Source organism: Actinosynnema sp. NPDC037264 (assembly GCF_055603705.1).
On record NZ_JBVJVK010000024.1, the window covers coordinates 1 to 114515 of the forward strand.

Genomic DNA, 114515 nt, shown 5'->3' on the forward strand with positions numbered 1-114515 from the left:
CCCCCCCCCCCCCCCCCCCCCCCCCCCCCCCCCCCCCCCCCCCCCCCCCCCCCCCCCCCCCCCCCCCCCCCCCCCCCCCCCCCCCCCCCACCCCCGGTCCGCGACATCGCGGGCCCGCCCACCCCGAACCGCCTCCACACCCTCCGGCAACCCCGCCCGGGCCACACCCTGCCGCCCCTTCCCGGACGATTCCGCGCCGTCACGCCTGGTCGTGCCGCTCCAGCAGGGCCCGCAGCACCGCCATCTCCGCGGCGAGCGCCTCGCGGCCCGCGGCGGTGACGCTCACCCACGTCTTCGGGCGCTTGCCGTCGTAGCCCTTCTCGACCGCCAGCAGACCGGCCTCTTCGAGCACCGTGACGTGCCGGGACAGGTTGCCCGCGGTGAGGTCCAGGACGGACCTGAGGTAGCCGAACTCGACCCTCTTGACCTCGGCCGCGATCGTCAGGACGCCCAACCGGTGCCGTTGGTGGACGGTGTCGTCCAGGCCCGACGTGGGGTGTTCGGTCATGCCGCGATCCTGCCCCGCGCCCGACGGGCGACGAGGCCGCCGACCCCGCCGAGCACGAGGACCAGGGCCGACGACAGCAGGTCACCGAAGTCCAGCACCGCGACCGGCCACAGCAGCGTGCCGTAGACCCACGTCACCCACCCGTTCACGAACAGCGCCCAGACCCCGAACAGCACGGCGAACGACGTGCACAGCGCACTGCGCTCCACCCACGCCAGCCCGAGCACCCCCACCGCCACCACGAGCAACGGGCCGTACGGGAAGACCATCACCAGGTGGGCGACCAGGACCAGCGACAGGATCACGATCGCGGTCCGCAGCTTCCGCTTCGCGAGCAGCGTCGCCACCACGACCCCGACGACCAGGACCGTGAGCGCGACCGGCCAACCCCATGAGGAGAAGATCAGCCGGGTGACGAGCGGCACGCCCAGCAGCGGGAGGACCAGCACGAACAAGGTCACCTGGGCGTAGAGGCGCGTCGAGGTCTCCACCCCGACCTTCCCGGCCCGCCACCGGTACCACCAGACCGTCGCCAGGAACCCGGCGGTCAGCGCGCCCATCCAGTAGAAGTCCTTGCCCAGCGACGGGTGGTTGCCGAACGCGAGCCCGGTCGCCTGCCCGGTCGGGTGCAGCCAGTGCCACAACGCCGGCAGCTCGTTCATCGACCAGGAACAGGCGGACACGCACCGCTCGGGCAGGTACAGCGGGATCGCCGCCGCGACGATCGCCCCGAACAGCAGGAACGGGAACCAGTACCCGTGCCGGTCACGGCGGGCGCGCCGCCGCAACGCCGTCAACTCGTCGAGCAGGTCCTTCGGGTCACCGGCCACCGCACGTCCCCCAACTCCTCGCTGATGCAATCGAGTTTGCATTACAAACCTAATGCGGTCAACCGCTGCGGGAGGGCCCCGTGCCGCGCCGGGCTCCGGGCGCGTACACCCGATCGGAAAAGCGGTTGGCGCGTCCGCCCGGATTCCGGTGGACTTCCCGGCATGAGCGACCAGCCCGTAGTGCGACCGGCGCCCGTCAGCGGCTTCCCGGAGTGGCTGCCGCACGTGCGCCTGGTCGAGCTGCGCTGGCTGGACGGGATCCGCGCCGCCTTCGAGCGCTACGGCTTCTGCTCCGTCGAGACGCCCGCCGCGGAACGCCTCGAAGTGCTCATGGCCAAGGGCGAGACGTCCAAAGAGGTCTACACGCTCGGCCGGGTCCAGGGCTCGGACGACGGGCAACTCGGCCTGCGCTTCGACCTCACCGTGCCGTTCGCCCGGTACACGGCGCAGCACTTCAACGAGCTCGTCTTCCCCTTCAAGCGCTACCAGATCCAGCGCGCCTGGCGCGGCGAACGGCCGCAGGACGGGCGGTTCCGCGAGTTCACCCAGTGCGACGTCGACGTGATCAACGTCGACGAGGTGCCGATCCACTTCGACGCCGAGCTGCCGCGCATCGTGCACGAGGTGCTGACCTCGCTCGGCCTGCCGCCGTGGACCATCAACGTCAACAACCGCAAGGTGTTGCAGGGCTTCTACGAAGGCCTGGGCATCGAGGAGCCGCTCGGCGTGATCAGGGCCGTGGACAAGATCGACAAGATCGGTCCCGACGGCGTGGCGTCCCTGCTGGCCGACCGGCTCGACCCGGCCCAGACCAAGTCCGTCCTCGACCTCGCGGGACTCCGCGGCGGTGGTGTCGACGACGTGCGCGCGTTGGGCGTGCGGTCGGCGCTGCTGGACGAAGGGCTCGAAGAGCTGGACTTCGTCCTGCGCGAGCTGTCCGACCTGCCCGAGGTGGTGGCCGACTTCTCCATCGCCCGCGGCCTGGACTACTACACCGGCACCGTCTACGAGGGGAAGTTCGTGGACTGGCCGGAGTACGGCTCGATCTGCTCCGGCGGTCGGTACGAGAACCTGGCCGGGTCGTTCATCCGGCGCAGGCTGCCCGGCGTCGGCATGTCGATCGGGTTCTCCCGCATCTTCGCCAAGGTGCTGTCCGCCGGCCTGCTCGAGACGGGCCCGAGCACGCCAGCCGACGTCCTCGTCGTCCTGCCGCCGAACCGCCGCCGGACCGCCACCGAGACGGCGAAGGCGTTGCGCGCCAACGGCTTCAACGTGGAGCTGTACCACCAGGAGGACAAGGTGGCCAAGCAGGTCCGCTACGCCTCCCGCAAGGGCATCCCGTTCGTGTGGTTCCCGCCGTTCGAGGACGGCCGGCCGCACGAGGTGAAGGACCTGGCCACCGGCGCGCAGACCGCGGCCGACCCGGCGACGTGGTCGCGCGGACAGGGCTGAGCCCGCGCGACCAGCGCCTGTCAGCCGGCGGCTGACCAGCGATCGTCAGCAGCCGGCAGCGGCCGGCGTGCCGTCAGCGCTTGGCCAGCCGGTTCGGGATGGGGGCCAAGGGGTAGGTCCGCCAGAAGAACCGGTCGGCCGCGTGCTGGTCGGCGGCGAAGTTGACCGCCTCCACGATCTTCCGCCCGCGGATCCGGAACGCGAGTGCCCACGTGATGTCCAGGCCCTCCGGCGTGGTGCTCCAGCCGCGGTGCAGGTCGACGACCCACTCGCCGTCCGCGGCGAGGAAGATCGGCTCCGCGCGGAAGCCCGCCTTGGCGAGCTCGCCGAAGAACGCCAGCACCTCCTCGGCGCCGACCTTGGTGCCCGACAACGGGTGGTGGCCCGGGATCGTCCACCGGATGTCGTCGGCGAAGAACCGGCGCAGGGAGTTCACGTCACCGGAGCCGTAGGCCGCGTAGTAGTCCTTGATCAGCCGCACGTTCGGGTGCTCGGCGGAGGTCTCGGAGGTCGAGGCCGTCGCGGCGCCCGTGCCGAGCAGTGAGCCCGCCGCCACGCCCACCGCGGTCGCGCCCAGGCCGCGCAGCACGTCGGCCCGGGACAGGTGTTCCGTCATCTCACCCTCCTGGTGGTTGATCAGCTGTTCCAACGGGTGCTCGCGCCCGCCGTCACGTCGAGCACGGTGCCGGAGACGTACCGGGCGCGCGGCGAGGCGATGTCGAGCGCCACCACGTCCGCGCCCGCCCGCGCCGGCGCCACGCACGTCGCCCGGCCGATGCCGCAGGCCGCACCGGTGACCAGGGCGACCTGCCCGCGCAGCTCTCCACCGGACTGCCCCGCCGGACTCTCGCCCGGCTGCCCCTGCGCCGCACCTGCCATACCCGCACCTGCGCCGGCGGCCATCAGACCCGCGACACCGGCGCCCGCCAACAGCGTGCGCCGGTGCACCTTCTCCCCGTCGTCCATGGTCCCGATCGTGCGCAGCGGGCCGGTGCGCTGTCCAAGACCTGTGCCGATGCCGTTCGGTAATAGGGAGGCCCCGGGCACGGGTGGTGCGCCACCATGCCCTGGTGGACGAACTGGAACGGCTCCTGGACTCCTACGACGTGCGGTGGACCGAGCCGGACCCCGTGCTCAGGCTGCTCGCCGAGATCGACGCGACGGGTGACGAGGCGGCGGGCCTCGCGGCGTTGGCGACGCTGGCCCGTCGGCCGCGCGCGGTGATCGCGCTGGACTCCTACGCCCGACAGGTGCGCTGGCACGTGGCCGAGGACTACGTGCCGCCGCAGCTGACGAAGGCCGGCCGTGCCCAGCGGGTCGCGTCGCCGTTGGGCATCGCGTTGGCCAGCACGCACGGCGACGGGCGGCTGCGGGAGCGCGCGGTCGAGCAGATCGTCGCGCGGGGGTTGCCGGAGCTGGTGCCGTTCCTGGCGCTGCGGACCGGCGACTGGGTGCCGGAGGTCCGCGACCGGGCGCGCGGAGGGCTGGCCGTGCTGCTGCACCGCGACCCCGCACGGGTGCTGCCCGCCGCCGTGGGTGTCGGGTTGTGGATCGGGTCGTGGCTGCGGGGGACGTTCGTGCACCACCAGCTCCGGGCCGTCGCGGCGGATCCCCGTGCGCCGCTGGAGTCCTTGTTGCGGTCGCCGGACCGGGAGGTGCGCGCGTTCGCGTTCGAGGCCGGGACGTGGCGGCTGGACCGGAAGGTGTCGGTCGCGTTGACGGCTCCGGACGTGCGGCTGCGGTCCTCGGCGGCCCAGGCGGCGGCGCGGGACTGCGTCTGGTCCGCGCGGGTGGAGGTGTTGCGGCGGTTGGCCGCGTCACCGCACGCGGAGGTGCGGGTGGAGGCGTTGACCGGCTTGGTGCGGTTGGGCCGTGACGCGGAGGTGGTGGCGTACCTGGACGACAAGTCGTCGCTGGTGCGCGCGCTGGCACGGGCGGCGGCGTCACGGGTGGGCGTGGACGTGCCCGCCCACTACCGGTCGCGGGTGACCGCGGGCGCGATCGACGGGTTCGCCGAGGTGGGCGGCGACGGTCGGCACCTGGTGGAGTTGCTGGCCCACCCGACGGGCCGGATCAGGGCCCGTGCCGTGCGGGCGTTGCGGGTGCTGGAGCAGGCGACCGACGACCTGGTGCTGCCGTTGCTGCGCGACCCGTCGTCGCTCGTGGTGCGGGAGGCGACGGTGGCGTTGCGCTCGGTGCCGGCGGCGTTGCCGTGGGAGTTGCTGGGCGACGAGCGGCCCGCGGTGCGGACCGCCGGCTACCGGCTGGCGCGGCGGCTCGGCCGGGTCGCCGAGTTGCGCGCGGCGTTGACGGCGGTGGGCGACTCGCACGTCCGGTTGGCGCGGCGCGGTCGTGCGGACGTCGTGCGGATCGCGCACTCCCTGGTGTCGGTGCCGTGGCGTCGGCGGACCGTCGCGCCGTTGGAGGTGGGCGCGGCGGAGGCGCCCGGCCTGCGGGCGTTGCTGGCACGGGCGGCCGTCGACCTGGACGAGCAGACCACTCACCTGCTGCGGACACTGCTGGGCTGACCTGGTCGGCGCGGACCGCGCCGACCAGGGGTCAGGTGCGCATCTCGCGCGTCCGCCACATCACCAGCACGAAGTACGGCGTGCCGATCAACGCGATCACCAGCCCGGCCGGCACCTGCGCGGGCGCGATGACGGTCCGACCCACGGTGTCCGCCGCGCTCACGAGCACCGCGCCCACCCCCGCCGCGACCGGCAGCACGCGCGCGTGCCGACCGCCCACCAACGACCGGGCCAGGTGCGGCGCGACCAACCCCACGAACGCCACCACACCGATCGCCGACACGGCCGTCGCCGCCAGCACGCCCGCCGCCAGCAGGATCACCAGCCGCGACCGCTCCACCCGCATGCCCAGCACGCGCGGCGTGTCCTCGTCCAGGCTGTGCAGGTCGAGCTCGCGGTGCCGCGCCCACAGCAACGGGGTCAGCAGCACCAGCGCCAGCGCCGTGGGCACCACCTGCTCCAACGTCCGCCCGTACGTCGAGCCGGACATCCACGTCAGCGCCTTCGCGGTGTTCCACGGGTCCGACGTCACGATCAGCAGCGTGATCAACGCCATCCCGGCCGACCACATCGCGATGCCGATGACGACCAGCCGGTCCGAGTCCAGCCCCGACCGCCACGCCAGCCCGTAGACCAGCGCGAACGCCACCATCGCGCCCACGCCCGCCGCACCCGCGATGTGCCACGCGCCGGCCAGCGGCACCGCCGTGATCAACGCGATCGCGGCCAGCCCGGCGCCCGCCGTGATGCCGAGCAGACCGGGTTCCGCCAACGGGTTGCGGCTCACCGACTGGATGCCGCACCCGGCCACCGCCAGCGCCGCGCCCGCCACCAGCGCCGCCAGCACGCGCGGCAGCCGCTGGTCGACCACGAACGTCAGCGCCGTGCCCGTCCGCCCGGCGAACCAGTTCGCCAGGTCGCCCAGCAGCACCAACCGGTCCCCGAGCATCAGGCCCGCCGTCGGCGCCGCGACCAGCAGCACGCCCAGCACCACCGACGTCACCACGAGCCGCCGCGACGACCCCGCCACGCCGACCCGGCCGGCCGGCGCCTGGCGAGGCGTCCCGCTCGACCGCCCCCGCCGCGCCAACCAGATCAGCACCACCGCGCCCAGGACCGTGGTCATCACGCCGGTCGGCACCCGGACGGCCGCCGCCGAGCCCATGACCGCCCGCAGCAGCACGTCCGCGCCGAGCACGATCACCACGCCGACGAGCCCGGAGAACGGCAGCAGCATCCGGTGCTTGCCCAACCCGGGCACGAACGGCGTCAGCAGCCGGGTGATCACCGGCGCGCTCAGCCCGACGAACCCGATCGGCCCGGCGACCGTCACCGCCGCCGCCGTCAGCGCCACGGTCAGCAGCACCGCGCCCACGCGCGTCCGCCGCACCTTCAACCCCAGCACGGTCGCGTTGTCGTCACCCAGGGCCAGGATGTCGAGCGACCGGCCCATCACCAGCAACGCCGCCACCGCGACCACCACGACCGGCGTCATCTGCGCGGTCGCGTCCAGGTCGCTCACGGTCAGCGAACCGGAGCCCCAGGCGAACAGCCCGGTCGTCTCCTGCTCGTACATCAGCAGGAGCAGGACCGTCGCCGACTGGAGCGTCAACATGACCGCCGAGCCGACGAGCACCAGCCGCGGGCTGGTCGAACCGCCGCCGGACAGCGCGAGCACGACGACCGCCGCCGCGAGCCCGCCGACGAACGCCGCCGCGCCCGCGGGCAGCGTGGGCAGGCTCAGCCCGAACGCCGCGATCGCGACCACGGCCAGGTGCGAGCCCGCGTTCACGGCGAGCGTGTCCGGCGAGGCCAACGGGTTGCGCGCCACCGACTGCATGCCCGCGCCGGCCACGCCGAGCGCGACGCCGAGCAGCAACGCGGCCAGCAGGCGCGGCACGCGCGAACCCTCCAGCACGGCGAGGGTCTGCGCGTCCCCGTTGCCCACCAGGGCGTTGAGCACGTCGAGCACACCGGTCGACGCGGTGCCCTGGGTGAGGTGGACGGCGGAGAGCACGGCGATGAGCGCCACGATCCCCGCCGTCACGACGGCGGTGCGCATCATCAGGCGGTGGCAGCCTTCACGAACTGCTCGGCGACGTGGATGACCGACTTCGGCCCGCCGAACGTCCACGTGCCCGGCTCCAGCTTGACGACCTTCTTGCTCACCACGAACGGCAGCCGCTGCCACACCGGGTTCGCGGCGAGGCCGGTGGTGAACACGTCGTCCTCGGAAGCGCTGTAGAACAGCATGGTCTTCGGGTCGGTGAGCGCGGTCAGGCCCTCGACGTCGGTGGCGCCGAGGCCCCACTGCGGGTCGACCTCGCCGGTCCACGCGTTCTTCAGGCCGACCGCCTCGGCGGCGTCGGAGACCAGCGAGCCCTTGCCGAACGGGCGGATGTTGACCGTGCTGCCCTCGAGCCAGCCGTCGGCCATGAGGAACGGCGTGCCGGTCGCGCCCTTGGCCTCGACGGCCTTCTTGCCGTCGGCCAGCGCGGTGTCCAGTTCGGACAGCAGCTTGTCGCCCTCGGCGGACTTGCCGACCGCCTGCGCGATCAGCTTGGTGTCCTCGCGCAGCCGGTCCAGGTTGCGGGCGGCGTCGCTGGCCTGGGTGACGACCACGGGGACGTACTTCTCCAGCTGGTTGGCCAGCGTCTCGTCCCGGCCCTTGGCCATGATCACCAGGTCGGGGTCGAGCGCGACGATCGAGTCGACGCTGGGCTCGTTGCGCTTGCCGACGTCCTTAACGTCGGCGGCGAGCGGCACCGTCGCGTCCCACGTCTTGTAACCGGCCGCGTCCGCGACACCCACCGGCATGACACCCAGTGAGGCGATGGTTTCGGTCTCGGCCCACTCCAGCGTGACGACCTTCTTGGCCGGGGCGTCGAGCTTGACCTCCTTGCCGCGGGCGTCGGTCACGGTGACCGGCCCGCCGGCGGACTCGGTCGGCGTGGACGTGGGCGTCTCGGTCGTGCCGCAGGCGGACAGCAGCACAGCTGCCGTCACGAGGGCAGGGGCGAGCAAGCGCATGGCTGGGACCTCTCAGGGTGAAGGGAAGGGGGTCAGACCGGTCGCGGGGTGTGCCTGCCGAGGGGGCGGCAGTGGATCGCGCCGGTCACCGGGTCGTCGGCGACGTGCACCGTGACGCCGTAGGCGTGGGTCAGGTGCGCGCCCGTGAGGACGTCGCGGACCCCGCCGGCCGCGACGACCTTGCCCTCGCTCAGCAGCACGACCTCGTCGGCGATGATCGCCGCGTGGTCGAGGTCGTGCAGCACCACGCCGACCGCCACGTCGTGGTCGTTCGCCAGGTCGCGCACGACGTCGAGCACCTCGACCTGGTAGCGCAGGTCGAGGTGGTTGGTCGGCTCGTCGAGCAGGAGCACGGAGGTCTGCTGCGCCAGGCACGACGCCAGCCACACGCGCTGCAGCTCGCCGCCGGACAGCTCGTCCACGCCGCGGTCGGCCATCGCGGTCACGCCGGTCAGGTCCATGGCGCGCTCGATGGCGGCGCTGCCCTCCAGGTCCACCCCTCGCCACCCGGTCCGGTACGGGTATCGGCCGTAGGAGACGACGTCGCGCACCGACACGCCCGAGGGCGTCGGCCGCTGCTGGGTGAGCAGGGTGACGTTGCGGGCGAACTCCTTGCCGGACAGGGGGGCGTGGCCCCACACCGACCGCTCGCCCATCCGGACGTTCCCCTCGCGCGGCCGGTGCAGCCGCGCCAGCGAGCGCAGGACGGTCGACTTGCCGGACCCGTTCGGCCCGACGAGCGCCGTCACGGCGCCGGCGCGGAGTCCGAGCGAGACACCGTGCACCACCGCGCGGTCGTGGTGCGCCAGGACCAGTTCCTCACCGGCGAGCAGCGCGTCTCCCTTAGACATGAGGGGAGCCTAACCTAATGTGCAGGATCACCCATCTGGCCGTGATCTACTGCACTTCCCGGCCTATTCGGTAACGCAGCGCGATCAAGATCAGGCGTTGAAGTGGCGCCGCGTGTCCGCCACCAGCGAGTCGAACACCAGCGCGTTCAGCCGGCCGCCCACCTTGAGCCCCGGCTCGTAGGCGAACGTCCAGGTGAGCCTCGCCCCCTCGGCCGACCGCTCCACCAGGTAGTCCTCGCCGAACCGCCGGAACACCGGCAGGTTGGCCCGGTCGACCAGGAACGACTGCCGGCGGCCCTCCTCCCAGCGGATGAACACCTCGCGCAGCCGCAGCACGCCGAGCACGGCCGTCGTGCGCGTCGTGCCGACCCCGAACGGGCGAGGGGAGGTGTACTCCACCGAGGACAGCAGCCGGCACCACCACAGCGGGTTCGAGGCGGCCAGGCCGCGCCACACACGTTCGGGTGACACCGCCAGGTCCAGCACGTAGCTGCGGCGCTGCGGTGCCGAGTCGAAGAAGTCCACGTCGAACGGCTCCAAGCGGGGCACGTCGTCCAGTGTGCGGCCTGCGTGCCGGTTTCACCGCTCGTCGACGTGATCCCACTGCGGGGATCCGGCCACCCGATCGGCGGTGACCGGGCGCGACCACTCGGAGCGGCGCCGGGTTGAGCCGGTCGGGCGGACCCCGTGCCCGAACGTGTGGATCACCACCGCGGGGTCTTGGCGGTCACGGGAGGGCACTGGTTGCCTACACCCGGTAGGCCCCGACGAGAGGTGCGAGCCGATGGCGCAGCCGTTCCAGCTGCCGGATTTCTACCTGCCCTACCCGGCACGGCTCAATCCGAACCTGGAGCGCGCGCGGGCGCACACGAAGTCGTGGGCGCACGAGATGGACATGATCGACGTGCCGCAGCACGGCACGGTCGTCTGGACCGACGAGGACCTCGACTCCCACGACTACGCCCTGCTCTGCGCCTACACCCACCCGGACGCCTCGCCGGAGGACCTCGACCTCGTCACCGACTGGTACGTGTGGGTCTTCTACTTCGACGACCACTTCGTCGAGCTCTACAAGCGCAACCCGGACGTGGCGGGCGCGAAGGCCTACCTCGACCGGCTGCCGCTGTTCATGCCGGTCGAGGGCGCGATCACCGAGGCGCCGACGAACCCGGTCGAGAAGGGCCTCGCCGACCTGTGGGCGCGCACCGTCGGCAGCCACTCGCCGGACTGGCGCCGCCGGTTCGCGGCCAACACCGAGCACCTGCTCGACGAGTCCATGTGGGAGCTGCTGAACATCTCCGAGGGCAGGCTCGCCAACCCGATCGAGTACGTCGAGATGCGCCGCAAGGTGGGCGGCGCGCCGTGGTCGGCGAACCTGGTCGAGCACGTCACCGGCCTGGAGGTGCCCGCCCGGATCGCCCTGACCCGCCCGATCGGCGTCCTGCGCGACACGTTCGCCGACGCCGTGCACCTGCGCAACGACCTGTTCTCCTACGAGCGGGAGGTGCTGGACGAGGGCGAGCTGAGCAACGGTGTCCTGGTGCTGGAGAAGTTCCTGGACATCCCGACCCAGGAGGCCGCCGAGGCGGTCAACGACCTGCTCACCTCCCGCCTGCACCAGTTCGAGCACACCGCCGTCACCGAGGTGCCGCGCCTGCTCGACGAGCACGCCGTCGACCCGGCCGGCCGCCTCGCCGTGCTGGCGTACGTGAAGGGCCTGCAGGACTGGCAGGCGGGCGGGCACGAGTGGCACGCCCGCTCCAGCCGCTACATGAACGAGGGCGCGGTCACCGCGAACCCGGTCCTCGGCGGCCCGACCGGGTTGGGCACGAGCGCCCTCCGCTCGCTCGTCGCCACCGCGCCGCAACGCCTGCGCGCCTTCAGCCACGTGCCGTTCGAAGAGGTGCCGCCGATGCCCGAGCCGGCGCTGGACATGCCGTTCGCGGTGGCGGTGAGCCCGCACTGGCACGACGCGCGGGAGAAGAGCGTCGCGTGGGCGGGGGAGATGGGCTTCTTCGACGACGTGCCGCGCGTGTGGACCGAGGGCAGGCTGCGCGACATGGACCTCGCGCTGTGCTCGGCGGGCATCGACCCGGACGCCACCCGGGAGGAGCTGGAGATCTCCGCGCTGTGGCTGACCTGGGGCACCTACGGCGACGACTACTACCCGGTCGCGTTCGGCCGCACGCCCGACCTGGCCACCGCGAAGGCCACCACCGACCGGCTCAAGCAGATGATGCCGCTGGAGGGCGCGTCGCCGTCCCCCGTGACCCCGCTGGAACGCGGCCTCGCCGACGTCTGGCAGCGCACCACCGCCCCGATGCCGCACGACAACCGGCGGCGGCTGCGCCACGAGGTGGAGCTGATGCTGGACAGCTGGCTGTGGGAGCTGGAGAACCAGCACGAGCACCGCGTGCCCGACCCGGTCGACTACGTCGAGATGCGCCGGCACACGTTCGGCTCGGAGCTGACCACGAGCATGGCCAGGCTCGGCCACGGCGGGCTGGTGCCCGACGAGGTCTACCGGACCCGCACCCTCCGCAACATCGAGAACTCGGCGATGGACTACGCCGCCATCGTCAACGACCTCTTCTCCTACCGCAAGGAGATCCAGTTCGAGGGCGAGCTGCACAACCTGGTGCTCGTCGTGCGCAATTTCCTCGACGTGGACCCGGACCGGGCGCGGGGAATCGCGACCGATCTGGCGAACGCGCGGTTGGCGCAGTTCCGGCACTCGGTGCGGGTCGAGCTGCCCGCGTTGTTCGAGGAATTGCGCCTCGAACCCGAAGTGCGCGAGGCGGTGAACCGGTACGTGGACGAGCTGAAGGACTGGATGTCCGGCATCCTCCACTGGCACCGGGAGGTCGTCCGCTACCACGACGCCGACCTGGCCAAGCGCTTCGGCGGCCGGGAAGTCGCGTTCCCGCCGCAGGCCCTGCGCGGTCCGACGGGCCTCGGCACGGCGTCCACCCGCATTCTGGTGAACAAAGGGTGACGTAAAGCTGAATACCGGTCGTCGTAATGGGGAACAGAAGTCCGGGGTGATTTACGAGACCTTTCACTCCTGAATTCCCCGGATTCGGTGGCAGTATTGGCGCCGTGGGCGAGGGCGGAGTGCGCTACCGGTTGTTGGGCCCGGTGGCGGCGCACCTCGACGGCGAACCGGTGCGGCTCGGCGGGCCCAAGCAGCGCGCGGTGCTCGCCGCCCTGCTGCTCAACGCCAACCGCGTGGTCTCCGAGGAGCGGCTGATCGGGCTCGTCTGGGACGGCGAACCGCCCACCAGCGCGCGCGGCCAGCTCCAGGTGCGGATCTGGGAGCTGCGCAAGCTCCTCGGCCGGTCCGCGATCGTGCGCCGCTCGCCCGGCTACCTGATCGAGGTGGCGCCGGGGCAGCTGGACGTCCAGGTGTTCTGCGACGCCGTCACGGCGGCCCGCGTCGACCTGGCCGAGGGGCGGGTGGACGCGGGGGTCGCCCGGCTGCGGGACGCGCTGGCGCTGTGGGAGGGCCCCGTGCTCGGCGGGGTGACCGAGGCGTTGCAGGACCGGGAGGGCCGCTCGCTCGACGAACGGCGGCTGGCCGCCGTGGAGGACCTGTTCGACGCCGAGCTGCGCGCCGGTCGGCACGCGGCCGTGATCGGCGAGCTGCGCCGGGCGGGCGACGAGCACCCGTTCCGGGAACGGCTCCAAGCCGCGTTGATGCTCGCCCTGCACCGGTCGGGCCGCACGTCCGAGGCGCTGGCGGCGTACGCGGAGACCCGGCGGCGGTTCACCGCCGAGTTGGGCATCGAACCGGGGCGCGCACTGCAGGAGCTGCACGTCCAGGTGTTGCAGGGCGAGGGGTCGGCGCCCGCGCCGGTGGCGCGTCCCGCCCAGCTGCCGCACGACGTGCGCGGGTTCGCCGGGCGGCACGCGGAGCTGGCGCGGTTGGACGACGCCGGGATCTGGGTGATCACCGGCGCGGCGGGGGTCGGGAAGACGGCGTTGGCGGTGCGCTGGGCGCGGCGGGCCCGGGACCGGTTCCCGGACGGGCAGCTGTACGTGGACCTGCGGGGGTTCGACGCCGACCACGAGCCCGTGCCGCCCGCCGCGGCCCTGGCGCAGCTGCTGCGCGCGTTGGGGCGGCAGCGGCTGCCGTCCGGGGTGGACGAGCTGGCCGCGCTGTACCGGACCGCGCTGGCGGACCGGGACGTGCTGGTGCTGCTGGACAACGCGCGCGACGGGGACCAGGTCGCGCCGCTGCTGCCGCCGTCCGGGATGGTGCTGGTGACCAGTCGGCACCGGCTGGGCGACCTGGTCGCGCGGACCGGCGCGCGGTCGCTGCCGCTGTCCGTGCTGCCCGCCGCGGACTCCCGCGCCCTGCTGACCGGGGTCCTGGGCGTCGAGTCCTCCGACTCGCTCGACGAGCTGGCGCGCCTGTGCGGCCACCTGCCGCTCGCGTTGCGCATCGCCGCGGCGAACCTCGGGCCGCAGGTCCGGGTCGACGACCTGGTGGCCGAGCTGCGGGCCGACCCGTTGACCGGGCTGACCGTGGACGGCGCCGACGAGAGCCTGCTGACCCGGGCGTTCGGCGTGTCGTACGCGGCGTTGACGCCCGGCTCCCAGCGGCTGTTCCGGCTGCTCGGCCTCGTGCCGGGCGCCGACTTCACGCCACGCGAGGCCGCGGCGTTGCTGGACGTGCCGCCGGCCGAGGCCGCTCGGCTGCTGCACGGGTTGGCCGCCGCGCACCTGGTGGAGCGGCACGGGCCGGGCCGGTTCCGGTTCCACGACCTGGTGCGCGACTACGCGCGCACGTTGGGCGGGGAGGAGGGGGCGTGGGACCGGCTGGTGGGGTTCTGCGTGGCGGCGGTGGACGCGGTGGACCGGCACTTCAGCCGCCACCCGCTGCGGCTGCCGCGTGAGGCCGACCCGGAGTTCGAGGTGGACTTCGCGTCGTCCGCCGAGGCCGTGGCGTGGTTGGAGGCGGAGCACGACAACCTGACGGCCGTGCTGCGGCACGCCGCCGTGCGCGGTCCGCACCCGACGGCGTGGTACCTGGCGGACGCGATCCGGTCGGTGTTCCTGCACCGGGGGCTGCGGGCGGAGTGGCTGGACGTCGCGTTCCCGGTGCTGGCGGCGGCCCGCGGCGTGCCGCGCGTGGAGGCGTTGATGCGGCAGGGGATCGGCGCGGCGTGCGTGCACCTCGGGCGGCGCGACGAGGCGATCCGGCACCTGGAGGCGGCGTTGCTGGCGCACCGCGAGGCCGACTGGCCGGAGGGCGAGGCGGCGACCGCGAACAGCCTGGGCATCGCGCTGCTGGCGGCGGGCCGGTTCACCGAGGCGAGTGATCTGTTCACCCGGTCGTTGGACGCCGGGACGCGGACCGACCGGATGATGGCGTTGAACAACCTGGGTTTCGCCGAACGCCAGTCCGGTCGGCTGGACCGGGCGCTGGCGCACCTGGACCGCGCGCTGGCCATCAGCGTCGAGGACGGCTCGCAGTGGGGTGAGGCCGTGGCGCGGGTGAACCTGGGGTACGTGCTGCGGTCGTGCGGCGACCTGTCGGGGGCGCGTGAGCACCTGATGGCGGCGTGCGCGCTGCACCGTCACCTGGGCAATCGCTACGGCGAGGCGTCGGCGTTGACCGGGCTGAGCCTGATCGCCACCGACTTCGGCGACCTCGACCACGCCCTGTCCCACGCCACCGAGGCGCTGGCCGTCGCCCGCCGTGAGGACAACCGCGAGACCGAGGTCGGTGCCCTCATCGCCCTGGGCAACGCCGAATCGGCCGCCGGCCGCCACCGTGACGCGGAGGTCCACCACCGCCAGGCCGTGATGCTGGCCCGTCGCTGGTGCTCGCCGTGGCAGCTGGCCGAGGCCCTGACCGCCTTGAGCGCCACGGTGTCCGCCCACGACCGGGCGGCTGCGCTGCCGCGGTGCCGGGAGGGCTGACCCCGCCGGCAGCGTCACCTCACAGGACAGAGCAGAGCTAGTGCTCGCCGTGCAGGCCGCGGGCGATGCGGATCAGCTCGGACCGGCGGTGGCGGCCGAGCTTGCCGCGGATGTTCTCCAGGTGGCGGTTGACGGTGCGCAGGGCGACGGCGAGCTCTTCGGCGATCTCGCGGTTGTCGTAGCCCTTCGCCAGGCACCGCAGCACGTCCTGCTCCCGGTTGGTGAGGTGCGGGGTCCCGCGGTGCAGCTCGCCGACCAGGTGGGCGGCGAGTTCGGCGGGGATCACGGGTGCGCCGAGCACGGCCGCGACCGCGTCACCGAGTTCGGCGGCGGTGGCGGCCTTGGTGATCCAGCCGTGCGCGCCGGCCCGGATCGCGGGCAGCACGTCGTGCGGATCCGCTTGGGACAGCACGAGGATCCGCACGTCGGGCCACTGCCGGCGCAGGTGCCGGATCACGTCGAGGCCGTGCCCGGCGGGGCGCCCGACCCGGCTGTCGAGCCGCAGGTCCACCAGGGCCACGTCCGGCCGCAGCCGGTCGGCCAGCAGGCACGCCGTCGCCGCGTCGGCGGCCTCGCCCACGACCTCGGCCCGGCCGTCGCGATCGAGGCCGGCGCGGACGCCGTCCCGGGTGACGGGGTGGTCGTCCACGACGAGGACCCGCACCGGCGCCACGGTCACACCTCCCTGGTCAGGGCCGGACGGGTCGGCACGCGCAGCTCCACTTCGGTGCCGTGACCGGGGCTGCTGCGGATCCGGACCTGCCCGGCCAGCCGCTCGACCCTGGCCCCGACGGACACCCGCAGGCCCAGCCCGCCGGTGTCGAGGTCGGGCGCGAAGCCCACCCCGTTGTCGCGGACGGTCACCGTGACGTGCCGGCGCTCGTGCAGCACGGTCAGCCAGACGCGGTGCGCCCTGGCGTGCTTGTCGACGTTGGTGAGCAGTTCCCGGACCGCCGCCACGATCTCCTCCACCACGTCCGGCGGCAACCGGACGGGACCGCTGGCGACCAGGCGCACCGGCAGTTCCCCGTGCCGCCCGGCGAGTTCGGCCAACCGGTCGCGCAACGACGCCGTGGCGTTCGGTCCGGGCGGGGCCGGGCCCGGGTCCGAGCGCGCGAGGCCGCGCAGCGCCGCTTCCTGCCGGGCGATCCCCTCCGCCACGGCGGCGAGCGCCGGCCCGGCGCCCAGGTCGCCGATCCGGGCCCGCAGCCGGCCGAGGTCCTGGAGCACATCGTCGTGGATCCGGGCGGCGAGCCGCTCCCGTTCGGTGGTCCGCGCGGCCTGCTCGCCGCTGCGGACCGCCTGCCGGTGCAGCAGGTCGACCTGCCCGGCCACCGCGCCGACCACGCCGCCGAGCAGCACGTAGGACAGGCCCCAGCCGGTCATGGTCAACACCTGGAGGAACGACAGCCCCGCCGGCGTGACGCCATTGGCGGCGTAGGCGACCGGCAGGGTCAGGCCGAGCACCGCGCCCGCGGCGATCCCGCCCCGGAGCCGGTGGACGACCGCGCACGCCGCGACCGCCGCGGCCGGGTAGGCGCCGGTGAACGTCGGGTGGTTGGTCAGCAGCGCGTGCGGCGGGTGCACGTAGCCGGACGCCACGACCAGCGCCATCGCCACCCCCAGGTCGACGGCCAGCACCCGCCCGATCCGCCGGACGGCGGCGACCGTGAGCCAGAGCGTCCAGCAGCCCGCGGCGAGCAGGGCGAGACCGGCCTCGACCGGCCGCTGGATCTGCCCGCTGAGCAACGCCACCACCAACATCCACCCGAACGCCAGCCAGCGCAACGTCAGCACCAGCAGCATCGGCGCGGGGTGCCCGGCGGCGTCGGCGGTCATCTAGCCGGCCCGCACGATCACCCGCGCGGACGGCCAGGTGCACGTGGACCGGCGCAGGAACTGCTTGCGGCAGGCCGCGACCTCGACCACGTACGCGCCGCCCGGCGGCGGTGCGGGCACCGTGTACTCGTACCCGGCGGCTTCGCGCTGGACGGCGGCGCCGGGCGTCGAGCCGTCCGGCCACCAGGCGACGTTGAACGCGTCGGCCGCGCCGTAGCTCCAGCCGACCCGGATCCCGTCCGGCCCGGCGTCGACGGTGGTGATGCAGGGCCGGTCGAGCGGCGGGCACGGGCTGCCCAGGTCGCGGACGGTGGAGTGGCGCTCGCCCGGGCGCACCTGCGGCGTGCCGCCGCTGCGCAGCACGATCGCGCCGCCGTCGAAGTTCTGGTAGGCCAGGGTGTCTTCGGTGCCGCCGTCGCGCGGGTGGCCGAGCCGTCCGGCGGGTCCGCCGTCGGCCGCCCAGACGGCGAAGACGGCGGCCAGGATCACCGCCGGCTTCGCGTCCGGTCGCTCGTACACGACGTAGTCCTGGCCGAACCCGCCCCGCTGGTCCCGCACGACCCACGGCGTGTAGCGCAGGCCGGCGGCGTCGACGAGGGTGTCGCCGGCCGGGCAGCCCACCGGGTCGCGCTCCCACCACTCGAGCACCGACGCGTCCACCGCGAAGCGGGGGCAGGCGAGCCCGATCGAGCGCTCGTAGCCGATGGCGACCGCCATCATCACGGCCGCCGCGCCCACCGCGAGCAACGCCACCAGGGCCCGGCTCACCCGCCACGGCAGGGACGTCCGCTCGGCCCGGCCCCCGGCCGCGGGATCGGGGAGCAGCCGCACGAGCAGCCGGGCGTGCCGTCCCTGCCGGCGCAGCCACCACGTCGCCGTCGGCGCCCACCCGGCCACCGCGGCGCTGGTCGCGACCACGCCGTCGGCCTCCGCCATCACGTGGACGAGGCCGACCGTGCACACCACGGCCAGCGTGGTCGTGCCGAGGTCCCGGGCCAGCCGCCACCAGCGCGGCGCGGCCAGCCACTGCCACGCCCAGCCGACGCCGATGTCCCACACGTCCGGGTCGACCGACCGGCGACCCAGACGGGCGTCCCGCAGCACCGCCCGGCGCAGCGCGAAACCGAGCTGCCACCACGCGAGTTGCGCGCCGAGGATCTCCGCGAGCACCCGGTGCCCACCGCCCGACGCGCCGATCGCCCCCACGCCGCCAAGTCTGGCGGTGCCGGCCACCCGGCCGCACTCGCCCGGTCGGCCGCACGGCGCAGCCGAAGTGGGCAACTCCACCCACCGGGCCGTGGGCGATCACGGGCGCTTACCGGCGGGCCGGGAGAACGCCACCATCTGAACGCGGAACCACATCGGACGAATCGAGGGGAAATGCTCAACGTCAGACGGGTCATGGTCCTGGTCGCGGCCGCGCTGCTCGGCGCGGGCCTGTTCGCCGCGCCGTCGGCGGCAGCCGCGCCGACCAACCCCTACCTGCTCATCAACGGCTACAGCAACCTCTGCCTGGACGTCGCCTACGGCAGCCTCGACGACGGCGCGCGCGTGCAGCAATGGGACTGCTACGGCGGCCCGCCGGAGCGGTGGCACCTGGAGGTCGTCGAATCCCTGCCGGGCATGACCTACTACCGGCTGCGCAACGACAACAGCGGGCGGTGCCTCGACGTGCCGGACAACACCCCCGGCACGGGGGTCCACCAATGGGGTTGCTGGGGCGGCTGGATGCAGCAGTGGCAGGTGACCCACGTCGCGCCGAACTCGCTCCAGCTGCGCAACCGCCAGAGCGGGCTCTGCCTGGACAACCGGGACTGGAGCCTGCCGCCGGGCACGACCATCCAGCAGTGGCACTGCAACGGCGCCGCCGTCCAGCTGTGGCGGCTGGCTTGATCCGCTCGGCGTCGTCCGGCGGCCGCGGTGGCGGGCCTGTTCGTGGCCCGTCCCGCGGCCGCCGCGGACGTGCGCGCCGACGTCCTCGACACCGGCCCGCACCCCCACAGCATCGCGTGAGCTCCGCACCCACCGGCCCACGCTCGCGCGATGGGCTGGAAGCCGAACGGAAGTGAGGTGGAAGTGGAGGTGCTTAGCGTCCGCGACGGCCTGCTCAGTCGACTGGGGGAGCGGTATGTCGTCGCGTGTGCGCAAAGCCGGGCTGCTCGGAGCGCTGTGGGCGTTCGGCCCGGCCAAGGTGGTCGCCGTCGTCCTGGTGCTGGCGGTCACCGCGACCAGCGGCGGGGACGCGGTCGACGGGTGGGGGCGGTCGGAGACCTACGCGGCGGACAAGTCGTCGACGCCGGGACCGGGGCAGCGGTGGGGTGAGGCCCGGTCCGACCCGGACCACCTCGCGGGCGCACCCGGCAACGACACCGTCCCCGACACGCTGAGATCCCGCTACCCGAAGGTCCAGTGGGACGTCCAACCGCACAACACCGCGTCGGTGGAGGCGCCGCCCGCCACCGAGACCAAGGGCTTCGAAGAGGGCAAGAGCCAGGAGAAGCCCGAGGCGCGCACCAAGCACGAGAAGGTCTACACGAACCCGGACGGCACCGAGACCACCGAGTTCTCGGCCGGCGCGCTCAACTACCGCGACGGCGACGAGTGGAAGCCCATCCGGACCGAGCTGGTCGAGACGGACCAGGGCTGGCACAACGCCGCCGACGAGGTGGACGTCCGCCTGGCCCGTCGAGCCGACGCCGAGCGCCTCACCACCCTCACCGTCGATGCCGACCACGAGGTCTCCTACGGCCTGGCCGGGTCCAACAAGGTCGACGGCGCCGCGAACGGCAGCACGGCCACCTACACCGAGGTCCAGCCCGGCGTGGACCTGGAGCTGGAGTCGCAGCCGGGCGGCGTGAAGGAGACCCTGGTCCTCACCCGCCCCGGCGCCACCACCTTCACGTTCCCGCTCACCCTCAAGAACCTCACCGCGCACGTCGAGCACAACCAGGTCCTGCTCAAGGACGAGGGCAACACGACCCGCGCCGTGATCCCGCCCGGTGACATGGTCGACGCCAACGGCGCCCGGTCCACCGCCGTCACCTACACCCTGACCAGCCACGACGGCCGCCAAGCCCTCCAGCTCGCCCTGGACGCGCAGTGGCTGGGCCAGGCGGCCTACCCGGTGGCCGTCGACCCGACCGTCCAGCTCCCCGTCACCGGCGAGGCCGCCGACAGCAGCCTCTACGTCAACGGCACCTCGTCGTCCCCCGGCGGCAACACCCTGCTGGTCGGCCCGAACGCCGCCTCCTACCTCCGCTTCGGCGGCCTGGTCGACAAGCTCCGCCACCACACGATCTTCGGCGCCCAGCTCTGGCTGGTGAACTACGACGCCGACTCGTGCAAGCCCCGCACCGTCACCGTCCACCCGGTCACCCAGAGCTGGGCCTCCAGCGACGACGTCGACTTCCCCGGTCCGAGCACCGGCGGCCGGCTCGCCGAGCGCTCCTTCGCCCACGGCCACATCGCGTTCGGCCAGTCGTCCTCCAACTGCCCCACGGCGGGCGAGCTGATCAACCTCGGCGGCGGCGGACGAGACCTGGTGCAGAAGTGGGTCGACGGCGCGCAGGCCAACCACGGCCTCTCCCTGCGCGCGAGCGGCGACGGCTCCGGCAAGAAGTTCACCGGCCCCGCCACCGCCAACCCGCCACGCCTCTACGTCACCCACAGCCCGTACAACGCGACGTACGCGCTGGCCGACCCGGTGCCGAAGCCGCCCGTCCTGCAGAACCAGGACGGCAAGGTCAAGATCGCGGTCACGAACAAGAGCGCCTCGGCCTGGGCGCCCGGCGACTACTACCTGGCCTACCGCGCGTACAACGCCAAGACCGGCGCGTCGGTCGTCCAGCAGCGCTCGGCCAACCTCACCGCCACGGTCGCCCGCAACCAGCGCGTCACCCTCGACGCCACCGTCAAGGCCCTCCCGCCGGGCAAGTACTTCCTCGACTTCACCATGGTCAAGACCGGCGGCCCGGTGTTCACCGACCACCAGGTCCCGCCCGGCCGGATCGTCCTCGAGGTCTTCGACATCCCGCCGGTGGTGCAGGAGCTGCACCCGCCGAACGGCTACCAGGCGCCCACCCTCACCCCGCAGCTGTGGGCACGGGCGCTGGACGTCGACGCGCCGCCGAGCGTCACCATGCAGTTCAAGTTCGAGGTCTGCGAGCGCGACGCCGCCGGCAAGCCGGTCAATTGCGTGAACTCCGGGTACCAGGCCAAGACCGCCTGGACCGTCCCCACCGGCACGCTCGAGTGGAGCAAGGCCTACGACTGGCGCGCGTACGTCAAGGACGCCACCAACGAGATCATCTCGCCGTACTCCACGATCCTCACCAGCGTCCCGCAGCCGGAGATCACCTCGCGCCTCGCGGGCGGCCCGTACGGCACCAAGGACCAGGAGTTCGACCCGCAGACGGGCAACTACTCCACCGCCGCCGTCGACGCCTCGGTCACCACGGTCGGCCCGGAGCTGCGCGTGGTCCGCACCTACAACAGCCTCGACCCCCGCCGGGACGGCATCTTCGGCGCCGGCTGGTCCACCCGCTACGACATGAAGCTCGTCCCGGACGACGACGGCTCCGGCAACGTCGTGATCACCTACCCCGACGGTCAGCAGGTCCGGTTCGGCCGCAACGCCGACGGCACGTTCGCCGCGCCGTTCGGCCGCCAGGCCAGGCTCACCGTCGACACGACCGCGTGGCGGCTGCTCGACCTCTCCGGCACCACCTACCAGTTCTCCCTCAACGGCAGGCTCACCCGGATCACCGACAGCGCCAACCGCGCGGTCGTGCTGACCTACGACACCACCACGGGCAAGCTGCAGAAGGCCCAGGTGTCCAACAGCCAGACCAACACCGCCGGCCGCCACCTCGCGTTCACCTGGACCGGCAACCGCGTCACCGCCGTCAAGGCCGACCAGACGACGTGGAGCTACACCTACACCGGCGACCTGCTCACCAAGGTGTGCGCGGGCACCGCCTGCACCACCTACGAGCACACCACCGGCTCCCACTACCGCACCGCGGTCCTCGACTCGCGCCCCGAGTCGTACTGGCGGCTCGGTGAACCCGAGGGCACGGCCGCCGCCGGCGAGGTGGCCGTCAACCTCGGCAAGGACGTGGGCACGTACAAGAACGTCACCCTCAACACCCCGGGCATCAACGCCACCGACACCGCCGCCTCCTTCAACGGCACCACTTCCGCCGTCGACCTCCCCAAGGGCACCCTGAAGAAGAGCCGTGACGGCGCGGTCGAGCTGTGGTTCAAGTCCTCGGTCACGGGCTCGGGCGGTCCGCTGCTCGGCTACCAGGACAAGGCGCTCGGCAGCACGTCCACCACCGGCGTCCCGATCCTGTACGTCGGCACGGACGGCAAGCTGCGCGGCCAGTTCGGCGTCGGCGCGATCAGCCCGATCACCAGCGGCGTCCTGGTCAACGACGGCAAGTGGCACCACGTCGTGCTCAGCTCCATGGGCGCCACGCAGACGTTGTTCCTCGACGGGGCGAAGGTCGGCGAGCTCACCGGCAAGCAGATCGACCACGAGAAGCTGACGTTCAACCAGATCGGCGCGGCCCACGCGACCGGCACGTGGCCCGCCTGGGGCACGACGCCGCAGCGCCACTTCGCGGGCGTGATCGACGAGGTGGCGGTGTACTCCGGTCCGGTCGGCCCGCAGACCACCACCGCGCACCGCAACGCCAACAACCAGGCCGACCTGCTGTCGAAGATCACCCTGCCCAGCGGCAAGGTCGCCTCCGCGATCACCTACGACACCACCCGCGACCGGGTGAAGGAGCACACCGACGACAACGGCGGCACGTGGCGCGTCGGCCCGCCCGCGGTCTACGGCGGTGACGACGACCTGCGCCGCACGGTCGAGGTGCTGGACCCGGCGAACCGGCCGAGCCTGTACGAGTACGACGCCCTGGGCGGCTGGCTGCTGCGCCTGGGCCGCCCGCTGGGCCTGGAGGCACGTCCCGAGGACCGACCTGGCGAGCCGACCACCACACCCACGCCGCCCGCGGAGACGTGCAGCAAGCCCGACCCCAACGACCCGTCGTTCTGCACCACGATCCCGGACAGCTCCGGCGGCCCGGTGTTCGTCCGCTACGGCGCGGAGGGCATGAGCATCCGCTCGTACTCCTACGACGACAGCGGCCGGATCACCGTCGTCACCGACGAGAACGGCGACACGGTCACCCTCGGCTACGACGCGCGCGGCAACATCACCTCGACGAAGACCTGCCGCACCGCCACCGAATGCCACACCACCTACGAGACCTACCCGACGACCGTCACCGACGAGTACGACCCGCGCAACTTCCTGCCGCTGGAGTCTCGCGACGGCCGCTCGGCGAGCGCGACCGACACCACCTACCGCACCACGTTCAGCTACCACCCGACCGGCCAGGTCCTCCAGGAGACCGCGCCGGACGGCAGCTTCGTCAAGCACACCTACACCAACGGCGCGGAGGCCGCCGTCAACGGCGGTTCACCGCCCGCGGCGCTGCTCGCGTCCACAACGGACGCACGCGGCAAGACGACCCGGTACGCCTACTACAACAACGGCGACCTGGCCCGCGTGACCGAGCCGAACGGCCTCGTCACCGAGTACACCTACGACGACCTGGGCCGCCGCGCCACGGTCAGGACGATCTCCGACAGCTTCCCCGCCGGTGTCGTCACCACGTTCACCTACGACGCCACGTCGAGGCTCCGGACCACCACCGGCCCGATCACCACGGACGCCGTCACCGGCGAGAAGCACCAGCTCCGGACCACGAACACGTTCGACGCCGACGGCAACACCACCCGGGTCGAGCAGGCCGACACCCAGGGCAACGACCCGGCCCGCGTCACCACCTACGACTACGACCAGCACAACCGCCTCTCCCGCGAGACCGACGCCGAGGGCGGCGAGACGTCCTACGAGCACGACGCGTTCGGCCACCGGACCTCCGAGACCGACCCGAACGGCAACCGGTTCGACTTCGCCTACACCAGCCGCGGCGACCTCGCCGAGGTGCGGCTGCGCGACTGGCGCAGCGACCCGGCGGGCGTGCCCGCGCCGGCCAACGGGTACCTGCTGGTCACGTCGCTGTCCTACGACTTCGCGGGCCGGCTCGCCAGTCGGACCGACGCGATGGGTCGCCGCACGGAGTTCCAGTACTGGGGTGACGGCCTGCTGCGCCGCAAGGTGCTCAAGGACTTCCACAACCCCGACGGCAGCAAGCGCGACTTCGTGCTGGAGGACAACACCTACGACGGCGCGGGCAACCTGACCCGCAAGGTCACCGCCAACGGCAGGTCCGTCACCGAGCACACCCACGACCGGCTCGGCCGGGTGGCGACGGTCGTGGTCGACCCGACCGGCCTGCGCCGCACCACCACCTACTCCTACGACGGCGGCGACAACGTCACCCGCACGGTCACCGGCGGCAAGGCGTCCAACGTGCCGTGGGAGGTGTCCGCGACCCCGGAGACGGTCACCTACCGGCACGACGACGTGGGCAACGTGGTCGAGCAGACCGTCACCGACGGCACCACCGACCGCGTCACGCGGTTCGGCTACGACCAGCGCGGCCACCAGACCTCGGTCACCGACCCGCGCCTGAACACCACCACCTACGGCTTCGACGAGCTGGGCCGCCAGGTCACGGCCACGGGCGCGGCGGTGGCGGTGGAGCGCGACGGCGGCGCGCCGACGACCGCGAACCCGACCGCGAAGACCGGCTACAACACGTTCGACGAGGTGGTGGCCTCGGCGGACGAGCTGGGCGCCGTGTCGACCGTCGAGCACGACCGGCTCGGCCGGGTGGTGACCGCGACCTCGCCCACGCACCAGGGCATCACGCCCGTCGTCAAGGCGTCCTACGACGGCAACGGCAACGTCACCGAGGTCGTCGACGCCCGCGGCCACGCGACGAGGTTCGCCTACGACCAGCTCGACCGCGTCGTCACCCACGACGCGCCGGCGAGCACCGGCCGTGCCGTCTCGCGCTACACCTACACCCGCGCCGGCCAGGTGCTCTCCACCACCGCGCCGGACGGCGCGCGGACCGAGTCCACCTACGACGACCTCGACCGCCCGCTCACCTCGACCCGGTACGAGCGCAAGCCGACCACCGGCACGTTCACCGCGTGGCAGCGCTACGACGACCTCGGCAACGTGACCTCGGCCGTCGCGCCCTCAGGCGCCGCCACCGCGTTCACCTACGACACGCTCGGCCAACTGGTCAAGGAGACCGACCCGGCGGGCGTGCCCACGCACCGCGGCTACGACGCGGCGGGCAACGCCGTGCGCGTCACCGACGGCCTCGGCCGCACCACCCGCCTCGCCTTCGACCTGTTCGGCGACCAGGTGGCCCGGTCGGAGCTCAAGGCCGACGGCACGGTCCTGCGGACCACGAGGTTCGGCCACGACCCGGCGGGCAACACGACCACCGTCACCGACGCCAAGCTCAACACCACCACCTTCGAGTTCGACGCGGGCGACCGGCTGGTCCGGCAGGTCGAGCCGGAAGGCGTCACGCAGGAGTTCGGCTACGACGCCGCGGGCAACCTGACCCGCTACACCGACCCGCGCGGGCACCGCACGATCACCACCTACAACGCGTGGGGCCTGCCGGAGAAGGTGACCGAGCCCGCCACCGCGGCGCACCCGACCGACCGCACGTGGACCTCCGAGTACGACGCGCGGGGCAACGAGGTCAAGCTGACCGCCCCCGGCGGCGTCGTGCGGACCCGGACCTACGATGCGGTCGGCCGGCTCATCGCCGAGACCGGCAGCGGCGCCGAGAAGCCCACCACCGCAAGGGAGATCACGTACGACGTGGTGGGCCGGGCGACCCGCGTGGGCTCCGACACCTACACCTACGACGACCGCGGCAACCTGCTCACCACGTCCGGTCCCGGCGGCACGGCGGAGTTCGGCTACGACGCCGACGGCAACCCGACCACCCGCCGCGACGCGGCCGGCACCGCGACCTACACCTACCTGAAGGGCCGGCTGGACACCGCCTCCGAGGGACTGGCCGGCGTCACCCGGACGTACGGCTACGACGCGGCCGGCGCGGTGAAGACCATCGGCTACGGCGCGGGCCGCACCCGCACCTACGGCTACGACGACCACGGCCGGCAGGAGTCGGACGTGCTCACCGGCTCGACCGGCCAGGTCATCTCGGCCGTCGCCTACCACCGCGACGAGCTCGACCTGGTCTCCCGCAAGACCGAGAACGGCGTCGAGACCACCTACACCTACGACGCGGTCGGCCGGCTGAAGACCGCCACCACGGGCGGCGTCACCACGCCGTACGAGTGGGACGCGGCCGGCAACCGCACCAAGGCGGGCGCCAAGACCTCGACCTACGACGAGCGCAACCGCCTGCTGTCCGACGGCGACTACACCTACGCCTACAGCCCGCGCGGCACGATGACGAGCCGCACCAGCTCCGGGCACACCGAGCCGTTCGCGTTCGACGCCTTCGACCGGATGGTGGGCGCGGCCGGCCAGAGCTTCACCTACGACGCCCTGGACCGGGTCGCCACCCGCAACGGCGCCGCGTTCACCTACGCGGGCCTCGACGACGAGGTGGTGTCCGACGGCACGGCCACGTTCGCCCGCGGCCCGGGTGACGAGCTGCTGGCCACGAAGCAGGGCGACACGCCGCGCGTGCCGGTGGCCAACGGCCACGGCGACGTGATCGGCGCGCTCGCACCGGACGGCCAGGCGCTGTCCGACCGGACCGCCTACGACGCGTTCGGCGAGGTCACCGCCAGGACCGGCGACACCGGGCCGCTGGGCTACCAGGGCGACTGGACCGACCCGGCCACCGGCCAGGTCGACATGGGCGCGCGCTGGTACGACCCGGCCACCGGCGGGTTCGGCTCGCGTGACGACATCCCGTTCCAGGGCGGCGACGGCATCCGCGCCAACCGCTACGCCTACGGCGCGGGCGACCCGGTCGGCCAGGTCGACCCGGACGGCCACTGGTCGTGGCCGTGGGACTGGTTCGACGACGACGATGACGCGCCGTCGCAGTGGGTGGTGCCCTACGAGTGCTACCTCTGCTTCGACCACGAGGACCTCAGTTACGCGATCCGCGAGCAGGCGGACCGGCTCTCGGGCAAGAAGAAGAAAAAGCAGTCCGGCGCGAACGGCACCTACCCGAGCTACGCGCCCGGCCCGGCCTACAAGGGTCGTGGCGGTGGCGGCAGCTGCGGCGCCTGCTACGACGCGAGCGCGGCGGCCCGGGCGGAAGCGGCCCGACGGGCCGAGCACGAGCGCAAGCGGCGCGTCACCGCGCAGGCCAAGGCGGCGGCGCAGTACTCGGCGCGGCACGTGCCCAGGACCGTGTCGGGCGCGGCGCACGCGCCGGTGACGAACATGCCGAAGACCGTGTCCTCCGACCCGAAGCTGCCCGCGGGCAAGGTCGGCGCGAACCGCGACGTGGTGGCCGACGCCAAGCGCGGCACGGACAAGATCTACGACGCGGCCGTGCAGAAGGCCGGCAACCCGGTGAGCAACACGTCCGCGGCGAGCAAGTCCGGCGCCGGTGGCGGTGGCTTCGCGTGGAAGTGGCCGAAGTGGCAGGGCTGGAAGGCCGAGGGCAAGGCGCTGCTGAACGGCCTCGCCGAGATCAGCGGCTACAACGACGGCAAGCGGTGCGTCACCGAGGGCGACGTGGAGAGCTGCGTCTGGGCCGGCGTGTCGGCGCTGTCGCTGTTCGCCGGTCCGTACGGGGTCGGCGCGGTGCGTGCCGCGAAGGGCGTCCGGATGGGCGCCAAGCACGCCGACGAGATCGTGGACGCGGCGTGCTCGCTGGTCGCGGCCAACAGCTTCGCCGGCGACACGGCGGTGCGCATGGGCGACGGCTCGACCAAGGAGATCGAGGACGTCCGGGTCGGCGACCGGGTCGCGGCCACCGACCCGACGACCGGGCGGACCGGCGCCTTCACCGTCACCGACCTGATCACCGGCACCGGCCTGAAGCAGCTGGTCGAGGTGGAGGTGGAGGCCGAGGGGCGCACGTCCACCCTCACCACCACCGACGGCCACCCGTTCTGGGCCGACGGCGGGTGGGTCGAGGCCGGCGACCTCGTGGCCGGGCAACGACTCTCGGAAGGCACCGTCGTCGGCGTCCGGTCGTGGGCGGAACAGCGGACCGTCCACAACCTGACCGTCGACACCGTGCACACCTTCCAGGTCGTGGCCGGCGACGCGGACGTGCTCGTGCACAACGCGGGCAAGTGCGGCAAGGCGTTGGCCAAGGTGCGCGCGGGCGCGGCCGCGGTGAAGAACGGCGTGGTCGGCGGCGCGAAGGCGGTGGGGCGCGGTGCGCAGGCGGTGGGGCGCGGTCTCGCCAACTTCGGCCGCGGCCTGTGGGAGGGCTCCAAGACCGTCGGCCGCTGGGCGGGCACCAAGTTCGTCCGCAACCCCATCGGCTACGTCCGGTCGAGCCCCGGCAAGGCGCTCGCGCAGTGCCTGGGCGTCAACGGGGTCGTCACCGGGCTGACCGTCTACCTCAACGGCGGCCAAGCCCAGTTCAAGCCCGAGAACGCCGTGATCATCGGCGTGGCCGGGTGTCTCGGTACCACGGTCAAGGACGCCTGGTACTTCGACCGGCAGTGATGAGAGGAATCATGTTGTCCAAGAGATCCGGCGTGGGCTTGCTGGCGGTCGCCGCCGCAGTGCTCGCGATGGTGGCGGCGCCACCGGCCCAGGCGGACTCGTCCGGCGGGGGCGGGGACTACGTCTCGCTGAACGGTCACGCGCACGTGCTGGACACCCGTGACGGCACGGGCGGTGTGACCGGCGAGCGCGGTGCGCAGACCACGACGACCTTCCCGGTGCTCGGCGTCGGCGGCGTGCCGACCAGCGGTGTCGGCACCGTCATGGTGCGCGTGGCGATCCTCGCCCCGACCGCCGAGACGTGGCTGGAGCTGTGGCCCGACGGCACGGCCCGGTCCGGGGACGCGACCGCCGTCACCGCCCGGCCGGGCGAGGACCTGTCGGCGTTCTTCGCGGTGAAGGTCGGCGCGAACGGCAAGGTCGCGGTGTACCAGGCCGCGGGCAAGGCCCACGTCGTGGTCGAGGTGCACGGCTACTTCAAGTCCGCGCAAGGCGCCAACGGCGGCGGGTTCGTGCCGGTGGCGCACACCCGCACGATCGACACGCGCAGCGGTCTCGGCGTGTCCACCGGGATGATCCCGGCGGGCGGCACCCGGACCGTGACGCTGACCGGCGGGCTCATCCCGGCCGGCGCGTCCGCCGCGTACGTGAACCTGGCCGTGCCGGGCGCGTCGGCGAAGGGCTGGATGGCCTACGCGCCGTCGGGCCTGGCCACCCGGCCCGTGCTGAACTACGTGGCCGGCACCACGCAGCAGGCCGCGGTCGTGCAGCTGAGCGCCGACGGCAAGGTGACCTTCACCAACAAGGGCACCGCCGCCGCGCACTTCATGCTGAACGTCGAGGGCTACTTCACCGGCTCGGCCACCACGGGCAGCGGCTTCCGGGGCGACGACGGCCGTTTGGTCAACACGCGGTCGGTCGGCGCGGGCCTGCCGGTGGCCGCGAACGGCGTCCTCGACGTGCAGGTCGGCGGGACGTTCGGGCTGCCGACCCGGGGCATCGCGGGCGCGTTGCTGTCGATCACCACCACCTCGGAGGCCGCCGGTTACGTCAAGGCGTGGCCGCTGGGCCAGGCCGAGCCGGGGCTGACGATGATGGACCACGGCATCAGCCGCCGGACCAACTCGATCGTGCTCAAGCCCGGCACGGACGGCAAGATCCGCATCCGCAACGGCAGCTCCGACACCATGCACGTGATCGTGGACCTCCAGGGCTGGTTCGCCGAGCCGCTGCCGACCGTGCCGGTGGTGCCCGACAGCCGCACGACGGTGTTCCAGGCCGCCCCGGTCGCCGGCGCGCGCGTCGGCACGCTGGAGTACGCCTACACCGACAACGCGGGCCGGGTCGTCCACGGCCACCAGTCCGATGTGGACAACTTCGGCTCGATCCAGTGGACCGTGATCTCGGGCAACGAGGCGTTCAGCGGGCAGCCCGCGATCGCGCAGCTGTCCGACGGGCGCATCCAGGTGACGGCGCAGCGCCGTGACGGCGACATCTGGTCGGTGACCCAGACGGCCGCCGGCGCCGTGACGTGGGGCGCCTGGAAGGACTTCGGCGGCTCGATGGCCGCCGCGCCGACCGTGGCGAAGCTGGCCGACGGCTCGTTGGCCCAGTTCGCGGTCGACGCCGACGGCAAGCTGTGGGTGTACCAGCAGAAGGGCTCCGTGCCGTTCTGGCGGAACCTGGGCGACCAGAACCTGGTCGGCGGTCTCACGGTCGTGACCGTGCGCGACGGCGTGCGCGTGTTCGGCCTCGACGGCGCCGGTGTCGTGAAGACCGTCCAGTTCTACCACGACGGTTCGCTGTCCCCGTGGACCGACCTGGGCGGCTCCGGCTCGTCCGGCGCGCCCGCCGTGGTCGTCCGGCCGGGCTACCAGCTGCAGGTCTTCGTGCGCGGCGCGGCGGGCACGATCGTCACCAAGCTCCAGGACGCGGCCGGCACGTGGCCGGGCGACTGGACCGGGATCGGCACCGGCGCGGTGACCCCGGCCGGCGCCCCGGCCGCCGTGCTCGACCCCGCCCTGGGCCGGGTCGCCGTCGTGGTCCGAGGGTCGGACAACGAGATCCACCGGGTCTGGGAAACCGCCACGGGCTCCAACACGTGGGGCGAGTGGTCCTGGCTGATCGACGGCGTCTCGGACCCCTCGGCCACCGACCCGACCGCCGTCCCCTTCGCAGGCGCCAACGGCGAATCCTGGCTGGTGACCTTCCGCAGCCCGAACGGCACCCCGCGGTTCGTCGACCGCCGGATCTGACCGCCGATCCTGATCACCGCAGAACGGGCCGGGGCACTCAAGCCCCGGCCCGTTCTGCCACTGTGCTCGGCGAGAACGCCCTCGATCAACTGGTCCACGAGAGGGCGTCGCCGCCCTCAAAGCACGGACCGCGTGATCAACCCCGGGCGAACGGGCCCGGCGTCACCACCTCGAACGGCAGGTGCGTGATCGTCGTGCCACCGCGCTGGACCCGGAACTCGTCCAACGCGCCCTTGAACCGGTCGGCGCCGTCCGGCCTGGCGCCCAAGTGCAGGCCGTCCACCGCGAACGCGTCGCCGTACGTCAGCGAGCCCTTGATCGCCGCACTGCCGCGAACCGCGCCGTCGACCAGCAGCTCCAACGTCCCGCCGACCCGGCGCAGTACGACGTGATGCCACTGGCCGTCCCCGAACGCACCCGCCGACGCGACCGACGTCGGCCCCGCGTCGGTCTGCACCCTGGCCAGCAACCGGCCCTGGCTGGGCTGCGCGCGCAACCACAGCCCGCGCTCTGTCGCCCCCACGCCGTAGGCCCACACCAACACCTGGTCGGCCGTGCCCGCGGTGTACCGCATCCGGAAGTCGATGGCGAAGTCACCGTCCAACGCCTGGTACGGCACCATCACCGCGTCGTCCACCCCGTCGAACGCCAGCGCCCGGCCGTTCACCCCGGCCGTCGTCCCCGCACCGCCCCGCACCGCGGAGTGGTGGCACAGGGCGGAGGTGTCGGCGGTGGCCGGGCCGAGCGGCGTGCGGACCACGTCGTGCGCCTGCGTGTTCTGGTGCTCGAACCCCCACCACAGGACCCGCTTCCCGGCCACGGTCAGCTGGACGTCGTCCACCTTGCCGTCGAGGACGTCGGAGCCACCCGGCTTCGACCCGACCCGGACCCCGAGGGTGTTCGACACCGACCCGGTCAACCCGGTCGCCACCGCCGGGACACCCCCGTCGACGCCCAGCTCGACCCGGTCGCCGACCCGCCGCAGCACCAACTGGTGCCAGGCGCCGTCACCGAACGCGTCCGCCGACGACGGGTCGCCGAGCGCCACCTCGACGTGTCCCGCGTCGGTCTCCACCCACCCCAGGAGCCGGTCCTGACCGGGCTGGGCCCGCACCCACACCGACGGCGCGCCGCTCGTCGCCCCGTACGCCCACAGCAGCGCCTGGTTCGCCGCGCCTTGGTGCTGGAACCACAGCGAGAAGGTGAAGTCCTGCGCCCCGGCGTCCAACGCGGGCGTGTACGGCGTCTCCACACCGGGGTGCGTGGCGTCGACCGCCAACGCCGTGCGGCCGATCCGGCCCGCGACCGTGCCCCGGTAGCCGCCGAGCAGGTTGCCGTCCGCGCAGTGCCCGGACAGGTCGTCGGTGATGGGCGCCGTGACCCTGGTCGGCGCGACCGCGCCGTCCACGACCTCGAAGGGCAGGTTCAGCACTTCGACGCCCGCCTTGCGGACGGTGAAGTCCTTGAGCACGCCCGAGAACGGGTCCGCGCCGTCCAGCCGCGACCCGAGCCGCCACCCGGTGCGCGCCTTCGCGACCGCTCCACCGACACCCGTCGCGGTGGCCGACGCGCCGTCCACGGTGAGCGTGACCCGGTTGCCGGCGCGGGCCAGGGAGAGCCGGTGCCAGGCGTTGTCGGCGTAGGTGCCCGGCAACGAGACCCCGGCCGTCCCGGTGGTCCCCTCGACCCGGGCGTGCACGCGGCCGGACTGGATCCGCACCCACACCTGGGGTGTGTCCGCCCCTTGACCGAACGCCCAGAACAAGGCCTGGTTGCCGGTCGACCCGCCGTGCCGGAACGACGTCTCGACGGCGAAGTCCTGCGCGCCGACGTCCAGCGACCGCGAGTACGGCACGTCGGCCTGCCCGGTGAGCCCGGCGTTCACCGATCCGCGCACGTAGGCGTCGTTGGCCTGGAGCGTGGTGTCCGGTGACGTGGGCCCGGCGGTCGGCGTCGCCTCCGCGGACGGGTTCGTGCCGCCGGGGATGTGCGCCTGGTACGTGGTGAACCGGTTGAACCGGATCTCGTCGGCCGAGAAGTTCGTGCCGCCTTCGTACAGCAGGCCGATCTCACCCGTGGCGAGCTCGGCGAGGTCCGAGTACCCGGCCCGGCCGGTGTTGACCAGACCGCCCACGCCCCACGTGGCGCCGTCGTCCACCGAGTAGCGGATGCGCATCAGCTCGCGGTCCACCGGGTCGGACGGGCCGGAGAACAGCAACGTGCCGTTGCGCAGCGCCAACACCGCGCCCTGCACGTTCGGCGTGGTGAGGCTGGGCACCGGGGTCGACCGGGACACCGTCGTGCCGCCGTCCGTGCTGATCGCGCGGGTGCGGTGGTGGCCGGTGGCGATGTCGTTGCGCCCGGCCACGTACAGGTCGCCGTTGGCGAGTTCGGCGACGGACATCTCGCCGGGCACGACCTGCCCCTCGACGAACGAGTCGGGCGTGGTGCTCGCCTGCCACGTCTCACCGTGGTCGGTGCTGTAGAGCACACCGGCGTAGTCGGCGTTGTTCACGAACTGGTGCGCGCCCACCACCAGCCGGCCGTCCCGGAGCTGGACGCCGTGCGACGGCCCGGTGGCGAACCACCCCCGGGTGGTCCCGTCGAACGACACCGGGAGCTGCCGCGCGCCCGACCAGGTCAGCCCGTCGTCGTCGCTGTGCTGGACCCACGGCAGCCGCACCCCACCCGGCGTGGCCTCGTTCGACGTGGACAGCAGGAACACGCGCCCGGTCTCCCTGTCCACCACCGGCGCGGGGTTCCCCCTGGTGAACGGCCTCTCCGCGTCCCCGGGAACCCCGCTCAACACCACCCGGACCGGCCCCCACGTCCGCCCGTCGTTGGTGGACCGCCGCACGACGAGGTCGATGTCGCCGCGATCGCCGCACGAGGGCGACTCACGGGCCTCGGCGAACGCCAGCAACGTGTCCGCCGCCGTCCTCACCAGCGCCGGGATCCGATAACACCCGTACCCGCCGGTGCCGCCTTTGAACAGCACGTGCTCGACGCCGATGGACGACGGCGACGCCGCGACGCCGCTGCCCCAGGCCGGTGCCGGTGCCACCACCAACCCCAGGACCAGCACAAACCCCAGAAGTCTGCTCATTGGCGCAGGCTAGGCAGCCGCACTACCAGCGGACTTCCACACCACTTCGAGGACGGGCGGTGGGCACGGGGGCGGCCGCCCCCAGGCCGGCCGTCCCCGTGAGAGCGGTGCGGACACGCCGCGGCGTCCCAACCGGCAGGGGGAGCACCGGTCGGGACGTCGACCCCTCGAAACCGGCGGGGGGTGTGGGGCACTCCGCCGGGTTACTTCACCTGTCCGCGGTCATGGGTACACCCTGCTGGGCCGAACGTGAGCGAACCTAGGATGAACCTTGAACCGGCTGTTCGAGGGGGTTGGCGTGGACTTCGGGGTGCTCGGCGGTGTCCGGGCCCGCGTCGGCGGCGCCGACCTCGACATCGGCCACACCCGTCGGCGCGGCGTGCTGGCGGCATTGCTGCTGGAAGCCGGTCGGCCGGTGCCCGCCGAACGGCTCGTCGACCGCGTCTGGGGTGGTCAGCCGCCGTTGCGGGCGAAGGAAACCCTGTACGGGTACGTGTCCAAGCTGCGGTCGGCCGGGATCGACATCCAGCGCGGGCCGGGCGGCTACCTGCTGGAGACCGACCGGATCGACCTGGTCGAGTTCCGCGCCCTGGCCAAGCGCGCGCGCACCGCGCCGGACCACCAGGCCGCCGAGCTGTACGACCAGGCGTTGCGGCTGTGGCGCGGCGAGGCGTTGGAAGGGCTGGACTCGCCGTGGTTCGCCCAGGTCAGGGAGTCGTTGCAGGCCGAACGGGCAGCCGTCGAGCTCGACCGCAACGACGTGGCGATCCGGCTCGGCGACCACGCCGCCCTGCTGCCCGCCCTGCGTGACGCCACGCAGGCGCACCCGCTGGACGAACGCCTCGCCGGCCAGTTGATGCTCGCCCTGCACCGCAGTGGCCGGTCGTCGGAGGCGTTGCAGCACTACGACGCGTTGCGCCGCACGCTCGCCGACGAGCTGGGCACCGACCCCGGAACGCCGCTGCAAGACCTCTACCTGCGACTCCTAGGTCAGCAGGCACCGCCGGCGACCACCAAGGCCGTGCCGCGGCAGCTCCCCGCGCCGCAACGCTGGTTCACCGGCCGCGAGAAGGAGATCGCCGACCTCACCGAACCGTCGTCCACCGTCGTCATCACCGCGATCGGCGGCGCGGGCGGCATCGGCAAGACCGCCCTCGCGCTGCACTGGGCGCACCAGCACGTGGACGACTTCCCGGACGGCCAGCTCTACGTCAACCTGCGCGGCTTCGACCCGGTCGGCGACCCCGTCACGCCCCAGAACGCGCTGCGCGGCTTCCTCGAAGCCCTCGGCGTCGACGACCCGCCGGCCGACCTCGACGCGCAGGCCGCCCTCTACCGCAGCCTGGTCGCGGACAAGCGGATGCTCGTCGTGCTGGACAACGCCCGCGACACCACCCAGGTCACGCCCCTGCTGCCCGGCGGCGCGCGCTGCACCGCCCTGATCACCAGCCGCGTGCAGCTGCTCGGCCTGCTCACCGCGCACGGCGCGCGTTCGGTCGCGCTGGACGTCCTGGACGAGCACGAGTCCCGCGCGTTCCTGGTCTCCCGCCTCGGCGCGGAACGGGTCGAGGCCGAGCCGGACGTCACCCGCGAGCTGCTGGAGCTGTGCGGCGGCCTGCCGTTGGCGCTGAGCATCATCGCGGCCCGTGCGGTGACCCAGCCGGACCTGCCGCTGTCCGCGCTCACCGAGGAGCTGAAGGAGCAGCGCCTCGACGCGCTGGACGACCTGAGCGCCGACCTGCGCACGGTGTTCGCCTGCTCGTTAAGGGTCCTCACCCCCGAGGCGACGGAGCTGTTCGGGCTGATCGGCCTGACCTCCGCGCCGGACCTGAGCCTCAAGGCGATCACGGCCCTCACCGGCCGCGCCGACACGCGCCGCCTGCTCAGGGAGCTCGAAACGGCCCACCTCGTCCAGCAGCACCGGGTCGGCCGCTACCGCATGCACGACCTCGTGCGCCTCTACGCCGCCGAGGTCGCGCCCGCGCACGCCGACGCCAACCTCCGGGCGTTCATCGGCTACTTCGCCGCGACCGCGCACGACGGCGACCGGCTCATCGAGCCGCACCGCCCGCCGATCCCCGCCCCGCCGGGCGACCCGGTGCCGCCGGCCGACGTCACGGCCGCGCTGGACTGGTTCGACGCCGAGTACGAGTCGCTGCTCGCCGCCCAGCGCCTGGCCGCCGGGCACCGCTGGCACGACCTCGCCTGGCACCTGGCGTGGGCGCTCACGAACTACCACCTGCGCCGCGGCCACGCGGCCGAGGACATCGCGGTGTGGGGCGCCGCGCTGGTCGCCGCCGACGCCCTGCAGGACCGGTTCAAGCAGGTCTCGGCGCACAAGTTCCTCGGCATGGCGTTGACCGACGTCGGCCGCTACGACGAGGGCGACCACCACCTGCGGCAGGCGTTGGAGCTGGTGGAGGACGACTACGGCAAGGCCGCCGCCCACCGCGCCATGGCGTGGGCGTTGGAACGGCGGGGCGACGTCGCCGGGGCGTTGGAGCACGCGCTGGCGCAGTTGGCGCTGTTCCGCGCGCTCGGCCTCCCGATCCGCGTCGCCGAGGCGCTCAACGACGTCGGCTACCGGATGGCGAAGCTCGGCGACCACGTCGGAGCCGAGGCGCACTGCCGGGAAGCGCTGGCGCTCAACGAGGAACTCGGTCACGTCGAAGGCGAAGCGGCCACTTCGGACAGCCTCGGCTACATCGCCCACCACCACGGGCGCGACGCCGACGCCGTGGAGCACTACCGGCACGCGCTGAAGCTCTACCGGCAGCTGGACAACTCCTACGAGGAGGCCAGCGTCCTGCGGCACTTCGGCGACGTGCTCGCCGCCGTGGGCCGGCACGGCGAAGCGCGCGACGCACGGCAACGAGCCCTCACCCTCTTCCGCGCCCAGGGCCGCGTCGAGGACGCCGACGAAGTCCGGGCGTTGCTGACCTGATCGCCACCGCGCCACCCGATCGTGTGCTCCTGGTTCGATCGCCGGCGGCGTCGGCAGGCCGACCATACGATTCTGCGATGTCCAATGGGAGCGGTGCGCCACTGCAGATCCCTCCCGGGTACGACCTCGGCCTCGCCCGGACGTGCTCGTTCGTCGTCAACGTCGCCTGCGACATGTGCGAGCAGTGGAAGGCGGCCGGCTGCCCGCCCAACGGCTTCTTCCAGTGGCAGCCCGCGGACACGTGCCCCGTCACCAACTCGGTGTTCGACGTCGGCGACTTCACCTTCTCCGGCCCGATCTGGAGCAACTTCATCCTGGACGCCGCGGTGGTCAGCGAGCCGTTCGGCGTCCTGGCCCGCAGCACGAGCGATCCGCAGACCCTCCACCTCGCCTTCCGCGGCTCGCAGACGGACGCCGACACGCGGATGGACCTCCAGGTCGAGCTGGTGGACTACCCGCCGCCCACGACGCCGACCGCCGGCGGCGTCAAGGTGGAGCGCGGGTTCTACGGCGTGTTCAGCGGGATCGACCGAGGATTCCTGGACCGGTTGTTCCTGACCGCTTCGGCCGCCGGCACCCGCCTGATCGTGAGCGGGCACAGCCTCGGTTCGGCCCTGGCCACCCTGGCCGTGCCGCTGGCCCGCGCCAACGGGATCACCGGCGCGAACACCCTCCACTACAACCAGGCCGGCCCCCGGGTCGGTGACCGGGGGTTCCAGAGCTACTACGACAGCCTGGACGTGACGACGTTCCGGCTGGTGAACACCTACGACGTCGTGCCGAAGTCACCGCCGCCGCCCTACGTGGCCGTCGGTGTGGAGGCACCCTTCGGCGCCGACTACGGCTCCGAGGCGGAACGCCACAACCCGTGCTGCTCCTACTCCTACGCCCTGTTCAACCCCACCGCGCCGGTCAACCCGGGGATGGGCGCGTGCATGGCCGCGTCGAAACCCGAGCTGCACGTCCCCTGATGCCGCTCAGCGCGGCCTGCCCGCCGCCAGCGCCACGACCCCCGCCACGGCCACCGCCGCCGACACCGCGACACCCGCGCGGAACCCGGCGTCACCGCCGCCCGCCAGTCCCGCCGCCAGCGCCGCCACCGCGGGCCCCACCGTGCTGCCGACCATCCGCGCGGTGGCGCTCAGCCCGCCCGCAGCACCGGCCATCCCCTCCGGCGCACCGGACATGACCAGGGTGTTCATCGCCGTGTTGAACAAGCCCTGCCCCACACCCAGCAGCGCCAGCCGCCAGCACAGGTCCGGCAACGACGTCACCGGCAGCACGAGCAGCCCCAGCGCGAGCGCGCTCAGCACCGTCCCGCCCATCGCCACCAGCCACGGCCCGTACCGGTCGCTCAGCGAACCCGACACCAGCGCGAGCCCGGCCACCCCCGCCACGAACACCAGCAGCGCCACCCCGACGTCCTCCGGCGAGCCGCCCAGCACGTCCGTCACCTGGTAGGGCACCAGGAAGAACATCACCCCGGCCAACGTCGACACCAGCGACAACGTCAGCAGCGGCAGCCCGAACAACCTCCGCCGGACCAACGTGAGCACCGGGCGCGAGCCTGGCAGCCGCGCCCACCACACCGCGAGCACCACGGCCACCCCGAGCAGCCACGCCAGGTCCTCGAACGCCAGCAGCACCGACGTGATCGCGCCACCCAGCAGCACCGCTTCCAGCACCAACCGCCCGTCCGGCCGGGGCAGCCCCCGCCCGTCCGGCCGCAGCGACCGCCACCCCAGCCACAACGCGACCACCAACACCGGCAGCTTCATCAGGAACACCGAGCGCCACCCGAACGCGCCCGCCACCAACCCGCCCAGCGGCGCGCCGGCCAGCCCGCCGATCGTCATGATCGTGATCACGTACCCGATCGCCCGCCCGCGCTGCTCCGGCGCCACCGCCGCGACCACGATCGGCATGTACCCGGCCAGCACCAGCGACCCGGCCACACCCTGCAGCACCCGTCCCACCACCAACACCCAGAACGACGGCGCGACCGCCGTGAGCACGCTCGCCACCGCCACACCGGCCAGCGCCAGCAGGAACGCCGACCGCACGTCCGCCCGGTCCACCCACCGCCCGGCCGGGATCGCGATCGCCGCCATCGGCAGCGTGTAGGCCAGCAGCACCCACGCCGTGGCCGCCGGTCCGATGTCCAGCTCGCCGCCCAGGCTGGGCAGCACCACCGCCGCCACCGTCATCTCGGTGGTGACCACCAGCATCGCCATCGCCAACGCCACCACCGGCGCCCACCGCGTCCCGACCCGCACGTCCTGTGTCATGGCGCCGAAGCTACGGCCGCGTGCCGCCCCGCCGAATCAGTCAGGTGACCGGTCGACCGGTCACCTGACCCGCCGGTGGACGACCAGTCAGGTGACAGATGCCCGCGCCCTTCCCCCGCTCCTAGCGTCGACACCGACACGACCGAGGGAAGGAACACCCGTGATCAAGCTAGCGATCATCGTCGGCAGCACCCGGCGCGGCAGGTTCGCGCCGGTGGTGGCGAACTGGTTCGCCGACCGGGCCAAGCAGCGCGACGACCTGAGCGTGGACGTGCTCGACCTCGACGACCTCGACCTGCCGGACCGGCTGCACGGCTTCGGCGAGGACCCGGCGCCGGAGGTCGCGCTGGTCTCGCCGCGCCTGCGCGACGCGGACGCGTTCATCGTCGTCACGCCCGAGTACAACCACAGCTTCCCCGCGCCGCTGAAGAGCGCCATCGACTGGCACTTCACCGAGTGGCAGGCCAAGCCGGTCGGGTTCGTCTCCTACGGCGGCGTCGGCGGCGGGTTGCGGGCGGTCGAGCAGTTGCGGCAGGTCTTCGCCGAGCTGCACGCGGTCACCGTGCGGGACACCGTCAGCTTCCACGGCGCGTGGTCGCGGTTCGACGACGCGGGCGCGCCGGTCGACGCCGACGCGGTGAACAAGGCCGCCACCGCCGTGCTCGACCAGGTCGTCTGGTGGGGGACGGCGCTCAAGGAGGCCCGCGCCAAGCGGCCTTACGAGGCCTGACGTGCGGGCCGTGCGGCTGCACGCGTTCGGCTCGGCCCTGCGGTGCGAGGAGGTCGGCGACCCGGTGCCGGGGCCGGGCCAGGTGCGGATCGCGGTGCGCGCGGCGGGCGTGCACCTGGTGGACGGGGTGATCCGGCGTGGCCGGGAGGACTGCGTGCCGCTGCCGGAGCTGCCCGCGGTGCTGGGGTCCGAGGTGGCCGGCGTGGTGGACGCGGTCGGCCGCGACGTGGACGAGGCGTGGCTGGGGGAGCGGGTGGTGACGCAGCTCGGCCTCGCCGGCGGTGGGTACGCCGAGCTGGTGGTGCGGGAGGTGGGCGCGCTGCACGTGGTTCCCGACGGGCTCGACTTCCCGGCGGCCGTGGCGATGATCTGCACCGGGAGCACGGCGCTGGGCGTGCTGGACGCGGCGGCCCCGGCCCCGGGCGACGTGGTGGTCGTGACGGCCGCCGCCGGGGGGATCGGGACCGTGCTGGTGCAGGGCGCGACCCGGGCCGGTGCGCTGGTGGTGGGCCTGGCGGGTGGTGAGGAGAAGCGGCGGGCGGCGTTGCGGGCGGGTGCGGCGGTGTCCGTCGACTACCTGGCGGAGGGGTGGCGGGAGCAGGTGTGCGCTCGACTCGGTGGACGGGAGGTGACGGCGGTGCTGGACGGTGTCGGGGGTGCGCTGGGGCGTGGTGCGGTCGACCTGCTCGCGCCGGGTGGGCGGGTCGTGATGTTCGGGTCGTCGTCCGGCGAGCTGGTGCACCTGACCTCGGCGGACCTGTTCGCCCGCGCGCTGACCGCGACCGTCGCCGTCGGACCGCAGGTGGCGAAGCGGTCGGGCGGGCTGCGCGCTCTGGAGGCACGTGCCCTGGCCGCCGCCGCGACCCACCGGCTGACCCCGTTCGTCCAACCGTTCCCGCTGGCCGAGGCCGGGCGGGCGCACGAGGCGATGGAGAGCAGGCGCACAGTGGGCAAGGTCGTGCTGCTCCCGGACGCCGGCTAGGGTCGGGGACATGCTGCACGGGAGGTCCGCCGAACTGGCCGTGGTGGACGACCTGTTGTCCGCCGCCCGCGCCGGGCGCAGCGGCGTGCTCGTGGTGCGCGGCGAGGCGGGCATCGGCAAGTCCGCCCTGCTGTCGCACGCCGCCACCCGCGCAACTTCGCCCGCCCCGGATTCGCCCGCACCGGGCTCGCCTGCCCCGGGCTCGCCCGCCCCGGAATTGTCGTACCCCTTTGGCACAATGAAAGCAGGGGCCCCCCTGGCGGGTACCCCTGCGCAGCAATCGCCCGGCCCAGCCGGCGGCAACCACGGCCCTGCCGGCAACCACGCTACTGCCGGCAACCACGCTCCGGCCGGCGGCAACCACGCTCCTGCCGGTGCCGACCGAGCCTCGGCCGGTGCCGGGTTCCTGGTCCTGCGCGGCACGGCGGTGGAGTCCGAGTCCGTGGTGCCGTTCGCCGGCCTCAACCTCCTCCTCGGCACCGTCGTGGACCGGGTCGACACCCTGCCGCCCAACCAGGCCACCGCCCTGCGCGCCGCCCTCGGCCTCGCCCCGCCCGAAGGCGGCGACCACCACCTCGTCGGCCTGGCCGTCCTCACCCTCCTCGCCGACCTCGCCGACCGGCGCCCCGTCCTCTGCCTCGTCGACGACGCGCACTGGCTGGACCAAGGCTCGGCCCAAGCGCTCGTCTTCGCCGCGCGCCGCCTCCAGGCCGAGGGCATCGCGATGATCTTCGCCGCCCGCGACCTGCACGCACCCCCGTTCCCCGCACCCGGCCTGCCCGAGCTGCGCCTCACCGGCCTCACCCCGGAGCACTCCGCCGCCCTCCTCGAGGAACACGCCGCCGACCTGCCCCGCTACGTCCGCGACCAGATCGCCGACGAAGCGCGCGGCAACCCGTTGGCGCTGCTGGAACTCCCCGCCGCCCAGCGCGAGGGCCACCTGCCCGCCGCCCACGCCTACCGCGTCGCCGCCCTGCCGACCCACAGCCGCATCCAGCAGACGTTCGCCGACCGCATCGGCACCCTCCCCGAACGCACCCGCACCCTCCTCCTGGTCGCCGCCGCCGACGACACCGGCGACCCGGCCGTGGTGTTCGAGGCCGCGGGCCTGCTCGGCGCGTCCGTCGACGACCTCGAAGCCGCCGAACGACGCCAACTCCTGCGCTCCGACGACGGCCGGCTCACCTTCCGCCACCCCCTGATCCGCGCCGCCGCCTACCAGAGCGCACCGCTCAAGCACCGCCTCACCGTCCACAAAGCACTCGCCGACGTGCTGGACGACGCCCACCGCAGCGCCTGGCACCTGGCCGCCGCCACCACCGCGCCCGACGAGCACGTCGCCCAAGCCCTCGCCCGCACCGCCGAGGACGCCCGCAACCGGGGCGGTTACGTCGCCGTCGCCGCCGCCTACCACCGCGCCGCCGAACTCACCCCGGACCCCACCGAACGCGGCCACCGGCTGGCGGCGGCAGCGGGCGCGGCCGGCGCGGCGGGCCAGTTCGACCGCGCGGTCGCGCTCGCCGACCAGGCGTGGGACCTCGTCACCGACACGCTGGACGGCGCACGCGTGGCGCGCATCCAGGCGAGGTTGGCCGCCGAGCAGGGACGTCCGGCGCAGGCCGCGGCGCAACTCGCCCGCGCCGTCACGTGCGCCCGGCACTCCGATCCGGAGCTGGCGGGGGAGATGCTGTTCCACGCGGCCAACAACGCGTGGGCCGGCCGCGACTTCGACGCCCTCGCGGACATCGTGGCGCGCGCCGACGGCCTGCCCGGCGCCGACGACACCCGCGGCGTCGCCAAAGCCGCCTTCGGCCTGGAAGGCGAGGACGTCCCCGGCGGCATGGCCGCGCTGCGCGGGCTCCTCGGCTCCCGGTACGTCGGTGGCCCCGGCAACGCGGTCACCGCCTGGTGGAACCTCGTCCTCGGCGACGACCAAGCCGCCTACGCCTGGGCGTTCGACCTGGAACGCCAGTCCCGCGCCCAAGGCGCCCTCGGCGTGCTGCCCCGCGCCCTCGCCTACCTGGCCCGCGGCCGCCTGCACCTCGGTCGGCACCGCGACGCGCGGGCCACCGCCGAAGAAGGGCTGCGCATCGCCGCGGACATCGGCCAGGAGTTCAGCGTCGGCTACCTGGCCGCCGTGCTCGCCGAGCTGGCCGCCATCGAGGGTGACGAGGCCAGGTGCGAGGAGCTGGTGGCGACGTTGGTCGGCGGCGCGCCCCAGTCCGTGCGGGCGGCGTGCGCGTCGGCGTTGCTGGACCTGGGCCTGGGCCGGCACGAGGCCGTGCTGGACCGGTTGGCCGACGTCGCCGCGGGCGCGCACCGGCTCTACTCCGTCACCAGCCTGCCCGACCTGGTGGAAGCGTCCGCCCGGCTGGGCAAGCCGCACGCCGACGCCGCCCGCTGGTACGACGAGTGGGCGTCGAGCACCGGCCGACCGTGGGCCCTCGCCGTCTCCGCGCGCTGCCGCGCCCTGCTCACCAACGACGAGCAGTGGTACGCGAAGGCCGTCGACCTGCACCGCGTCGACGACAGCCGCCCGTTCGAACGCGCCCGCACCGAGCTGCTGTACGGGGAGTGGCTGCGCCGGGCCCGCCGCAAGGCCGACGCCCGCACGCACCTGCGGTCGGCGTCGGAGGTGTTCGAACGCCTCGGCGCGACACCGTGGGCCGCCCGCGCCCGCACCGAGCTGCGGGCCACCGGCGAGAGCCGCGCCGTGCCGGGGCCGGACCCGCTCAGCGCCCTCACCCCGCAGGAGCTGCAGGTCGTGCGGCTGGCCGCCGAGGGCCTGAGCAACCGGGACATCGGCGCGCAGCTGTTCCTGAGCCCGCGCACGGTCGGCTACCACCTCTACAAGGCCTACCCGAAGCTCGGCGTCGCGTCGCGGGTGGAGCTCGGCAGGCTCGCCCTCGCGTAGCCGACCGGTGTCGCCGACTGGTCTAGACCCATTGACATCTCCTCCCGGGCGTACGCACGCTTGACGGCAGCCGGCCGCCGCCTTGCCCTAGGAGGACCCACGGTGACACTCCCAGCGAGGACGGCACGAGCGCTCGCCGTCCTGGTGATGGTGTTCGGCGCGATCGCCGTCTGGAACACCGACACCACCACGGCCTCGGCCGCCGAACCCCTCAACGGCCTCGTCCCCGCGCCCGTCTCGGTGCAGCCCGCCGCCGGCGTCACGCACGCGATCACGGCCGACACCCGCATCCACACCACGGCCGCCGTGCACGGCGTCGGCGACCACCTGGCCGCCCTGCTCCGCCCGTCGACCGGCTACGCCCTGCCCGTCACGGACACCACCGGCGTCCCGGCCGACGGCATCGCGCTGCTCATCGGCGGCGCGCCCGCGTCCGTCGGCGACCAGGGCTACCAGCTCACCGTGACGTCCGCGTCCGTGCAGCTGCGGGCCGACACGCCCGCGGGCCTGTTCGCGGGCGTGCAGACGTTGCGCCAACTCCTGCCCGCCAAGGTCGAGAGCCGGACCGCGCAGGCGGGCCCGTGGACCGTGCCGGGCGCGACGATCACCGACTACCCGCGCTTCGCCCACCGGGGCGCGATGCTGGACGTGGCGCGGCACTTCCACCCCGTCGCCACGGTCAAGCGCTACCTCGACCAGCTCGCCCTCTACAAGGTGAACTACTTCCACCTGCACCTCACCGACGACCAGGGCTGGCGCATCGTCGTCGACAGCTGGCCGCGGCTGGCCACGCACGGCGGCAGCACGCAGGTCGGCGGCGGACCGGGCGGGTACTACACCAAGGCGCAGTACCAGGAGATCGTCGCGTACGCCGCCGCCCGGCACATCACCGTCGTGCCCGAGGTCGACCTGCCCGGCCACACCAACGCGGCGCTGGCCTCCTACGCCGAGCTGAACTGCAACGGCGTCGCGCCCGCGTTGCGCACGGACATCGCGGTCGGCTACTCGTCGCTCTGCGTGTCCAAGGAGATCACCTACACGTTCGTGGAAGACGTGATCCGCGAGATCGCCGCGCTGACGCCCGGCCCGTACTTCCACATCGGCGGCGACGAGGCGAACGCGACCACCGACCAGGAGTACCAGGCGTTCATGAACCGGGTGCTGCCGCTGGTCGGCAAGTACGGCAAGAAGGCCATGGGCTGGCACGAGTTCGTCAAGACGACCGCGGACACCGGCGCGGTCGCGCAGTACTGGGGCACGACGACGTCCAACGCCGTCGTCCAGAACGCCGCCGCGCGTGGGCAGAAGATCGTGATGTCGCCCGCGAACAAGGCGTACCTGGACATGAAGTACCACTCCGGCACGCCCCTCGGCCTGAGCTGGGCCGGTTACGTCGAAGTCCGCGACGCCTACGACTGGAACCCCGGCACGCACGTCAGCGGCGTCCCGGAGTCCGCCGTCCGCGGCGTGGAAGCTCCACTGTGGACGGAGACGGTCGTGACACCGGCCCACGTCCACTTCATGGCGTTCCCACGCCTGTCCGCGATCGCCGAACTGGCCTGGTCACCGTGGGCGACCCACAACTGGGACGCGTTCCGCCGGCGCCTCGGCGCCCAGGCGCCGCGATGGGCCGCGATGGGCATCGACTTCTACCGCTCGCCCCAGGTCCCGTGGGCCGACAACGGCACCACCACCACGACAACCACGACCACCACCCAACCGTCCGGCACCTGGGCCCCGAACCGCGCGTACGCAGTGGGTGCCCAGGTCACCTACAACGGCGTCGCCTACCAGTGCCGCCAGTCGCACACCTCGCTACCCGGCTGGGAACCACCGAACGTCCCCGCCCTCTGGCAACGCCTCTGACGCCTGCCCTGGACGTTCAACTCACCGGTCCCGCGCGTCGAACACCCGGGCACCCCGAGTTGAACGTTCAGGGCACGACGCGGGCGGCGGAGACCGGGCGTTCCGACACGGCGAACGTCCGCGCGGACGACGTGTTCACGCTCCACCGGTACCGGCTGAACTCGCCGGTCACGTCGGACGCGTAGAACATCATGTGCCCGTAGCCCGCACCGTCCGTCGAGGCGGTGGCGTTGAAGATCCGGTTGTCCGGGAACCGGGAGTAGTTGCCCACCCCGTACACGCCGTGCGGCTCGGACGTGCAGTCCACGACCTCCACCGCGTACTGCGTCTCACCGCGGAAGTTCAGGCCGCGGGTCGGCGCGGTGTAGACGCCCTTCACCGAGCGCACCATCACCACGTGCCCGGTGTTGGTGTCCTGGTCGTTGCGGTAGTCGACGGCGATCAGGTCACCCGGACGAAGGTCCGCCACCCTGGTGACGCGCTCGAAGTGCGGGATCTCCCGCTCCGCGAACGCCGCCCGGTAGTCGCGCGCGAACGGGCTCGCCACGCCGAAGTGGGCGCTGAAGAACCCCGGGGTCGCCCACTTGTACGTGCGCTTCAGCACGGCGGTCAGGAACGACGCGCACTGGCTCTGGTTGACCCACCCGGACGCGTCGCCGGGCGAGCCCCACCGGACCACGTTCGGCTGGTCCGGCTCCTTGTAGGTGTTGTTGGCCAACGGGCACGTCGGCAACGACAGGTAGCCGACCAGTTGCTCGGCTTCCAGCAGGTGCGGTGTGGACGGCCGGTGTGGACGCGGCGTCCGGGCCGACGCGGCGGTCGTCCCGAGGGTCGCGGTCGCCGGTGCGGCGACGGCGGTTCCCCCGGAGAACGATCTGCGCGACAGGTCCATCGTGCGACTCCCCCTTCGATGCGGGCCCGCATACCGTAGTCGAAGGGGGTGGGCCGCACGTGGCGGTTTCAGCGCGCGTAGACCAGCAGGACGGTGGTCAGCACGGTGCACAGGGCGAGCATCGCGGCGATCCCGGTCATCGCCGCACCGGCCGACAGCAGGACCCGGGTGAGCATGCCGAGCACCCGGCGCAGGAGCTTGGCCAGTCCCATGACCAGCGCCATCGCGCCGATCATGATCACCACCACGAGCGGCGTCCACTCGGTGGCCTCGGAAGATTGAGCTAACGCGGTGAGCATGTTCATGATGACCCCCGGATGGCTTCCTGGGTGAACTTCACCTCTACTCACTGAAGTTGACTGAACCTCAGTAACTTGAGCGTAAGTGCGGTGTACCGGGCTGACAAGCCCCTGATGGGCGTATCGGCTCGTGACTTCTCTCCGCAATCGTGTATGTTTCACGCTTCAGCTGTTACGCTGAAGTTCACTGAAGGGCGCGCGGACGTGGTCGTTGCGGATGACTCCCACCTGCTGGCGCACCGCCTTCGGGCGCTGCGCGAAGAGCGGTGGCCCGACATCACGATCACGCAGAGTGACCTTGCGCACGCGTTCAGTGCCGAGAAGCCCGCGAGCGTGCCCCTGCTGTCGTCGTGGGAGAGCCGCAGCAAGCCCAAGACGCCGCCCCTGAACCGCCTCGCCGCCTACGCCACGTTCTTCGCCACCAAACGCTCCGTCGCCGCCCGCCCCTACCGGCTGATCCCGGTGGAGGAGCTGACCCCCGACGAGCTGCGCCGGCGGGAAGAGCTGCTGCGCGAGCTGGCCGACCTGCGCGCCGCCGTCGAGCGCGAGGACGGCGCGACCCCGGCCCAGGACCGCGCCGACCGGGGCTTCTGGTACTTCGACGACCGGTACGACATCACCATCGTCGTCGCCCAGCTCCCGGCCGACATGCGGGCGAAGATGCCCTACTCCGACCCCACGCAGCCGGACTACGTCGAGCTCTACACCTACGCCGACCTCGACGCCCTGATCGAGCTGCACGGCCACATCCGCGCGCTCAACCCGCGCAGCCAGGTCAACTTCCGCATCGCCTCCGACCTGGCGCCCGACGACTACACCACGCACCTCGTGCTGCTCGGCGGCGTCGACTGGAACCTCGTCACCCGTGAGCTCCTCGACCGCGTCGACCTGCCGATCACGCAGGTCGCGCGGCACGACGAGGCCGAAGCCGGCGGGTTCGTGGTGCGCGACCGCGAGGGGGGCGAACGCCTCTTCGCGCCGAAACTCGGCAACCACCGCGGCCACGAGGTCCTGCTGGAGGACGTCGGCCACTTCTACCGCGGCACCAACCCGTTCAACCACAAGCGGACGGTGACGATCTGCAACGGCCAGTACGGCAGGGGCACCCTCGGTGTCGTGCGGGCCCTGACGGACAGCAGGTTCCGCGACCGCAACGGCGCGTACCTGGAGACCCGCTTCGCGGGCGCCGACGCCTACAGCATCCTCACGCGGGTGCAGGTGGTGAACGGCCAGGTCGTGACGCCGGACTGGAACCTGCCCCAATCCCGCCTCGTCGAATGGCCGGAGGGCCCGGGTTGAACGCCACCGCTCCTGCGCTCGTGGAGCACCACGCGTCGCACGGCAAACTGCTGACCACAGTGGACGTCCGCGACTGCCCGCCGGGCGCCGTCGACGCGATCATCGTGCCGACCAACCGCCCGTGGCGCTACCTCGGCACGGCGGTCGAGGTCGCCGCCCAGCTCGACCGGCCGCTGGTCGTGCTCGCCAGCGGCGCCGCCGCACCGGACCGGGCCGCGAAACTGGCCCGCACCAGGGGCGTCGAGATGCTGGTGGTCGACGTCCGCGCGCTGCCGCCTTCGCTCATGCCCCGCCTGTCGGCCACCACGAAGGTGCTGGGCCCCACGGAGTTCATGCGGCACACCGACACCAGCTTCAAGCGCAACCTCGGCCTGCTCGTGTCCCGGGTGGTCGGCTGGGAGCGGGTGGCGTTCCTGGACGACGACATCACCGTGCCGACGCCCTCCGACCTCGACGCGGCCGCCGGCCTGGTCTCCGAGGGCTACGCGGCCGTCGGGCTGGAGGTCGGCGGCTTCCCGGACAACTCGGTGGTCTGCCACGCGCACCGCGAGACCGGCGGCGACCAGGGCACGTTCATCGGCGGCGGCGCGCTGGTGATCGGCCGCGAGTCGATGACCTCGTTCTTCCCGACGATCTACAACGAGGACTGGTTCTTCCTGCTCGACGACGCGGGCCTGCGCCGGTCGGCGATCACCGGCAAGGTGCGGCAGAAGCCGTACGACCCGTTCGCCAACGAGTCGCGGGCGCAGATGGAGGAGTTCGGCGACTGCCTCGCCGAAGGGGTGTTCGCGCTGCTGGACGACGACGGCGGCTTCGAGGCGGCGGCGGACGAGGGCTACTGGACCGAGTTCCTGCTCGGCCGGATGGCCCTGATCGACAGCATCCTCGACCGCATCAGGTCACGGGGGCGGCGTGACGACGAGGCGTTGCGGATGGAGATCGCCCTGCGCGCCGCGCGCAAGCGCTGCGACGCCATCCCGCCGTCGTTGTGCGTGCGGTACCTCAAGGCGCTCGCCCAGGACCGGCGCACGTGGGCGGCGCACGTCGCGACCTTCCCCCGCGGCACGGTCGGCCTGCGCGGCTCGGTGACGGAGCTGGGCCTGGTCGGGCACGCCACCTACGTCGCCCGCTGACGCCGCCTCCCATGTGGCGGAACGCTCAGCCTGCGGCGCGCGCCGGCGATTAGGCTCGCCTGCTGGGACGCACACGGTAGGAGGGCGCATGACGAGCACCGATGGTCGGCAGAAGTGGCTGACCGTCGCCGAGGAGCTGGCCGCGGCGTTGCGGGTCGACGCGGCGGAGCGCGACCGGCGCGGTGCGGAGCCCTCGGCGGAGGTCGCGGCGTTGCGGCGGTCCGGGTTGCTCGAGGTCGACGACTGGGCCACGCAGCAGGCCGTGACCAGGGTCGTCGGCGCGGCGGACGCCAACGTCGGCCACCTCCTCGGCTACCACTACCTGCAGGTCTGGCGCAGCGGCCTGTTCGACAACCCCGACCACCGACCCGGTGGCGACGTCCCCGGCGCCGATGTCTTCTGGGCGGGGGTCAGCAACCCGCTCGACGCCGCCCTGGAGCTGCGGCCCGTCGACGGCGGGTTCGAGGTCACGGGCCGCAAGACGTTCGCCACCGGCGCGTCGGTGGCCGACCGGCTCGTGGTCAGCGCCACCCACACCGAGACCGGCGACAAGATCACCTTCACCCTCGACGCCAAGGCCGACGGCATCACCTACGCCGGTGACTGGGACAACATCGGCCAACGCCTCACCGCCAGCGGCGGCGTGGTGTTCGACCACGTGCACGTGCCGTCCGACCAGGTCCTGGGCCCGCACGACGAGAACAGCCCGCGCCTGTCGCTGGCCGCCCTCGGCTTCCAGCTCGTGCTCGCCCAGCTGTACGTGGCGATGGCCGAGGGCGCGCTGGCCGAAGCCGCCCAGTACACCCGCACGACCACCCGCCCGTGGTTCCTCAGCGGCGTCGACCAGGCCACCGCCGACCCGTACGTCCTCGGCACGTACGGCGAGCTGGTCGCCGACACCCGGGCCGCCGGCCTCCTCACCGACCACGCCTCGGACAAGCTGGACCAGGCCTCCCGGCGCGGCGCCGACCTGACCCGGAACGAACGCGCCGAGACCGCCGCCGCCATCTCCTCGGCCAAGGTCGTCGCCACCAAGGTCGCCAACCAGACCACCAGCCGGGTGTTCGAGCTGTGCGGCGCGCGGGCCACCGCGGCCGGCTACGCCTTCGACCGGTTCTGGCGCAACGCCCGCACCCTCACCCTGCACGACCCCGTGTCGTACAAGGCGCGCGAGGTCGGCGCGTACTACCTCACCGGCGAGCACGCGCCGTTCACCGGGTACAGCTGATGGAGCCGTTGCTGGCGCGCAGCGTGCGCCTCGAGGACGACGGCGTGCACGTGCTGGACCGGCGCAACTTCCCGTTCGAGAAGACGTGGGTGCGCTGCGGCACGGTCGCCGAGGTCGCGAAGGCCATCGAGGACATGGTCACCCAGTCCTCCGGCCCGTACTTCGCCGCGCTCTGGGGCATGGTGCTGGCCGCCCGCGAGGTCCGCGACCTGCCGCGCGACGAGGCCCGCGCCCACCTCGACCAGGCCGGGCAGCTCCTGATCGCCACCCGCCGCACGAACAACCACCTGCGCAAGGCGGTGGCCGCCGTGCTGGCGGGCGTCGACGCGAACGACGACCTCGAAGCCGGTGCGCTGGAAGGCGCGAAGGCGGGGGACGAGCGCTACCGCAGCCGCAGCCGCAGCCTCGGCGCGCACACCGCCGCGCTGCTGCCGGACGAGGGCGCGGTGCTCACGCACTGCTGGGCCGACCTCTACCTGACCGAGACCGTCACCGCGGCCCACGCGATGGGCAAACGTTTGCGGTTCGTCTGCACCGAGACCCGCCCGTACCTCCAGGGCGCCCGCCTGACCGCCGAGACGCTGGGGGAGATGGGCGTCGACACGACCCTGATCACCGACGGCATGGGCGCGGCCGTCATGTCGACCGGCGACGTGGACGTGCTGCTGACCGCCGCCGACCGCGTCACCATGGACGGGCACGTGGTCAACAAGGTCGGCACGCTCGGCCTCGCGATCGCGGCGCACGCGTTCGACGTGCCGTTCCTGGCCATGGTGCAGGCGCCGGACCGCCTGGCGCCGACCGCCGCCGACGTGCCGATCGAGCACCGACCGGGTGACGACGTGCTGCACACGCTCGGCCGCCGCACGGCCACCGACCGGGCCCGGGGCCTGTACCCGGCCTTCGACGTCACGCCGCCGCGGTTCGTCACGAAGGTGGTGACCGACCGCGGTGCGTACGCTCCGGACGGTTTGGCCGATTACTACGTTGGGGACGTTCATGAGTGAGTGGGTCGTGCTGGACATCGAGGGCACGCTCAGCGCCACCGACCAGGTCCTGGTCACGCTGTACGACTACGCCCGGCCGCGCCTGGGCCCGTGGATCGACGAGCACGGTGACGACCCGGCCGTCGCCGAGGCCGTGGCGCAGGTCCGCGAGCTGTCCGGTGTGGACGGCGGCACGGACGAGCTGGTGCGCGTGCTGCACGGCTGGATGGACGAGGACCGCAAGGTCACGCCGCTGAAGACGTTGCAGGGCCTGATCTGGCAGCGCGGGTACGCCGAGGGCGACCTGGTGGCCGAGTTCTTCCCGGACGTCGTGCCCGCGCTGCGCAAGTGGCACGCCGAGGGCACGAAGCTGGCCGTGTTCTCCTCCGGCTCGGTGGCCGGTCAGGTGGCGTTCTTCGCGCACACCGCGGACGGCGACCTCACCTCGTTGTTCGAGTTCCACTTCGACACCGTGAACGCGGGCCCGAAGCGCGAGGCCGCGTCGTACCTCAAGATCGCGTCCGTGCTCGGCTCGGACGACATCACCTTCTACTCCGACGTCCCCGCCGAGCTGCACGCCGCCGCCGAGGCGGGCTGGGCGACGGTCGGCGTCGCACGCCCCGGCGAGCCGTACGGCGACGCGGACTTCGGTCCACACCGGACGGTGCGGGCCCTGTGAGGACCGGCTCGGTGACACCCGGTGCGGCGCTGGCCGCCGAGTGCGCCCGGTACACCGCGATGGGCTGGATGCGCGGCACCTCGGGCAACCTCTCCGTGGTCGTGGACCGCGACCCCCTGCGGCTCGCGGTGACCGTCAGCGGTAAGGACAAGGGCGAGTTCACCGCGGACGACGTGGTGATCGTCGACGCCGAGGGCCGCACGGACGACCCGGTGCGCGTGCCGTCGGCCGAAGCGGGTCTGCACGGGCGGATCGCGGCGGTGTCCGGCGCGGGCGCGGTGGTCCACGTGCACGCCCTCGCGCCCGTGGTCGCGGCCGAGCACTGGCCCGACGGCGTCGAGCTGCGCGACCTGGAGATGCTCAAGGGCTTCGGGCGGCAGGCGCACGAGACCGTCGTCGTCCCGGTGGTGCCGAACAGCCAGGACATGACCGTGCTCGGCGACGCGTTCGAGGCCGGTTTCCGCGCGGACGTGCCCGCCTTGCTCGTCGCCCGCCACGGGGTGTACGTCTGGGGTGACGACCTCTACCAGGCGCGGCACCGGCTGGAGTGCTTGGAGTGGCTGTTGCGCTTCAAAGCCGAGACCTACAGGAGGTAGGCGCGATGACGTTGCTGACCGTGTGGTCGGACACCGACCCGGAGACCGCTCTGGTGCGCACCGCCGACCCCGCCGAGATCGCGGTCGAGCTGAAGCAGCTCGGCGTCCGGTACGAGCAGTGGCCGGTCGTGCCGGGCGTGACCAGCGAGAACGTCCTGGAGGTGTACGCCGAGCAGGTCGCCCGCGTCACCGAGACCGAGGGCTACGTCCTGGTCGACGCGACCGAGATGACCCCGTCCGACGACCCCGAGTGGCTGGCCTCGGCCTCCCAGGCGCGGCTGAAGTTCCTGGCCGAGCACACCCACGACGACGACGAGGACCGGTTCTTCGCGCGCGGTTCCGGCGTGTTCTACCTGCACGTCAAGGAGCGCGTGTACGCGGTGCTGTGCGAGGCGGGCGACCTGCTGAGCGTGCCCGAGAACACCACGCACTGGTTCGACATGGGCACCCGGCCGGACTACGTGTCGATCCGGTTCTTCCACGACGACGACGGCTGGGTCGGCAACTTCACCGGCAGCGGGATCGCCGAGTCGTTCCCGACCTACGACGCGCTCATGGCGGGTCACCGAGCGAGCTGAGCTCGGCGGCGAGGTTGGCCTTGGCGCGGACCTCCCACCGCTCACGTGCGTGCGGCGTGACGTACAGCGGGTCGCGCCGGGCCAGCGAGCGCAGGACGTTCGCCCGGCCGACCCGCCACGCGTCGTCCGGCACGTGCGCGTACTCGGCGCGCACGGCCGTGCGGTAGCGCTCGTAGGCGGCCGGGTCGGAGCCCAGGACGGCCAGGTCGGCGTCCAGGAGCAGGCACGTCAGCGGGTCGTCCGAGGCGTGGTCCGCGGTGGCCAGCACCAGGTCGGCCACCGCGTCGGCCTCGGGCAGGCCGACCAGCCGTTCCCGGGCCCACTCGGCGCTGCGCCGCTCGTCCTCGCCCGGCACACCGTCGTAGATCACGTCGTGCACCAGGGCGGCGAGCGTCAGCACAGCGCGCTCGCGTGCCGTGCGGTTGTCGGCCTCGGCGAGCACGTCGACGTCGCGGACGACGGCCAGCACGTGGCCGGCGTTGTGGTAGCCGCGGTGCGGTTCGGCGTACCGCTCGGCGAGGTCACCCGGTCCCTGCGCGCCACCGAGCACCCGGACCGCGTCGTGCCACCGTGCTTCCAGCTCAAGCATCGGGCAACCCCACCGTGAACGCCGCGCCGCCCTCGGGCGCGGGACCGGCCTCGATCGTGCCACCCAACCGGGTCACCAGACCGTGCACCAGGGCGAGCCCGATGCCCGTGCCGACCGGCCGGGACCGCTCGTACTTCGCGTGCAGCGCGCCCTTGCGGAACGCCACCCGGTAGTCCTCCTCGGACAGCCCCGGACCGCCGTCGCGCACCTGGAGCACGTCGTGCAGCGCCAACACCACCGGCCGACCGGCGGGCGTGAGGCGCAGCGCGTTCTCCAGCAGCCCGTCCAGCACCTGCCGCACCCGCCGGGCGTCCGTCGTCCGCACGACCGACCGCGCCGGCGCTTCCAGCCGGAACTCGACCCCCTTCGCCGCGCACCGGGACCGCCACACCTCGGCGGCGGCCGTGACGACCTCGGTCAGGTCGACCGGGGCGAGGTCGACGCGGAAGTCGTCCGCACCCAGGCGGGCCAGGTCGAGCAGGTCGGTCACCAGCCGGTCGAGCCGGTGCGCCTCCTCGGAGATCGTGCGGCCGACCGACGGCACCTCCGGCCCGGACACCACGCCGTCGGCCAGCGACTCGGCGAACCCGCTCACCGCGGTCAGCGGCGTGCGCAGCTCGTGCGAGACCGACAGCAGGAACTCCCGCTGCCTGGCCTCGCTGCGCGCCAGCGCGTCGGCCAGGGCGTTCACCGCGCCGCCGACCTCGGCGACCTCCGCCGGCCCCTGCTCGGGCGCCCGCAGGTCGCGCCGACCACCGCTCATGGTGCGCGCGACCGCCGCCGTCCGCCGCAACGGGCGCGCGACCAGCTTGCCCAGCAACAACCCGGCCACCGCCGCGACCAGCAACCCGACAGCCAGCGCGAACGTGATGTTGCGCAGCAGCTTGCGGCCCGGTCCGTTGCCGATCCCCGTCTCCTGCACCAGCGCGACCCCGTCGCGCACCTCGACCAGCCGCGTCCCGGCGACGCCGGACCTGACCCGGGCCTCCCGCACCGCGCGCACGGCCTGCGGATCACCGGCCAGCCCGCCGTCCGGCCCGATCAGCACCACGGCGATGCCCTGCCCGCGCAGCACCTCGACCACCCGCAGCCGCCCGGCCCGACCCACGTCGAGCTGCCCGGCCACCACGTCCGCCTGGTCGGCCAGCGCCTCACGGCTCACCTCGCGTGACGCGGTCAGCACCAGCCGTGCCGACACCAACCCCGCCACCACGACCGCCACACCGGCCACGGCCAGGCACAACGCCGTGATGCGGAACGCGAGGCTGGTCCGCTTCACGACGCCTCGACCGAGTAGCCGACCCCGCGCACGGTCCTGATCGGGCTGCGGTCGCCGAGCTTCGCCCGCAACTGCGCCACGTGCACGTCCACCGTCCGCGTGCCCGCCGCCGCCGCGTAACCCCACACCGCGCTCAACAGCTGCTCCCGCGCGAACACCCGCCCGGGGTGCCGCATCAGGTGGGCCAGCAGCTCGAACTCCGTCGAGGTCAGCGCCACCTCGTCGGCGCCCGCCCACACCCGCCGCCGGTCGCCGTCCAGCTTCACGTCGCCGACCACGTGCACCGGGTTGACCTGCGGCGTTCCCCGGCGCAGCACGGTGCGGACCCGGGCCACCAGCTCGCGCGGGCTGAACGGCTTGGTCACGTAGTCGTCCGCGCCCAGCTCCAGTCCGAGCACGCGGTCCACCTCGTCGTCGCGCGCGGTCACGAACAGCACCGGTGTCCAGTCGCCCGCCGCGCGCAGCGCCCGGCACACCTCGACCCCGTCCATCCCGGGCAGGCCGACGTCCAGCAGCACCGCCACCGGCCGCAACCGCCGCACCGCCGCCAACGCCGCGTGCCCGTCCGCCTCCACGTGCACCCCGAACCCGTCCCGCCGCAGGTAGAGGCAGATCAGGTCGGCGATGGCCCGTTCGTCCTCCACGACCAGCACGAGTCCCTGCACGCCGGGAATCGTGGCACGCGGCCGGCGGCGGGCAGGGCCACGCGCGTGTTCGGGTTCGGTAAAGGTCGTGCGCTCGGGCCGGCTCGTCGAGCCACCGCACGATCCGTACCCCCTGTGCGGGTGAAATCCACGCGTGCCACGTCGGATCGGCATAACGAATCCATACCGGCGTGCATCAGCTGAATGGTCCACGGCGATAGAGCAGAGGCGGAGTAGTCCGATCCGCCGATCAGCCCTTCGACCACGTGGAGACCTCCATGCGCACGGCCAGTCGTACTCTGTTCGGAGCATCCTCCCTGCTTGCGGTCCTCGCGGCCGGCGCCCTCGCCGCCGGTGCCTCCGCCCAGCCGGATCCCGCCCCTCCACAGTCCGGTGACCCGCGCGCGACAGCCGTTGCCGGCAACGTCGACATGGGCCAGCCGGGCGACGCGTGCGACGAGGTGGGCTTGCCCGGGAACGAGGCGATGTTGCCGCCGGGCACCTACACCACCGACGGCACGAACATCACCATCACCGCGAACCCGCCCGGGTACGTGATCACCGGTGTCGTCGTGAAGGGCGGCCCGGCCTACAACATCTACCGGGCGGCGGACCTGAGCCCGCTGCCGTGGGAGAACCTGCACTCGCCGCTGAACGCCAGCGGCAAGCCGGCGGAGATCAGCCACTGGTTCGTCTGCCAGGACGTCGCCACCACGACCACCACGACCACCACGACCACCACGAGCGCCACGACCACGACGACGGTGACGACCACCCCCGGCACGACCACCAGCCCGCCCGGGTCGACCACGACCACGCCGGTGAAGACCACCACGACGGTGCCGTCCGACCGGGTCACCACGACGACCACCAAGGCCGCCGGCGTCGTGGTCCCCGGCCGGGATGACGACCTGGCGGCCACCGGCTTCAACGGGTGGTGGCTGATCGTCGCGGGGCTGTCCCTGCTGGCAGCGGGCGCCGGGTTCCTCGCCTCGCCGAAGCTCCGCAACCTCCTCCGGAGGTGATCGGTCCGGCGCGGACGGTCAACATCACCGTCCGGTAACGAATGGGCGGCAACTGATTCAACTGAATGGGCTACCTCGATAGAGGGGTGGTCGGTGTAGTTCGATCCTCCGGTCAGCCCTCGAACCCGCGGAGCAGCACCTATGCGCATCACCAACCGCCGCCTATTCGGAGCAGCCGCCCTGCTCGCCCTGAGCGCCACCGGCCTGCTGGGCGGCACCGCCTCGGCTTCGCCCGACACCCCCCTCGACTCGGGCGACGACCGCGCCACCGTGGTCGACGGCAACGTCGACATCGGGCAGCCCGGCAACGCCTGCGACGTCCTCGGCCTGCCCGGCGACGAGATGACCATGCCGGCGGGCACCTTCACCGTCGACGGCGTCAACATCACCATCACCGCGCACCCCGAGGGCTACACCGTCACCGGCGTCGTGGTGAAGGGCGGCAAGTCCTACAACGTCTACGACGCCGCGGACCTCGGCGACCTGGCCTGGGAAGACCTGCACCCGCCGGTCAACTCCAGCGGCGGCCCGGCGGGCATCAGCCACTGGTTCGTCTGCGCCGAGAAGGACGCCGCGGTCACCACGACCCCGTCCACCCCGGACAGCACCACGCCGTCCACCCCGGCCACCACCACCGAACAGGTCGCCCCGACGACCACCGAGTCCGTCGCGGTCACCCCGACCACCACCTCCGCGCCGGTCATGGCCGACGGCGCCAACGACGGCGACCTGGCCAACACCGGCTACGACGGCGGCTGGATGCTGATCGTCGGCCTGGGCCTGGTCGCCGCCGGCGCCGCCTTCGTCGCCTCGCCGAAGCTGCGCGGCCTCCTGCGCCGCTAACCCCTGAACACCCACCTCACACCACAGGGCCGCTCCCACCCCGGGAGCGGCCCTCGTGCTTCCTCGCCCCACCTCCGCGACCCCACCCTCACACCCCACCCCTCACCTCACCCTCCTCACCTCACCCCCCACCTCCGCCTCCCTGACCACTCGATCGCACTGGACCGCGAGGTCGCGTCGATCGTTCGCGTCCTCATTCCCGACGATCACGCTTTTCGATCGTCGGGAATCAGGGCGCGAACGGTCGACTTCCCGGCGACCTCGCCCGCGACGCCGGAGGCGGCGCCATCCAACACTGTGACCTGCGCTACCTCACTTGATCCAGGGGGCAGCCCAGCCGCACCACCCGGAACACCGCCGTCTACGATCCGATGAGCCGGCGGCGCCACCCACCGGCGAAGCCAGAACCAGACAGTGCAGGAGGCACCGTGACGGCCGTAGCCCCGCAGCCGATCGCGACGCGGCCCTTCGGGACTCGCGACGCGGTCAAGGGTTCGTTCCTGCTGCGGATGTTCCGCACCACGGACCACAAGCAAATCGGCATCATGTACCTGGTCACGTCGTTCGCCTTCTTCATGGTCGGCGGCGCGATGGCCATGCTGATGAGGACCGAGCTGGCCCGACCGGGCATGCAGTTCCTGTCGCAGGAGCAGTTCAACCAGCTGTTCACCATGCACGGCACGGTGATGCTGCTGCTCTACGCGACGCCCATCGTGTTCGGCTTCGCCAACTTCATCCTGCCGCTGCAGATCGGTTCGCCGGACGTCGCGTTCCCGCGGCTCAACGCCTTCTCGTACTGGCTGTACCTGTTCGGCGGCCTGATCGTGATGGCGGGCTTCCTCACGCCGGGCGGCGCGGCCGACTTCGGCTGGTTCGCCTACACCCCGCTGTCGAACGCCATCCACTCGCCCGGCGTCGGCGCCGACCTGTGGATCTCCGGCCTGGTCGTCGGTGGTCTCGGCACCATCCTCGGCGCGGTCAACATGATCACCACCGTGGTCTGCCTGCGGGCGCCCGGCATGACCATGTTCCGCATGCCGATCTTCACCTGGAACATCCTGGTGACGTCCGTGCTGGTGCTGCTGGCGTTCCCGATCCTGACCGCCGCGCTGCTCGGCCTGCTGGCCGACCGCCACCTGGGCGCCCACGTGTTCGACCCCGCCAACGGCGGCGTGATCCTGTGGCAGCACCTGTTCTGGTTCTTCGGCCACCCCGAGGTCTACATCGTCGCGCTGCCGTTCTTCGGCATCGTGTCGGAGATCTTCCCGGTGTTCAGCCGCAAGCCGATCTTCGGCTACAACGGCCTGGTCTACGCGACGCTGGGCATCGCGGCGCTGTCCGTGGCGGTGTGGGCGCACCACATGTACGCCACCGGCGCGGTGCTGCTGCCGTTCTTCGCGTTCATGACGTTCCTGATCGCGGTGCCCACCGGCATCAAGTTCTTCAACTGGATCGGCACGATGTGGAAGGGGCAGCTGACGTTCGAGACACCGATGCTGTTCAGCATCGGCTTCATCGTCACCTTCCTCTTCGGCGGTCTCTCCGGCATCCTGCTGGCCGCGCCGGCGATCGACTTCCACGTGTCCGACACGTACTTCGTCGTCGCGCACTTCCACTACGTGCTGTACGGCACGATCGTGTTCGCCACGTTCGCGGGCATCTACTTCTGGTTCCCGAAGATCACCGGCCGGATGATGGACGAGCCGCTGGGCAAGCTCCACTTCTGGACCACGTTCCTCGGCTTCCACGCCACGTTCCTGGTGCAGCACTGGCTGGGCAACGAGGGCATGCCCCGCCGGTACGCGGACTACCTGCCCAGCGACGGCTTCACCACGCTGAACACGATCTCGACGATCGGCGCGTACATCCTCGGCGCGTCCACGCTGCCGTTCATCTGGAACATCTTCAAGTCCTACCGGTACGGCGAGACCGTGAAGGTGGACGACCCGTGGGGCTTCGGCAACTCGCTGGAGTGGGCGACCTCGTGCCCGCCGCCGCGGCACAACTTCACCGAGCTGCCGCGCATCCGCTCGGCGCGCCCGGCGTTCGAGCTGCACTACCCGCACATGATCGAGCGGCTGCACAGCGAGGCGCACGTGACGTTCACCGGCAAGGCCATCGCGCACGAGGACGCGAAGCCCGCGCCGTCGGAGGTGGCCGCCGCCGCTGTGCAATCGGGCACAGCCTCGGAGGACACCGAGGGCGACCACAAGTAACGCTTGTAACCTGAGCGCAGGTTCAACGGCGAGCCCCGAAGACCAGCGTCCGACTCCCTCGGACCGCGGTCTCGGGGCTCGTCGCTGTCTGGCATAGGAGCCATCAGTGACCAAGCCCAGCGCCACGCCCGTCCTGATCACCGTCACCGGACCGGACAAGCCGGGGGTCTCCTCCGTGCTCTTCGCGGTGCTGACCAGGCACGGCGTGGAGATCCTCGACGTCGAGCAGGTCGTCATCCGCGGCCGGCTGGTGCTCGGCGTGCTCGTGGCCGCCGACCACGACCCGGAGGGGTTGCAGGAGACCGTCGAGCAGGCCATGGCGACGGTGTCCATGCACGTCGAGGTGGAGATCGGCGCGGACTCGAAGCGGACCGCGCGGCTGGAGTCCAGCCACGTGCTGATCCTGCTCGGCCGCCCGGTCACGGCCCGCGCGTTCACCGAGGTGGCGCGCCGGCTCGCGTCGCTCGGCGTGAACATCGACGCGATCCGCGGCGTCGCCGACTACCCCGTCACCGGCCTTGAGCTGCGGGTTTCCGTAGCCGACGACACGCCGGAGAGCGACGCGCAGCTGCGGTCGGCGTTGGCCGAGGTGGCGGTGCGCGGTGGGCTGGACATCGCGGTGGAACGGGCCGGGCTGACCAGGCGGGCCAAGCGGCTGGTGGTGTTCGACGTCGACTCCACGCTCATCCAGGGCGAGGTGATCGAGATGCTGGCCGCGCACGTCGGGGTGGAGCCGCAGGTCAAGGAGATCACCGACGCGGCGATGCGCGGCGAGCTCGACTTCACCGAGTCGCTGCGGCGGCGGGTGGCGCTGCTGGAGGGCCTGGACGAGTCCGTGCTGGACGAGGTCGCCGAGTCGCTGGAGCTGACGGCGGGCGCGCGGACCACGGTGCGGACGTTGAAGCGGCTCGGGTTCCGCTGCGGTGTGGTCTCCGGCGGCTTCACGCGCGTGATCCAGCGGCTGGTCGACGACCTCGGCCTGGACTTCTGCGCGGCCAACGAGCTGGAGATCGTGGACGGCAAGCTGACCGGCCGGGTCCTCGGCGAGGTCGTGGACCGGGCGGGCAAGGCGGTGGCGCTGCGGCGGTTCGCCGACGAGCAGGGCATCACGCTGGCGCAGACCGTGGCCGTGGGCGACGGCGCGAACGACATCGACATGCTCGGCGCGGCCGGGTTGGGCATCGCGTTCAACGCCAAGCCCGCGTTGCGCGAGGTGGCGGACACGGCGCTGTCGCACCCGTTCCTGGACGCGGTGCTGTTCGTGCTCGGCGTGACCCGCGCGGAGGTGGAGGCCGCGGACGCGGCGGACGGCTTGGAGCTGAACCGGCTGTGAACCCGATCCTGCGGATGCTGGTGGACCGGCACTTCACCGACCCGGAGGACCCGGAGCAGGTGCGGGCGATGCCGGTCGTGCTGCGGATCGAACGGTCCGCGCCGCCGTCCCGGACCGACGTGCTGGAGGCCGCCGCGGCCGCCGCCATCGCGGTGTGCCTGGACGATCGCGCGCTGCCGGGCGGCGAGTGGCACGACGAGCTGGTGGCGTGGGTGCGCGGCCGGATCCGGAAGGTGACGCGGCGGGCACGGGGCGCGCACTGGGAGGCCGTGCAGTCGTTGCCGGGCGTGACGATCACGGTCGGCAGCGCCTCGGTGCGGGCGTTCCTGCCCGGGCGGGTGGTCGACCTGCCCAAGGAGCTGAGCCGGTTGCAGATCTCGGGCAGCGAGCTGCCCTCCGACGAGCCCGGCCCGATCCCCGCCGGCGCGTGGGAGCTGTGGCTGAACCCGCGGGTGGAGATGACGGCGGGCAAGGCGGCGGCCCAGGTGGGGCATGCGTCGATGCTGCTCGCGCCGCACCTGTCCGACGCCGAGCTGAAGGAGTGGGCGGAGCTGGACTACCGGTGCGCCGTGCGGACGCCGTCGGCGGCGGACTGGGACGCGCTGGTGGCGCGGCCCGACGTCGTGCTGGTCCGGGACGCCGGGTACACCGAGGTCGCGCCCGGCACCGCCACGGTGGCCGTGCACCGACGTTTCGGATGACCGCTTTGCGGTAACCATCCCCGGCGTGGGCCTGTTGGACGTGCTGGACGCCAAGCTCGGTGACGGGCTGGAGAGCCTGCTGTGCGCGCACCACGAGCGCAGGCTGCGCAAGCTCGGGTGGGGTTCGGCCTTCGGCTCGGAGGCCGGCTGGTGGACGCCCCGGCGGCCGGTGCGGACCGGCAACCGGGTCGAGGTGCTGGTGGACGGGCACGAGGTGCTGCCCGCCATCGCGTCGGCGATCTCGTCGGCGCGCAAGTCCGTCCACCTGGCCGGGTGGTGCGCGAGCCCGGACTTCCGGCTGACCCGTGAACCGGGCTCGCCGACGTTGCGCGAGCTGCTGGCGTCGGCCGCGTCCCGGGTGCCGGTGCGCGTGCTGCTGTGGGCGGGGCCGCCGGTGCCGATGTTCGAGCCGACCCGCAAGCGCGTGCTGGCGGCGCAGCGCGAGTTCACGCGCGACAGCGCGGTGCGGTGCGAGATCGACGCCCGGGAGCGGACGCTGCACTGCCACCACGAGAAGATCGTCGTGGTGGACGACGAGGTGGCGTTCGTCGGTGGGATGGACCTGACCGCGGTGGAGGGCGACCGCCACGACACCGCCGAGCACCCGCCCCGCGAGCCGCTGGGCTGGCACGACATCGGGACGCGCCTGCACGGGCCGGTCGTCGCGGACGTGGCCGACCACTTCCGCAGCCGTTGGCAGGAGATCGCCGGCGAGCACCTGCCCCCGCCGACGCCACCCGCGCCCGCCGGGTCGTCCTCGGCCCAGCTCGTGCGCACGATCCCGGAGCGGACCTACGACTTCGCGCCGCGCGGCGAGTTCAGCCTGCTCGACTCCTACCTCCGCGCCCTGCGCTCGGCGACGAGGCTGATCTACCTCGAGAACCAGTTCCTCTGGTCGCCCGAGGTCACCGAGGTCCTGCTCGACAAGCTCCGCACCCCGCCGCACCCGGACTTCCGGGTCGTCCTGGTGCTGCCGCGCAAGCCGAGCAACGGCGCGGACACCACCCGCGGCCAGCTGGGACGCCTGCTGGACGCCGACGACGGCAACCACCGGCTGGTCGCCGCCACGTTGTCCTCGCACGACGGCGCGACGTCCTCGTCGGTCTACGTGCACGCCAAGCTGGCCATCGTGGACGACCGCTGGCTGAGCATCGGCTCGGCCAACCTGAACGAGCACTCCCTGTTCAACGACACCGAGGTCAACGTGGTGACCGACGACGCCACCGTCGCCCGGGACACGCGCCTGCGCCTGTGGTCCGAACACCTGCAACGCCCGCTCGGCGAGGTCACCGCTCCCGCCCACGAGGTGGTCGACCGCCTCTGGCGCCCCACCCTGACCGCCCCGGGCAAGCACCGCCTCACCGCGCTGCCGGGCGTCTCCCGCCGCGCCGGCCGCCTCCAAGGCCCGCTGCGCGGCCTGCTCGTCGACGGCTGACCACGCGTGCCCCGCGTTCGCGTCCCCCGAGTCCTACGCGCAGAACACGCGACCTGCGCAACCGTGGTCAGTCGTTCGCCGCGTCGAGCCGCTTGAGCGCCGCCCGCACGACCTCCGGGTCGTACGTCGTCCAGAACGGCGGCAGCGAGGCGCGCAGGAACCCGCCGTAACGGGCGGTCGCCAAGCGCGGGTCGAGCACCGCGACCACACCCTTGTCGTTCATCGAACGCAGCAGCCGCCCGGCGCCCTGCGCCAGCAGCAGCGCCGCATGGGTCGCCGCCACGGTGAGGAAACCGTTGCCGCCGCGCGACTCCACCGCCTTCTGCCGCGCCGACGCCAACGGGTCGTCCGGTCGCGGGAACGGGATGCGGTCCATCACCACCAGCGACAGCGCGGGCCCCGGCACGTCCACGCCCTGCCACAACGACAACGTGCCGAACAGGCACGTCCGCGCGTCCTCGGCGAACCGCTTCACCAACTGCCCCGTGGCGTCGTCGCCCTGGCACAGCACGGGGTGCTCCACCTTGTCCCGCAACGCCTCCGCCGCCGCCTTCGCCGCACGCATCGACGAGAACAGCCCCAACGTGCGGCCGCCCGCCGCGTTCACCAGACCCTCGATCTCGTCCACATAGGACGGTGGCAGCCCGTCGCGCCCCGGCGGCGGCAGGTGCCGTGCCACGTAGAGGATCCCGCTGGTGCCGTGCTCGAACGGCGAGCCGACGTCCAGCCCGCTCCACCGCGGCGCGCCCAGGTCCGACGGCGGCTCCTTGTCCGTCGCCGTCCCCTCCGCCTTCCGGGCGCTCGACGCCGCCGGCAGCCCCCACTGCCGCGCCAACGTGTCGAACGTGCCGCCCAACGTCAACGTCGCCGAGGTCAGGACCGTGGTCCGCTTCCCGAACAGCCGCTCCCGCAGCAACCCGCCGACGCCCAGCGGCGCGACCCGCAACGACGGCGGCTTGTTGCGATCGGCGAAATCACCCGACACCCAGACCACGTCGTGGTCGGAGTCGAAGGCCTCCAGGATCCGCGTGGCGCAGTCGTGCACGTCGTCCAGCAGCGACATCGCCAACTTGCGCGACGTGGCGCCGTCCACGTCCTCCTTGCGCTCCGGCCCCAACGACGTGATGCACGCGTGCGCCGCGTCCTTGGTCGCCCGCAACGCACCGGCCAACGCCTGCGGCAGGCCGTCCAGCCGACCGGCAGGCATCTCCTCCAGGATCATCGCCAGGCCGTCGCTCGCCTCGGCCATCCGGTCGGCCACGGTCTGGTCGATCAACCGCCCGCAGCGCCGCGCGGCCGTGGCGACCAGGGACGCGCTCAGCTCCTCCGTCGCCACCGACGTCACCCGGTCGACCAGGTCGTGCGCCTCGTCGATCACCACCACGTCGTGGTCGGGCAGGACCTGGTAGCCCTCCAGCGCGTCCACGGCGAGCATCGCGTGGTTGGTCACCACGACGTCCGCCTTGCCCGCCTCGGCCCGCGCCTTCTCGGCGAAGCAGTCCACGCCGATCGGGCACTTGTTCACGCCGAGGCACTCGCGCGCGGTCACGGAGACCTGGCGCCACGCCTGGTCCGTGACGCCCGGCACGAGCTCGTCCCGGTCACCGGTCTCGGTGTCGGACGACCACTCGTGCAGGCGCTTGATCTCGCGGCCCATCTTGGACACCGCGAACGGGTCGAACAGGCCCGCGTCCTCCGGCTCGTCCGGCGCTCCCGTGTGCAGGCGGTGCATGCACAGGTAGTTGCGCCGGCCCTTGAGGATGGCGAACCGCGGCTCGCGCCCCAGTTCCTTGCGCAACGCCTTCGCGAGCCGGGGCAGGTCGCGGTCGACCAGCTGGCGTTGCAGCGCGATGGTGGCGGTGGAGATGACGACCGTCGTCTCCTCGGCCACCGCGTGCCGCAGCGCGGGCACCAGGTAGGCCAGCGACTTGCCCGTGCCGGTGCCCGCCTGGACGGCCAGGTGCTCGCCGGTCCGGATCGACCGCTCGACGGCCTCGGCCATGTCGACCTGGCCCTGGCGTTCGGCCCCGCCCACCGCCTCCACGGCCACGGCGAGCAACGTCCTGGTGTCGGGGATGGCGGTGGTGGCGGGCACGGCGAAGACCGTACCCGCCCACCCCGTCACCGGGGGCCGGACACCCCAACGCGTCCCGAGCGTCGAACGCGGCTGTTCCGCACGTAGGACATGCGTGCCGCGAACGTCGGACACGCGCGTTCGGAACGCAGGACACGCGTGACGCGAACGTCGGACACCCGGGTCACTTGCGGTTGATCAGGGCCCAGGTCGCGGGCAGGAGGCCGGCGGCCAACGTGATCTTCAGCGCGTCGCCCAGCAGGAACGGCGTCACGCCCAGCTGCAGCGCCTTGCCGAAGCCCACCCCCGCCGCGGCCATCAGCCACGGCACGCCGCACGCGTAGATCGCCAGGTTGCCCACCGCCATCGTGCCGACGGTCCGCAACGGCGTCCGGTCACCGCCGCGGGCGGCCAGGTGGCCGACCAGCGCGCCGGCGAACACGAACCCGACCACGTACCCGAGCGACGCGGGCGTGCCCGACGAACCGCCCTGGAACCACGGCACACCGGCCACGCCGGCGACCAGGTAGAGCACCATCGACGCGCCACCGCGCTGCCACCCGAGCGCCGCGCCCACCAGCAGGGCGGCGAAGGTCTGGCCGGTCAGCGGCACGGGGCTGCCCGGCACCGGCAGCGCGACCTGGGCCGCCAGGCCGGTCAGCCCGGCGCCCGCGACGACCAGGGCGATGTCACGCGCGAGAGCGCCCGGGACCAGGTCGGCGAGCACCGCGCGACGGCCGGGAACGGCGAGGACGGACACTTGGGACCTCCCAGAGGATCGACTCACCGGAGGTTAACCGGCGATCACTGGCCGGGTCTTTGTCGAAGCTCTACAAAGTTGGCCATCTCACGCGCGCGGCGTCGGTGGTCCAGCGCCACGCCGCCCGTCGAACGTCCTCACCAGGCGTTCGGGGCGAGGCACGACAAGCGCCACTGACCGAGTCCTGTCCATCGATCGGGGATCGCCCGATAGGGCTGCTTGGTGGTCATCGGGTCGCGGTACGGCGAACCTCATCCCCGGAACGAGTGAGTCCCTTCGGGCGACAGGCCCACGTTCGGTGGCCGTGGTTGGGCGATTCGAGTGGCCGTTGTCCCTCTTTACGGTCAGCAACCCTTAATGCGGCGGGCGTAACGCCGATAGGGGCATTTGGTCGGCCAGACGTTCCGAGGGAGGAGTTCCATGCGGGTGCCCATGACGTGCCGCGCCTCGACGGCCGGACTGGTCGCGGTCGCGGCGCTGGTCGTCGGAGCCGCACCGGCGTCGGCGGCGCCCGGCGATGCCTCGGCCAGGGGCGCGCGGCTGGACCTGTCGCTGACGGGCCGTGACGCGGTGTCGGCCGGCCCGTTCGTCGCCGCCGACGCGGACGGCCCCACCACCGCCACGTTCGCGGGCGTGGACCTGCCGGACGCCCTGAAGACCGGCGTGATCAACGCGTCCGCGTCGCGCGACGACAAGACCGGCGGCGTCGGCTCCCGGGCGAGCGCCGCCGACGTCCGGCTCGACCTGCTCTCGACCGCGACCGTGTCGGCCGACCTGGTCGAAGCCGAGTGCGCGGCCACCCAGAAGGGCCTCACGGGCCAGACCGAACTCGTCGGCCTGGACCTCGGCCGGCTCGACTGGATCGGCGCCCGACCCGCGCCCAACACCACCGTCGACGTCGACCTCGCCGAGGTGGTGCTCAACGAGCAGGTGCGCAACGCCGACGGCAGCCTCACCGTCAACGCCGTCCACGTGACCCTGAGCGGCGCGTCGGGCCCGGTCGGCGACCTGGTGCTCTCGTCGGCCACCTGCGGTCCGGCCGGCCTGCCGATCCCGGCGGCGTCCGGCGCGGGCCTGTGGATCGGGCTCGGCCTGCTCGCCCTGTCCGGCGTGCCCCTCGGCGTGGTGGCACTGCGCCGCCGGCACGAACCCGCGGCGGGCTGAGCCGTGCGCGAGGCCCCCGGCCGCGGTGTCGCGGTCGGCCCGGGAATCGGCTCGTCGGCCGCGACCGGCGCCGGAGTCGCGTGGTGGGTGGTGGCCGCCGCGGTGCTCCGCGTGGCCGGCCCCGCCGCGGCCCGCGGGCGACGAGCGACAGCCGACGAGTAGCGCGCGTGCGCCCCGGCCACGCGCCGACCCCCAGTCGCGCGGCCGGGGCGCCGCACCCACCCGGAACCACCACTCGCAATCGCAGTGAAAGGGAGCAAGGTGAAGGAAGTCGTGCTGCTCGCGGGCACCCGACCCGAAGCGGTGAGGATCGCGCCGGTGGCGCTGGCGCTCGCCGACCACCCGGTGCTCCGGCCCGTGATCGTCCACTGTGGACAGCGCAACGGCGTGGTCGAGCAGGCGCTGGGCGCGTTCGGCCTGGTCGCGGACGTCGAGCTGGACGTGCCGCCGGCCACCGGCGGCCAGGACGGAGTGCCGGCCGGCCTGGTCGCGGAGTTCGACCGGCTGCTGCGCGGGCGCGACCCGGCGGTCGTGCTCGCGCAGGGCGGCACGACCACGGCGCTGGCCGGCGCGCTCGCCGCGTTCTGGCGCGGCATCCCGGTCGCGCACCTGGAAGCCGGGCCGCGCGCGGGCGACCTCGCCGGGCGGTCCCCCGAGGAGGGCGCCCGGCAGCTGATCGCCCGGATCGCCACCCTGCAGCTCGTGCCGACCGACGACGACGCCGCCGCGCTCGTCCGCGAGGGCCTGGCCGACCGCCGGATCGTGGTCACCGGCGACACCGTGGTCGACGCCGTGCAGCAGATCGCCGCCGCCGACCCGCCTGCCCGCGACCCCGACCTCGCGCGGCTCGAACGCGTGCTCGACGAGCGCTCCGAACGCCTCGTGCTGGTCACCGTGCACCGGCGCGAGTCGTGGGGCAGGCCGTTGACGCGCGTGCTGCACGCCGTGCGGGCGATCGCCGACCGGCACCCCGACGTGCGCGTGCTGCTGCCCGCGGACCCGGACCCGCGGGTGCGGGCGGTGGCACGGGCCGTGCTCGGCGGGCACGAGCGGATCGTGGTGACCGACCCGTTGGGCTACTCGGACCTCGTGCGCGCGCTGCGCCGGTCCGCGCTCGTGCTCACGGACTCCGGCGGCATCCAGGAGGAGGCGCCCACGTTCGGCGTGCCGGTGCTGGTGCTGCGCGACACGACCGAGCGGGTCTCCGCGGTGGAGGCGGGCGGGGCGTGGCTGGTCGGCACCGACCCGATCCGGATCATCGCCGAGGCGGGCTGGGTGCTCGGCGCGCGGCTGCGGCTGCCGCGGGGGCGCAACCCGTTCGGCGACGGCCGCGCGGCGATGCGGGTGCGTGGCGCGTTGGAGCGACTCGTCGGTCTGCCGACTGACTTCTCCAGCGCGCCGCTGCCGGTGCGCATCCCGTGCTGACCGCGCTTTGTCACTCGAACAGGTACCGGTTTTCCCCTTGCGGGTGATGTACGCGCGAGATCGTCGGGTCGTGTCCGCCGGAGTTCGATAGTCCTCACGTCCGTGAACAGCAGAAGGGCGACACGATGAAGCAGAACGGAGCGCGCCGGGTCGGCGCCGTGACCGCGGCGCTGGCACTCGGCCTGGTCATCGCCGCGCCACCGGCGTCGGCGGCCAACCCGGCGGGGGTGGCCTCCGTCGGCTCCGCCGAGTTCACCAAGGCGGGCACGCGGGTCACCATCGCGCCGCTGGCGCCGTGCGCGGTCGACGGCACGACGTCGAACTCGTCCGAGGCGGTCAGCCGCACGGGCGTCCGGTTCGGCGCGGGCACGTCGTCGTGCACCACCGCGGTCGCCGACCCGGACAACGGCACGACCACGTCCACGTCCGAGGCGGTCGGTTCGGAGTTCGAGCTGTCGGCGCTGATGTCCGCGGGCGGGCCGCGGCTGCGGGTGGCCAGGTGGAAGGTCACCTGCGTGGGCACCGTGTCCGGCACCAACGCGGGGTGGGCGGCGGACGGCCTGCAGGGCTTCGCGGGGCTGCCCGAGCAGATCCCGACGAACTACGTGCACCAGGTCAAGGCGGGCGACGGCACGGTGCTGGCCACCGCGACGTTCGGCGAGACGACCGTCCCGGACGCGAACGACGGCAGCATCACGATGACCATGCTGCACCTGCGCTTCACCGAGGCGTCCACCGTGACCGGTGACGTCGTCCTCGGCGCGACCGCCTGCTCGCCGACCCCCTGAACCCGCGCGTGCCGAACGCCCGGGCCCCGCGCGTCGAACCTCCAAGGACCTCCGAGTCCACCGTTCAGGACCGCGACCGGCGGACGTGAACACGGAACTCACCCGACCGGAGCGTTCGACTCGCGGGGCCTGAGCGTTCGACTCGCGGGGCCTGAGCGTTCGACACGCGGGGCCCGAGCGTTCGACGCGCGGGCCGGTCAGCCGACGCGAGGGGTGCCCGACAGCGTCACGCCGGCCTCGCCCAGCCGCGTCAACGCGCTGTCCACCGTCGGCTGCGACACGCCCGCCGTCAGGTCCAGCAGCACGGTCGTGGCGAACCCGGCGTTCGCCGCGTCCGTCGCCGTCGCGCGCACGCAGTGGTCGGTGGCGACGCCCACCACGTCCACCTGCTCCACGCCACGCGCCCGCAGCCAGTCCACCAGCTGCTCGCCCGACCGCGAGGAGCCCTCGAACCCCGAGTACGCCGCCGCGTACGCGCCCTTGGAGAACACCTCCTCCACCGCCGTGACGTCGAGCTCCGGGTGGAACGCCGCACCGGCCGTGCCCGCCACGCAGTGCACGGGCCACGAGTCGACGAAGTCCGGCGTCTCGCTGAAGTGCGCACCCGGATCGATGTGGTAGTCGCGCGTCGCCACCACGTGGTCGTACGACGACGAGGCCACGTGCGCCGAGACCGCCGCCGCCACCGCCGCCCCACCGGCCACCGCCAGCGAGCCGCCCTCGCAGAAGTCGACCTGCACGTCCACCACGATCAGCGCCTTGCTCATCTTCCGCCCCCTACAGGAACGTCGTCGGGATCGCGGGCTCGCCGCGGGACAGCTTCAGACCTTCCCACGGCACGGTCACGAGGGCAGCGCGCAGCCGTTCCCGGCTCTCCGCCAACGTGTCCAGGCCGTCCACCCGCCGGCCGGCGCGGACCAGCGGCACGGCCAGCAGCCGGTCGTGCGCGTCCATCGACGGCGCGGAGTCGTGCGGGAACACGACCTCCTCCAACGCCGTCCCGGTCTCCTTGTGCCGCCGCAGCGAGCTCTTGCGCCCGCCGCGCGACTCCTTGTGCGAGCTGCGCTTGGCCACCGGCCGCCCGTCCACCTCGACCAGCTTGTAGACCATGCCCGCGGTCGGCGCGCCGGACCCCGTGACCAGGGACGTGCCCACGCCGTACGCGTCCACCGGCTCCGCGCGCAGCATCGCGATGGAGTACTCGTCCAGGTCGCCCGACACCACGATCCGGGTGTTCCGCGCGCCCAACGAGTCCAGCTGGTCACGCGCCTGCCGCGCCAGCACGCCCAGGTCGCCCGAGTCGATCCGCACCGCGCCCAGCCCCGGCCCCGCCACCTCGACGGCGGTCTTGATGCCGTTGGTGATGTCGTAGGTGTCCACCAGGAGCGTGGTGTCCACGCCCAGCGCCTCGACCTGCGACCGGAACGCCTCCTCCTCGCTGTCGTGCAGCAGGGTGAACGCGTGCGCGCACGTGCCGGCGGTCGGGATGCCGTGCCGCCGCGCCGCCTCCAGGTTCGACGTCGCGGTGAACCCCGCCAGGTACGCGGCGCGGGCCGCCGCCACGGCCGCCTCCTCGTGCGTGCGGCGCGACCCCATCTCGATCATGCGCCGACCGTTGGCCGCGCCCACCATCCGCGCCGCCGCCGAGGCGATGGCGCTGTCGTGGTTGAGGATCGACAGCGCCAGGGTCTCCAGCACCACCCCGACGCCGAACGGCGCCCGCACGGACAGGATCGGCGAGCCCGGGAAGTACAGCTCGCCCTCCGGGTAGCCGTCCACGTCCCCGGTGAACTTGTAGTCCGCCAGCCACGACAGGGTGGCCTCGTCGACCACGTTCGTGCGTTCCAGCAGCTCAAGGTCACGTTCGGTGAACGTGAAGTCGGTGATCGCGTCCAGGAGCCTCCCGGTGCCCGCGACCACCCCGTACCGCCTGCCCTCCGGCAACCGCCGGGCGAAGACCTCGAAGACGCACGGCCGGTCGGCGGTGCCGTCGCGCAGCGCCGCGGCCAGCATCGTCAACTCGTAGTGGTCGGTGAACAGCGACGTCGACATGCGGGGAAGCCTAAGCCGTGGGCCAGGGTGCCCCTGCGGGCTCCACCGCGGACCGGAACATGACACCATTGGCGGTATGACCACGCCCGTCGAGCATGAGCGGACGCAGGTTGACCCGGCCGGCGAGGAGGTCCGCACCGAGGACCGCCCGTGGCAGACCCTGGTCTGGAACGACCCGGTGAACCTGATGTCCTACGTGACGTACGTGTTCCAGAAGCTGTTCGGCTACAGCCGCGACCACGCGACCAAGCTGATGCTGGACGTGCACCACAAGGGCAGGGCGATCGTGTCGTCGGGGAGCAAGGACAAGGTGGAGGCCGACGTGGCCAAGCTGCACGCGGCCGGGCTCTGGGCGACCATGCAGCGTTCGTCGTGAAGAAGTGGACACGCACCGGCGACCAGGTGCTCGGCCGGTTCGACCGGCAGGAAGCAGCCGTGGTGCGCGGCCTGGTGAGCCAGATCCAGGACATGCTGATGGCACGCGCGGAGGAGGCGCCGCAGGACGAGCTGGCGGAGCTGACCGGCATCCGCACCGGCCCGTCCACGCCGCCGGACGACCCGATCCTGGGTCGGCTGCTGCCCGACTTCCACCGGCTCGACCCCGACGCGCCCGATCCGGCCGAGGTCGACTCGGCCAACGCGCTGCGGTCGCTGCACGAGCCCGAGCTGCTCGACCTGAAGACCGGTGTCGCGGCGGTGGTGCTCCAGACGTGCCCGCCCGACGGCGGTGAGGTGCGGCTGGCGCTGGACCAGGCCGAGGCGTGGCTGTCGGCGTTGAACGACGTGCGGCTGGCGTTGGGGACGGCGCTGGACGTGCAGGAGGACATGCCGGACGAGCTGCCGCCGGACGACCCGCGGTCGCCGCACCTGGGTGTGTACCACTGGTTGACGTGGGTGCAGGAGACGCTGATCGAAGCGGTCATGGCCTGATGCTGGTCGGGCGTGCGCCGGGGGCGGTGGTGCTGCTGGCGCCCGCGGGCGCGGTGGCCGGGGTGGACGCCCGGGGCGCGCCGGTCGGCACGCGTGAGCTGGACCTGCTCGACCCGTCGACGTTGGTGCGGCGGGTGCACGCCGTGGTGCTGGGCGGGCCTTCGGCCGTGGACGGCGTCGTGCGCTGGCTGGCCGAGCGCGGCTACGGGTTCCCGGTGGGCACGCGCCCGTTCGAGGTGGTCCCGATCGTGCCGGCCGCGGAGGCCTTGGGCCTGCCTCCGGCCGACGGCTACGAGGTGTGCGCGTCCGCCGTGCCCCTCGACGTGCCCGCGCTGGCCCTGATCGGCTCGACCGCCGTCGGCCTGGTCGTGGTGGACGCCGACCTGGACCCGGCGGAGTGCCGGAGGGTCGCGATGTCCGCGCACGACGCCTTCGCCCGCGCCGGCGTGACCGTGCCCGCCACCGTCTTCGCGGTGGCCACCGGCAACCCGACCGGCACCCCGCTGAACGACCTCTGCACCACCGCCACCACCGCCCTCCACCACGCCACCGGCCGGTCCTGAGCGCTCGACTCACGCGTCCTGCGTTCCGGTCAGGCTCGTCCTACGTTCGGAAACCTGAGTTCAACGCCCGCGAAGCGGGTAACCCGGCGGTATGGCGGGTGTGCAGAGGGCGTTCAGGTGGGTGCGGACCAGTCCGGCGGTCGGCAAGGCGGCCGGTGCGCTGGCGGAGGCGGTGCCGGCGACGTTGCGCAGGCGCGAGGTGACCGACCTGCTGCGGGCACGGGCGCTCGGCCGGCCCGTGCACCCGGCGCTGGTGGCGCTGCCCATCGGGCTGTACGCGGCGTCGGCGGCGCTGGACCTCATGCCGGGCAGCGGCAAGGCGGCCCGCGCCGTGATCGGCGCCGGGCTGGCGATCGCGCCCGCCGCCCTGGCCACCGAACTGGCCGAGTACGGCACGTTGGGCGAGGAGCAGCGGCGCACGGCGTTCGTGCAGCTGACGGCCAACGCGGCGGCGAACGTGTGCTACCTCACGTCCTTCCGCCTCCGCGGCCACGGCTTCGGCGTCGTGGCCAGGGCCGTCTCGGCCCTCGGGCTCGCGGCCCTCGGCGCGGGCGGTCTGCTCGGCGTCCGGACGGCCGATCCCGCCGCACCCGGAGACGTGCGCGAACCGGTGTAGTGCGGGTTCTCACACGGCGGGACACCTTCCCCCACCACGTAGGATGGTGGGGTGCTGGTGATTCGCCGTGACCTCGTGGACGCGATGGTGGCGCATGCCCGTCGCGACCACCCGGACGAGGCATGCGGGATCATCGCGGGCCCGGAGGGCTCCGACCGCCCGGAGCGGTTCATCGCGATGGACAACGCCGAGCGCTCGCCGACGTTCTACCGCTTCGACTCGATGGAGCAGCTGCGCGTCCACCGCGAGATGAGCGCCAACGACGAGGAAACGATCGTCGTCTACCACTCGCACACCGCGACCGAGGCGTACCCGTCCCGCACGGACGTCTCCTACGCGAGCGAGCCCCAGGCGCACTACGTGCTCATCTCCACCCGTGACCCGGAGCAGCACGAGCTGCGCTCCTACCGGATCGTGGACGGCGTGGTGACCGAAGAGCCGGTCGAGGTCGTGGAGTCGTACATGTTCGCCCACACCGGCGCCGACGACACGCCCGACTGTCCCTGAGCCCTCCAGGTGCGCCCGCGCACCACACGTGGCACCACCTCACCAAACCCGGCTCCTCGGAGGTTCCAGCATGGCCGTCACCGTCTCCATCCCCACGATCCTGCGCACCCACACCGGTGGGCAGAAGTCCGTCGAGGCCGCGGGCGCGACGCTCGCGGAGGTCATCGACGACCTGGAGACCAACCACGGTGGCCTGAAGCAGCGCCTGGTCAAGGAAGGCGCGCTCCACCGGTTCGTCAACGTCTACGTCAACGACGAGGACGTGCGGTTCGCGGGCGGCCTCGGCGCCGCGGTCAAGGACGGCGACACCGTGACGATCCTCCCGGCCGTCGCGGGCGGCTGACCCCACCCCGGAAGGACCCACTGCGGAGGAAGCGATCGTGGCCCGGTACGAGTCACTGCTCGACACCGTCGGCGGCACGCCCCTGGTGGGGCTGCCCCGGCTGTCGCCGTCGAAGGACGTGCGGCTGTGGGCGAAGCTGGAGGACCGCAACCCGACCGGCTCGATCAAGGACCGCCCGGTCCTGATGATGATCGAGGAGGCCGAGCGGAACGGGGTGCTCACGCCGGGCTGCACGATCCTCGAGCCGACGTCGGGCAACACCGGCATCGCCCTCGCCATGGCCGCCAAGCTCAAGGGCTACGGCCTGGTGTGCGTGATGCCGGAGAACACGTCCACCGAGCGCAAGCAGCTGCTGCAGGCCTACGGCGCGCGGATCGTGTTCTCGCCTGCGGCGGGCGGCTCGAACCAGGCCGTGGCGCTGGCGAAGGAGCTCTCCGCGCAGAACCCGGACTGGGTGATGCTCTACCAGTACGGCAACCCGGCGAACCCCGGCGCGCACTACCACGGCACCGGGCCGGAGCTGCTGAAGGACCTGCCGACGATCACGCACTTCGTCGCGGGCCTGGGCACCACCGGCACGCTGGTCGGCGTCGGTCGCTACCTGCGCGAGCACAAGCCGGACGTGCAGGTCATCGCGGCCGAGCCGCGGTACGGCGAGCTGGTGTACGGGCTGCGCAACCTCGACGAGGGCTTCGTGCCCGAGCTGTACGACGCCGAGGTGCTGACCGGTCGCTACTCGGTCGGCTCGTACGACGCGCTGCGCCGCACCCGGCAGCTGCTGGAGGTGGAGGGCATCTTCGCGGGCATCTCCACCGGCGCGATCCTGCACGCGGCGCTGGCCGCGGCGGAGAAGGCGGCGGCGCGCGGTGAGTCTGCGGACGTGGCGTTCGTCGTCGCGGACGCGGGGTGGAAGTACCTGTCCACCGGCGCGTACGCGGGGACGTTGGACGAGGCCGCGGAACGGCTCGACGGTCACCTCTGGGCCTGAGGCCCGAGAAGGGAGAAGGGCCCCGCGGGCATGTGCGGGGCCCTTCTCGTCTCAGCCGATCGCGCACGCGACGCCGTTGAGCGTGAACGAGCTCGGCTTGTCCGTGTTGCCGTTGTGGGTGGCCTGGAACCCGATGCCGACGGACGCGCCCGCGGCGAGCGCGCCGTTGTAGGACGCGTTGCGCGCCGTGACGGCGCCGCTGGTGGGGGAGTAGGTGGCGTTCCACCCGCTGGTGATGGTCTGCCCACTGGGCAGGGTGAACGCGAGCTGCCAGCCGTTGATCGCGTTGGTGGACGTGTTGGCGATGGTGATGCTCGCGGTCAGGCCGGTGTTCCAGCTGTTGACGCCGTAGGTGACCTTGCAGCCGCCGGGCGGCGGGGTGGTCGTGGTCGTCGTGGTTGTGGTCGTGGTGGTGGTCGACGTCGTCGTGGACGTCGTGGTCGTGGTGGTGTCGCCGGGCTTGTCCAGCCCGAAGAACTGGATGGCGCGCAACGCCATGCCCGCGCCCATCAGGTTGTGGCCGGTGCCCTGCATGGAGATGGCCTCGACCTTGTCGCCGTAACGGGTGCGCGTCCACCCGGACTGCGGGCTGTCGCTGGAGGTCGGCGTGGTGGACAGGCCGTGGACGTTGGTCCACTGGTCGATCGTCTCGCCGAAGTTCGGGTACCGCAGCGTGTCGTCCGCGGTGCCGTGCCAGAGCTGCACGCGCGGCCGGGCGCCGCTGTAGCCGGGGTACATGCCGCGGGCGAGGTTGCCCCACTCCTGCGGCGTGCGCAGCACCTGGCCGTTGGCGCAGGCGCTGTTCCAGCCCGAACCGTCGGTGGTGGCGAAGCAGGTGGCGGGCACGCCCGCGAACGCGGCGCCCGCGGCGAACACGTCCGGGTAGTTGCCCAGCATGACGTTCGTGGTCATGGCGCCGGACGAGACGCCGGTGACGAACACGCGGCCCGTGTCCCCGTTGTAGCGCTGGAGCACGTACCGGACCATCGACATCAGGCCGACCGGGTCGCTGCCGCCGTCGCGCCGCAGCGCCTGCGGGCTCGACACGTCGAAGCACTGCCCGCTTCGCGTCGCCGACGGGTAGATCACGATGAAGCCGTACTGGTCGGCCAGCCGGGCGAAGTCCGTGCCCGAGTGGAACGCCGGGCCGGTGCCCGTGCAGTAGTGCACGGCCAGCAGCACGCCCGGCCTGGCCTGGGTGCGGTCCGGCACGTACAGGTGCATGCGCAGGTTGCTGGGGTTGGCGCCGAAGCCGGTGACCTCGGTCAGCGTGGCGGCCGACGCCTGCGGTGCGGCGACGAGGGCCAGCACGAAGGCCGCGGCGACGGCCAGGGAGCTCACGATCGCGCCGAGGACCTTCACGGGGCCACCACCCGTCCGGCGCCGTCGATGCGGCCGGGGCAGAGGTTCTTGGCCGCCAGGCCCTGGACGATGCGCGGCACCGCGTTGACCGTGTTCTGGTAGCTCGCGTGCATGAGCACGATGCCGCCTGCGTTCGCGCTGGTCGCGGCGCGCACGATGGCGTCGGTGGACGCGCCGTTCCAGTCCTGCGTGTCGACCGACCAGATGACCTGGGTCAGGCCGAGCCTGCGCGCCTCGGTCTGCACGGTGGAGTTCGTCGCGCCGTAGGGCGGGCGGAACAGCGTCGGCGTCTGGCCGGTGGCGTTGCGGATCGCGTTCTGGGTGTCGCCGAGCTCCTTGGCCACGGCGGCGGCGCTCAGGTTCGTCAGGTACGGGTGCGACCACGAGTGGTTGCCGACCCACATGCCCGCCTGCGCGGTCTCGCGCGTCAGTTGCGGCTGCTGCTGCACGCGTGAGCCGAGGTCGAAGAACGTGGCCCGCGCGCCCGCCGAGCGCAGCGCGCTCAACAAGGGACGGGTGAACTGCGCGTTCGGACCGTCGTCGTAGGTCAGCGCGACGTACCCGTTGCAGGCGAGCGCGACCGGCCCCGCTTCCGGGGCGGGCGCGGCACCCGCGGTGTTCGCGGACAGCAGTGGCGCGATCACCAGCAGCACCACGGCCAGAAGGGTCCTCATGACCATTCCCTCCTCCTTGAGGATCACGGCGTGAGTTGTCGTCACTATGTGTCGCGGACTGGTCGCGGACAATGAGTTTCGTGAATGTTGCGAGTCTCAAATGGCGTGATGAGCTGCGGCAACGACCGGTGCGCCCGTCCGGTCGCGCCGGCTGCGCCCGGAAACTTTCGACCGGTGGCGCCGTGGTGGGTCCTAATCTTCCGAGTGACGTCCCGAGGTAATGGCGAAACAGGGCCCGGCCGTCCTCGCGGAATTGCCGCGTTACCGAATGCGCTTCGGAAAGCCGCAGGCCCGTACAGGCTCCCGACCTCGGTTGATGCATTCGAGTGAACCTGTGTGGCGGTCGATTACAATGGCCGGCACCCACGGTGTTCCCGCATTTTTGCCGTCCTCGGTCCTGCTATCGTTTAGCCCATGCAATTGACGGTGCTCGGGTGTGCGGGCAGCGCGCCGGGACCCGATCTGCCGACCTCCGGGTACCTGGTGGAGGCGGGCGGCGTGCGGATCGTGATGGAGCTCGGCAGCGGGGTGTTCGGCCCGCTCACGCGGCTCTGCGACCCGTTCGAGCTCGACGCCGTGCTGCTGTCGCACCTGCACCTCGACCACTGCGCCGACTTCGGCTCGCTCGCCGTGCACCGGCGCGAGCACCCGGAGCCGCCCTACGACGTCACCGAACGCCGGTTGCCGGTGTTCGCGCCGTCGCACGCGCCGTCCCGCCTGGCCAACGCGCACGCCGCCGACCGGGCCTCGCTGGCGACGACGGACCTGGCCGAGACCTTCGACTTCGTCCCGCTCGCGCCCGGCCGGTACGCCATCGGCCCGGTGGAGGTCGAGGTGGCCGCCATGCGCCACATCTGCGAGGCCTACGGGTTCCGCATCACCTACGGCGGCGCGTCGCTGGTGTTCTCCGGCGACACGGTGCCGTGCCCGGAGCTGGTGCGGCTGGCCGAGGGCGCCGACCTGCTGCTGGCCGACTCGGCGTGGCGCGAGCAGGCGGGCCGCGCCGACTACCTGCACATGAGCGGGCAGGAGGCGGGCGAGGTGGCCAAGGCCGCCGGCGTCGACCGCCTGGTCCTGACCCACGTCCTGCCGTGGTCGGACCACGACGGCGTGCTGAGCGACGCGGCGGAGGCGTTCCCGGGCCCGGTCGAGCTGGCCGCGCCGGGCGCCACCTACACCCTCTAGCCGCCGGTCACCGAGCTAGCGCCTGTTTCACAAGTCTCGTTCGATGAGAGTCGCGCCTGAGGTGGTTCCCGGCGGTGCGGCCGAATGGGCCGCATACCGCTGTTGTATGTGGCCCATTCGGTCGTGCCCCCGGGGGCCGCCTCAGGCCCGACTATCGCGAACACGGACTTGTGAAACAGGCGCTAGCCCGCGAACGCGGTCGACGGCAGGCCCTCGCCGACGCCCGGCAGCACCAGGACCGAACCGGCCAGCTCGCTCAACGCGTCACCGCTCAACCCGACGCGCGCGGTCGTCACGTACAGGTCGGTGAAGTCCGCGCCGCCGAACGCGCACGCCGTCGGCTGGCCGACCGGCAGCTCGACCTCCCGGTCCAGCACGCCGTCCGGCGTGTACCGGTGCAACGCCGCACCGCCCCACAGCGCGACCCAGATCGCGCCGGACGCGTCCACGGTGAGGCCGTCGGGCAGCCCGCGCGGCACGTCGACCAGCGGACGGCGGTTGGTCGCCTCACCGGTCTCGCGGTCGTAGTCGAGGACGTCGATCCGCCGCTCCGCCGAGTCGATGTAGTACATGAGCGCGGCGTCGGGGCTCCAGCCGATGCCGTTGCTGACGCTCACCTTGTCCAGCACGACCTTCGCGTCGCCGCTCGGCTCCACGCGGGCCAGCCAGCCGCCGGGGTCCTCGTCGTACCGCATCGTGCCCGCCCACAGCCGGCCCGCCGGGTCGATCGCCGCGTCGTTGCCCCGCACGCCGTCGCGGGCCCAGTAGACGAGCCACGTCTTGACGCCGTCCCGGTCGATCAGCGCCACGCCGTCGCGCAGGTTCAGCACCAGGCCGCCGCGGGTCCGTGGCTTGGCCGCGCCCACGTGCTGCGGCACTTCGAGGACGGCGTCGTCGTCGCGCGAGGGGTTGTACCGGTGCACCTCGCTGCCGAGGACGTCCACCCAGAGCAGCGTTCCGCTGGCGTGGTCCCACGTGGGGGCCTCACCCAGTTCCGCTTCGGCCCGCACCGCCACATCGATCGACACCGGCACAGCCTACGGTCACGCACCGGTCGCTTATGGGCGAAAGACGGAGAAGTCACGCTGGGCGGAAGTCCGGCTGAACCACCGGATCCACGCGTAGCCTGGTGACGTGGATCCCACCGGCCCCTTCACCCCGCCGACGCCCGACCCGGTGGTCGCCGCGCCCAAGCAGGCCAAGCCCTTGGCCAAGCGCGTCGTGCCGCCGAGGCCCGTGCTGTCGGCCGTGGTCGTGCTCGGCTTCGTCGGCCTGCTCTACGTCGTCGAGGCGATCGACACCGTGCTCGGCGGCCGGCTCGACGACGACGGCGTGATCCCGCGTGATTTCAGCGAGTGGGACAACATCCTGTGGTTCCCGCTGCTGCACGGCGACTGGACCCACCTGACCGGCAACGCGGTGCCGCTGCTCGTGCTGTCCTACCTGGCCACCTCCGCCGGGATCAAGCAGTTCTTCCAGGTCACCGCGGTCATCTGGCTGACCAGCGGCCTCGGTGTGTGGATCTTCGGCTCCTACGGCAGCCACATCGGCGCGTCCGGCCTCGTCTTCGGCTTCCTGGTGTTCCTGCTGGTGCGCGGCATCTTCGCGCGCAGCCCGCTGCAGATCCTGCTGGCCGTGGTCGTCTTCGCGGTCTACGGCGCGGCGCTGTGGGGCGTGCTGCCGGGCCAGCCGGGCATCTCCTGGGAAGGCCACCTGTTCGGCGCGCTCGGCGGCGTCCTGGCGGCGTGGGGCGTCGCCCGGGATGCCAGGAAGAGCGCCCGGACTACGCTCGACGCGTGACCGTCACCGCCGATTCGCCCATCGCGATCTTCGACTCCGGCGTCGGCGGGCTGACCGTCGCACGGGCGATCATGGACCAGTTGCCGGGCGAGCGGATCCGCTACGTCGGCGACACGGTCAACTGCCCGTACGGCCCGCTGCCCATCGCCGAGGCGCGCAAGTACGCCCTCGAAGTGATGGACCGGCTGGTCGCCGACGGCGCGAAGCTGCTGGTCATCGCCTGCAACACGGCGTCCGCGGCCTGCCTGCGCGACGCGCGCGAGCGCTACGACATCCCGGTGGTCGAGGTCGTGCTGCCCGCCGTGCGCCGGGCGGCCGCCACCACGCGCACGGGCCGGATCGGCGTCATCGGCACGGCGGGCACGGTCGCGTCCGGCGCGTACCAGGACGCGTTCGCCGCCGCACGGGACATCGAGGTCACCGCGGTCGCGTGCCCCCGGTTCGTGGACTTCGTGGAGCGCGGCACCACCTCCGGCCGCCAGGTGCTGGGCCTGGCCCAGGCCTACCTGGAACCGCTGCAGCGGGCCGAGGTCGACACGCTCGTCCTCGGCTGCACGCACTACCCGCTGCTGACCGGCGTGCTGCAGATCGTGATGGGCGACGGCGTGACGCTCGTCTCCAGCGCCGAGGAGACCGTGAAGGACGTCGTGCGGGTGCTCACGGAGCGCGACCTGTTCCGCGACGGCGACCCCGACCAGCGGTTCAGCTGCACCGGTCCGGTCGAGCCGTTCGCCAGGCTGGCACGCCGATTCCTGCCCGGGTTGGAAAAGGCGACCTTCCACGCCCACGGCTGACCTGGCACGCTCCACGGGTGCTGTTGACCATCCTCGGCTGCTCGGGCAGCCTGCCGGGACCGCACGGGCCCGCATCCGGCTACCTCGTCGAGGCGGAGGGCTGCCGACTCGCGATCGAACTGGGCAGCGGGGTCCTGGCGTCGCTGCAGACGCGTCACGACGCGTTCTCGTTGGACGCCCTGCTGTTCTCCCACCTGCACCCGGACCACTGCGCCGACTTCACCACCCTCGCCGTCATACGCCGCTACCACACCCACCCGCCGTACGACACGCGAGAACGACGGCTGCCCGTGCACGGGCCCGCCGAGGCCGCCGACCGGTTCGCCCGCGCGTACGCGGAGACGGCCGACGAACTGCTCACCACGGACCTGGGCGACGTGTTCGAGTTCCACACCGTCGCCGACGGCGCGGTGACCCGCATCGGGCCGTTCGAGATCACGGCCGTCCGGGTGGACCACCCGACCGAGACCTACGGGTTCCGCATCGCCACCAAGACGGCGACGTTGGCCTACACCGGTGACACGGGGCCGTGCGAGGCGTTACGCGGCTTGGCGCGCGACGTGGACGTGCTGCTGTCCGAGGCGACGTGGACGCACTCCGACGACCGGCCGCCCGGCACGCACCTGTCCGGGGTGCAGGCGGGTGAGGTGGCGGCGGACGCCGGTGTCGGGCGGCTGCTGCTCACGCACATCGCGCCGTGGACCGATCGCGACGCCGTGCTGGCCGAGGCGCGCAGCCGCTTCGCCGGGCCGGTCGACGTGGTCAACCAAGGCGACACCTACGCGGTTGACCGGTCGGAGGTGCGGGTAATCGGCGGCCATGGCAACTGATGTCGTCGAGCTGATCCTGGCCGACCACCGCAAGTTCGAGGAGCTGTTCCGGGCGCTGCGCGACCGGAACACCGACCGCTCGGCGGTGCTCGGCGAGTTGGCGGCGCTGCTGGTGGCGCACGCGGAGGCCGAGGAGTCCAAGGTGTACCCGGCCCTCAAGCGGTACAAGGAAGTCGACAACGCCGAGGTCGACCACGGCGCGGAGGAGCACGCCGAGGGCCACCAGGCGTTGCTGGCGCTGATGGAGGTCGAGGACACCGGCTCCGAGGAGTGGGAGGACAAGCTGGAGGAGCTGGTCCAGGCGCTCAACCACCACGTGGACGAGGAGGAGCGGACGATCCTCAACGACGCGCGGCAGGAGGTGTCCGACGAGCGGCGCGACGAGCTCGGCCGGCTGTTCACGGAGGTCCGGCAGAGCCGGTTGGACGACGACTGCGGTGACATCGGCTACGTCCGCAAGATCGCGGCAGCCACGGAGGATCGGATCGACTAACGTCGATGGGGTGTCGAACGTCGAGGTGCGTCGGGTCGGTCAGCACGACTTCGTGGCCACGAACGACCGGGGCGCGTCGGTGCGCGTCGGCCGCAAGGGCGCCGAGGGCGCGTTCACGCCGGTGGAGCTGCTGCTCGCGGCGGCGGCGGGCTGCGCGGTGGTGACGGCGGAGACGCTCGTGACCCGCCGCGTGGACGGCGACCTGGTGGCGCGCGCGGACGACGTGCGCTCGGCGGACGGGCACTCGCTGACCAGCGTGCCGGTCGCGCTCGACTACGACATCTCCCAGCTGGACGCCGACCAGCGCGCCGCCCTGGAGACCGCCGTCCTCCGCGCGATCGACCAGCTGTGCACCGTCACCCGCACGTTGAAGGCCGCCCCGCCGACCCCGCTGACGCTGCCCGCCTGACCCGCGAGCGTCCTGCGTTCCGGACCTGTGAGCCGGGCGTAGGACGCTCGCGGGGTCAGATGGTGCTCACGTAGTCGTAGACGGCGTTGGTGCCGCTGTGGCCGATGCGGACGGTCTGGACGATCGTGGCGGCGCCGGCGGCGATGACCAGGACGGCGACGACCGTCGAGATCCGGCGCCAGGTCTTCGGCACGGCCGAGTCCTCGACCGCGGCCGCGCGTTCGCGGTCGGCCAGGCGGCCGGCGACGAGCAGGGCCACCACGACCACGCCGAAGCCCAGCGCGAACGGCAGCAGGTCGTTGCCGAGGTCGGCGTGCCGCTGGGCCGCCGGGTCCTGGAAACCCGCCGCCTGCATCTTCGCGATCAGCTGCTCGCCCGCCCACTGCGCCAGCGGCACCGAGCCGACCGCCACCAGCGTCACGCCCAGCAGGGGCCACGCGAACCGCTGCCGCCACCGGGGCACCACGGCCAGCGCGGCGGCGCCCAGCGCGGCCGACGGGAGCAGCACCACCACCGCGTGGACCAGCAGCGGGTGCGCGGGGAGACCGAAGATCGTCACCAGGTCGTCTGCGAGTGCCATGTCTCTCCCTACGCCGGTGGGTTGCTCCCGGGTTCAGCGACATAGGGTAGTGCCGTGCTGAGGACCGATGGCAGGAACGACGACGTACTGCGCGACATCCGGATCACCCGCGGCTTCCAGCAGTGGCCCGCCGGGTCGGTGCTGATCGAGTTCGGCAACACGCGGGTGTTGTGCGCGGCCAGCGTGACCGAGGGCGTGCCGCGGTGGCGGTCCGGCTCGGGTCTCGGCTGGGTGACCGCCGAATACGCGATGCTGCCCTCCGCCACGCACACGCGCAGCGACCGTGAGTCGGTGAAGGGGCGGATCGGGGGACGCACGCACGAGATCAGCCGCCTGATCGGGCGATCTCTGCGGGCGTGCATCGACCTGGCCGCGCTCGGCGAGAACACCATCGTGATCGACTGCGACGTGATCCAGGCCGACGGCGGCACCCGCACCGCCGCCATCACCGGCGCGTACGTGGCCCTGGCCGACGCCGTCACCTGGCTGGGCGCCGCCGGCCGCCTGGCCGACCCCCAGCCGCTCTCGTGCGCGGTGTCGGCGGTGTCGGTCGGCGTCGTGGACGGCCGCGTGCGCCTGGACCTGCCGTACGAAGAGGACTCGCGCGCCGAGGTCGACATGAACGTCGTCGCGACGGACGCCGGCACGTTGATCGAGGTGCAGGGCACCGGCGAGGGCGCGACCTTCGCGCGGTCGACGTTGGACAAGATGCTCGACCTGGCCCTGGCCGGCTGCGCCGAGCTGAACCGCATCCAGGCCGAGGCGCTGGCCCTGCCCTACCCCGGCGTCCTGCCCGAGCCGAAGGCGAAGAAGAAGTGAAGCTGCTCCTGGCCTCGCGGAACAAGAAGAAGCTCGGCGAACTGCGCCGCATCCTGTTGGCCGAAGGGCTGGCGGGGATCGAGGTCGTCGGTCTGGACGACGTGCCGGAGTTCCCGGAGGCGCCGGAGACCGATCCGACCTTCGAGGGCAACGCCCTGGCCAAGGCCCGTGACGCGTTCGACGCCACCGGCCTCCCCTCGGTCGCGGACGACTCCGGCATCGCGATCGACGCGTTGAACGGCATGCCGGGCGTCCTGTCCGCCCGCTGGTCCGGCCGGCACGGCGACGACCAGGCCAACCTGGACCTGGTGCTCGGCCAACTGCGCGACGTCCCGGACGAGCGCAGGGGAGCGGCCTTCGTGTGCACGGCGGCGTTCGTGGCGGGCGACGGCGTCGAGACCGTCGTGCGCGGCGAGTGGCGGGGCACGATCACCCGCGAACCGGCCGGCGAGAACGGCTTCGGCTACGACCCGATCTTCCGCCCGGAGGGCCACGAGGTGACGTCGGCCGAGCTGACCCCGGACCAGAAGGACGAAATCTCCCACCGGGGCCGCGCCCTGCGCCTCCTCCTGCCCCACCTGCGGCAGCTGGCTCAGTTGAAGTAGCTAACCCTCACGCCGGGGCCGAGCACGTCCAAACCGATGTGCTCGTCCCGGCTCGAGAGGCTGAGTTCCAGGGTCATGCCCCGAATGGGCCCCAGGTCGAGCGGCTCGGACCCGGCGATCAGCCTCAGCTCTCGCAGCTTCTTGAGACCGGTCACGGGATCGAGGCGCTGCGCGATCTTGCCTCCCAGTTGGAGCCTTTCGAGGCCCGGTAGGTGGTCGGCGATGTCGTCGAGCATCTCCGGCGTCGCGCCCCAGTACAGGCCGAGGTTGCGCAGAGGCAGGTGGCGCAGGGGCGCGAGGCTCGTGCCCGCCTCGGGGAGAAAGTTGACGGCGAGGTAGTTGAGCTTCCGCAGTCGTGCCACCCCATTGAGCTCGGCCAATCTGCCCAGAACCAGCTCCTCCAGGTCCGGGAGGGCTTCGAGCGCACCGAGATTGCGGTAGTCCTGCCCGCCCAGGATGATCAGCTGCTGGAGTTCGGTGTGCTCCGTCAGCGGGGCGAGGTCGATGTCGCCTTCCACGTCCTGGTACAGGTACTTCAGGTGCGGAACGCCTCGGACCAGTCGGAAATCGGCGTGCGGTCCGGCCAGCCGCAAAGTCGTCCAGGACAGGTGCCGGAGCAGGGCCAGGTGCTTCACCAACCGGGCCTCGGTCACGTGGATGGTGCCGGACCGCAGCGGCGCGTCGGCCAACACCTCCCGGGCGTACCGCTCCGGGTCGAAGTACGCCCACGCCTTGGCCACCTCCAGCTGCACGGCCCGCCTGCCGTCCTGGGCGTAGCGGGAGAGTCGGGGGATGGCGTCCGCGCTGCCCGTCAGGGCCACGGCGCGAGTGGTGGCGGCGGCAGCGGCTTCGGAGAGGCCGTCCAGGGTGTCTGGCAGGTAGCGCAGCACCCGGTGGCCGATGGACGCCAGGGAACGGGTCTCCCGGACGCTCCGGGGCGGCACCAAGTAGTCGCGGATGACCCGGTCGATCCGCTGGTGCACCTCGGCGTCCACGTCGGTGACCGTCTCCAGGCACGCCGCCGCCAAGAGCCGCAACCGCCGGGCGTGGCGGGGTTCCGCATCCGCACGGTCCAGGATGGCGGTCAGCAGGGCCCGGGTCTGCGAGCGCTTCCCGTGACCGCACGCCATCACCACGGTCTCGCGCCAGGTGTCCAAGTGGGCGTTACCGGCCAGCGTCTCGATGTGCTCCTGCTCGGTGGCCTCGCTCGCCGCCAGGTACTCCTGGAACGTCCGGTGCACGAAGTCGACCCGGCCCGGCACCGGCTCGCGCAGCACCCCGCTCCGCTCCAGCAGGTGCGCCAGCACGACGTCCGCCGAGGAATCCACCGTGGGCATCGAAGGCAGCTTCATGGACACGAAGGAGACCGCCCGATCCAGCGGCAGCTCGGACCTGCCCGCCTGGATCAGCCGCCACGCCAAGTCCCGCAGCAGCACGGTCTTCTCGGTCCCGCTCAACATCCCGGCGATCTGACGTTCCGCGTCCCTCAAGTCCAGCAGCATGGTCAACGCCGCCTGGTACAGCTCCATCCGGCTCTGCGGCAGCTCCGAGGTCCGCCCCAGGTTCAACGCGCACAACATCGCGCACAACAACGGCGACGCGGCCAGCGCGCGCAGGTGCGGCCGGTTGTCCAACTGCCGCAACAACCGCCGCTCCGCCACCGGCAGGTCCTCCGGCGCACAGGGCAACGACTCGGCGTCCCGCGCGGCCCCGTGCCAGCGCTGGAGGAACACCCGCACGTCGGCCGGGCTCAGCTGCTCCAGCAACACCGAGCCGAAACCCTCGTCGTGCAGCCACCGCTGATCCGCCGCCGCCGGCCGGGACGTCACCACCACCCGTGCCGAGGGGAACGCCGTCACCAGCTCCCGCAACCACTCCCGCACCAGCCGACGCCGACCCGCCGGCACCTCGTCCACCCCGTCGACCAGCACCAACCCGTGCCCGGACCGCAGCACGCGGTGCACCCACCCGGTGGGCATGAGCCCGGCCAGCCACCCCGCCGCGTGGTCCAGGAACTGCTCGGGCCGCGGCAGCGGCGAGTCCGCGTACCGGCGCAGCCGCACCACCAGCGGCACCAGGCCGTTCCACGACGCCAACCGGTCGGTGAACGCCTCCCGCGCCGCCGTCACGGCCAGCCAGTCCAGCAGGGTCGTCTTGCCCGACCCGGCCTCGCCGCGCACCAACGTGCGGTCGGCGTTGCCGATGGCCGCCTCGACCCGCAGCGAGCCGTGCCCGCGGTCGACGTCGGCGCCGAACCAGCGGTCGAACTCGAAGCGCGAGCCGCGCTGGTCCTGGTCGGTGACGCTCAGGCTCAGGTAGGCGACGCTCAACGCGAGCTTCGGCCGGTGGCGCATGGTCAGACCGAGCAGCTCCAGCCGGTCCAGGGCGTTGCCGACGTAGCGCAGGTACTCGTCGCGGAACTCCTCGTCGGTGTCCACGCCGGTCGGCGCGTGCAGGCTGGTGCGCGGCAGCCGGGACAGCACGTCCTCCAGCAACGCGGCCTGCTGCGAGGCACGGGCCAGCACCTCGGCCAGCGCCCGCGGCTGGAACGCCGGCAGGTGCCGGATCACCTGCACCAGGTAGCGGCACGCCTGGTCCAGCGCGACCTCGTACAACCGGGTCGCCTGCTCGGACAGCCCGGCGTCGCGCACGAGCGTCGCCCGCACCCGCCGGGCCAGCAGCTCGGGGTCGGCGTCGGCGGCCAGCAGCGCCTCGTCGGACAGGTCCAGCTCGCCCAACGCGTCGACCACGGCGTCCAACGCCGCCGTCACCTCACCGGGCGGCAACGACGCGAACTTCGCCGCCAGCAGCGGTTCGAGCTGGTCACCCACCTGGTGGCCGATTCCCGCGATCAGGTGATCCAAGCGGTCACGCCCGCGGATCGACGAGAGCTCCTCGGCGGCCAGCGAGGCCAACGACGCCGTGCGGTCGCGCGACGCCCGTCGACGTGACAGCCAGGCCTTCGCCGCGTGCTGCGCGACGGCCTCACCGATCTTGCCGGCCGCCGCCTCCAGAATGGCGATGGTGCCCTCCCCGTGCTCCGAACCGACAGGTTCGAGCAGGGGAGGGCACCCGGCAATCGGTCGTACGGGTGATCAGGCGGGCAGTTCGCGCAGCAGCTTGGCCACGTGCCCGGTCGCGCGCACGTTGTACATGGCCTTCTCGATCTTCCCCTCGGGGCCGACCAGGAACGTCGAGCGGATCACGCCCATGACTGTCCGGCCGTAGTTCTGCTTCTCCCCGAACGCGCCCCACTCGGCCAGCACCTTGCGGTCGACGTCGGACAGCAGCGGGAAGTTCAGGCCCTCCGCGGCGGCGAACTTGGCCAGCTTCTCCGGCTTGTCCGGCGAGATGCCGACGACCTCGTAGCCCGACGACGCGAGGTCGCCGATGCTGTCGCGGAAGTCGCACGCCTGCTTGGTGCAGCCCGGCGTGCCCGCGGCCGGGTAGAAGTAGACGACCACGGAGCGGCCGGCGTAGTCGGAAAGCGAGACGGGCTTGCCCTCGCTGTCGGGCAGCGTGAACGCCGGGGCCTGGTCGCCCGGTGACAGGCGCTTCTGCTCGGTCATGGCCCCAGACGCTACAAGGTCAGGCGACGCCCTCGAACGTCGCGCTCGGGTCCTGGTTGGCGCCGTTCGGCTCGACCACGAGCTGCAACCGCACCGGGTCGGCGGGCACGGCGAACGCCATCGTCAGCACGGTCTCCGCACCGGGCGCCACCTCGTTGACCCCGGCGCCGACGCCGTTGAGCCCCTGCACGGAGTCGCGCACCTCGGCGACCGGGTGACCGTCGACCAACGCGCGCACGGACAGCTGGCTGGTGCGGTAGGCGGTCTTGGTGCCGTTGACCACGGTCAGCGTGAACACCGCGGTGCGCGGGGACTGCGGGAACGACGTCTCGCTCGGTCTCAGCGACCTGGGCGGCGACACGGTGACCGCCATGCCGTTGCCCCAGACCCGCTGCGCGCCGAACGCCGTGAACGAGGCCGACGACGGCTCGTCACCGCGCTGCTCGGCCACCGCGGACGGACCGGGGGGCGTGGAAATGTCGGAGGGGTCCGCACATCCCGCCATTGCCAGGCCTAGGCACACGCCGACGGCCAGTCTGGCGAACTTCACGAACCTCCCCTTCCCGCCCCGGCGGTGGGCTTGACTGCGACTGCCACCACCATGACGGTGTCGGGGGTTGCCCGGTGACCGAACCGGGGCCTTGATTCGCACCTGGTGCCGGCCTGTGGCCAAGCCGTGATGACGCACGGCTGCCCGCGTGGGCGGCGCCACACCTGGCGGCGACCACGCGGGTCGGCGGCGGCCGAGCGATCGGGCGCGGGGAGCGCCCGGAAGTTGGGGAGCGCGTCGGGGGGCGTGCGCGCTCCACTACGATCATCGCCCCCCGTGGCCGTACCGCTACACCTCTACGTCGGTCTTCACCCGTTCGGACGAACCCTGGACGGTCGAACGTCCCGCCAGCTCCGCCAGTAGTCCGTAAGACCTCAGCCGGTCCGACTGCTCGGCGACCATCGTCGTCACCATCAGCTCATCCGCCCGGGTGTCCTCCAACAGCCGTTCGAGCCCCGCCTCGACCGTCCGCGGCGAACCGATGACCTGGGACGCGATCCGGTCCTCGAAGATCAGCCGCTCGACGTCGGTGTACGGGTAGTCGGCGGCCTCCTGGTCGGTGGCCAGGGGACCGGGCCGCCCGCTGCGCAGCTTGACGAACGCGAGCGCGCCGGGGCCCGCGATCCGCTGCGCGTGCTCGTCGGTGTCGGCCACGATCACCGAGGCGCAGACCAGCGCGTAGGGCTCCGACAGCCGCTCGGAGGGCCGGAACCGCTCGCGGTACAGGGCCAGCGCGGGCAGCGTGTTCTCCGCGCTGAAGTGGTGCGCGAACGCGAACGGCAGCCCGAGCAGGCCCGCGACCTGCGCGCTGTACCCGCTCGACCCGAGCAGGAACACGTCCGGCTTGTTGCCCTCGGCGGGCATCGCGTTGAGCTCTTCGGTGCCGTTGAAGTAGCCGGTCAGCTCGCTGAGCTGCTGCGGGAAGTCGTCCACCGACAGCGGGCCGGTGGTGCGGCGCAACGCCTGCGCCGTGCGCTGGTCGGTGCCGGGCGCGCGGCCGATGCCGAGGTCGATGCGGCCGGGGTGCAGGGCCGACAGCGTGCCGAACTGCTCGGCCACGACCAGCGGCGGGTGGTTGGGCAGCATCACGCCGCCGGAGCCGACCCGCAGGGTGGTGGTGGCGTCGGCCACGTGGCCGATGAGGATCGCGGGCGAGGAGCTGGCGATGCCGGGCATGTTGTGGTGCTCGGCGAGCCAGAACCGGGTGAAGCCGAGGCGTTCGACGTGCTGGGCCAGCTCACGCGTGTGCCTGAGCGCCGTGCGCGCGTCCGTCGCCGTGGTGACCGCGGCGAGGTCGAGGGCGGACAGGGGCACGTCGCGGAGTCGGGTCATGCCTTCGACCAACGCCGAAGACCTCGAATGCCTTCCTGGTGTGACGGTCGCGACACCGGGAAGCGCCGGACCCGGCGCCGGCGTTGACCCCGGTATGGACGTGGTGGTCATCGGTGCAGGTCAGGCCGGGTTGTCGGCGGCCTACTTCCTCAAGCGCGCGAACCTCGACCACGTCGTGCTGGACGCGGACGCGGGCCCTGGTGGCGCGTGGCGGCACCGCTGGCCCACGTTGCGGATGGCGACCGTGCACGGCATCCACGACCTGCCGGGCATGCCGTTCGCCGAGCCGGACCCGACCGCGCCCGCCAACGAGGTGCTGCCCGCCTACTTCGCCGACTTCGAGCGCCGCAACGGCATCGAGGTGCGGCGGCCGGTGCGCGTGCACGCCGTCCGCGACCACGACGGCCTGCTGCGCGTCGAGACCGACAGCGGTGTCTGGGAGGCCGAGGCGCTGGTCAACGCCACCGGCACGTGGACTCGCCCGTTCTGGCCCCGCTACCCCGGCCAGGAGCTGTTCCGGGGCCGTCAGCTGCACTCCTCGCAGTACCGGGGGCCGGAGGAGTTCGCCGGGCAGCACGTGGTCGTGGTCGGCGGCGGCACGTCGGCGGTGCAGCAGTTGCTGGAGATCGACCGGCACGCCGCCCGCACGACCTGGGCCACGCGCCGCGAGCCGGAGTTCTTCGACGAGCCGTTCACGCCGGAGCTGGGCCGGGCCGTGGTCGCCAAGGTGGAGGACCGCGTCCGCCGCGGCCTGCCGCCCCGCAGCGTGGTCGGCGTGACCGGCCTCAACCTCACCCCGGCCGTCCGCGAGGCCCTGGAGACCGGAGTGCTGGCCCGGCGGCCGGTGTTCGACCGGATCACCGAGGACGGCGTGGTCTGGCCCGACGGCACGCACGAGCGGGTGGACGCCATCCTGTGGGCGACCGGGTTCCGCGCCGCCCTCGACCACCTCGCCCCGCTGCGCCTGCGCGGACCCGGCGGCGGCATCCGCCTCGACGGCACGAGGGTCGTCGCCGACCCGCGCGTGCACCTCGTCGGCTACGGCCCGTCGGCCAGCACGGTCGGCGCCACCCGGGCGGGCCGTGCGGCGGCGAAGGAGATCAAGGCGTCGCTGTCCCGCCGACAGGCCGCTTGAGCAGCCTCGACGCCTTCTGCCCCAGCAGGTTCACCCCGACGCCCAGCTTGTACCGCAGCACGTCCAGCCGGCGCACGTTGCGCCGGGCCAGGAACTCCCGGGTGGCCGCCGCGTCGAAGAACCACGGGAACAGCGACGACGGGTCGTTGAACCCCTCCCACAGCTGCTCGCCGATGTCCTCCCGGCGTGAGGCGGCGAGCATCACGGTCTTCTGCTCGTCGTTGAGCGGCGCGAGCAGCCCATTGGAGAAGTCGCTGGTGTAGCAGCCGCGCTCCCACCACTCGTCGAACCTCTCGGTCAGCCACGACGGGGTGAACGGCCCGCCGTGCGCGGTCAGCTCCTCGGCGAAGAACCGGGCCATCCGGGTGGCGTTGTTCGCGCCCTGCCCGGCCAGCGGGTCGTTGAGCACGACGGCGTCGCCGAGGCCGAGCACGTGCCGCCCGGACGGCAGCACGGCGACCGGCTTGCGCACCACCGGCACGATCTGGCCCTTGATCCAGGTCACCGGGCTGGTCGGGCGGGCGGGCCGCAGGAACGCCGACTCGTGCGGGAACAGGTCGTCCACCACGTCCTTGAGCACGGACAGGCCCTCGTCGGCCGAGGTCACGCGGCCGAAGCGGTCCGCGCGGCCGCCCGGCGCCGCCTCCACCACGATGCTCCGCGACTCGCCGACGTCCTTGTCGTGGAACGGGATCCAGAACACCTCCAGCGTGCCCGGCAGGAACGAGAACACGCCCTCCCGGTGCTCGGGCCGCGCCTCCAGCTCGTAGCCGTGGATGTTGACCATGAACAGGCTGCGCTGCGGCTCCGAGTGCACCGACCGGACCGGGTCGCGCTCGAACAGGCCGGTCAGCGACTTGTGCCCGGCCGTGACGACCACCAGGTCGTGTGACGCGGCCAGCCGGTCCAGGTCGTCCACGTCGACCGTGTCGATCACCACGGACGCGCCGCGCGACTCGAGCTCCGCCAGGCCGGCGGAGAACTTCAACCGCTGGTCGACGGCCAGCGCGGGCTTGCGCAGCGGCGCGTCGACCGAGAACGCGAGCGAGCGGTCCTCCGTGAACAGGTCCAGGTGGATGCGGCGCATCCGGGAGGCCTCGGGCCAGAAGTCGAGGCCCAGCTCAGCCTCGTACTCGACCTGGTCGCCGAACAGGCAGGCGGTCGGCCGGCCGCGGTCGTCGAGGTGCTCCTCGGCCGTCCGGTCGGAGTAGAGGGTGACCCGCCATCCGGCGCGCAGGAGCGCCGCCGATAACACCAAACCCGCTTGACCTGCGCCGATGACCGCGATTGTGCCCACGCTACAGATCCTCTGCAGAGGATGTGCGATCGCCAATAGCACAATCGGGTCGACTAGCCTCGATCAGGTGCACAGGGGGTTGCGCGCCGTTGCCGGACTGTTGCTCGGCTTCGGCACGGCGCTGGTGGACCTGGTCGTCGTGGCGTTCGCCCGGAACGCGGCCGTCTCGGTCGCCGGGCTCGAACGACGGCGGCTGCGGTCGTTCCTCGGCATCGACAGCGCGGAGCCGACGCGGGAGCAGGCGGTGCGCTACCTGGCCGTGCGCGCGCCCATCGGCCTGTTCGGCGGGTTCGTGCTGGCCTGGCTGTTCTACGGCCTGGCGATGGGCGTCATCGTGCTGTACCGGCTGTTCGCGGGCGGTCCGGAGAGCGGCCTGGACCGCTCCGACGACTGGACGGCCTTCCTGTGGACGGGGCTGATCGGCCTGGTCCTGCTCTACATCGAGGTGCAGGGCATCATCGGCGTGGTCGCGCTGGAGGGGAAGGTCGCCCGGCGCTGGCTCGGCCCGAGCGAGGCCGAGCTGCTGCGCCTGCGCATCGACGAGCTGGCCGCGAGCCGGGCGGGCATCGTGGCGGCCGTCGACGCCGAGCGCAGGCGCATCGAGCGCGACCTGCACGACGGCGTGCAGCAGCGGTTGGTCGCGCTGGGCATGCTGCTCGGCCGCGCCCGCCGCAACCCCGACCACGCCGACGACCTGCTCGCGCAGGCGCACGAGGAGTCCCGGCACGTCCTGGAGGACCTGCGCGAGGTGGCCTGGCGGGTGTACCCGGCGGCGCTGGACTCGTTGGGCCTGGCCGAGGCGCTGGAGGCGGTGGCGGACCGGTCCGCGATCCCGGTGCGGATCCGGTGCGCGCCCCTGGTCGCGGCGCCGTCGGTGGAGACCGCGGTGTACTTCGTGGTCTGCGAGGCGGTGACGAACGCGGCCAAGCACTCGGGTGCGACCATGATCGGCGTGGACATCACCGAGGAGGCGGGCGCGGTGCGGGTGCGGGTCGTGGACGACGGCGTCGGGGGAGCGGACCCGGCCGGCGGCGGGCTGGCCGGCCTGTCCCGGCGGGTGCTCGCGCTGGACGGCGCGTTCGACGTGACCAGCCCGGTCGGCGGTCCCACGGTGATCACCGCGGACGTGCCGTGCGGGTGATCCTGGCGGAGGACTCGACGCTGCTGCGCGAGGGCCTGGTGCGACTGCTGGTCGAGGAGGGCCACGACGTGCTCGCGGCCGTCGGTGACGCGGAAGCGCTGATCAGCGCGGTGGCGGCGCACCTGCCGGACGTGGTGGTGACCGACGTGCGGATGCCGCCGACGAACTCCGACGAGGGCCTGAAGGCCGCGTTGGAGATCCGCCGGCGGTTCCCGGGCGTCGGCGTGCTGGTGCTGTCGCAGTACGTCGAGCAGCGCTACGCCGTCGACCTGCTCACCGAGCACGCCGACGGCGTCGGTTACCTGCTCAAGGACCGGGTGGTCCAGGTGGAGGAGTTCCTGGACGCGCTGCGCCGGGTCGGCGCGGGTGACGTGGCGTTCGACCCGGAGGTGGTGCGCCGGCTGCTGGCCCGCACGACCCACCCGCTGGACGCGCTGACCGAGCGGGAGCGCCAGGTGCTGGCGCACATGGCCGAGGGGCACACGAACAACGCGATCGCGTCCCGGCTGCACGTGTCGCGCAGCGCGGTGGAGAAGCACATCAACTCGATCTTCGACAAGCTCGGTCTGTCCGATGTGGACGGCTACAGCCGCCGGGTGCTCGCGATCCTGCGCTACTTGCGGGCCTGAGCCTTCTTCTTCTGGGTCAGGCGGGACACGACGAACCAGGCGACGGCCAGCACGACCAGCCCGACCACGACCTTCGTCACGACGCCCAGGTACTGGTCGACGAGGTGGTAGTTCGCGCCCAGCACGTACCCGGCGAGGATGAGCGCGGTGTTCCAGATCAGGCTGCCCGCCGCGGTCAGCAGCAGGAAGCCGGGCAGCGGCATGCGCTCCACGCCCGCCGGGATGGAGATGAGGCTGCGGAAGATCGGCACCATGCGGCCGAAGAACACCGTCGCCTTGCCGTGCCGGGCGAACCACTCCTCGGTCCGGTCCACATCGGACACCTTGACCAGCGGCAGCCGTTGCGCGACGGCCCTGATCCGGTCACGGCCCAGCAGCGCGCCGAGGTAGTACAGCGCGAGCGCGCCGGCCACCGACCCGGTGGTGGTCCACAGGATCGCGGCGAACAGGTTCATCTTGCCCTGGCTCGCGGTGAAGCCCGCCAGCGGCAGGAACAGCTCGCTCGGCAGCGGTGGGAAGAGGTTCTCCAGCGCGATCGCGATCCCGGCGCCGGGCGCGCCGAGCGATTCCATCAGGTCGGTGACCCACGTGACGACATCCATGATCCCAAGTTACGAACGCGCCGACGCCGTCACCATGAAGCGGACCGCACACCGGGGTGTGGAAAACCTCAGTTCCCGGCGGCGGCGTGCGCGGCGAGCCCTCGGGCGTACCGCGCGATCACGGCCTGGAGCACCAAGCGGTAGAGCCACCCCGTCCCCGGCGTCTTCGGCTCGAACGACGAGTGCCAGCGGATCGCCGTCCCGTCGCCGTCCGGCACGAGGTCGATGAACGCCTGGTAGTCGCGAATGGCGAGACCCGACAGCAGGACGTAGCCCACCCGCCGGTTCGGCGTCAGTTCGACGACCTCCTCCCTCGTGAGCGCCTTGCGGCCTTTGTTGTGGAATACCCGCACTTCGCCGACGCCATTCGCGTCACCCGCGCGTTCCCGCTCGTACCGCACCACGGGCGACCACTCGGGCCACGTCGCGCTGTCCGCGGCCAGGCGGTAAACCCGTTCCGGCGGGGCTTCGCTGCGCACGTGGACGTCCACTCTCTGTACCATGCGGTACATGTACCATCTGGTACATGCCGGAACAAGGGGCGCCCCGCGAACGCCTGCTCACCGCCGTGGTCGACCACCTGGCCGAGCACGGCCTGGGCGAGGTGAGCCTGCGCCGGCTGGCCGAGGCGGTCGGCACGAGCCACCGGATGCTCCTGTACCACTTCGGCTCGATGGAGGGCCTGCTGGTCGAGGTCGTGCGCGCGGTCGAGGCCAGGCAGCGCGCCGTCCTGGCCGCCCTGCCGACCGACGACCCGGCCGAAGCCGCCCGCGCCTTCTGGCGCGCGCTCACCGACCCGTCCCTGCGCGCGCACGAGCGCCTGTTCTTCGAGCTGTACGCCCAGGCCGTCCAGGGCCGTCCCGGCACCACCGCGCTGCTGGACGGCATCGTCACCGACTGGCTGGAACCCGTTGCGGCCATCCAGCGCTCCCTCGGCCACCCGCCCGACGTCGCCGCCGCCCGCGCCCGCCTGGGCCTCGCCGTCGCCCGCGGCCTGCTCCTGGACCTGGTCGCCACCGACGACCTCGCCGCCGTCGACGCCGCCATGGACCACTTCATCTCCCTCACCACCTGACCGGGAGCGTCCGACGTTCGGAACGAGTTGGACGCTCGGGCGCACCGACCGACGTCTAGGATCGGTCGGCGTGAAGCGGATCCCGGTGGTAGTGGTGGCGGGGTTCCTCGGCTCCGGCAAGACGACGTTGCTCAACCACCTGCTCGGCGGCAGTCGCGGCACGCGGGTCGGGGTGGTGGTCAACGACTTCGGTGCCATCGGCGTCGACGCGATGAGCGTGGCCGGTCAGGTCGACTCCACCGTCTCGCTGAGCAACGGGTGCCTGTGCTGCGCGGTGGACGTCAGCGAGCTCGACGGGATGCTCGCCAAGCTCGACTCCCTGGTGGACGTCATCGTCATCGAGGCGAGCGGCCTGGCCGAACCGCAGGCCATGGCGCGGATGGTGCTCGCGAGCGAGAACCCGCGCCTGACCTACGGCGGCCTGGTGCTGCTGGTCGACGCGGCGGAGTTCCCCGACGACCTGGCCAGGCACGTGCGCGTGGCGGACCTGGTGGTGCTCAACAAGGTCGACCGCGTCACGGACCCCTCGGCGCTCGCGGCCGAGATCGACCGGCTCAAGCCGGGTGTGCCCGTGGTCCAGTCGACGTTCGGCCGCGTCGACCCCGCCCTGCTGTTCGACCCGCGTCCACGCGAGCAGCACGGCCAGCTGTCGTTCGAGGACCTGCTGGAAGAAGAGCACGACCACGTGCACTACGACAGCGTCGAGTTCACCGGCGGCGCGATGAACCCCGTGCGGCTCATGGCTTTCCTCGACGCGCGCCCCAAGGGCCTGTACCGGGTCAAGGGCTTCGTGCGGTTCGACGTGCCCGGCCACCGGCAGCGGTTCGGCCTGCACACCGTCGGCGCGTTCCTGCGGTTCGAGCGCTCGGCGTGGCCGGGACCGCGGCGCACCGAGCTCGTGCTGATCGGCACGGGCCTGGACCTGGCCGCGATCCGCGCCGACCTGGCCGCCTGCGAGGAACCGGACCCGGGCGCCGTGGACCCGCAGTCGATGCTCGAAGTCCTGCGCTACACGGCGTGAGCGACCCCGCGGGGCCCCCGACGCGGAACGCCGGGGGCCGCCGGTCGGCGACGTGGGCTCGGAGAGACTCGAACTCTCACTGGCACGGACCTAAACCGTGTGCCTCTGCCAATTGGGCTACGAGCCCGTCGCCGCAAGCTTATCGGCAGGCTTGAGCAGCCCGATGCCGAGGGACACGACGCCCGCCGCCAGGCTCAGCCCGCCGACGTAGAGCAGCGCGATCAGGCCGTTCGCCCGCGTCACGTCCTCGCCCATCGCGGAGAAGAAGAAGCCCGCGGGCATCAGGATCGCCGCGATCGGCACGCCGAGCCTGGCCACCCAGCCCCACGGCCCGCGCACGTCCGCCGCGTCGGCGAACAGCAGGCACACCAGGCTGAGGATCACCAGCACGCCGGCGTGCGCGTGACCGGCGCGGAAGAACGACTGCTGGAACTCGGTCAGCGGCACCTCGCCCTGCGCCACGGTGGTCAGGAACCGACCGCCGAACTCGACGCCGACGACGCTCAGCAACAGCACGCCCGCCAACCGACGGGACGCGAGTGACAACCGGATGGCGGCCATGACGCTCCTCCACTCGAATGGAAACAGCGTTATAGAAGCACCTGTCCGGCAGTCAGGTCAACGTGGTGGCGGCGTCTCAACTACGGTTGTGACCAAGGAGCAGGTAGGAGGAGATGTGGCCCGCGATCCCGACACCATCCAGCGCGAGATCGAGCAGGCTCGCGACGCGCTGGCCGTGACCCTCGACGAGCTGGGGACGAGGGCGAATCCCCAGCGCTTCGTCGAGTCCGGCAAGGAGAGCGTGCGCGCGAAGCTCGACGAACCCAAGATCCGGTACTCGCTGATCGCGGTGGCCGTGCTCATCGGGTTCGCCTTGCTGCGCAAGCTGTTCCGCTGAAGGTGCGCTACTGCCCCTTGGCGACGAGGGGCACCAGCACCTGTTCCACCACGCGGTCGACGAAGGGTCGGTCCAGCGGGTCTCCGGTGAGCATCAACCGGTAGATCAGGGCCGCGCCCGCGATCTCGACCGCCATGCCGCGCGGCGCGTCCTGGCGCAGCTCACCGCGCTCTTCGGCGCGGTCCAGGATGCGCCGCAGCACGTCCCGCTGCGCGGTCAGGAACGTCTCGCGGAACGCCGACGCCAGTTCGGGCTCGTGGGGCAGCTCGCCGACGAGGGCCTGCGCCGCCTTGCCGATCGGGCCGGACAGGAACGCGGCGAACGCGCTGAGGAACTCGCGCAGGTCGCCGGCGAGCGAGCCGGTGTCCGGCTCGGCCAGGTTCCGCTGCGCCAACTGCGTGCACGTGTCGATCACCAGGTCGAGCTTGGACTCCCACCGCCGGTAGATGGTCGCCTTGCCCGCACGGGCGCGCGCCGCGACGGCGTCCATCGTCAGCGCGCGGTACCCGACTTCGGCCATCACCTCCAGCGCGGCCTGTCGCAACGCGTCGTCCCGGCTGGCGTCCCTCGGTCTGCCTCGCTGCGGGGTCCGAGTCGCCCCGCTGTACACCGGTGTGGCCATTTCGCGCTCCTGTCGCCTTTGGCGGGACATCCTAGGCCGGGTGAGACCGGAATCGGCCTCGGATCATCTGCCCGGCCGCCGCGCCGCTTCGGGTTCACCCCGTCGGTGGGGGCACGAGACCCGCGCGGGTGTGCAAGTAGGCCACCGAGAAGGCGAGCGCGTCGCCCTCCAGCAAGTGCACGACGGCACGGGCGGAGCGCCCGATCGCGATCTCCTCCACCAGTTGGTCGGCGGCCAGTCTGGCCGCGATCAGGCCTGGTGCGGTGGCCCCGAGCTCCTTGCCGGCGGCGCGGACGGTGACCGCCCAGTCGTCGCCGTCGCGTCGGTAGTTCGCGGTGATGGGGAGTGTGGTCATGCCTTGCCTTCCGTGGTTGTTGCGCATATCTGACCGGCGTTCGGGCGTTGATGCGGCGCCATTCCTTCGATCGTGTGAGGGCACCCCGGAAGGCCCGGGAACCCTGTGTCCTCACCCGTTCGTGGAGTCGAATACGGTGCACACACCGTGCATGAGCGGTAACGCGCGGCTACCGGCCACCGATAGGCCATTTGGAGCAATGTCCCACGTTTGAGAGGTCCTGATGAGCCGTCGAGTGGTCGTCTTGGTGTGCCTGTTGCTGGGGTTGGCGTTCGCGCCGGGTGTGGCCTCGGCCGACCCGTCGTGGGAGGTGCCGGACGGGTGGGGCGACAAGGTGTGGGGTGACGTCTGCAAGCACCGCGGCGATCCCCCGTGCCACACGACGACCACCGCGCCCACGACGCCGTCCACCGGCGGGACGTCCACCGGGGTGACCACGACGACCGACGTGGCGGGCACTTCCGCGACCTCCGTCACCACCACGGACGTCGCCGGCACCACGAGCGCGGTGGTCACCACGACGTCACAGGCGGGAGCCACGACCAGCGCGGTCGGCGCCGGCGTGCGCGGCACCGCGTCGCCGGCTCCCCGCGTGGTGAAGGCGTCCACGAACCACGCGCTGGCGGACACGGGCGCCTCGCCGCTGTGGACGGCCGTCGGCGGCCTGGTCGTGCTGCTCGGCGGCGCGGTGCTGCTGCTGTTCAGCCGCCGTCGTCGCGCCTGACCGCGCCGGTCACGTCGTGAGCCGGCTCGCCACGCCCCGCCACACGACGTCCATGACGTAGGCCGTCGCGAGCGCGGGCCCCACCTCGGGCCTGCGCTCGCACCACAGCGCGAGCCGTTCGGTCGAGCCGACCACGATCTCGGCGAACGCCTCGGCCTCCACCGCGTCCACGTCGGAGTTGAAGCTGCCGATCACGGCCGCGATGAGGTCGGTCTGCTGCCGCCGGATGCCTTCGACCTCCTCGACGGCCGACGGCACGGTGATCGCCGCCTCCTGCCGCAGCAGTGCCCAGGACTGCTTGTGCTCGGCGATGAACTCGAAGAACGCCATCAGGCCGCGCCGCAGGATCTCCTCGGGGCCGTCCGCGCCGGTGATCGCCTGCTGCGTGCGTTCGAGCAGTTCCGTGCGCGCCCGGTGGATGCAACCGATGAGCAGGCCTTCCTTGGAGCCGAAGTACTCGTAGAGCATCGGCTTGGACACACCCACCCGTTCGGCGATCTCGTCCATCGACGCGGCCAGGTACCCGCGCTCGGCGAAGACGCCCTCGGCGATGTCGAGCATCTGCGCCTTGCGCTCGGCCTTGGGCATCCGCCGGCGGCGCGGCTCGGTGGTGGTCACGAAGACGAGACTACCGGAGGTAACTTACTTCGAGTAACCTACTGGAGAGTATGTAGGCTGACTTGGAGGAGACGGGCATGCACCGAGAGGTCGAAGTCCTGATCATCGGCACGGGCTTCTCCGGCCTGGGCATGGCGATCGAGCTGAAGCGGGCGGGGAAGCGCGACTTCGTCGTGCTGGAGAAGGCGGGCGACCTCGGCGGCACTTGGCGGGACAACTCCTACCCCGGCTGCGCGTGCGACGTCCCGTCCCACATGTACTCGTTCTCGTTCGAGCTCAACCCGCGCTGGTCGCGGATGTTCGCCCGGCAGCCGGAGATCTGGGACTACCTCAAGCGGGTGGCCGAGAAGTACCGGCTGCGCGAGCACATCCGGTTCAACAGCAAGGTCGGCGGCGCGCGGTGGGACGAGGACGCGAAGGTCTGGCACGTCAGCGTCGAGAACGGCGACACCTACACCGCGAGGTCGGTGGTGGCGGGCGTCGGCGCGTTGCACATCCCGAACATCCCGACCCTGCCGGGCATCGAGGCGTTCCAGGGCAAGACCTTTCACTCGGCCGAGTGGGACCACGACTACGACCTGCGCGGCAAGAAGGTCGCCGTGGTCGGCACGGGCGCGAGCGCGATCCAGTTCGTGCCGCGGATCGCCGACGAGGTCGGCCGGCTGACGCTGTTCCAGCGCACGCCGCCGTGGATCATGCCCAAGATCGACCGGGACATCAGGACGTGGGAGCAGAAGCTGTTCCGCGCGCTGCCGTTCACCCAGCGCCTGTACCGCGACTTCGTGTACTGGACGCGGGAGTCGAGCGCGCTCGGCTTCGCCGTGAACCCGAAGATCATGGAGTTCGCGCAGAACATCGCCAAGGGGCACATGCGCCGCCAGGTGCCGGACGAGGCGTTGCGGGCGAAGCTGACGCCCGACTACACCATGGGCTGCAAGCGGGTGCTGATCAGCAACGACTACTACCCGGCGCTGGGCAAGCCGAACGTGGACCTGGTGACCGACGGCATCGCCGAGGTGCGGGCGAACAGCGTAGTGGACCGGGCCGGCGTCGAGCACGAGGTCGACGTGATCATCTACGGCACGGGGTTCCACGTGGTCGACTCGTTCGACTACCTGGACGTCACCGGCAAGGGCGGTGTCGACCTGGCCAAGCAGTGGCGCGAGAAGGGCATCGAGACCTACTACGGCATCACGGTCTCGGGCTTCCCGAACTTCTTCTTCCTGCTCGGCCCGAACACCGGTCTCGGGCACAACTCGGTGGTGTTCATGATCGAGTCGCAGATCCGGTACGTCCGGCAGTGCCTGGAACTGCTGGACCGCCACCAGGCCGACGAGCTGGACGTGCGGCCGGAGGTCCAGGCGCGGTTCAACCGGCAGCTGCAGCGCAAGCTGTCCAAGGGCGTGTGGACCGAGGGCGGCTGCAAGAGCTGGTACCTCGACGCGCAGGGCATCAACCGCACCGTCTGGCCGGGCTTCACCTGGCGCTACTGGATGCGCACCAAGACCGTCCGCGCCGAGGACTACACCCTGACCCGCGCCCGCCGCACCCGCGTCCCGGCCTGACCCGAACGTCCACCACGGGGTTCCGAACGTAGGACACGCCTGTCCTACGTTCGGAACGCGTGAGGTGAACGCTCAGGCGGTGACGCCGGCGGCCTTGGCGCGTTCGGCGCGCAGGCGGGTCACGTCGGGCAGGTCGAGCGGGCCCAGCTTGGCGCCCGTGGCCCACTCGATCAGCAGGTCGGCGATCTGCGGGTTGCGCGGCAGCACGGGACCGTGCAGGTAGGTGCACAGGATCCGGCCCTGCACCGCGCCCTCCACCGAGCCGTCGTTGCCCGTGCCCACCTTGACGTGCGCCAACGGGCGGGCGGACGGACCCAGGACGGTGCGCCCCTGGTGGTTCTCGAACCCGGTCAGCAGGCCCTCGAACAGGCCGTCGGCCGGGGTCGCGATCACCTCGCCGATTGCGCGGCTGCCGCCCGCGTGCGACGTCGAGTCGATCAACCCGAGACCGGCGTGCGTCACCTGGTCGGCCCGGGTGAACGACTCGCCGAAGATCTGGATCCCCGCGCACACGCCGAGGATCACCGCGCCGCGCGCCGCCGCGCGCTGCATCCCCGGGTGCTCGCGCAGGTGCCGCACGGCCAACGTCTGCGCCGTGTCCTCACCGCCGCCGACCACGTAGATGTCGCACGACTCCGGCACGGGCTCGCCGAACCGGATGTTCACGATCTCGGCGGAGATGCCCCGCCACGTCATCCGCTTCTCCAGCACGACCGCGTTGCCGAAGTCGCCGTACGTGCCGAGCAGGTCGGGCAGCACGAGTGCGATCTGGACCTTGCTGGTGCTCACTGGGCGGCCCTCGCGTTCAGGTCGCGGAATGCGGTGTAGTTGGCGATCACCTCGACCGGCCCCGGCGGCATGGCGTCGATCGCCAGCAGCGGGTCCGGCACGATCGTGTGCTCGACCTCGGCGTACGTCAGCCGCACGGCCAGGTCCGTCGCCCGCTCGCCGGACGCGATCACCTGCCGACCGCGCAACCGCTCGAACGGCACGTCCCACAGCCACGACAGGTCGCGGCCGTCGGCCTCGTGCGCGTTGATCACGAGCACGGCGGGGTGGTCGGCCTCCCGCACCACGGTCAGCGTCTCGCTCCACCCGGCCGGGTTCTTCGACAGCAGCAGCCGCGCCCGGTGCCCGGACCGCTGGATCGTCCGGTACCGACCGGCCACGTTGGACACCGCGCGCAACCGCTGCACGGCCTCCTCCACCGGCACGCCGAGCGCGGCCGCGGCGGCCGTGGCCATCACGGCGTTGGCCTGGTTGAACTTGCCGGGCAGCCGCAGCGCCAGCTCCACCTTCACGCCGTTCGGCGTCACCAGGTACCCGTCGCCGGTCACCCACTGCGGCCGCGGCCGGGACAGGTCGCACCCGGTGCAGTGCCAGTGCTCGCCCTCCCAGCGGATCGGGTCGCCGCAGCGCGGGCACGAGGCGGCGTCGTTGTGCCAGCCCGTCCCGGTGGCGACCCAGACCACGTTCGCCGAGTCGCGGGCCGCCGACGTCACCATGATGTCGTCGCAGTTGGCCACCACGACCCCGGTCACCGACGTCAGCGCCGTGCGCAGCGACTTCTCGATGGTCCGCACCTCGCCGACCCGGTCGAGCTGGTCGCGGCTGAGGTTGAGCAGCACGGCCACCGCGGGCGACGCGGCGCGCACGACCTCGGGGAAGTACCCCTCGTCGACCTCCAGCACCGCGAACGGCGCGTCGGGCTGCTTGGACAGCGCGGTCACGTGCCCGTCGGGCATGTTCGCGCCACCGTGGTTGGTGGCGACCTCGCCCAGGAACGACACGGCCCGGCTGAGCATCATCGTGCTGGTCGTCTTGCCGTTGGTGCCGGTCACCAGCGCGACCGAGCGACCGGACGTCAAGTGCGCCAGCGCCTGCGGGTCGAGCTTCAGCGCGACCCGGCCGCCGATCATGCCGCCCGCGCCCAGGCCCATCTTCTGCGACAGCTTGGAACTCATGTTGCCCAGTCGCACGGCCGCCGCGGTGCGCAGCGGCAGGCGGGCTGGGTCTGCACCTGGAGTGTTCGGCAAACCGACTTCCCGGATCTGTCAGGGGAGGGAGATCCCCCGATGCTACCGGTGCCGCTGGTGGTCCAGCTCCCGCAGGGTCCGGATCAGGTCCACCGTGCTGAGCTGGCACAACTGGGCCATGTACTCCAGCGCGGGCAGGTCGAGGTGGACCTCGGGCGGCTGGCCGGGCACCAGGTGCGCGAGCCTGCCCTGCGCCCAGCGCCGCAGCGGCATCAGCTGCGGCCGCGGATCGGCGACGACCGTGGCCAGGTCGACCGAGAGGTGCCCGGCGGGCGCGTCACCGAACACGCGTTCGTGCACGCGGGCGAGCACCTGGTGCGCGGGCACGCCCAGCGCGACGCAGATCTCCACCAACCGGGTCACCGAGCACTGGCGGGTGCCCAGTTCGTACGTGGCCAGCGTTTGCAGCGAGATGTCGCTCTGCAGCCGGCGGTTGAGCTCCTTGCGAGTCCATCCGCGCTGCTTGCGAAGGCTGCGGAGCTCATCACCGAGCACGCGCTGGTACGCCGCTGTGTCGATCTGCACCGTCGATCCTCCAGTCCGCTGGGGCCCCGGCAGACCCCACGCAGATGGAAAGCGCGACTGGACGGTTGCTTACGCGGGTTGTCCGATTTATCGCCCGATCAGGCTAACCAAGTGGTACTGAAAGTAGCGTTTCAACGCTTCAACGCGCTGGTGACGGCCGTTTCGCGCGGTCCGAGGAACCGCGGGTCGGGCTTCGCCACGACGCCGTCCCACATCGCCTTGCCCGCCGCGAACACCTCCCGGAAGTGCCCGTAGGCGGTGGTCGACACCCGGTCGGACGTGTCGTGGCCCACGCCGAACGCCTCGAGGCCCGCCGAGCGGCACAGCGCCACCGCGCGGGGCAGGTGGAACTCCTGGGTCACCACGGTCAGCCGCTCGACGCCGAAGATCCGCTTCGCCCGCGTGCACGAGTCCCACGTGTCCAGGCCCGCGTAGTCGGCCACCACGACGTCCGCCGGCACGCCGTGCCCGATCAGGTAGGTGCGCATCGCGGTCGGCTCGTCGTAGGAGGTCCGGCTGTTGTCGCCGCTGACCAGCAGCACCTGGACCTTGCCGCGCCGGTACAGGTCGGCGGCCACGTCCAACCGGCCCGCCAGGAACGGCGTCGGCGTGCCCGACCTGGTCAGGCCCGCGCCCAGGACCAGCGCCACCGGCGCGTCCGGCACGTCGGCGGCGTCGTGCCGGTAGGCGGCGCTGCTGGTCCGCACCCACACCCACGGCGTGGCCGCGATCACGGTCAGCAGGCCGAGCGCGATCAGCACCCGCTTCCAGCGCACCCGTCTGATGAAGCTCCCCACGACTGCCACCCCCCGAGTCGACGATCAGTTCACGCAGCGCACCCCGTCCGCCGTGATGGGCGGTTCGGTGGTCGTGCTCGTGTCCGGCTGCTGCCGCGCGCCGTCCAGGCCGACCAGCCGGTCGCCGGCGAGCGTCTGCGTGCCCGGACCGGAGTAGTCCGCGCCGACGAACACGCGCACGTGACCGGCCGGGATGTCGTCGTCCTGCTCGATCTCGAGCCCACCGAGGGACTCGGCGACGGCCTCCGCGCCCGCCTCGCCGCCCACGCCGTAGCGCACCACGGACGTGGCCATGGGCGAGGCGTTGTCGGCGCCGCCGTCGGTGTACCGCTCGGCCACCAGCGCCTGGAGCACCCGGCCGGCCAGCCCCGGCGACCCGGAGGCGTTGCGGACCTCGACGGTCACCGACGCCTTGTCGACGGCGGGCGCGGTGGTGCCGGTGGCGTTCGGGTCGGCGCTGAGGTTCTTGAAGAACTTCTTCACCTCGCGCTCGTTGACCTCGACCGCCAGGCCGTCCTCGGGCGTCTGCAGCTCCGGGTTGCCGGTCGGGATCGTCTCGAACTTGAGGTTGCCGCCCGTCAGGTCCTTCATCTGGGTGGCGAACTTCAGCACGTTCCAGTCCTTGTCCAGCACGATGGACTTGGTCAGCGCGTCGATCAGGGAGCTGAGCTTGCCGGGGTCGGACAGCGTGCCGGCGGACAGGATCTGCTTGGCCAGGCCCGCCATGAACACCTGCTGGCGCACGATCCGGTCGAGGTCGCCGCGCAGCAGCCCGTACCGCTGCCGGACGAACGCCAGCGCCTCGCGGCCCTGGATCTTCTGCGGCCCGGCGGCGAAGTTCGCGCCGGACATGTTGTCGCGGGTGGCCTGGTTCAGGCACACGTCCACGCCGCCGACGGCCTTGGTGATCTCGTAGAACCCGACCAGGTTGATCTCGGCGTAGCGGTCGATGGTCACGCCGGTGAGGTTCTCGATGGTCCCGATGAGGTTCTTCGCGCCCGCCTGCCGCGACCGGACCTCCAGCTGCGCCGGGTCGGTGACGCCCTCGCGCTCCAGCTGCGCGATCGCGTCGTTCTTGCCGTAGCCGTACGCGGAGTTGATCTTGTGTCGGCCGTAGCCGCCGTCGATCTGCACGTAGGAGTCGCGCGGGAACGACACCGCGACCGCCTTGCCGCCGTCGTTCGGCACGTGCATGAGAATCAGCGTGTCGGTGTTCAGGCCGCCGTCGTTCTCGTTGCCCGCGTGCAGCTCGTTGAGGATCTCCTGGGGCAGGGGGTTGCCCTTGGAGTCGGTCCGGCTGTCCATGCCGACCATGAGGATGTCGACCGAGCCGTCGGCGGGCTTCTCCCCACCGCCTTCCTCGCTGATGACGTCCGTGGTGGCGATCTCGCTGAGCAGCGTGTTCAGGTTCGCCCACGCGTAGCCCGTGCCCAGCAGCACGGCGACGGAGAACAGCGCGAGCAGCGACCGGCCGAAGATCGCGCTGCCGGACGTGCCGCGCTCGGGCGGGCGGCGACGCGGCGGACCGGTGCGGCCGGCGGCCGGGCGCGGGCGTTGGCCGGCGGGGCGTGGCGCGGGTGCGATCCGCTGGGGGTCGGCCGGGCGCCTGCCGTCGGCGTCGCGCTCGGCGGGACGGCGGCCGGCCGCCGGTCGGGGGCGCTCGGCGGCGGGCCTCGGTCGGCCGGGTTCGCCGCCTGCCCGCGCACGCTCGTCCCTCGGCGCGTTGGGCCGGGGCCGCTCGCCCGACGAGGGGTCGGTCACCGGGCGCTTCGGCCGCTCACCGGGCACGCGGCGGCGTTCGCCGGCGGGACGCTCGGGTTGACCGGGCGCACGTCGTTCGCCGGTGGGGCGTTCAGGTTGGCCGGGAGCGCGTCGGTCGGCCGCGGGTCGGTCGGGTTGGCCGGGCGCGCGTCGCTCGCCGGTCGGGCGCTCGGGCCCGCGCGGCGGGTCGAACCGCCCCCCTGGCTCGGAGCGCCGTGGCGGCTCCTGGGCGCGCGGCGGTTGACCTGCGTGGGGACTCCGAGGGGGAACGGGTCGCCGGCGGAACCCGTCGGGTTCGCCTGGCCTCGGCGGCCGGTTGTCCACTCCCACTCCTCCCATGTACCCGGGTTCGTCCCAATGGACGCATGGCGGGCCGCCCAGGTTGCCACCAGCGTCGCACAGCCGGTTCGCCGGACGTGGTGATACCGGTCCGCGGCCGGGCTGACCAGGTCGGTTACCCGATTGTGAGGTCCGCGGTCCCGCGTTCGTAGACTGCCACCGTGCTGACCATGCAGGATGCGCTGCTCGCGCTGACCAGGTACTGGACCGAACGGGGCTGCGTCGTCGTGCAGCCGTACAACACCGAAGTCGGCGCCGGTACGTTGAACCCCGCCACCGTGCTGAGGGTGCTGGGTCCGGAGCCCTGGCGCGTGTCCTACGTCGAACCGAGCGTCCGGCCCGACGACGCGCGGTACGGCGAGAACCCGAACCGGTTGCAGACCCACACCCAGTTCCAGGTCATCCTCAAGCCCGACCCGGGTAACCCGCAGGAGCTGTACCTGGGCAGCCTCGAAGCGCTCGGCATCGACGTCCGGGCGCACGACGTGCGGTTCGTGGAGGACAACTGGGCCTCGCCCGCCCTCGGCGCCTGGGGCCTCGGCTGGGAGGTGTGGCTGGACGGGTTGGAGATCACCCAGTTCACCTACTTCCAGCAGGCGGGCGGCATGTCGCTCGACCCGGTGTCGGTGGAGATCACCTACGGCATCGAGCGCATCATGATGGCTCTGCAGGGTGTCGACCACTTCAAGGACATCTCCTACGCCCCCGGCATCTCCTACGGCGAGGCGTTCGGCCAGGCCGAGTACGAGATGAGCCGCTACTACCTCGACGACGCCGACGTGGAGGCGAACAAGCGCCTGTTCGAGGAGTACGCCTCCGAGGCGCGCCGGATGCTCGACGCGCGGCTGCCCGTGCCCGCGCACAACTACGTGCTCAAGTGCTCGCACGCGTTCAACGTGCTCGACGCGCGTGGCGCGATCAGCACCACCGAGCGGGCCCGCGCGTTCGGCCGGATGCGCGGCCTGGCGCGGGAGGTCGCCGGGCTGTGGGCGGCCCGCCGCGAGGAGCTCGGCCACCCGCTCGGGCTGGCCGAGGCGCCCGCCGCGGCCACCGTGCCGGACACGTTCGCCGAGGTCACGGCCCCGAACACGCTGTTGTTCGAGATCGGGACCGAGGAGCTGCCGCCGGCCGAGGTGACGCGGACCGTCGAGGCGGTCGCCAAGGCCGTCGCGGACAAGCTCGGCGCGACCAGGCTGGCGCACGGCGCGGTCGAGGTGCACGGCACCCCGCGCCGGGTCGTGGTGCTGGTGCCCGACGTCGCGCCGCGCGAGCCGGACGCGGAGAAGACCGTGCGCGGGCCCCGCGTGTCCGCCGCCTTCGACGCCGACGGCAACCCGACCAAGGCGGTGCAGGGCTTCGCCCGCGGCCAGGGCGTGGACGTCGACGCGCTCGGCCGCGTCACGGAGAACGGCGTCGAGCACGTCGCCCTCGTGCGCACCGACCCCGGCCGCGGCGCGGTGGAGGTGCTCAGCGGGCTGCTCGGCGAGGTGGTCTCCGAGCTGCGCGCCGAGAAGAACATGAAGTGGAACGACCCGAAGCTGTCGTTCACCCGCCCGATCCGCTGGCTGCTCGCCCTGCTGGGCACGACGCCCGTGCCGGTCGCGGTGTCGTCGCTGGCCGCCGAGCCGAAGACCCGCGTGCACCGCACCGCCGCCACGCCCGTGGTCGACGTGCCCGCGGCGGACGGTTACCTGGAGTTCCTGGCCGGCCACGGCATCGACGCGTCGGCGCAACGGCGACGTGACGCCATCGTGGCCCGCGCCGAGGAGCTGGCCGCCTCCGTGGGCGGGGTCGTGGACTTCGAGGGCGTGCTGGACGAGGTCACGAACCTGGTCGAGCGGCCGACGCCGATCCTCGGCTCGTTCGAGGAGCGCTACCTGGAGCTGCCCGCCCAGATCCTCACCACCGTGATGCGCAAGCACCAGCGGTACCTGCCGGTGCGCGCCCAGGACGGCTCGCTGCTGCCCCACTTCGTGGCCGTGGCGAACGGCGAGGTGGACGTCGACCTGGTCCGGGCGGGCAACGAGGCCGTGCTGCGCGCCCGGTACGAGGACGCGGCGTTCTTCTGGCGCGCCGACCTGCGCACGCCGTTGGAGGACATGAAGGCCGGGCTGGAGAAGCTGACGTTCGCCGACAAGCTCGGCTCGATGGCCGACCGGGCGGGCCGGATCGCGGCGCTCGCGCGGCGGCTCGCCGAGGAGGTCGGGGCGGCCGACGGGACCTTGGCGCGCGCGGGCGAGCTGGCCAAGTTCGACCTCGGCTCGCAGATGGTGATCGAGCTGTCGAGCCTGGCCGGCGTGATGGCCCGCGAGTACGCCGAGCGGGCGGGGGAGACCCCCGAGGTCGCGCTGGCGCTGTGGGAGATGGAGCTGCCGCGCTCGGCGGGTGACGCGCTGCCGTCGTCCACGCCCGGCGCGCTGCTGTCGCTGGCCGACCGGTTCGACCTGCTGGCGGGGCTGTTCGGCATCGGGGCCAACCCGACGGGCAGCTCCGACCCGTTCGGGCTGCGGCGGGCGGCCCTGGGCGCGGTGAGCGTGCTGCGGGCGTTCCCGGACCTGAAGGACATCACGCTGACCAAGGCGCTGGCGCTGGCGGCCCAAGAGCTGGAGGTGTCGGCGGAGGCGCTGGACACCGCCCGCGAGTTCGCCGTGCGGCGGTACGAGCAGCAGCTGCTCGACGCCGGGCACGACCACCGGTTCGTCAACGCCGTGCTGCCGCTGGCCGACGCGCCCGCGGTGGCCGACACGACGTTGGCCGAGCTGACCGGGCTGGCCGGCGACCCGGACTTCGCCGCGCTGGTGGCGGCGTTGCAGCGGGTGCGGCGGATCGTGCCCGCGGACACCGTGGGCGAGTACGACGCGGAGGCGCTCGTGGAGCCGGCCGAGGTGGCGTTGCACAAGGCGCTGGCCGAGGTGCCCGCCGGCGTCACGGGGCTCGCCGCGTTCGTCGCCGCCGCCAACGGGCTCACCGGGCCGGTGAACACGTTCTTCGACGAGGTGCTCGTGATGGCCGAGGACGCCGACGTGCGGCGGGCCAGGCTGGGGCTGCTGGCCGCGATCCGCGACCTGGCCGCGCCGGTGCTGGACTGGCAGGCCCTGGGCACCGCGCTGGGCTGACGGACCCGCACACGACGAAGATCCCCGCTCGCCGGCTCGCCGGAGGGCGGGGATCTTCGGCTGCCACTACATGTCGCGGTTGTCCTCGCTCGTCTGCAACTGAGCGAGCGTCAGCGAGCTGTCGACGGCGACGGTGCGGTCCGGCGTGACCTGTTCGGCGGCGGCCGGCCCGGCGCCCAAGGCGAGCAGTGCCGCGGCGGTCGCGGCCACCAGCGCTGCGGGGACGATTCTCACGCTGTTCTCCTCACACACCCGGCCAGGGTTCGGCACGCGACACCATCGCACACAAATCGTCCGAACGGGAGTCCCCTTTCGTACCTGCCGGCTGCGTGACCAATCGGGTGCGGAGCGTGATAAGTGCGGACTGTAACGGTCCGACCTGCGGTTTCGATGTTCCGGGAAGGTCAACTGTCCGAATGGGGCAGACCATTCGGAGCTGCGGGGTTGCTACGTCTTGACGAACCCGCACCCGGAGGGTTGGAATTCCGGGACATTCCGTATTTCCCGGGTCAACGTCGATGTGCCCGCGCAAGGGGTTGGCGAATGCGAAGGCTAGTCAGAGCCGTGTCCTGCGGTCTCCTCGTCCTGCTCGCCGCGGGCTGCGGCGCGGCGGTCGACCCGCTCGCGCCACCGACCGGCAGCCGGGCCCCGCGGCCGGTGGTGGGCGTGATCCTGCCCGACCGGTCGTCGTCGGACCGGTGGGAGGACCAGGACCGGCCGCTGCTGCTCCAGGCGCTGAACTTCGCGGGCATCGAGGGCGTGATCGAGAACGCGGACGGTGACGAGGCCAGGTTCGCCAGCATCGCCGACGAGATGATCGGGCGCGGCGTGAAGGTGCTCATGACGACGCCGCTGAGCCCCGAGGGCGGCGCGGCGGTCGAGCGCAAGGCACGGCAGGCGGGCATCCCGGTCATCAACTACGACCGGATCAGCCTGGGCGGCGAGGCCGACTACTACGTCTCCTTCGACAACCTCAACGTCGGCGAGCTGCAGGCCGAGGGGCTGCTCAAGTGCCTGGGCGAGAAGCAGGGCGCGCGGATCATCGAGCTGCAGGGCGCGCCGACGGACAACAACGCCACCCTGTTCTTCGACGGCCAGCGCCGCAAGCTCGGCCCGAAGTACGAGACCGGCGCGTTGAAGCTGGTGGACAGCAAGCCGATCGACAAGTGGGACCCGCTGATCGGCAAGGCCGCGTTCGAGCAGATGCTTCTCGCCAACGGCGGCGCGGTGGACGGTGTGGTCGCGGCCAACGACGGGCTGGCCGGCGCGGCGATCGAGGTGCTCAAGGCCAAGGGCCTGGCCGGCCGGGTGCCGGTGACCGGCCAGGACGCCACGCTGGAGGGCCTGCGCTCGATCCTGCGCGGCGAGCAGTGCATGACGGTCTACAAGCCGATCCGGGACGAGGCCGAGGCGGCGGCGCGGCTGGCCATCGCGGTGGCCCGCGGCGACCTCAGCGGCGCGGACGACCTGGCCACCGGCAACACCCGCGACCTGGTGGCCAAGCGGGACGTGAAGTCGGTGCTGCTGGGCGCGGACCTCATCACCCGGGACAACGTCCGCGCGCTGGTGGCCGAGGGCGTGGTCAAGCACGCGGACCTGTGCGCCGGAGACACCGCGGACGACTGCACCCAGCTGGGCATCCTGACCAACTAGGCGCCGGTGCGCACGCCGGGGAGAGCCGGAACTAGCCCTCCTCGTCGTGCCGCCCGGAGATGAACTCCTGCACCCGGATCTTCACCCGGATCAGCGGCTGGCGGATGCGGGCCTCCCGGCGGTACGCGCGGCGCAGCTTGCGGGAGCCCTCGGTGTACCGCCAGCGGGCCCACGGCGAGCCGGGGCGGGCCAGCCGCAGCGCGCCGATCTCGGGCAGCACGGGCACCAGCAGCCCGATCAGGCCGGTCCACACCTTGCCCTTGAGCAGCGCCACGATGGCGAACCCGAGGTTGACCAGGATGACCAGCACGCGCACGGCCACGCCCTCGCCGTAGAACTCCTCGTAGCCGAGCGGACGGGCGCCGAGCAGGAGCAGGCCGGTCATCCCGATGGCCAGGAACACCGCGTCCACCGAGAGCCGGCCGTCCTTGGTCCAGTACACGTCGCGCAGGTGCAGCAGGAGTGCGAACTCGTCGAGCACGAGCGCCGCGCCGACGCCCAGCAGCGCCGCTGCGGCAACCCGCACCCCGTGCTGGTCGTCCGGCGCGGCCAACCCGATCACACCGCCGAGCAGCATGAAGACGGCGCCGAACACGACGTGGTGGATGTGCGTGCCACCGGGGGTGAAGTTGCCCGGCCACCAGCGCACCTTCGCCCTGATCAGGCGGACGCTGATCCGGATGAAGACGAAGGTGAGCACCAGGCCGAGGAAGAAGAACAGCAACCGGGACTGGGGCAGGTGGAGCGCGTACACCACCCCATCTTCACCCGGCGGGGTTACTTGAACCTGATGCCGCCCTGGATGTCGCCCGCCTGCACCACGTTGCCGTGCACCGTGCCGGAGACCTGGTTGGTCACCCGGCCGGTCTGCGTGACGGCGTGGTGGGCCCGCAGCTCGGCGCCGAAGGCGGGATCGGCCTCGACGGTCCGCTCCAGCGTTTCGCTCAACGCCCTGACCTGCGGCGAGTCCTCGGACGCGCCTTCGGCGGCGGTGAGCGCCGCGGTGGCGACGGGATCGTCGGCGAACTTCGCGCGGACCAGCTCGTACAGGCCCGCGACGGCCCGCGTGGCGAGCGACGCGGCGATGGAGACCAGCATCGGTTCAGGCATCGGAGACCCCCTGTGATCGCGACCTCGCCCACGGTAGCAGTGCGACTCGCCGCATTCTTCCGCTCGACTGCCGGCGGGATCTCATGGTTGACTGTCTTCGGTCGTACCTTTCTGTGTTCGTGTTCCACCACGCTCGCGGAACGGAGTTGCGGGCGCCGAACTTTCCTCGCCAGGAGGGGCCGGGGCCCTAGCTGACCCGGTGGTCGCAAGCGCGATCCGGCACCTGTTAGAGGAGAAGTAGCAAGATGGCAGTTCAGGGCACCGTCAAGTGGTTCAACGCGGAGAAGGGCTTCGGCTTCATCTCCCCGGACAACGGTGGCGCCGACGTGTTCGTGCACTACTCGGAGATCCAGAGCAACGGCTACCGCACCCTGGAAGAGAACCAGCGGGTGGAGTTCGAGATCGGCCAGGGCCAGAAGGGCCCGCAGGCGCAGACGGTTCGACCGCTCTGACCTAATCCGGGTCACCACCAGGACCTGGATCTTTTCGGGCCGCCACACCTCGCAGCAGCGAGGGGTGGCGGCCCGAATCGTTGCTCAGGTGATCAGCGCGGGTGCCTGGTCGGCCTGCCCGCCGTAGACCCGCTTGCCCACCAGCCGGGCGTCGTCGAAGACGAAGAACGCCGTCGTGCGCACCCGGTAGGCCCGCCCCGTCGGCTCCTCGCCGCGCAGACTGCGCTGGTGGGTGCCCCGCAGCTCCAGTTCCACGATCACCGCGTCGTCGGCGTGGTGCAGCTCGACCAGCGTGCTGCGCTGGTCCGGGAACGCGTCGCGGACGCGCGCGTAGTAGCCGGCGACCTCGGCCCGGCCGTCGAACACCTGACCGGTCGCCACGATCTCGCACCGCGGG

101 protein-coding genes and 1 tRNA gene (1 of these 102 running past the window's edge) are annotated in these 114515 nt (G+C 72.5%); 55 read left to right on the plus strand and 47 right to left on the minus strand.

Annotation, left to right across the window (positions count from 1 at the left end):
• Positions 1 to 199 precede the first annotated feature (199 nt).
• Positions 200 to 508, minus strand: coding sequence for a transcriptional regulator (locus tag ACZ7GX_RS24725; protein WP_498779896.1), 309 nt, complete (start codon positions 506 to 508; stop codon positions 200 to 202).
• On the minus strand, positions 505 to 1338 hold the full coding sequence (locus tag ACZ7GX_RS24730) for a hypothetical protein (protein ID WP_498779899.1): 834 nt from the start codon (positions 1336 to 1338) through the stop codon (positions 505 to 507). Before ACZ7GX_RS24730 ends, ACZ7GX_RS24725 begins: the two co-directional genes overlap by 4 nt.
• Positions 1339 to 1500: 162 nt before the next feature.
• Between ACZ7GX_RS24730 and hisS the strand changes: the two genes are divergently transcribed.
• Entirely contained in the window at positions 1501 to 2790 is a 1290-nt protein-coding gene (hisS, locus tag ACZ7GX_RS24735; RefSeq protein ID WP_498779900.1) for a histidine--tRNA ligase, read from the plus strand.
• Between the two features lie 73 nt (positions 2791 to 2863).
• On the opposite strand, the gene ACZ7GX_RS24740 is transcribed toward hisS, so the two are convergent.
• Positions 2864 to 3406 carry a nuclear transport factor 2 family protein gene (locus tag ACZ7GX_RS24740; protein WP_498779902.1) on the minus strand — a complete coding sequence of 181 codons (543 nt, stop codon included), beginning with the start codon at positions 3404 to 3406 and terminating at the stop codon, positions 2864 to 2866.
• Between the two features lie 20 nt (positions 3407 to 3426).
• Positions 3427 to 3756 carry an SDR family NAD(P)-dependent oxidoreductase gene (locus ACZ7GX_RS24745; protein WP_498779905.1) on the minus strand — a complete coding sequence of 110 codons (330 nt, stop codon included), beginning with the start codon at positions 3754 to 3756 and terminating at the stop codon, positions 3427 to 3429.
• A 104-nt stretch (positions 3757 to 3860) separates the two neighbouring features.
• On the opposite strand from ACZ7GX_RS24745, the gene ACZ7GX_RS24750 reads away from it, so the two are divergent.
• Positions 3861 to 5318, plus strand: a complete 1458-nt coding sequence (locus ACZ7GX_RS24750; protein ID WP_498779906.1) for a hypothetical protein — start codon at positions 3861 to 3863, stop codon at positions 5316 to 5318.
• 31 nt (positions 5319 to 5349) lie between these two features.
• Here ACZ7GX_RS24750 and ACZ7GX_RS24755 read toward each other — a convergent pair whose 3' ends face one another.
• The 4 genes from ACZ7GX_RS24755 to ACZ7GX_RS24770 all read right to left on the minus strand — a co-directional run bounded on the left by ACZ7GX_RS24755 (position 5350) and on the right by ACZ7GX_RS24770 (position 9748).
• Positions 5350 to 7383 (minus strand): iron ABC transporter permease, encoded by a 2034-nt coding sequence (locus ACZ7GX_RS24755; RefSeq protein WP_498779907.1) that lies wholly within the window; start codon positions 7381 to 7383, stop codon positions 5350 to 5352.
• Positions 7383 to 8348: an ABC transporter substrate-binding protein gene (locus ACZ7GX_RS24760; protein WP_498779908.1), complete on the minus strand. Its 966-nt coding sequence runs from the start codon at positions 8346 to 8348 to the stop codon at positions 7383 to 7385. Before ACZ7GX_RS24760 ends, ACZ7GX_RS24755 begins: the two co-directional genes overlap by 1 nt.
• 32 nt (positions 8349 to 8380) lie before the next feature.
• Positions 8381 to 9199 (minus strand): ABC transporter ATP-binding protein, encoded by an 819-nt coding sequence (locus ACZ7GX_RS24765; RefSeq protein ID WP_498779910.1) that lies wholly within the window; start codon positions 9197 to 9199, stop codon positions 8381 to 8383.
• A gap of 90 nt (positions 9200 to 9289) precedes the next feature.
• Positions 9290 to 9748 carry an SRPBCC family protein gene (locus ACZ7GX_RS24770; protein WP_498779912.1) on the minus strand — a complete coding sequence of 153 codons (459 nt, stop codon included), beginning with the start codon at positions 9746 to 9748 and terminating at the stop codon, positions 9290 to 9292.
• Positions 9749 to 9983: 235 nt separating this feature from the next.
• Between ACZ7GX_RS24770 and ACZ7GX_RS24775 the strand changes: the two genes are divergently transcribed.
• Positions 9984 to 12194, plus strand: coding sequence for a terpene synthase family protein (locus ACZ7GX_RS24775; RefSeq protein ID WP_498779913.1), 2211 nt, complete (start codon positions 9984 to 9986; stop codon positions 12192 to 12194).
• Between the two features lie 104 nt (positions 12195 to 12298).
• The gene (locus tag ACZ7GX_RS24780; protein WP_498779914.1) at positions 12299 to 15127 is read left to right on the plus strand and encodes an AfsR/SARP family transcriptional regulator; all 2829 of its coding nucleotides are present in this window, start codon (positions 12299 to 12301) and stop codon (positions 15125 to 15127) included.
• 37 nt (positions 15128 to 15164) lie between these two features.
• Here ACZ7GX_RS24780 and ACZ7GX_RS24785 read toward each other — a convergent pair whose 3' ends face one another.
• From ACZ7GX_RS24785 to ACZ7GX_RS24795, 3 genes are read right to left on the minus strand one after another with little or no spacing between them, the layout of a single operon-like run.
• The gene (locus ACZ7GX_RS24785; protein ID WP_498779915.1) at positions 15165 to 15800 is read right to left on the minus strand and encodes a response regulator; all 636 of its coding nucleotides are present in this window, start codon (positions 15798 to 15800) and stop codon (positions 15165 to 15167) included.
• Between the two features lie 2 nt (positions 15801 to 15802).
• Positions 15803 to 16966 (minus strand): sensor histidine kinase, encoded by a 1164-nt coding sequence (locus tag ACZ7GX_RS24790; protein WP_498779916.1) that lies wholly within the window; start codon positions 16964 to 16966, stop codon positions 15803 to 15805.
• On the minus strand, positions 16967 to 18172 hold the full coding sequence (locus ACZ7GX_RS24795; protein WP_498779918.1) for a hypothetical protein: 1206 nt from the start codon (positions 18170 to 18172) through the stop codon (positions 16967 to 16969).
• Positions 18173 to 18346: 174 nt separating this feature from the next.
• Here ACZ7GX_RS24795 and ACZ7GX_RS24800 point away from each other — a divergent pair, with 174 nt between their 5' ends.
• The 3 genes from ACZ7GX_RS24800 to ACZ7GX_RS24810 all read left to right on the plus strand — a co-directional run bounded on the left by ACZ7GX_RS24800 (position 18347) and on the right by ACZ7GX_RS24810 (position 30850).
• A complete protein-coding gene (locus ACZ7GX_RS24800) occupies positions 18347 to 18859 on the plus strand; it encodes an RICIN domain-containing protein (protein ID WP_498779919.1) in 513 nt (170 codons plus the stop codon).
• 235 nt (positions 18860 to 19094) lie between these two features.
• Positions 19095 to 28595, plus strand: a complete 9501-nt coding sequence (locus ACZ7GX_RS24805) for an RHS repeat-associated core domain-containing protein (protein ID WP_498779920.1) — start codon at positions 19095 to 19097, stop codon at positions 28593 to 28595.
• A gap of 11 nt (positions 28596 to 28606) precedes the next feature.
• On the plus strand, positions 28607 to 30850 hold the full coding sequence (locus ACZ7GX_RS24810) for a DUF8189 domain-containing protein (protein ID WP_498779922.1): 2244 nt from the start codon (positions 28607 to 28609) through the stop codon (positions 30848 to 30850).
• 136 nt (positions 30851 to 30986) lie between these two features.
• Here ACZ7GX_RS24810 and ACZ7GX_RS24815 read toward each other — a convergent pair whose 3' ends face one another.
• Entirely contained in the window at positions 30987 to 33956 is a 2970-nt protein-coding gene (locus ACZ7GX_RS24815; RefSeq protein WP_498779924.1) for a LamG-like jellyroll fold domain-containing protein, read from the minus strand.
• A gap of 271 nt (positions 33957 to 34227) precedes the next feature.
• On the opposite strand from ACZ7GX_RS24815, the gene ACZ7GX_RS24820 reads away from it, so the two are divergent.
• Together ACZ7GX_RS24820 and ACZ7GX_RS24825 are read left to right on the plus strand one after the other, a co-directional pair.
• A complete protein-coding gene (locus ACZ7GX_RS24820; RefSeq protein ID WP_498779926.1) occupies positions 34228 to 36900 on the plus strand; it encodes an AfsR/SARP family transcriptional regulator in 2673 nt (890 codons plus the stop codon).
• 77 nt (positions 36901 to 36977) lie between these two features.
• Entirely contained in the window at positions 36978 to 37871 is an 894-nt protein-coding gene (locus ACZ7GX_RS24825; protein ID WP_498779928.1) for a lipase family protein, read from the plus strand.
• 6 nt (positions 37872 to 37877) lie between these two features.
• On the opposite strand, the gene ACZ7GX_RS24830 is transcribed toward ACZ7GX_RS24825, so the two are convergent.
• Positions 37878 to 39188, minus strand: coding sequence for an MFS transporter (locus ACZ7GX_RS24830; RefSeq protein ID WP_498779930.1), 1311 nt, complete (start codon positions 39186 to 39188; stop codon positions 37878 to 37880).
• 160 nt (positions 39189 to 39348) lie between these two features.
• Between ACZ7GX_RS24830 and ACZ7GX_RS24835 the strand changes: the two genes are divergently transcribed.
• The 4 genes from ACZ7GX_RS24835 (at position 39349) to ACZ7GX_RS24850 (ending at position 45680) form a co-directional block, all read left to right on the plus strand.
• Entirely contained in the window at positions 39349 to 39918 is a 570-nt protein-coding gene (locus ACZ7GX_RS24835) for an NADPH-dependent FMN reductase (protein WP_498779931.1), read from the plus strand.
• A 1-nt stretch (position 39919) separates the two neighbouring features.
• Complete coding sequence (locus ACZ7GX_RS24840; protein ID WP_498779933.1) at positions 39920 to 40900, plus strand: zinc-binding dehydrogenase; 981 nt, start codon at positions 39920 to 39922, stop codon at positions 40898 to 40900.
• A gap of 10 nt (positions 40901 to 40910) precedes the next feature.
• On the plus strand, positions 40911 to 43814 hold the full coding sequence (locus ACZ7GX_RS24845; protein ID WP_498779935.1) for a LuxR C-terminal-related transcriptional regulator: 2904 nt from the start codon (positions 40911 to 40913) through the stop codon (positions 43812 to 43814).
• Between the two features lie 147 nt (positions 43815 to 43961).
• Positions 43962 to 45680, plus strand: coding sequence for a family 20 glycosylhydrolase (locus tag ACZ7GX_RS24850; RefSeq protein ID WP_498780037.1), 1719 nt, complete (start codon positions 43962 to 43964; stop codon positions 45678 to 45680).
• A 67-nt stretch (positions 45681 to 45747) separates the two neighbouring features.
• On the opposite strand, the gene ACZ7GX_RS24855 is transcribed toward ACZ7GX_RS24850, so the two are convergent.
• Both ACZ7GX_RS24855 and ACZ7GX_RS24860 read right to left on the minus strand, forming a co-directional pair.
• On the minus strand, positions 45748 to 46572 hold the full coding sequence (locus tag ACZ7GX_RS24855; RefSeq protein ID WP_498779937.1) for a hypothetical protein: 825 nt from the start codon (positions 46570 to 46572) through the stop codon (positions 45748 to 45750).
• 68 nt (positions 46573 to 46640) lie between these two features.
• Positions 46641 to 46877, minus strand: coding sequence for a hypothetical protein (locus ACZ7GX_RS24860; RefSeq protein ID WP_498779938.1), 237 nt, complete (start codon positions 46875 to 46877; stop codon positions 46641 to 46643).
• A gap of 198 nt (positions 46878 to 47075) precedes the next feature.
• Between ACZ7GX_RS24860 and ACZ7GX_RS24865 the strand changes: the two genes are divergently transcribed.
• From ACZ7GX_RS24865 to ACZ7GX_RS24895, 7 genes are all read left to right on the plus strand, one after another.
• Positions 47076 to 48170, plus strand: coding sequence for an XRE family transcriptional regulator (locus tag ACZ7GX_RS24865; protein WP_498779939.1), 1095 nt, complete (start codon positions 47076 to 47078; stop codon positions 48168 to 48170).
• Positions 48149 to 49303 carry a hypothetical protein gene (locus ACZ7GX_RS24870; RefSeq protein WP_498779940.1) on the plus strand — a complete coding sequence of 385 codons (1155 nt, stop codon included), beginning with the start codon at positions 48149 to 48151 and terminating at the stop codon, positions 49301 to 49303. Before ACZ7GX_RS24865 ends, ACZ7GX_RS24870 begins: the two co-directional genes overlap by 22 nt.
• Positions 49304 to 49391: 88 nt before the next feature.
• Entirely contained in the window at positions 49392 to 50531 is a 1140-nt protein-coding gene (locus ACZ7GX_RS24875; RefSeq protein ID WP_498779942.1) for an acyl-CoA dehydrogenase family protein, read from the plus strand.
• The gene (locus ACZ7GX_RS24880) at positions 50531 to 51538 is read left to right on the plus strand and encodes a s-methyl-5-thioribose-1-phosphate isomerase (protein ID WP_498779943.1); all 1008 of its coding nucleotides are present in this window, start codon (positions 50531 to 50533) and stop codon (positions 51536 to 51538) included. The genes ACZ7GX_RS24875 and ACZ7GX_RS24880 overlap by 1 nt, the downstream gene beginning before the upstream one ends.
• Positions 51531 to 52196, plus strand: a complete 666-nt coding sequence (gene mtnC / locus ACZ7GX_RS24885) for an acireductone synthase (protein WP_498779945.1) — start codon at positions 51531 to 51533, stop codon at positions 52194 to 52196. Before ACZ7GX_RS24880 ends, mtnC begins: the two co-directional genes overlap by 8 nt.
• 11 nt (positions 52197 to 52207) lie before the next feature.
• Positions 52208 to 52792: a methylthioribulose 1-phosphate dehydratase gene (gene mtnB, locus ACZ7GX_RS24890; RefSeq protein ID WP_498779947.1), complete on the plus strand. Its 585-nt coding sequence runs from the start codon at positions 52208 to 52210 to the stop codon at positions 52790 to 52792.
• 5 nt (positions 52793 to 52797) lie between these two features.
• Entirely contained in the window at positions 52798 to 53370 is a 573-nt protein-coding gene (locus ACZ7GX_RS24895) for a 1,2-dihydroxy-3-keto-5-methylthiopentene dioxygenase (protein ID WP_498779948.1), read from the plus strand.
• Here ACZ7GX_RS24895 and ACZ7GX_RS24900 read toward each other — a convergent pair.
• From ACZ7GX_RS24900 to ACZ7GX_RS24910, 3 genes are read right to left on the minus strand one after another with little or no spacing between them, the layout of a single operon-like run.
• Positions 53345 to 53959 (minus strand): HD domain-containing protein, encoded by a 615-nt coding sequence (locus ACZ7GX_RS24900; protein WP_498779950.1) that lies wholly within the window; start codon positions 53957 to 53959, stop codon positions 53345 to 53347. The genes ACZ7GX_RS24895 and ACZ7GX_RS24900 overlap by 26 nt on opposite strands.
• Positions 53952 to 55238 (minus strand): HAMP domain-containing sensor histidine kinase, encoded by a 1287-nt coding sequence (locus ACZ7GX_RS24905; RefSeq protein ID WP_498779952.1) that lies wholly within the window; start codon positions 55236 to 55238, stop codon positions 53952 to 53954. The genes ACZ7GX_RS24900 and ACZ7GX_RS24905 overlap by 8 nt, the downstream gene beginning before the upstream one ends.
• Entirely contained in the window at positions 55235 to 55903 is a 669-nt protein-coding gene (locus ACZ7GX_RS24910; RefSeq protein ID WP_498779954.1) for a response regulator, read from the minus strand. The genes ACZ7GX_RS24905 and ACZ7GX_RS24910 overlap by 4 nt, the downstream gene beginning before the upstream one ends.
• A gap of 410 nt (positions 55904 to 56313) precedes the next feature.
• On the opposite strand from ACZ7GX_RS24910, the gene ACZ7GX_RS24915 reads away from it, so the two are divergent.
• The 6 genes from ACZ7GX_RS24915 to ACZ7GX_RS24940 all read left to right on the plus strand — a co-directional run bounded on the left by ACZ7GX_RS24915 (position 56314) and on the right by ACZ7GX_RS24940 (position 63435).
• Positions 56314 to 56907 carry a hypothetical protein gene (locus tag ACZ7GX_RS24915; protein WP_498779956.1) on the plus strand — a complete coding sequence of 198 codons (594 nt, stop codon included), beginning with the start codon at positions 56314 to 56316 and terminating at the stop codon, positions 56905 to 56907.
• Between the two features lie 141 nt (positions 56908 to 57048).
• On the plus strand, positions 57049 to 57750 hold the full coding sequence (locus ACZ7GX_RS24920) for a hypothetical protein (protein ID WP_498779957.1): 702 nt from the start codon (positions 57049 to 57051) through the stop codon (positions 57748 to 57750).
• A gap of 428 nt (positions 57751 to 58178) precedes the next feature.
• Positions 58179 to 59966 carry an aa3-type cytochrome oxidase subunit I gene (gene ctaD / locus ACZ7GX_RS24925; RefSeq protein WP_230566069.1) on the plus strand — a complete coding sequence of 596 codons (1788 nt, stop codon included), beginning with the start codon at positions 58179 to 58181 and terminating at the stop codon, positions 59964 to 59966.
• A gap of 106 nt (positions 59967 to 60072) precedes the next feature.
• Positions 60073 to 61299: a phosphoserine phosphatase SerB gene (gene serB, locus ACZ7GX_RS24930; protein ID WP_498779958.1), complete on the plus strand. Its 1227-nt coding sequence runs from the start codon at positions 60073 to 60075 to the stop codon at positions 61297 to 61299.
• A gap of 14 nt (positions 61300 to 61313) precedes the next feature.
• On the plus strand, positions 61314 to 62000 hold the full coding sequence (locus tag ACZ7GX_RS24935) for a peptidyl-tRNA hydrolase (RefSeq protein WP_498780038.1): 687 nt from the start codon (positions 61314 to 61316) through the stop codon (positions 61998 to 62000).
• 25 nt (positions 62001 to 62025) lie between these two features.
• Positions 62026 to 63435: a phospholipase D-like domain-containing protein gene (locus ACZ7GX_RS24940; protein WP_498779959.1), complete on the plus strand. Its 1410-nt coding sequence runs from the start codon at positions 62026 to 62028 to the stop codon at positions 63433 to 63435.
• 67 nt (positions 63436 to 63502) lie between these two features.
• On the opposite strand, the gene ACZ7GX_RS24945 is transcribed toward ACZ7GX_RS24940, so the two are convergent.
• Both ACZ7GX_RS24945 and ACZ7GX_RS24950 read right to left on the minus strand, forming a co-directional pair.
• Entirely contained in the window at positions 63503 to 65530 is a 2028-nt protein-coding gene (locus tag ACZ7GX_RS24945; RefSeq protein ID WP_498779961.1) for an ATP-dependent DNA helicase, read from the minus strand.
• A 163-nt stretch (positions 65531 to 65693) separates the two neighbouring features.
• On the minus strand, positions 65694 to 66269 hold the full coding sequence (locus ACZ7GX_RS24950; RefSeq protein WP_498779962.1) for a biotin transporter BioY: 576 nt from the start codon (positions 66267 to 66269) through the stop codon (positions 65694 to 65696).
• 420 nt (positions 66270 to 66689) lie between these two features.
• Between ACZ7GX_RS24950 and ACZ7GX_RS24955 the strand changes: the two genes are divergently transcribed.
• From ACZ7GX_RS24955 to ACZ7GX_RS24965, 3 genes are all read left to right on the plus strand, one after another.
• On the plus strand, positions 66690 to 67433 hold the full coding sequence (locus tag ACZ7GX_RS24955; protein WP_498779964.1) for a choice-of-anchor protein CoaP: 744 nt from the start codon (positions 66690 to 66692) through the stop codon (positions 67431 to 67433).
• Between the two features lie 261 nt (positions 67434 to 67694).
• Positions 67695 to 68858 carry a non-hydrolyzing UDP-N-acetylglucosamine 2-epimerase gene (gene wecB / locus ACZ7GX_RS24960; protein WP_498779966.1) on the plus strand — a complete coding sequence of 388 codons (1164 nt, stop codon included), beginning with the start codon at positions 67695 to 67697 and terminating at the stop codon, positions 68856 to 68858.
• Positions 68859 to 68983: 125 nt separating this feature from the next.
• On the plus strand, positions 68984 to 69646 hold the full coding sequence (locus ACZ7GX_RS24965; RefSeq protein WP_498779968.1) for a hypothetical protein: 663 nt from the start codon (positions 68984 to 68986) through the stop codon (positions 69644 to 69646).
• Between the two features lie 197 nt (positions 69647 to 69843).
• Here the strand turns inward: ACZ7GX_RS24965 and ACZ7GX_RS24970 are convergent, their stop codons facing one another.
• Entirely contained in the window at positions 69844 to 70413 is a 570-nt protein-coding gene (locus ACZ7GX_RS24970; RefSeq protein ID WP_498779969.1) for an isochorismatase family protein, read from the minus strand.
• Between the two features lie 10 nt (positions 70414 to 70423).
• Positions 70424 to 71698, minus strand: coding sequence for a nicotinate phosphoribosyltransferase (locus tag ACZ7GX_RS24975; RefSeq protein ID WP_498779971.1), 1275 nt, complete (start codon positions 71696 to 71698; stop codon positions 70424 to 70426).
• Positions 71699 to 71774: 76 nt separating this feature from the next.
• On the opposite strand from ACZ7GX_RS24975, the gene clpS reads away from it, so the two are divergent.
• The 7 genes from clpS (at position 71775) to ACZ7GX_RS25010 (ending at position 75645) form a co-directional block, all read left to right on the plus strand.
• Complete coding sequence (gene clpS / locus ACZ7GX_RS24980) at positions 71775 to 72074, plus strand: ATP-dependent Clp protease adapter ClpS (protein WP_033438448.1); 300 nt, start codon at positions 71775 to 71777, stop codon at positions 72072 to 72074.
• The gene (locus ACZ7GX_RS24985; RefSeq protein WP_498779973.1) at positions 72071 to 72628 is read left to right on the plus strand and encodes a DUF2017 domain-containing protein; all 558 of its coding nucleotides are present in this window, start codon (positions 72071 to 72073) and stop codon (positions 72626 to 72628) included. Before clpS ends, ACZ7GX_RS24985 begins: the two co-directional genes overlap by 4 nt.
• Entirely contained in the window at positions 72628 to 73191 is a 564-nt protein-coding gene (locus tag ACZ7GX_RS24990; protein WP_498779974.1) for a peptidase S58, DmpA, read from the plus strand. The genes ACZ7GX_RS24985 and ACZ7GX_RS24990 overlap by 1 nt, the downstream gene beginning before the upstream one ends.
• A gap of 91 nt (positions 73192 to 73282) precedes the next feature.
• Entirely contained in the window at positions 73283 to 73807 is a 525-nt protein-coding gene (locus ACZ7GX_RS24995; protein WP_498779975.1) for a DUF2231 domain-containing protein, read from the plus strand.
• A 51-nt stretch (positions 73808 to 73858) separates the two neighbouring features.
• Positions 73859 to 74314 (plus strand): M67 family metallopeptidase, encoded by a 456-nt coding sequence (locus tag ACZ7GX_RS25000; RefSeq protein WP_367131722.1) that lies wholly within the window; start codon positions 73859 to 73861, stop codon positions 74312 to 74314.
• Positions 74315 to 74384: 70 nt separating this feature from the next.
• On the plus strand, positions 74385 to 74657 hold the full coding sequence (locus ACZ7GX_RS25005) for a MoaD/ThiS family protein (protein WP_230566056.1): 273 nt from the start codon (positions 74385 to 74387) through the stop codon (positions 74655 to 74657).
• 37 nt (positions 74658 to 74694) lie between these two features.
• A complete protein-coding gene (locus ACZ7GX_RS25010) occupies positions 74695 to 75645 on the plus strand; it encodes a PLP-dependent cysteine synthase family protein (RefSeq protein ID WP_498779978.1) in 951 nt (316 codons plus the stop codon).
• A 51-nt stretch (positions 75646 to 75696) separates the two neighbouring features.
• On the opposite strand, the gene ACZ7GX_RS25015 is transcribed toward ACZ7GX_RS25010, so the two are convergent.
• Entirely contained in the window at positions 75697 to 77007 is a 1311-nt protein-coding gene (locus ACZ7GX_RS25015; protein ID WP_498779980.1) for an extracellular catalytic domain type 1 short-chain-length polyhydroxyalkanoate depolymerase, read from the minus strand.
• Positions 77004 to 77681: a polysaccharide deacetylase family protein gene (locus ACZ7GX_RS25020; RefSeq protein ID WP_498779982.1), complete on the minus strand. Its 678-nt coding sequence runs from the start codon at positions 77679 to 77681 to the stop codon at positions 77004 to 77006. The genes ACZ7GX_RS25015 and ACZ7GX_RS25020 overlap by 4 nt, the downstream gene beginning before the upstream one ends.
• Before the next feature lie 414 nt (positions 77682 to 78095).
• Here ACZ7GX_RS25020 and ACZ7GX_RS25025 point away from each other — a divergent pair, with 414 nt between their 5' ends.
• Positions 78096 to 78866 (plus strand): MBL fold metallo-hydrolase, encoded by a 771-nt coding sequence (locus ACZ7GX_RS25025; protein WP_498779983.1) that lies wholly within the window; start codon positions 78096 to 78098, stop codon positions 78864 to 78866.
• 182 nt (positions 78867 to 79048) lie between these two features.
• Here ACZ7GX_RS25025 and ACZ7GX_RS25030 read toward each other — a convergent pair whose 3' ends face one another.
• Positions 79049 to 79894, minus strand: coding sequence for an SMP-30/gluconolactonase/LRE family protein (locus ACZ7GX_RS25030; RefSeq protein WP_498779985.1), 846 nt, complete (start codon positions 79892 to 79894; stop codon positions 79049 to 79051).
• Between the two features lie 106 nt (positions 79895 to 80000).
• On the opposite strand from ACZ7GX_RS25030, the gene ACZ7GX_RS25035 reads away from it, so the two are divergent.
• The 5 genes from ACZ7GX_RS25035 to ACZ7GX_RS25055 are packed head-to-tail and all read left to right on the plus strand — an operon-like array spanning position 80001 to position 83192.
• Positions 80001 to 80666 (plus strand): rhomboid family intramembrane serine protease, encoded by a 666-nt coding sequence (locus ACZ7GX_RS25035; RefSeq protein ID WP_498779987.1) that lies wholly within the window; start codon positions 80001 to 80003, stop codon positions 80664 to 80666.
• On the plus strand, positions 80663 to 81460 hold the full coding sequence (murI, locus tag ACZ7GX_RS25040; protein ID WP_498779988.1) for a glutamate racemase: 798 nt from the start codon (positions 80663 to 80665) through the stop codon (positions 81458 to 81460). Before ACZ7GX_RS25035 ends, murI begins: the two co-directional genes overlap by 4 nt.
• 17 nt (positions 81461 to 81477) lie before the next feature.
• Positions 81478 to 82290: an MBL fold metallo-hydrolase gene (locus ACZ7GX_RS25045; RefSeq protein WP_498779990.1), complete on the plus strand. Its 813-nt coding sequence runs from the start codon at positions 81478 to 81480 to the stop codon at positions 82288 to 82290.
• Positions 82280 to 82783 carry a hemerythrin domain-containing protein gene (locus ACZ7GX_RS25050; RefSeq protein ID WP_498779992.1) on the plus strand — a complete coding sequence of 168 codons (504 nt, stop codon included), beginning with the start codon at positions 82280 to 82282 and terminating at the stop codon, positions 82781 to 82783. The genes ACZ7GX_RS25045 and ACZ7GX_RS25050 overlap by 11 nt, the downstream gene beginning before the upstream one ends.
• A 10-nt stretch (positions 82784 to 82793) precedes the next feature.
• Positions 82794 to 83192: an OsmC family protein gene (locus ACZ7GX_RS25055; RefSeq protein WP_498779994.1), complete on the plus strand. Its 399-nt coding sequence runs from the start codon at positions 82794 to 82796 to the stop codon at positions 83190 to 83192.
• Positions 83193 to 83247: 55 nt separating this feature from the next.
• On the opposite strand, the gene ACZ7GX_RS25060 is transcribed toward ACZ7GX_RS25055, so the two are convergent.
• Entirely contained in the window at positions 83248 to 83772 is a 525-nt protein-coding gene (locus tag ACZ7GX_RS25060) for a DUF2231 domain-containing protein (protein ID WP_498779995.1), read from the minus strand.
• 54 nt (positions 83773 to 83826) lie between these two features.
• On the opposite strand from ACZ7GX_RS25060, the gene rph reads away from it, so the two are divergent.
• A complete protein-coding gene (gene rph, locus ACZ7GX_RS25065) occupies positions 83827 to 84591 on the plus strand; it encodes a ribonuclease PH (RefSeq protein ID WP_233812349.1) in 765 nt (254 codons plus the stop codon).
• On the plus strand, positions 84588 to 85196 hold the full coding sequence (gene rdgB, locus ACZ7GX_RS25070) for an RdgB/HAM1 family non-canonical purine NTP pyrophosphatase (RefSeq protein WP_498779997.1): 609 nt from the start codon (positions 84588 to 84590) through the stop codon (positions 85194 to 85196). The genes rph and rdgB overlap by 4 nt, the downstream gene beginning before the upstream one ends.
• Here rdgB and ACZ7GX_RS25075 read toward each other — a convergent pair.
• The 4 genes from ACZ7GX_RS25075 to ACZ7GX_RS25090 form a co-directional block, all read right to left on the minus strand.
• Complete coding sequence (locus ACZ7GX_RS25075) at positions 85184 to 88276, minus strand: NACHT domain-containing protein (protein WP_498780040.1); 3093 nt, start codon at positions 88274 to 88276, stop codon at positions 85184 to 85186. The two genes, rdgB and ACZ7GX_RS25075, sit on opposite strands and share 13 nt — an antisense overlap.
• A gap of 15 nt (positions 88277 to 88291) precedes the next feature.
• A complete protein-coding gene (gene bcp / locus ACZ7GX_RS25080) occupies positions 88292 to 88765 on the minus strand; it encodes a thioredoxin-dependent thiol peroxidase (RefSeq protein WP_498779999.1) in 474 nt (157 codons plus the stop codon).
• A gap of 19 nt (positions 88766 to 88784) precedes the next feature.
• The gene (locus ACZ7GX_RS25085; protein ID WP_498780000.1) at positions 88785 to 89315 is read right to left on the minus strand and encodes a hypothetical protein; all 531 of its coding nucleotides are present in this window, start codon (positions 89313 to 89315) and stop codon (positions 88785 to 88787) included.
• A gap of 288 nt (positions 89316 to 89603) precedes the next feature.
• The gene (locus ACZ7GX_RS25090; RefSeq protein ID WP_498780002.1) at positions 89604 to 90647 is read right to left on the minus strand and encodes an LLM class flavin-dependent oxidoreductase; all 1044 of its coding nucleotides are present in this window, start codon (positions 90645 to 90647) and stop codon (positions 89604 to 89606) included.
• Positions 90648 to 90741: 94 nt separating this feature from the next.
• Between ACZ7GX_RS25090 and ACZ7GX_RS25095 the strand changes: the two genes are divergently transcribed.
• Complete coding sequence (locus ACZ7GX_RS25095; RefSeq protein WP_498780003.1) at positions 90742 to 91782, plus strand: FAD-dependent oxidoreductase; 1041 nt, start codon at positions 90742 to 90744, stop codon at positions 91780 to 91782.
• On the opposite strand, the gene ACZ7GX_RS25100 is transcribed toward ACZ7GX_RS25095, so the two are convergent.
• Positions 91748 to 93079 carry a styrene monooxygenase/indole monooxygenase family protein gene (locus tag ACZ7GX_RS25100; RefSeq protein ID WP_498780004.1) on the minus strand — a complete coding sequence of 444 codons (1332 nt, stop codon included), beginning with the start codon at positions 93077 to 93079 and terminating at the stop codon, positions 91748 to 91750. The genes ACZ7GX_RS25095 and ACZ7GX_RS25100 overlap by 35 nt on opposite strands.
• Before the next feature lie 67 nt (positions 93080 to 93146).
• On the opposite strand from ACZ7GX_RS25100, the gene ACZ7GX_RS25105 reads away from it, so the two are divergent.
• Complete coding sequence (locus tag ACZ7GX_RS25105; protein ID WP_498780005.1) at positions 93147 to 94220, plus strand: sensor histidine kinase; 1074 nt, start codon at positions 93147 to 93149, stop codon at positions 94218 to 94220.
• The gene (locus ACZ7GX_RS25110; protein WP_498780007.1) at positions 94211 to 94849 is read left to right on the plus strand and encodes a response regulator transcription factor; all 639 of its coding nucleotides are present in this window, start codon (positions 94211 to 94213) and stop codon (positions 94847 to 94849) included. The genes ACZ7GX_RS25105 and ACZ7GX_RS25110 overlap by 10 nt, the downstream gene beginning before the upstream one ends.
• Here the strand turns inward: ACZ7GX_RS25110 and ACZ7GX_RS25115 are convergent.
• Positions 94834 to 95451, minus strand: coding sequence for a DedA family protein (locus ACZ7GX_RS25115; protein WP_498780008.1), 618 nt, complete (start codon positions 95449 to 95451; stop codon positions 94834 to 94836). The two genes, ACZ7GX_RS25110 and ACZ7GX_RS25115, sit on opposite strands and share 16 nt — an antisense overlap.
• Before the next feature lie 68 nt (positions 95452 to 95519).
• Positions 95520 to 95954, minus strand: a complete 435-nt coding sequence (locus ACZ7GX_RS25120) for an SRPBCC family protein (protein ID WP_498780009.1) — start codon at positions 95952 to 95954, stop codon at positions 95520 to 95522.
• A gap of 23 nt (positions 95955 to 95977) precedes the next feature.
• On the opposite strand from ACZ7GX_RS25120, the gene ACZ7GX_RS25125 reads away from it, so the two are divergent.
• Together ACZ7GX_RS25125 and ACZ7GX_RS25130 are read left to right on the plus strand one after the other, a co-directional pair.
• Positions 95978 to 96526 (plus strand): TetR/AcrR family transcriptional regulator, encoded by a 549-nt coding sequence (locus ACZ7GX_RS25125; RefSeq protein ID WP_498780010.1) that lies wholly within the window; start codon positions 95978 to 95980, stop codon positions 96524 to 96526.
• A 70-nt stretch (positions 96527 to 96596) separates the two neighbouring features.
• Positions 96597 to 97547, plus strand: a complete 951-nt coding sequence (locus ACZ7GX_RS25130; protein WP_498780011.1) for a CobW family GTP-binding protein — start codon at positions 96597 to 96599, stop codon at positions 97545 to 97547.
• 53 nt (positions 97548 to 97600) lie between these two features.
• Here the strand turns inward: ACZ7GX_RS25130 and ACZ7GX_RS25135 are convergent.
• Both ACZ7GX_RS25135 and ACZ7GX_RS25140 read right to left on the minus strand, forming a co-directional pair.
• Positions 97601 to 97674, minus strand: a tRNA-Leu gene (locus tag ACZ7GX_RS25135).
• A complete protein-coding gene (locus tag ACZ7GX_RS25140; RefSeq protein ID WP_498780012.1) occupies positions 97665 to 98108 on the minus strand; it encodes a hypothetical protein in 444 nt (147 codons plus the stop codon). The genes ACZ7GX_RS25135 and ACZ7GX_RS25140 overlap by 10 nt, the downstream gene beginning before the upstream one ends.
• A 115-nt stretch (positions 98109 to 98223) precedes the next feature.
• Between ACZ7GX_RS25140 and ACZ7GX_RS25145 the strand changes: the two genes are divergently transcribed.
• Positions 98224 to 98445 (plus strand): DUF3618 domain-containing protein, encoded by a 222-nt coding sequence (locus ACZ7GX_RS25145; RefSeq protein WP_230566031.1) that lies wholly within the window; start codon positions 98224 to 98226, stop codon positions 98443 to 98445.
• A 7-nt stretch (positions 98446 to 98452) separates the two neighbouring features.
• On the opposite strand, the gene ACZ7GX_RS25150 is transcribed toward ACZ7GX_RS25145, so the two are convergent.
• Together ACZ7GX_RS25150 and ACZ7GX_RS25155 are read right to left on the minus strand one after the other, a co-directional pair.
• Positions 98453 to 99067 carry a TetR/AcrR family transcriptional regulator gene (locus tag ACZ7GX_RS25150; protein ID WP_498780014.1) on the minus strand — a complete coding sequence of 205 codons (615 nt, stop codon included), beginning with the start codon at positions 99065 to 99067 and terminating at the stop codon, positions 98453 to 98455.
• 94 nt (positions 99068 to 99161) lie between these two features.
• The gene (locus ACZ7GX_RS25155) at positions 99162 to 99422 is read right to left on the minus strand and encodes a hypothetical protein (protein WP_498780016.1); all 261 of its coding nucleotides are present in this window, start codon (positions 99420 to 99422) and stop codon (positions 99162 to 99164) included.
• A 223-nt stretch (positions 99423 to 99645) separates the two neighbouring features.
• On the opposite strand from ACZ7GX_RS25155, the gene ACZ7GX_RS25160 reads away from it, so the two are divergent.
• Entirely contained in the window at positions 99646 to 100146 is a 501-nt protein-coding gene (locus ACZ7GX_RS25160; RefSeq protein ID WP_498780018.1) for an LPXTG cell wall anchor domain-containing protein, read from the plus strand.
• A gap of 9 nt (positions 100147 to 100155) precedes the next feature.
• On the opposite strand, the gene ACZ7GX_RS25165 is transcribed toward ACZ7GX_RS25160, so the two are convergent.
• Positions 100156 to 100764 (minus strand): TetR/AcrR family transcriptional regulator, encoded by a 609-nt coding sequence (locus ACZ7GX_RS25165; protein ID WP_498780019.1) that lies wholly within the window; start codon positions 100762 to 100764, stop codon positions 100156 to 100158.
• Positions 100765 to 100841: 77 nt separating this feature from the next.
• Between ACZ7GX_RS25165 and ACZ7GX_RS25170 the strand changes: the two genes are divergently transcribed.
• The gene (locus ACZ7GX_RS25170) at positions 100842 to 102329 is read left to right on the plus strand and encodes a flavin-containing monooxygenase (RefSeq protein WP_498780020.1); all 1488 of its coding nucleotides are present in this window, start codon (positions 100842 to 100844) and stop codon (positions 102327 to 102329) included.
• Between the two features lie 72 nt (positions 102330 to 102401).
• On the opposite strand, the gene ACZ7GX_RS25175 is transcribed toward ACZ7GX_RS25170, so the two are convergent.
• The 5 genes from ACZ7GX_RS25175 to ACZ7GX_RS25195 all read right to left on the minus strand — a co-directional run bounded on the left by ACZ7GX_RS25175 (position 102402) and on the right by ACZ7GX_RS25195 (position 107448).
• The gene (locus tag ACZ7GX_RS25175) at positions 102402 to 103118 is read right to left on the minus strand and encodes a type 1 glutamine amidotransferase (protein WP_498780022.1); all 717 of its coding nucleotides are present in this window, start codon (positions 103116 to 103118) and stop codon (positions 102402 to 102404) included.
• Entirely contained in the window at positions 103115 to 104293 is a 1179-nt protein-coding gene (locus ACZ7GX_RS25180) for a Mur ligase family protein (protein WP_498780023.1), read from the minus strand. The genes ACZ7GX_RS25175 and ACZ7GX_RS25180 overlap by 4 nt, the downstream gene beginning before the upstream one ends.
• A 114-nt stretch (positions 104294 to 104407) precedes the next feature.
• The gene (locus ACZ7GX_RS25185; RefSeq protein ID WP_230566023.1) at positions 104408 to 104890 is read right to left on the minus strand and encodes a helix-turn-helix domain-containing protein; all 483 of its coding nucleotides are present in this window, start codon (positions 104888 to 104890) and stop codon (positions 104408 to 104410) included.
• Positions 104891 to 105021: 131 nt separating this feature from the next.
• The gene (locus ACZ7GX_RS25190) at positions 105022 to 105687 is read right to left on the minus strand and encodes a SanA/YdcF family protein (protein WP_498780024.1); all 666 of its coding nucleotides are present in this window, start codon (positions 105685 to 105687) and stop codon (positions 105022 to 105024) included.
• Between the two features lie 24 nt (positions 105688 to 105711).
• A complete protein-coding gene (locus tag ACZ7GX_RS25195) occupies positions 105712 to 107448 on the minus strand; it encodes an LCP family protein (RefSeq protein WP_498780025.1) in 1737 nt (578 codons plus the stop codon).
• Between the two features lie 509 nt (positions 107449 to 107957).
• On the opposite strand from ACZ7GX_RS25195, the gene ACZ7GX_RS25200 reads away from it, so the two are divergent.
• Positions 107958 to 110903, plus strand: a complete 2946-nt coding sequence (locus ACZ7GX_RS25200) for a glycine--tRNA ligase (RefSeq protein ID WP_498780042.1) — start codon at positions 107958 to 107960, stop codon at positions 110901 to 110903.
• Positions 110904 to 110969: 66 nt separating this feature from the next.
• Here ACZ7GX_RS25200 and ACZ7GX_RS25205 read toward each other — a convergent pair whose 3' ends face one another.
• Positions 110970 to 111137 (minus strand): hypothetical protein, encoded by a 168-nt coding sequence (locus tag ACZ7GX_RS25205; RefSeq protein ID WP_498780027.1) that lies wholly within the window; start codon positions 111135 to 111137, stop codon positions 110970 to 110972.
• Between the two features lie 309 nt (positions 111138 to 111446).
• Between ACZ7GX_RS25205 and ACZ7GX_RS25210 the strand changes: the two genes are divergently transcribed.
• Positions 111447 to 112556, plus strand: coding sequence for a sugar ABC transporter substrate-binding protein (locus tag ACZ7GX_RS25210; protein WP_498780028.1), 1110 nt, complete (start codon positions 111447 to 111449; stop codon positions 112554 to 112556).
• 31 nt (positions 112557 to 112587) lie between these two features.
• On the opposite strand, the gene ACZ7GX_RS25215 is transcribed toward ACZ7GX_RS25210, so the two are convergent.
• Together ACZ7GX_RS25215 and ACZ7GX_RS25220 are read right to left on the minus strand one after the other, a co-directional pair.
• Positions 112588 to 113310, minus strand: coding sequence for a hypothetical protein (locus ACZ7GX_RS25215; protein ID WP_498780029.1), 723 nt, complete (start codon positions 113308 to 113310; stop codon positions 112588 to 112590).
• 23 nt (positions 113311 to 113333) lie between these two features.
• Positions 113334 to 113666, minus strand: coding sequence for a hypothetical protein (locus ACZ7GX_RS25220; protein WP_498780031.1), 333 nt, complete (start codon positions 113664 to 113666; stop codon positions 113334 to 113336).
• 245 nt (positions 113667 to 113911) lie between these two features.
• Here ACZ7GX_RS25220 and cspE point away from each other — a divergent pair, with 245 nt between their 5' ends.
• Positions 113912 to 114118 (plus strand): transcription antiterminator/RNA stability regulator CspE, encoded by a 207-nt coding sequence (gene cspE / locus ACZ7GX_RS25225; RefSeq protein WP_053717138.1) that lies wholly within the window; start codon positions 113912 to 113914, stop codon positions 114116 to 114118.
• Positions 114119 to 114202: 84 nt separating this feature from the next.
• On the opposite strand, the gene ACZ7GX_RS25230 is transcribed toward cspE, so the two are convergent.
• Positions 114203 to 114515, minus strand: partial view of an ester cyclase gene (locus ACZ7GX_RS25230; RefSeq protein WP_498780032.1) — the 3' portion only. 107 nt of this gene lie beyond the right edge of the window; the window shows 313 of its 420 coding nt (coding positions 108–420); its start codon lies off the right edge, out of view; its stop codon occupies positions 114203 to 114205.

Excerpts from the sequence above, each read along its gene's own strand:
- ACZ7GX_RS24725 (WP_498779896.1), bottom strand. The coding sequence starts at position 508 with ATGACCGAACACCCCACGTCGGGCCTGGACGACACCGTCCACCAACGG.
- hisS (WP_498779900.1), top strand. The coding sequence starts at position 1,501 with ATGAGCGACCAGCCCGTAGTGCGACCGGCGCCCGTCAGCGGCTTCCCG.
- ACZ7GX_RS24740 (WP_498779902.1), bottom strand. The coding sequence starts at position 3,406 with ATGACGGAACACCTGTCCCGGGCCGACGTGCTGCGCGGCCTGGGCGCG.
- ACZ7GX_RS24745 (WP_498779905.1), bottom strand. The coding sequence starts at position 3,756 with ATGGACGACGGGGAGAAGGTGCACCGGCGCACGCTGTTGGCGGGCGCC.
- ACZ7GX_RS24755 (WP_498779907.1), bottom strand. The coding sequence starts at position 7,383 with ATGATGCGCACCGCCGTCGTGACGGCGGGGATCGTGGCGCTCATCGCC.
- ACZ7GX_RS24760 (WP_498779908.1), bottom strand. The coding sequence starts at position 8,348 with ATGCGCTTGCTCGCCCCTGCCCTCGTGACGGCAGCTGTGCTGCTGTCC.
- ACZ7GX_RS24765 (WP_498779910.1), bottom strand. The coding sequence starts at position 9,199 with ATGTCTAAGGGAGACGCGCTGCTCGCCGGTGAGGAACTGGTCCTGGCG.
- ACZ7GX_RS24775 (WP_498779913.1), top strand. The coding sequence starts at position 9,984 with ATGGCGCAGCCGTTCCAGCTGCCGGATTTCTACCTGCCCTACCCGGCA.
- ACZ7GX_RS24790 (WP_498779916.1), bottom strand. The coding sequence starts at position 16,966 with ATGACCGCCGACGCCGCCGGGCACCCCGCGCCGATGCTGCTGGTGCTG.
- ACZ7GX_RS24800 (WP_498779919.1), top strand. The coding sequence starts at position 18,347 with ATGCTCAACGTCAGACGGGTCATGGTCCTGGTCGCGGCCGCGCTGCTC.
- ACZ7GX_RS24805 (WP_498779920.1), top strand. The coding sequence starts at position 19,095 with ATGTCGTCGCGTGTGCGCAAAGCCGGGCTGCTCGGAGCGCTGTGGGCG.
- ACZ7GX_RS24810 (WP_498779922.1), top strand. The coding sequence starts at position 28,607 with ATGTTGTCCAAGAGATCCGGCGTGGGCTTGCTGGCGGTCGCCGCCGCA.
- ACZ7GX_RS24815 (WP_498779924.1), bottom strand. The coding sequence starts at position 33,956 with ATGAGCAGACTTCTGGGGTTTGTGCTGGTCCTGGGGTTGGTGGTGGCA.
- ACZ7GX_RS24825 (WP_498779928.1), top strand. The coding sequence starts at position 36,978 with ATGTCCAATGGGAGCGGTGCGCCACTGCAGATCCCTCCCGGGTACGAC.
- ACZ7GX_RS24830 (WP_498779930.1), bottom strand. The coding sequence starts at position 39,188 with ATGACACAGGACGTGCGGGTCGGGACGCGGTGGGCGCCGGTGGTGGCG.
- ACZ7GX_RS24845 (WP_498779935.1), top strand. The coding sequence starts at position 40,911 with ATGCTGCACGGGAGGTCCGCCGAACTGGCCGTGGTGGACGACCTGTTG.
- ACZ7GX_RS24850 (WP_498780037.1), top strand. The coding sequence starts at position 43,962 with ATGGTGTTCGGCGCGATCGCCGTCTGGAACACCGACACCACCACGGCC.
- ACZ7GX_RS24855 (WP_498779937.1), bottom strand. The coding sequence starts at position 46,572 with ATGGACCTGTCGCGCAGATCGTTCTCCGGGGGAACCGCCGTCGCCGCA.
- ACZ7GX_RS24860 (WP_498779938.1), bottom strand. The coding sequence starts at position 46,877 with ATGAACATGCTCACCGCGTTAGCTCAATCTTCCGAGGCCACCGAGTGG.
- ACZ7GX_RS24870 (WP_498779940.1), top strand. The coding sequence starts at position 48,149 with ATGGCCGGAGGGCCCGGGTTGAACGCCACCGCTCCTGCGCTCGTGGAG.
- ACZ7GX_RS24875 (WP_498779942.1), top strand. The coding sequence starts at position 49,392 with ATGACGAGCACCGATGGTCGGCAGAAGTGGCTGACCGTCGCCGAGGAG.
- ACZ7GX_RS24880 (WP_498779943.1), top strand. The coding sequence starts at position 50,531 with ATGGAGCCGTTGCTGGCGCGCAGCGTGCGCCTCGAGGACGACGGCGTG.
- mtnC (WP_498779945.1), top strand. The coding sequence starts at position 51,531 with ATGAGTGAGTGGGTCGTGCTGGACATCGAGGGCACGCTCAGCGCCACC.
- ACZ7GX_RS24895 (WP_498779948.1), top strand. The coding sequence starts at position 52,798 with ATGACGTTGCTGACCGTGTGGTCGGACACCGACCCGGAGACCGCTCTG.
- ACZ7GX_RS24900 (WP_498779950.1), bottom strand. The coding sequence starts at position 53,959 with ATGCTTGAGCTGGAAGCACGGTGGCACGACGCGGTCCGGGTGCTCGGT.
- ACZ7GX_RS24915 (WP_498779956.1), top strand. The coding sequence starts at position 56,314 with ATGGGCCAGCCGGGCGACGCGTGCGACGAGGTGGGCTTGCCCGGGAAC.
- ACZ7GX_RS24920 (WP_498779957.1), top strand. The coding sequence starts at position 57,049 with ATGCGCATCACCAACCGCCGCCTATTCGGAGCAGCCGCCCTGCTCGCC.
- ACZ7GX_RS24935 (WP_498780038.1), top strand. The coding sequence starts at position 61,314 with ATGCTGGTGGACCGGCACTTCACCGACCCGGAGGACCCGGAGCAGGTG.
- ACZ7GX_RS24955 (WP_498779964.1), top strand. The coding sequence starts at position 66,690 with ATGCGGGTGCCCATGACGTGCCGCGCCTCGACGGCCGGACTGGTCGCG.
- ACZ7GX_RS24965 (WP_498779968.1), top strand. The coding sequence starts at position 68,984 with ATGAAGCAGAACGGAGCGCGCCGGGTCGGCGCCGTGACCGCGGCGCTG.
- ACZ7GX_RS24970 (WP_498779969.1), bottom strand. The coding sequence starts at position 70,413 with ATGAGCAAGGCGCTGATCGTGGTGGACGTGCAGGTCGACTTCTGCGAG.
- ACZ7GX_RS24975 (WP_498779971.1), bottom strand. The coding sequence starts at position 71,698 with ATGTCGACGTCGCTGTTCACCGACCACTACGAGTTGACGATGCTGGCC.
- clpS (WP_033438448.1), top strand. The coding sequence starts at position 71,775 with ATGACCACGCCCGTCGAGCATGAGCGGACGCAGGTTGACCCGGCCGGC.
- ACZ7GX_RS24990 (WP_498779974.1), top strand. The coding sequence starts at position 72,628 with ATGCTGGTCGGGCGTGCGCCGGGGGCGGTGGTGCTGCTGGCGCCCGCG.
- ACZ7GX_RS24995 (WP_498779975.1), top strand. The coding sequence starts at position 73,283 with ATGGCGGGTGTGCAGAGGGCGTTCAGGTGGGTGCGGACCAGTCCGGCG.
- ACZ7GX_RS25005 (WP_230566056.1), top strand. The coding sequence starts at position 74,385 with ATGGCCGTCACCGTCTCCATCCCCACGATCCTGCGCACCCACACCGGT.
- ACZ7GX_RS25020 (WP_498779982.1), bottom strand. The coding sequence starts at position 77,681 with ATGAGGACCCTTCTGGCCGTGGTGCTGCTGGTGATCGCGCCACTGCTG.
- ACZ7GX_RS25025 (WP_498779983.1), top strand. The coding sequence starts at position 78,096 with ATGCAATTGACGGTGCTCGGGTGTGCGGGCAGCGCGCCGGGACCCGAT.
- ACZ7GX_RS25050 (WP_498779992.1), top strand. The coding sequence starts at position 82,280 with ATGGCAACTGATGTCGTCGAGCTGATCCTGGCCGACCACCGCAAGTTC.
- ACZ7GX_RS25060 (WP_498779995.1), bottom strand. The coding sequence starts at position 83,772 with ATGGCACTCGCAGACGACCTGGTGACGATCTTCGGTCTCCCCGCGCAC.
- bcp (WP_498779999.1), bottom strand. The coding sequence starts at position 88,765 with ATGACCGAGCAGAAGCGCCTGTCACCGGGCGACCAGGCCCCGGCGTTC.
- ACZ7GX_RS25090 (WP_498780002.1), bottom strand. The coding sequence starts at position 90,647 with ATGACCCGACTCCGCGACGTGCCCCTGTCCGCCCTCGACCTCGCCGCG.
- ACZ7GX_RS25095 (WP_498780003.1), top strand. The coding sequence starts at position 90,742 with ATGGACGTGGTGGTCATCGGTGCAGGTCAGGCCGGGTTGTCGGCGGCC.
- ACZ7GX_RS25115 (WP_498780008.1), bottom strand. The coding sequence starts at position 95,451 with ATGGATGTCGTCACGTGGGTCACCGACCTGATGGAATCGCTCGGCGCG.
- ACZ7GX_RS25120 (WP_498780009.1), bottom strand. The coding sequence starts at position 95,954 with ATGGTACAGAGAGTGGACGTCCACGTGCGCAGCGAAGCCCCGCCGGAA.
- ACZ7GX_RS25125 (WP_498780010.1), top strand. The coding sequence starts at position 95,978 with ATGCCGGAACAAGGGGCGCCCCGCGAACGCCTGCTCACCGCCGTGGTC.
- ACZ7GX_RS25140 (WP_498780012.1), bottom strand. The coding sequence starts at position 98,108 with ATGGCCGCCATCCGGTTGTCACTCGCGTCCCGTCGGTTGGCGGGCGTG.
- ACZ7GX_RS25150 (WP_498780014.1), bottom strand. The coding sequence starts at position 99,067 with ATGGCCACACCGGTGTACAGCGGGGCGACTCGGACCCCGCAGCGAGGC.
- ACZ7GX_RS25155 (WP_498780016.1), bottom strand. The coding sequence starts at position 99,422 with ATGACCACACTCCCCATCACCGCGAACTACCGACGCGACGGCGACGAC.
- ACZ7GX_RS25160 (WP_498780018.1), top strand. The coding sequence starts at position 99,646 with ATGAGCCGTCGAGTGGTCGTCTTGGTGTGCCTGTTGCTGGGGTTGGCG.
- ACZ7GX_RS25170 (WP_498780020.1), top strand. The coding sequence starts at position 100,842 with ATGCACCGAGAGGTCGAAGTCCTGATCATCGGCACGGGCTTCTCCGGC.
- ACZ7GX_RS25180 (WP_498780023.1), bottom strand. The coding sequence starts at position 104,293 with ATGAGTTCCAAGCTGTCGCAGAAGATGGGCCTGGGCGCGGGCGGCATG.
- ACZ7GX_RS25200 (WP_498780042.1), top strand. The coding sequence starts at position 107,958 with ATGCAGGATGCGCTGCTCGCGCTGACCAGGTACTGGACCGAACGGGGC.
- ACZ7GX_RS25210 (WP_498780028.1), top strand. The coding sequence starts at position 111,447 with ATGCGAAGGCTAGTCAGAGCCGTGTCCTGCGGTCTCCTCGTCCTGCTC.
- ACZ7GX_RS25220 (WP_498780031.1), bottom strand. The coding sequence starts at position 113,666 with ATGCCTGAACCGATGCTGGTCTCCATCGCCGCGTCGCTCGCCACGCGG.
- cspE (WP_053717138.1), top strand. The coding sequence starts at position 113,912 with ATGGCAGTTCAGGGCACCGTCAAGTGGTTCAACGCGGAGAAGGGCTTC.